Origin of the sequence: Comamonas sp. F1-6, from assembly GCF_039581415.1 — a bacterium.
In the GTDB taxonomy this organism is placed as follows: Bacteria; Pseudomonadota; Gammaproteobacteria; order Burkholderiales; family Burkholderiaceae_C; genus Comamonas; species Comamonas thiooxydans.
In genome coordinates this window covers 115,343-229,381 of record NZ_JBCPWN010000004.1, presented here as the reverse complement: position 1 = coordinate 229,381, position 114,039 = coordinate 115,343, and the positions used below count along the sequence as shown (strand labels likewise).

Below are 114,039 nucleotides of genomic sequence, written 5' to 3'. Positions count from 1 at the left end.
GCCGCGCCCGGTTCAACTTTGCACGCAACGACTATGCGGGCAGCGCGACCATCGGCGTGAACGAGCCCTCGCTGGGCTACTGGCCCAATACTTCGCCCAGGCTGCCAAGTTATCGCACTCAGGCCACCACGCATGACTTCTATGCCGAGGATGCCTGGACGCTGAGCGACAAATGGCTGCTGCTGGCCGGCATACGCCGCGCCCTCACGGACTTTGAGCGCAATGATCTGGTGGGCAGCGGCTCCTTCGACAAACGTCTGAACGGCACGGCCTGGCGCCTGGGTCTGACGCACAAGCTCAGTGCCCAGACCAACCTCTACGGCCAGCTATCTCAAGGCCATGACCCCGTCACCAATGTGCTGACACTGAACCTGGGCAACAGCCCCTTCAAGCTGACCACGGCACGCCAGATTGAGCTGGGCCTGAAGCAGCAGTTCGCCCAGGGCCAGGGCGAATGGACGGCTGCTGCCTATCGCATCGAGAAGAAAGACATCATCACGCGCGACCCGAACAACGCTTTGCTGTCCGTGCAAGGCGGCAAGCAAAGCTCGCAGGGGCTGGAGCTGAGCGCGGTGATGCGCCTGTCACCCAACTGGCGCCTTGAGGGTAATTACGCCTTTGTCGACGCCAAGTATGACCAACTGATCGAAGCCAGTGGCGCCGACCGCTCCGGCAAGCGTCCCACCAACGTGGCGCGCAACACCGCCAATCTGTGGGCCCACTACACCACCCACAACACCCTGGGCCGCTGGCAGGCATCGCTGGGCGCACGTGCCGTGGGCAGCCGCTTTGCGGACAACGCCAACACCGCGCGCAGCGGCGGCTACACCGTCTGGGATGCTGCACTGAGCTGGCGTCCCCAGCCGCACAGCACCTATCGTCTGACGCTGCGCAACCTGACGGACAAGCTCTACACCTACTCGGCCGTCTCCAGCGCCAGGGCGGCACAGGCTTACCCCGGTGAGGGGCGGCGCGTCGATCTCACGGCCGAGTTCACGTTCTAAGTGCCATGCATCGCTTTGATATCAGTAGCTGCCTGCGCTTGTATTTTCTTGAGTTCAGACACTTTTAGCCATGAAGTCCTTTAAATACATTCGCCAGCAGCTCCTGTTACTGAAGCAACCACTATGGTTTGTCGCGATGCTGGCTTCGGCAGCAGCGCTCAGCGCCTGCGGCGAAAGCCATCAGGCCGGCAGCATCCCGCAAACATCACCCAGCAAGGCGGCAACAACAGCGCTCACCATCGATGTCTGCACCCAGCCCGTGGCCTATGACAAAGTTCCGCAGCGTGCCGTGGTGCATGGCATCAATCTGCTGGAGATGTTTCTTGCCCTGGGCCTGCAGGACAGGCTGGTGGGCTATGGCGGTCTGCGCGACATCAGCCGCCTGCCCACCGCCATGCAGCCGCTGCTGGCCGGCGTGCCCGATCTGTCCAGCCAGGGCATGAACCTGGAAACCTTGCTCAACGCCCAGCCGGACTTTGTCTTCAGCGGCTGGTCCTATGGCTTCAGACCCGGCCAGATCACTCCTGCCAGCCTCAAGGAGCTGGGCATCGCCAGCTATGTGCTCAGCGAATCCTGCATACGGCAGGTGGCTCGCGAACGCGTTTCGCTGGAAGACACTTTCAACGACCTGCTCAACCTGGGCCGCATCTTTAACATCGAGGCACGCGCCCAGGCGCTGGTGGGCAAGCAGCGCGCCCAGTTGCAGCGCGTGACCGACGCCCTCCAGAACGTGAGCCACAAACCCAAGGTCTTTGTGTTTGACAGCGGCACAGACATCCCCGTCACCACGGGCCGCTATGCCATGCCCCAGGCCATGATCGAGGCAGCGGGCGCAACGAATATCTTTGACGATCTGGACAGCAGTTGGATGCGCGGCAACTGGGAAGACGTGATTGCCCGCGAACCGGACTGGATAGTCATCGTCGATAACGACAGGCCCGTGGCCGACGGCAAACGCCAATTTCTGCTGGCCAAGCCCGAGCTGGCCCACCTCAAGGCCATACGCGAGCAGAAGTTCGTGCTGCTTGAGTTTGCCGAAGCCACGCCAGGCCCGCGCAATGTCGCCGCCACCCAGCGCCTGGCCCATGCGCTGCACCCCGAGCAGATACCCGAACAGGTGAGCGAGCCATGATGCAGACCGCCGAACACCCAAGCAGTGCGGCTTCGGTCAGCGCCACCACCAACGCTTTCTCGGCCCAGCGCCGTCAACTGGCACTGTGGCTGGCGGCGTTGATCGCGCTGCTGCTGCTTTCGCTCACGCTGGCCATCACGCTGGGGCCGGTTCGCATGGCGCCGCAACTGGCATGGCAGATCACGGCGCATGAAATAGGCCAGCAGCTCAACAACCTGGGCTTGAGCTTTGGTGGGTCCGGAGGTGACTGGACCGTGGCCCAGCAGCAAATCGTCTGGCGCGTGCGTCTGCCGCGCGTGCTGCTGGCCGCTCTGGCGGGAGCAGGTCTGGCCGTGGTGGGCGTGGCCATGCAAGCCATGGTGCGCAACCCCTTGGCCGACCCTTATCTGCTGGGCGTGTCGTCTGGCGCTTCGGTAGGCGCGGTCAGCGTGCTGGCCTTTGGCACACTGGCGTTTGCGGGTGAGCTGGCCCTGCCGCTGGGCGCTTTTGGCGGTGCGCTGGCTGCCTGCACCACGGTGTATTTTCTCGCCCATGCCCACGGCAGGCTACTGGCCTCGCGCCTGATTCTGGGCGGCGTGGCCATTGCCTACTGCCTGGGCGGCGTCACCAGCCTGATCGTGCTCACGGCCGATCAGCGCGAGCTGGCTAACTCGGTGCTGACCTGGACGCTGGGCAGCCTGGCCGGCACGCGCTGGGACGAGCTGGGCCTGCCAGCCTTGCTGCTGCTGGCTGGCGTGGTTCTGCTGCTGACGCAGGCGCGCTCACTCAATGCCCTGCTCGCGGGCGAAGAAACCGCCATGACGCTGGGCGTGGACACCACGCGCACCAGGCGCTGGCTGTTTGTGCTGGTCTCCCTGATCACCGGCGTGCTGGTGGCGCTGACCGGGCCCATCGGCTTCGTGGGCCTCATCGTGCCCCATGTCACGCGCATGCTTGTGGGGGCCGAGCATCGCAGCGTGCTGCCCGTGGCGGCGCTGGTGGGCGCCATCTTCCTGGTCTGGGTCGATGTGTTCTCGCGCATCAGCTTTGCTCCGGCCGAGGTGCCTGTGGGCGTCATCACCTCGCTGCTGGGCGGCCCCTTCTTTGTCTGGATGCTGTGCCGCAAGAATGCCCGGGAAAGGCTGAGCCTGTGATGTTCCAAGCCCATCAAGCTCAGGCACCCAGCCAGTGCAAGCTGCTTTTGCAGGCCAGTCAGCTCAACTTTCAGGCCGCAGCGGCGCATATCGTGCGTGATGTCAGCCTGCAGGTGGCGCGTGGCCAGTTCGTGGGCCTGCTCGGGCCCAACGGCAGTGGCAAGTCCACGCTGCTGCGCATGATCTACCGCATCCTCAGACCCGCCAGCGGCACGGTCTGTATGCAGGAGCGCGACGTCTGGCGGCACAGTGCTCGCGACAACGCCCGTGCCATGGCCGTGCTGGCACAGGAAAATGCCAACGAGTTCGATCTGCGCGTGCGCGATGTGGTTCTGATGGGACGCACGCCGCACCAAAGCGCCTTTGACAAAGACAGCGCGCAAGACTTTGCCATCGTCGCCCAGTCGCTGGCGCGGGTGCAGGCCCAGCCACTGGCCGAGCGCATGTTTTCCACGCTCTCGGGCGGTGAGAAGCAGCGCGTGCTCATGGCCCGCGCACTGGCCCAGCAGGCACCGCTGCTGGTGCTGGATGAGCCCACCAACCACCTCGACGTGCGCCACCAGTTCGAGCTGATGAATCTGATTCGCGGCCTGAGCCTGACCACTTTGGCCGCTCTGCACGAGCTGCCGCTGGCCGCGCACTACTGCGACCGCATCTACCTTTTGCAGCACGGTGCACTCGTGGCGCAAGGCACTCCGACCGAAGTGCTGACGCCAGAGACCATTGCCCGTGTCTACGGCGTGCGCGCCCAGGTGCACACCAGCGCACGCACGGGCAAGCCCGTGATCGAATTCATGCCGGATGAGCTGCTATGACCCAGACCTGCACTGAGCCCACGCCCTCTTTACCTGCAGCCAACGCCGGCCTGGCCATCGTGGTGCTCAGCCGCGGTGCGGCCTATGCGGGCGGCCTGACGGAACTGAGCGATCTGGCAACGCAGCTTGAGGCCCGGCTGGCTGCCGCACAAACGCCTGTGCTGCGTGTGCAGCCGGCCTTTGTGGACCGAGCACAGCCTGCCTTGCCCGAAGCGCTGGACCTGTGCGCCGATGCCGATCAGATATTGATCCTGCCCGTCATGGTGCCCGACGAGCCTTCACTGCGCCGCTGGCTGCACAAGCTCATCATGCGCTGGCGCGCCAAGCAACAGGCTGAAGGGCAACCCGGAAAACACGCCCCTCGCATCGTGTTTGCTCAACCCCTGCTGCAGTTGCCGGCGTTGGCCGAGCTGCTGGCCGCCACCATTCCCAGCGCGCTGCAGCAGCCCGATGTGCCGCAATTGCTGGCCGATGAAGACTGGGAGCGCGACCCCAAAGCCTGGTCCCAAGTGCCGGAGCACCAGCACCATGTGCTGTGGTGCGTGGGCCCACGCTGCGCGGCCAAGGGAGCCGTCGCGCTGTGGCCGCAACTGGCACGCACCGTGCAGCAAAACCCGCTGCTCAAAAAGCAGGTGATGCTGCTGCAAACCAGCTGCCAGTACCCGTGCAACCACGGCCCGCTGATGATCGCCTACCCCGAAGGCGTGTGGTACGGCCCCATGGATGCCACGACGATCGAGTCCGTGCTGTCAGCCCATGTGCAGCAGCATGACTGCCCCCACGAACACCTGCGCGTGCATGGGCCACAGCCCGCACTGCACGAATAAGTTTACCTGTTGAATTTCCCTGTTGATCCCCATCCGGAGAGTGATCCATGCAAACCACCAAAATCCCCGCCACCATCGTCACCGGCTTTCTCGGCAGCGGCAAGACCACGCTGATGCGCCATATTCTCGAGCAGGCCAAGGGCCTGCGCGTGGCGGTCATCGTCAACGAGTTCGGCGAACTGGGCATTGACGGCGAAATCCTCAAGACCTGCGCCATAGGCTGCAAGGAGGAAGGCGGCGCAGACGGCCAGATCTACGAGCTGGCCAACGGCTGCATGTGCTGCACCGTGCAGGAAGAGTTCTTCCCCGTCATGAAGGCCCTGGCAGAACGCCGCGCCGACATCGATGTGCTGCTGATCGAGACCAGCGGCCTGGCCCTGCCCAAGCCCCTGGTCCAGGCCTTCCAGTGGCCCGACATTGCCAATGTCTTCACTGTCGATTCGGTGGTCACCGTGGTCGACACGCCCGCTGCGGCTGCCGGCCAGTTTGCCCATGATCCGCATGCTGTCGACGAGCAGCGTCAGGCCGACCCCAATCTGGACCATGACGCCAGCCTGCATGAGCTGTTCGAGGATCAGCTCTCGGCCGCTGACCTGGTGGTGCTGTCCAAGGCCGATCTGGTCACGGCCGAACAACTCGGTCAGGTGCGAGCCCTGGTGGCCGAAGAAGTACCTGCCAGCGTGAAGATGATCGAAGCCGTGCAGGGCCAGGTGCCCCTGAACGTGCTGCTGGGCCAGCATCGCGCCGCCGAGCTGTCGATCGACGACAAGCACAGCCACCATGACCATGACGAAGACCATGACCACGATGCCTTCGACTCCTTGCACCTCGACCTGGGTGCCGTGGACCGTGAGCGCCTGATGCAGGCCTTGCAGTCCATCGTTGAGCAACATGGCGTGCTGCGCGTCAAGGGCTTTGCCGCCTTGCCGGGCAAGAAGATGCGTCTGCTGGTGCAGGGCGTGGGCCGCCGTTTTGATGCCTATTTCGACCGTGCCTGGGCCGACGGCGAAGCTGCGGCCACGCGTCTGGTGTTCATCGGCAAGCAGCTGGACACCGCCGTGCTGCGCCAGGCCTTGCTGGGCGCCCAGGCATAAAATCCAAGCAAATCGGCCTCTATCGCTTTACTGGCAAGCGGATAAAGCTATCTTTTTGAATCATGCACCTGCTCAGCTCCCGCCCCGGCGGCTTTGTCGAAGACGACAGCATCATCACCCGTCTGGACCAGACGCCTGCAGACATGGTGGTGCTCAGCTCTGCCGACACCACGCTGTCGCTGCTGGCCGATGCCTACCGGATGTGGCTGCAGGCCGAGCCCCGGGCCGCAGGGTCCACGCCCACGCTGCGCCTGGCCAACCTGCTGCATCTGCGCCAGAGCGCCTCGCTCGATCTGTATATCGACGAGGTGCTGCAGCATGCCAGGCTGGTCATCGTCGATCATCTGGGAGCCGAGTCCACCTGGCCCTACGGCATCGAGCAGCTGCAAAAGCTGGCGCGCCGCAAGGGCCAGAAGCTGGCCATGTTCTCGGGCGACAACCAGGAAGATCCCGAACTGCTGGCCAAAGGCACGCTGGAGCCCGAGCAAAGCCGTGCGCTGTGGCAATACCTGCGCGCCGGCGGCCTGGGCAATGCACGCGAGTTCCTGCACATGGCGGCAGCCTGGGGCCTGAACCAGGGCCGCGAGGGAGCGCCCGTGCGGGTGCTGCCCCCCGTCGCCGTGCATGTGCCTCAAGCCTGGCTGGCTGACGATGCAGGGCATCTTCCGGGCCTGGACGACCTGCAGGCACGCTGGACGCCCGGCGCCCCCGTGGCCATGCTGGTCTTCTACCGCTCGCATCTGCTGGCGGCCAATACCGAGGCCTTCGATGCCATGGCCGACGCCCTGCTCGAGCGCGGCCTGAACCCGCTGCCGCTGGCCCTGGAGTCGCTCAAGGACGGGCTGTGCCTGCAGACGCTGCGCTCCCTGTGCATCACCCACCAGGTGCAGATCATTCTCAACACCACGGCGTTTGCGGCCCTCGGAGAACATGCGCGCACCGGCGAGGCGGCCGACGCGCTGGCCGGCGACATTCCCGTGCTGCAGGTGATTGCCAGCGGCAGCAACCGCGAGGACTGGCTGGCCGACAGCCAGGGCCTGCGCCCGCGCGACATTGCCATGCAGGTGGTGCTGCCCGAGATGGACGGTCGCATCATGACGCGCGCCATGAGCTTCAAAGGCCTGGCCCATCGCTGCGAGCTGACGCAAACCGATGTGATCAGCTACCAGGCCGAGCCCGACCGCATTGCCTGGATTGCCGAGCTGGCCTGGCGCTGGTGCCAGCTGCGCAGCAAGCCTGCGGCTCAGAAGAAAGCCGCGCTGATACTGGCCAACTACCCGGGCAGCGAGGCACGCATGGGCAGCGGCGTGGGTCTCGATACGCCGGAATCCGTCATTGCCCTGCTGGATCAGCTGGCACGCGACGGCTGGCAACTGGGGGATGCTGCTGCGCGGCCCGACTCCGGCCTAGCACTGATGGGCCTGCTGCAACAAGGCATTGCCAATGACCCCAAAAAATGGCCGCTGCGTCCTGCAAGCCAGGGCTATTCGCTGCAGGCCTATCAACAGCGTCTGGCACAGCTGCCCAGCGATATGGCCCAGGCCATAGCCGAGCGCTGGGGAGCGCCCGAGCAGGACCCGATGCTGCGCGATGGCTGGTTCATGATTGCGGGCCTGCAGCTGGGCCATGTCTTTGTCGGCATACAGCCCGCACGTTCTCTCGACGGGCGCAATGACTACGCCAGCTACCACGACGCCGAGCTGGTGCCGCCCCATCACTATCTGGCGTTCTACTTCTGGCTGCGCGATGTCTTTGGCGTGGACGCCATGGTCCATGTGGGCAAGCATGGCAATCTGGAATGGCTGCCGGGCAAGAGCCTCGCGCTGTCGCAGCAATGCTGGCCCGATGCCATTCTCGGCCCGCTGCCGCATGTCTACCCCTTCATCGTCAACGACCCCGGCGAAGGGGCTCAGGCCAAGCGCCGCAGCCAGGCCGTCATCATCGACCATCTGATGCCGCCGCTCACGCGCGCCGAAAACCACGGCCCCATGCAGGAGCTGGAACGCCTGGTGGACGAATACTACGAAGCCCTGCTGGTCGATCTGCGCCGCTCCGGCATGCTGCGCAAGCAGATTCTGGACTGCGCCAGACAGCAGGATCTGCTGCGCGAACTCGGTCTCGAAGCGGCGGGCGCGCAGCCCGATGCCGACGAGCAGTTGCTGGAACGCATCGATGCCTATCTGTGCGAACTCAAGGAAACCCAGATCCGCGATGGCCTGCATATCTTCGGCAGCTCGCCACAGGGCCAGTTGCGCGAATCCACCCTGCTCTCGCTGGCGCGCTATCCCGGCAATGCCGGCAACGAGCAAGGCCTGCTCAATGCGCTGACAGCCGACCTGCTGCCGGCCATGGACTGGAACCCGCTGGACATGGATGCCGCCGCGCCCTGGAACGGCCCGCGCCCGGCCGCGCTGCAGCAGCAGGATGCCGGCACTTGGCGCCATGGCGGCGACACGCGCGAGCGGCTCGAGCTGCTGGCCCTGCAGGTCATTGCCAATCCCGCGCTGTCCCGCGACTGGCCGCACACACTACAAGTGCTGACGCGCATCGAGCAGCAAATTGCACCGTCACTGGATGCCTGCGGCCCGCAGGAACTGCTGCAGTTCTCGCAAGCACTGCAAGGACGCTTTGTGCCACCCGGCCCCAGCGGCTCACCCTCGCGCGGGCGCTGCGACACCTTGCCTACAGGGCGCAACTTCTACACCGTGGACACCCGTGCCATCCCCACCCAGACCGCCTGGGCGCTGGGGCAGCAGTCCGCGCAGCGCGTGCTGGAGCGTTATCTGCAGGAGCATGGCGAATATCCACAGGCCATCGGTCTTTCCGTCTGGGGAACAGCCACCATGCGTACCGGCGGTGACGATATCGCCCAGGCCTTTGCCCTGATCGGGGTTCGTCCCAAATGGGCGGCCGGCAGCCAGCGCGTGACCGACTTTGAAGTCATTCCCGCCGTGGGGCTGCGTCGCCCGCGTGTCGACGTGACCTTGCGCATCAGCGGCTTCTTCCGCGATGCCTTTCCCAATGTGGTGCAGATGTTCGATGCCGCGGTGCGTGCCGTGGCCGAGCTCGATGAGGACGCCGAGGACAACCCCATCCGCGCGCGCGTGCTGCGAGATACGCAGGCTGCCGTGGATCAGGGCCTGAGCGCCGACGCGGCCCGCGAACAGGCGTTGTGGCGCGTTTTCGGAGCGCCCACCGGCAGCTATGGTGCCAGCATGCATGAGATGCTGCGTAGCGGCCAGTGGACCGACGCGGGCGACTTTGCACGCCACTATCTGCACTGGGGAGCCTATGCCTACGGCCAGCAGGCCGATGGCGTGCCGGCCCGCGCCGCGCTGGAGCAGCGTCTGCAGACACTCGATGTGGTTCTACAGAACCAGGACAGCCGCGAGCATGACCTGCTGGACTCCAGCGAGTACTACCAGCATCAGGGCGGCATGGTGGCGGCCGTGCGGCACCTGGGCGGCAGCGACCCTGCCGTCTATCATGGCGACCACGGCAATCCTCAGTCTGCCAGGATTCGCTCCCTGGCCGAGGAGATAGGCCGTGTGGTACGCGCCCGCGTCACCAACCCCAAGTGGATTGCGGGCGCCATGCGCCACGGCTACAAGGGCGGCTTCGAGATGGCTGCCACGGTGGACTATCTGTTTGGCTTCGATGCCACCACCGCGCTGGTCTCGGACCAGCATTACGCCATGGTCACCCAGGCCTATGTCGAAAACGAGAGCGTGCGCCAGTTTCTGCGCCAGCACAATCCACAAGCACTGGGCGATATCGTCTCGCGCCTGCTGGAAGCCATAGACCGCGGCATGTGGGAGCAGCCCGGCGAACATCACCAGAGCCTGCTGACCCAGATGCTGGAGCACGAAGAATTCATGGAAGGACAGGTTTCCCAATGAGCCCCAACCACGATCCGGTACCCGTATTCCCACTCTCGGCGATACAGGGGCAGCCCACCCTGGTACAGGCCCTGCTGCTCGCCGCGATAGAGCCGCAGCTGGGCGGCGTGCTGATTCGAGGCCCGCGCGGCACGGCCAAGTCCACGGCGGCCCGCGCGCTGGCGGACCTGCTGACCCCTGCGCCCTTTGTCACCCTGCCGCTAGGCGCTTCCATCGAGCATGTGACCGGCAGTCTGGACCTGTCCAAGGCGCTCTCAGGCCACGAAGTGGGCTTCGCTCCGGGTCTGATTGCCAAGGCGCACGACGGCGTGCTCTATGTCGATGAAATCAATCTGCTGCCCGATGCCATCGTCGATGTGCTGCTTGACGTGGCGGCCTCCGGCATCAATCGCATAGAGCGCGACGGCATCTCGCACAGCCATGCCGCGCGCTTTGTGCTGATCGGCACCATGAACCCCGAAGAAGGCATGCTGCGGCCACAGCTGCTGGACCGACTGGGCCTTTGTGTGCAATTGGACAATGCTCAGGACCCGCAGCTGCGCAGCAGCATCGTCAAGGCAAGGCTGCGCTTTGATCAGGATCCCCAGGGCTTCGCCCGATCTCATGCAACCGGGCAGCAGGAGATTCGCCAAAGGCTGACGCTGGCCCGCAGCCGTTGCCGCAATGCCTCGGAGCTGACATGGAGCGATGCCGTCCACGAGGCCGTGGCCCTGCAGTGCATTGCCGCCCAGGTGGACGGACTGCGTGCCGACCTGGTCATGCTGCGTGCTGCACGCGCTCTGGCGGCCTGGCAAGGCAGTCAGAGCATCACGCCAGCACATGTGTCCGAAGTTGCGCCACTGGTGCTGCAGCATCGCGCCAGCCAGCCAGATCCGGGCAGCTCCAGCCAGCTGCGGCAGCCCCCCGCAGCCACGCCTTCCGCCCAGCCGTCGGCAACGCCCGCCACACCGTCAGGCGCGGGCAGCGCAGCCCGCACAGAGCCTGATACCCAGGCACCAGCCTCTCATTCACCGGCTACCCGCGAGCCCGGCGCCACCAGCTCCTTGCCTCAAAAGGCAGGCCCGAGCCTCGAACAGCCGCCTGCCGGCTGGGGACAGGCTCAAGCCGTGAGCAGCACCGCCTTCGATGCACAACAGGCCGATGCCATGGCACAGGCAGCCCTGGAGGCCCTGGCCGCAAAAAAAGCCCGAGCCTCCGGTCCGCTGCGCTGAGCGCCGGCCGGGGGCAAATCGGCTCCGAAAACCATGGCCTGGCCTTGGCCAGCCATGCCGCACCCGGCGTCCACAAGATGCCAGGGGCATCGATTGACTGGACAGCCACCCTGCGCCAGCGTCAGGGCCAGCCACTGGCACACGCACATCTGCGCTGGCGCCAGCCCGAGGGAGCTGTACGCAGGCAACACCTTTTTCTGCTGGACTGCTCGGCCTCCATGGTGGAGAGCGGCGCATTCGCCCAGGCCAAGGGCCTGCTGCTGCAGTGGCTGCGCCGGGCCTATCTGCAGCGCGAATCCGTGGCCCTGCTCTGCTTCGGCGCAGGCCAGCTGCACTGGCTGCTGGAGCCCACGCGGGCGCCACGCTGGAATGCCGATCTGATCGAGCCGCTACGCGGCGGAGGCGGCACGCCGTTGGCCCAGGCCCTGGAGGCGGGCTGGCAGATGACGGCCAGATACTCTCGGCAATCATCCTGCCTCTGGCTGATCAGCGACTTCCGCAGCCCCGATGTGCTGCAACTGGAGCGCGGCCCCATACCTGCCCTTGCGCAGATTCTGGTGGACTGTGAAACCGCTGCGGGCCAGAGCAAGCGTCTGTTTGGCGGAGCCGAACGGCTGGCAAAGGCCTGGCCGGATACTCTTCGACTACCGCTGAAATTCAACTAAAAATCGCCTCTACCGCTTAACAGGCAAGCGCTAACAGCTATCTATTTTGATAGTCAACTGACAGAGCATCGCGCCGCCCCCTGCCCGCCCTGTCAATATCCGGTCGCCGCACGGGCGGCAGGAAAGCGGCGGCCAGGCCGATGAATTGGGCCGTGTGCACCAGGTTATCGCGTAAGATCGCGCCACCACAGGTGCCTCATGGCGTGCTCTGCGCGCGGAGGTGAAACGAGAAGCAGGTGAATGGAGTTCCCACCAATCCTGCACTGCACCCGCAACGGTAATCAGAGATATGGAGATGCACGCTCTGGCCCACGGCCATGGCCGCCACTGCGAAAGCGGGAAGGCGCATCGACATGCCACCCTCAGGTGGGCTCTGTAAGTCCGGAGACCGGCCTGGTGTGTACAAGGCGCAGCGGGGTTGCATGTGGCTTGTGATATGCCAGCGCCTGCGTGCGGCTCATCACCTCTTCATTTCCCTCTGCACATTTTGTTTGTCTGGCCCGGGTATCGGCCAAACCGACCGTGGATGTCCTATGTTGCATGGAATTTGCCAGTCAGATTTGTCCCAGCGGGCCGGCCGTGCCCTGGCCTCGTCGCCTGGAGCAGAGCTTGCCTAGCCCTGAGCCCATCCAGATTCGTGGCTGGTGCCCCAGCACCTGGAAGCCCATGCTGGCACAGGACGGCTGGATCGTGCGCGTACGCCCTCGCTGTGCATCTCTAACCGCCGCTCAGTGGCTGGTACTGGCCGAACTCGCACGAACCCATGCCTCGGGCCAGATCGAGCTGACCCGCCTCGGCAATCTGCAATTGCGCGGCGTGCACGAATCGGCCCTGCCTGCCTTGCGCGCAGCGCTCGTTGTCTCGAGACTGGCCCCTGCCGATGAACAGGCAGATCTGGCGCCTGCCGTGCATTGCACTCCGTTCTATACAAGAGGAGATCGCACCCATGCACTGGCTCTGGCGCTTTCCGGTGCAGCGGCGCGTGACCTCAGTCCCCTGGCCCTGCAACAGCAGAGCATGCCGGCCCTGCCCGGCAAATTCGACATGCTGGTCGACGATCCGCAGTGTCATCTCCGAAGCCTGAGCTCCGACCTTCAGCTATGGGCCTGCGCCGATGGAGGCTATGGGCTTGTCCTGGGCCAATCGGAAGACTGGTATGGCTTTGAGACTGCACCGGCTGCCGTGCAGGCAGCCATACAGATTGCCCTGTGGTTTGCCCGTGAGCGCAGCTCGCAGGCGGCAGGCCGATTGCGCGGCCTTGCCAAGCCCATCGACCTTCAGGCCTGCGGACTCGCCAAGGCCAGTCATCACCTTGAGCCCCGGACTCTGGACAGGAACGCTGCCAGGTCGTTGCGGCCCGGAGCGCCCAACCTCCACGGCCTGCTGCTCGGCGCCCCGTTGGGACGCCTGGACGCATGGGCCATACAGAAGCTGGCGGCTCTCATGCCCGAACAAGCGGAGATCCGGGTCACGCCCTGGAAATCCTTGCTTCTTCCGAACAAGCACCTGGATTCACTGCCTGCCCGGCTCGATGCCAGGGACTGGATCAGCCAGTCCGCGGATGTGCGCCTGCGAGTCTCGGCCTGCACCGGCGCCCCCAACTGCCCTCAGGCCCATATCCCGGCCCAGCCCATGGCCTTGCAATTCGCCAGCTCACAGGCGGCGGACCGGCATCTTCATATCAGCGGCTGCGCCAAGCTCTGTGCCCTGCCTGCCGATGCGACAAGTGTGGTGTTTGCCAGCCAGGACACAACGGGCCAGATATGGCTGCACGCCAGCCCCGCCGAAGCGCAACCGTCAGCCAGGGCATCCATTCCCTATCGGCCTCTGAACTCCGATCCTCACGATATACAGCAACAACTCAATGACCTACAACTATGAAAAGTGCGGTGAAGAGATTTACCGGCAATCCTTCAGCATCATCCGCCGAGAGGCCGATCTCAAGCGCTTCAACCCCGTGGAAGAGCGGGTCGCCTGCCGCATGATTCACGCAGCCGGCATGGTGGAGCTGGCCGCACATATCCATTTCTCCCCGACCTTTGCCGAAGCGGCGGAAGCCGCACTGCAGCGCGGAGCACCCGTGCTCTGCGATGCACGCATGGTCAGCGAGGGCATCACGCGCAAGCGCCTGTCGGCCCAGAACCCCATCATCTGCACCCTGCAGGACCCGCGTGTGCCAGCGCTTGCAGCCGACATGGGCAACACCCGCAGCGCCGCAGCACTGGAGCTGTGGCGCGAGCATCTGGACGGCGCCGTGGTCGCCATCGGCAATGCGCCGACAGCCCTGTTTCATCTGCTCCATATGCTGCAGGACCCGGACTGCCCGCGCCCGGCGGCCATCGTCGGCTGCCCGGTCGGCTTTGTGGGAGCTGCGGAGTCCAAGGACGCTCTGCGCGAATGGGGACAGATTCCGTTTGCCATCGTGCAAGGACGCCTCGGTGGCTCCGCCATCACGGTTGCCGCCATCAACGCGCTGGCAACCACGGTGGAGTAGGAGGAGTCACCATGAATCACGGAAAAATCTTCTGCGTGGGACTGGGTCCCGGCGATCCCGACATGATGAGCGTGAAGGCCGACCGCCTGCTGAGAAACGCCCGTCATGTGGCCTACTTCCGCAAACGCGGTCACCCGGGCAAGGCGCGGCAACTGGTCAACGGCCTGCTGCATGCCGAGGTTACGGAGTACCCGATGGAGTACCCGCTGACCACGGAGATTCCGCACGACGACCCGCGCTACATCGCCCAGCTGTCCAGCTTCTATCAGGACTGGCAGTCCCGGCTGACTCAGCTCACACGCAGCGAGGATGTGATCGTGCTTTGCGAAGGCGATCCGTTCTTCTACGGCTCCTTCATGCACCTCTATGTGCGTCTGCGCCAGGCGGAACAGGTGACCGTGGAAGTGCTGCCCGGCATACCCGGCATGGTGGGCTGCTGGCATGCCACCGGCATTCCCATGACCTGGGGTGACGATGTGATGAGCGTGCTGCCCGCGACCCTGCCCGATACGCCGCTGCGCGAGCATATGGCGCGCTCGGATGCGCTGGTCATCATGAAGGTGGGACGGCATCTGGGCCGCATCCGTACGCTGCTGAGCGAGCAAGGCAAGCTGGAGCGAGCCTGGCTGGTCATCAACGGCACCATGAGCGATCAGCAGGTCATGCCGCTGCGCGACGCACCCGAGCGCTGCCCCTATTTCGCCATCATCGTCGTGCACGGCCAGGGCCGCCGCCCGGCAAACGACATGTGAATGCGCTGTCATGAGCACGACCACAATGCCTCCACAACTCTTGGTGCTGGGCCTGGGCCCGGGCGATGATGCGCTGCTGACGCAGCAGGTGCGCGACAGCATCGCCAGCGCAAGCGATGCATTCGGCTACTTTCCCTATGTGGAGCGGCTGCAGGGTCTGGAACATCTGCAGCTGCATGCCAGCGACAACCGTGAGGAGCTGGAGCGTGCGCGCAACGCCTTGAATCTTGCAGCCCAGGGCCGCAAGGTGCTGATGCTCTCGTCGGGTGACCCGGGCGTTTTCGCCATGGCCAGTGCCGTGTTCGAGACGCTGGAGCAGGCCAGCCCCGAGGAGCATGCCCGCTGGCAAGGCGTGGACGTGCAGGTGCAGCCGGGCATCACCGCCATGCTGGCCGCGGCAGCGCGCCTGGGCGCCCCCTTGGGACATGACTTCTGCACCATCAATCTGTCTGACAACCTCAAGCCCGCCAGCATCATCGAGCGCCGCATCCGTCTGGCCGCCCAGGCCGATTTCGCCATGGCGTTCTACAACCCCTGCTCCCGATCACGCCCGCAAGGCTTTTCCCGAGCACTGCAGGTGCTGCAGCAGGAATGCGAGCCCGAGCGCCTGATCTGCTTTGCCCGCAACGTCAGCCGCCCCGATGAAACGCTGCGGGTCGTGCGGCTGCTGGACGCACAAGCCGACATGGCCGATATGCGCACGGTGGTGATTGTGGGCAACAGCCAGACCAGGCAGGTGGGCAAGCATGTCTATACCCCGCGCAGCTATAAGGCCGCCAGCAGCGCTACCTCTGCCGTGACAGACCATGCCTGAGCGCACGCAAGGCCTTGCCGGGCACAAGTGCTCAGCAGCGCTGCCGGCGCAACCACTCCATGGCCTGCTGCGGGCTTTGGCACTGGGTGCGCGGCGCCAGCACCGGCCTGTCGACCATGATGACCGGAATACCCAGCTGCCGCGCGGCCTCGATCTTGGCATAGGTATCTGCACCACCGGCGTTCTTGCTGACGATGCAGTCGATGCGGTACTGCCCGAGCAGCGCCAGTTCGTCGGCGAGCCGAAACGGACCGCGCGCAACGATCAGCTCATAGCTGGATGCCGGCAGGGGCAGGGCACCGCCCTCCTGGTCGATGACGCGCAGCACAAACTGGTGCTCGTCGGCCAGGCCTGCAAACGCCGCCAGCTGCTTGCGTCCTATGGCCAGAAACACTCGCTTCAAAGACCGACTCAAGGCCTGTGCGGCAGCCGCCATATCGGGCACATGTTGCCATTGGTCGCCGGGCTGCGCCTGCCAGGCTGGCCGCTCCATGGACAGCAAGGGCAGATTCAGTTGGGCGCAGGCCGCGATGGCATGGGCACTCATCTGTGCGGCGAATGGGTGGGTGGCGTCGATGACATGGGTGATGTGATGCGCACTCAGGTAATCGACCAGCCCCTGCACACCGCCAAAGCCGCCCACACGCACAGGCAAGGCCGGAGTACGGCGCGTCTGGGTGGCCCCGGCATAGGAATAGATGGCCTGCACCCCGGCCTCATGCAGCAGCGTGGACAAGATATAGGCATCGAAAGTGCCGCCTAACAGGAGAACTTGGGTCATGGCCAATCCGTGGCTTTCAATTATCGGAATTCATCCATCAGGGCTGGAAGGCCTGAGCCTTGCAGCGCGACGAGCCCTGGATGATGCCAGTGTTGTGTTCGGTAGTCCGCGTCATTTGGCGCTGGCACAGGCAGGGATGCGTGGCAGGGCCTGGCCCGTGCCCTTCAGCGTCGAGCCCGTGCTGCAGCTGCGTGGACAGCAAGGCGTGGCCGTGCTGGTGTCCGGCGATCCGTTTCACTTCGGTGCCGGGGCATCGCTGGCCAGGCACCTGGAGTTGGGCGAGTGGCGCAATTACCCTCAACCCTCGACATTTTCCTGGGTTGCAGGCGAGCTGGGCTGGTCCCAGGAGCGCACCCACTGCCTGGGCCTGCATGCCCGCAGCCTGAGCAGCCTGACGCCTCTGCTGGCGCCTCAAGAGCGCTTTATCTGCCTGTTGCGCGATGGCCCGGCCGCTCACACTCTGGCTCAATGGCTGCTGCAGCAGGGCTGGGGCGACAGCCCTCTGTGGCTGGTGGAGCAGGCAGGCAGCGATCAGCAGGACATTCGCAGCGGCACGGTGCGCGAGCTGGCCGCCCTGCTGGCAACCCAGCCGGCCAAGGCCCCTGTGACTGCGGCTTTCGAAGCGCGCGGCGATAAAGGTCTGTCCCGGGTACCAGGCAGACCCATCGATGAGTTTGCACACGACGGGCAGATCACCAAAAGCCCGGTGCGCGCCATGACGCTGGCTGCGCTGGCTCCGCGCCAGGGCGAGTGGCTCTGGGATCTGGGTGCGGGTTCGGGCTCGGTCGCCGTCGAGTGGTGTCTGGCTGGCGGACAGGCTATCTGCGTGGAGCAGCATGCCGCGCGTGCGGCCAATATTGCGCAGAACGCGCAGCGCTATGCGGCAGCGCTCGAAGTGGTTCATGACCATGCCCTGGCAGCCCTGCCCCGTCTGCAGCCAGAGCCGCAGGCCGTCTTTGTCGGCGGCGGCTTCAGCGCGGAGCTGTTCAATGCCCTGTGCATGCGTCTTTCCGGGCCTTGGCGCCTCGTGGTGAATGCCGTGGCGCTGCACACCCAGGCACTGCTGCTGGAGCTGCACCGCACGCATGGCGGCCAGCTGTATCAGTTGCAATGGAGCGAAGCTCAGAGCCTGGGCAGCATGCATTCCTGGTCCCCAGCCCGCCCCCTGGTGCAGTGGGTCTGGAGCAGCCAATGAGATATCTGTTCGCAGGCTGGGGCTTTCAAGCTGGTGCTCTGCCTCAATCATTCGAAAGCTGCTGGACCCAGGCCTGCCAGAGACTTGGGGGCGCGGACTCAGCGCCCTGCCGCTGGACCTTTGCCCTGCTGGCCACCAGGAGCCAGACATCAGCGGCGCGCGCCCTGCAGGATTGGGCCAGCCAGATTCCTGGCCATATCGACTGGAAGACCTGTGCCGAAAGCGCGATTGCGCATATCGCCACACCATCCCATTCCGCAAGATTGCAGCAGCGCTTTGCCACGGGCAGCGTTGCAGAAGCCCTGGCCCTGCATGCCGGCGCAGTCCTGGCCCATAGCCGGCTGCTGGTGCTGCGCACCGTTTCGGCAGACAGACGTGCGACGCTGGCGATTGCCGGCTTGCCGCTGCCCACACCATTTATCCCTGGAGTTTTGCCTTGACCGTTCATTTCATCGGAGCCGGCCCCGGTGCGGCCGACCTCATCACCGTTCGCGGGCGTGATCTGCTGGCCGCCTCACCTGTGTGCCTGTACGCAGGCTCGCTGGTACCCAGCGAGCTGCTGGCGCACTGCCCTGCAGGTGCCCGTCTCGTCAACACCGCCCCCATGTCGCTGGAAGACATCGTGGCCGAAATCCAGACCGCACACGAACAAGGGCTGGATGTTGCCCGCCTGCATTCCGGCGACCTGAGCATCTGGTCTGCCATGGGTGAGCAGTTGCGCGCCTTGCGCGAGCTGAACATCCCCTACACCGTCACTCCCGGCGTCCCCGCTTTCAGTGCCGCAGCCGCTGCGCTGGAAGCCGAGTTGACACTGCCCGGCTCCTGCCAATCGGTGGTACTAACACGCACCTCGGGCCGGGCGTCGAGCATGCCCGACGGCGAGACCCTGGCCGCCTTCGCGGCGACCGGCGCCGTACTGGCGATTCATCTGTCGGTCCACGTGGCCGAGCAGGTGCAGCAGGAGCTCACCAGCCATTACGGCGCAGACTGCCCTGCAGCCATTGTCTGGCGCGCCTCATGGCCGGACGAGCAAGTGCTGCGCACCCGCGTGGGAGATATCGCCAGCGCCGCCCAATCCAATCCGCTGCAGCGCAGCGCACTGATTCTGGTCGGGGCCACCCTGAATCAGCAGGATTTCGGCAACAGCCGACTCTATGCCAATGACTACGATCGCCGCTACCGGCCGCGCGGCGACGAACCGCGCTTCCCTCGCGGAACCGAGGGCGCCTGATGCTGGAGCTGTTCCTGATCGGCATCGGCACCGGCAACCCCGATCACCTCACCCGGGAAGCAGAGAAAGCAATTCGCAGCGCCGACCTGGTTCTGTTGCCACACAAGGAGGACAGCAAGGCCGAGCTGGCCCAGGTCCGCCTGTCGCTGCTGCAAAGCCTGGCCGTGGAAGAGAGCCGAATTGCTCACTTCGACATGCCGCAACGCCGCCAGCAGGGATCGGACTACGACCAGCAAGTGGACGAATGGCATGAGGCCATTGCCCGGCGCTGGCAAGCCAGTCTTCAGGACCATCTCCCTGCCCGTTCGGGACGCGTGGCCCTGCTTGTCTGGGGCGACCCGGCCCTCTACGACAGCACGCTGCGCATTGCCTCGCGTCTGGGCCTGGCCCGCGAACAGGTATGCGTCGTGCCTGGCATCACATCCATGCAGGTGCTGTGCAGCGCCCACGGCATTGCCCTCAATGAAATCGGCGAGTCCTTTCTGATCACCACCGGTCGCCAGCTGCGTGAAAACGGCTGGCCATCCGGGGTGAACACCCTGGTCGTGATGCTGGATGGTCAACGCAGCTATGAACAGCTGAAAGACACCGATGTCGACATCTACTGGGGTGCCTATCTGGGCATGCCCCAGCAATTGCTCATGCATGGCCGGCTTTGCGACATCGCGCCAGACATCACCAGCAGGCGCGCCCAGGCCCGCGAACAAAATGGCTGGATCATGGACATCTACCTGCTGCGCAGGGTCGCGGCCCCCTGACCCAAGGTCGCCCAGGCGCATCCGTCGCCCGGCAGGCACACCGGATCACCGTGCGGTGTGCTTCACCTCATCAAGGACTCGATGACTCGGGGTGTTCAGCTTGCCTGCCGATGCCAGCCTATGCGGACGCCGGTACCGCTGCATGAGGCAGCTCGAGCCGATGCCAGAGTCTGAGCATCTCCTGCAGCAGCGCTGGCGCATGGTCTGTGCGATACACCGCGCCCAACGGTGGCAAACCGCCCTCCATACGCACATCCAGCGCACGCACACGCCCCTGGGAACGCAGTCCCGGCAGAATGCTGCGGGGCACCAGCGATACGGCCCCAGGCTGGGTGAGCAGGCCCTCAAGCACGGGCAGCGACACAGTGGAGGCCGGAAACCAGGAGGCATCCTCCAGCACGGGCAGCACCTCGGTCTCCACGATATTGCGCACCGCGATGCCAAAGCTCGGCAGCACCCAGCGCGCCCCCCTCAAGGCAGGCAGCGGCACATCGCGCCGCCCGACCAGCGGATGATCAGCATCCGCAATCACCACGGCAGCATCCAGCAGCAGCGGCTCGAAGGAAAACTCCACCGGCAAAAGCTGGGGCTGGCGACAGAACACCACATCGAGACCGGAAGCCATGAGCTGCGACAGCAAAGGGGCGCTGGCATCCTCATGCACATCCACATAGACCTGCGGGTGTGCCTCGTAAAAGCGTGGCAGCAGCTGTGAGAGCACCGAAAGCGCAGCTGCCGGAATAGCCCCGAGGCGTAACGCTGCCGAAGCCCCGCGACGGATGGAGGCCAGCGATTCGGACACTTCCTGCAATCCCACCAGCATGCCGCGTGCCGCATCGATCAAGGCCTGGCCTGCCACTGTGGGCCGCATGCCGCGTGCATGGCGCTCGAACAGCTTGATATCCAGCACCCGCTCCAGCTCGGCCAGGGCCTGGGTAGCCGCTGACTGGCTCATGCTCAGCTCCACTGCCGCCTGCATGACCGAGCCGCATTGCTGCAAAGCCAGCAAAAGCTGCAACTGACGCAGCCGTACCTGCTTGACCATACGGGAAAAGAGCAAGCGGCCCTCGGGGCTTGCAGCCCCTGCTCCGGCCTGTATCTGAGAAAAAGAAGAGTCTGCAGCCATGATTTCAACGGATGTCGATCGCTTCCACAAAGTTCGTTCCAGCCTCTCGCCAACGCCGGCACCGAACACCGCCGGTGTTCGAGAGCGAGCCGCTCGCATCGAGCACCGAAGTGAGCATGATTCGGATGGTTTGCACGCATCCGACTATGCATTCACTCCCGCTTGAACGGTCGGAGGAAACGCCGCGACACCGCATTGTCATGCAATTGCCCCGTGTGCTGATGACAGAGCGCCGTACCAGCCGCCCGCGCCCCCCCCCCCGAGAGCGGTCAATGCATGGGCCTACCCAGTCGCTGGCTCGCCTTTGAAATCGCATAGTTCACAAGGCAGTAAAGCGCCGCCACGACCAGGTACACAGGCACCAGCGAGTGGTAGTTCGCTATCAGCACCTTGGCGTTCTGCATGAGCTCACCATAAGTGACGACATAGCCGAAGGTGGTGTCCTTGACCACAATGACCAGTTGCGCAACCAGTGCCGGAACGATGTAGCGAAGGGCCTGAGGAAAAACGACGAAGAAAAAGACCTGGACTTCGGTCAAACCCAGGCTTCGCGCGGCGTCAGTCTGGCCGCGCGGAACGGCGAGCACGCCCGCGCGGTATACCTCGGCAACCACGGCTGCGGTACTCAGGCCTATGGGCAAGGTCAGCATCCAATAGGTGCTCAGCTTGATCCCGACCGATGGCAGCACCAGAAAGCAGACATAGATGAGCAGCAGCGTCGGCGTGCCGCGCAGGAACTCAATGACAGCAATGCTGGGCCAACGCATCAGCCTCAGCCGCGACAGCCGCCCCAGCAGCAGCACCAGCCCGAGGGCCAGAGCAATGACGGCGGCCATCGCCGACGATGCCAGCGTGCCGAGCAGACCTTTGGCAAGAAAGCTCCAGGTCGTCGGCCAGGCAAAGAATTCCCAATACGGGGCATCGAGCTGCCCTGCCGAATGGAAGCGGAACACGATGGCCACCGCCAGCAAAAGCAGCACGGCTGCGGCGATCGCGCTCACAGCGTTGGTGACGGCCCGGGCCTGGGGGCCTGGTGCAGCAAACAGAATATCCTCCAGAGAGCGGCTCATCGCAGTATCCGTACTTTCTTTTCCAGAGCTGCGCCGGCCCAGGCGATGAGCAGGCCTGTCACCACATACATGGTGGCAGCCACTGCGAACGCGGCAATGCCGAGCGCCGAGTCGTTGGCGATCTTGGATACGAGCGCGGTGAGCTCCCGGCCTGGAAACGGCAACTGCGACGCCAGAGAGGTCGACAACATCAATGCAATCAGCAGCGAAGTCATCGGCTGCACCACCGAACGCATCGCCTGCGGCAAGACCACGGCAGACACAATCTGCAGCGGCCGCATGCCCAGGCTGAGCGCAGCCTCAATCTGGCTGCCGGGAATGGTGTTGATACCCGAGCGCAGGTAGTCCGCCGTGAATGCGGAGCAGACCAGCGTCAGCGTCAGTATCACGCTAGGCTCATAGTCGATCACGATGTTGAGATCGGGTAGCGCGAAAACGATGAAGATCAGCAGCGCTACGCTGGGAATATTGCGGAAGATCTCGACGTAGACGGTCAGTGCCATGCGCAGCGGCGGCAATGGCATAAGCCTAAGCACCGCGACGACCGTACCCAGCATGACCCCGGGCACAAAGGACACCACCGTGAGCTTCCATGTCAGCAAGAGGGCCTGCCAGAAGGCAGGCCCATAATCGGCCAGGAGCCTGGAAACCTCACCCATTGTTCAAGGCAGAGCGGGCGGCGTCGGAACAGTCGTGCTACCGGTACGCTGCCCTATGGAGATAGTCCAGAGTTTGGCCCAGGTACCATCAGCCTCCAGCTTCTTCAGGAAGGCATTGATGAATGCTACGCCGTCCGAGCCCTTGGGCAGTCCAACGCCATAGGGGTCCTGCGCGCCGAATGGCGCACCCGCGAGCCGCGCGTTGCTGGTGCCAAGGCTCAGAGCGTTGAGCAGCAGCGTGTAATCGGTCACGTAGGCATCCACGCGGCCCTGACGCAGTGCATCGAGGGCTTCCTGATGTGTCTGAAACTCTTGCACGACAGCCTTGGGGGCATACTGAGCCAATATCGCAGGCCCCGTGGAGCCCGCTTGCGTGGCCACCTTCTTGCCGCCCAGGTCGTTGTAAGACTGAACCGTCTTGTTGTTCGACTTGACCAGTACGCCGGACTGCGATGTGTAGTAAGGGCCGGCAAACGAGATCTTCTCGGCGCGAGCAGGAGTGATGGAGTAGGTGGCGAAGACCATGTCCACCTGATTATTGACAAGCACCTGCTCGCGCGTGGACGAGGTCACCTGCGTGAACTGGTACTTGGCGGCATCGCCCAGAATGTAGCGAGTGATGAGCTGGGCCAGACCCAGGTCAAAGCCACGGATCTTGCCGTCTTTCTCATTGAGCAGCGAGAAAAGATTCGAGGTTTGCGTGCTGCCGAGGCGCAGCGTGCCAGCCTGTTTGATCTTGCTGGCCCAGGTGCTCGATGCGATGGTCGCCGCATCGGCCACAGGCCCCTGCGCAACCAGAGCGTCATAGGCCGCTGCATTGATGGGGGTGCCCTGTGCGAAAAGCGACCCACCGGTCACGATCGTCAGCGCCACCACGGTGGATTTCAGAATGGATTTGATCGACATGCGGTCTTCTTGGATGGTCTGCGACGCGAATCAATATAAAGCAGCATTTGGAATGCGCGAGCCGCTCGTCCGAGCGTAGCCACCATTGTGCACACAATACAGCCCTTGTGCCCCAACAGGGCACGACGCCGCCAACAGTCCCAGGCCTTGCCTAGCACTCATTCGAGAGACTGACCCGGCCGGCGTCCGGCTATGAATACTAGCAAGCAGTCTGAACTCAAGCTCGATGCGATTGCTGATGCCCAAGCCGGCCAAGCAGCGCCTGCCGCAGGCAAGGCAATATTGCCGCCGCTAGATCACACCGCCAAGGCAACCTGCTGAGAACACCTCGACGGCAGCTTTCAAGCCATCAACTTGAGAAATCAAAACCTCGCTGTCGCCGCGCGTGACCAAATACACACGACCCCTAAACAGATCCAGCGATATTGAGCGGTATCTCTGTCCCTGGCACTGTCCATAGCGAACATGATCAATGATCGCAAGAAATACAAGGGTTTTTACTAGAAGCCATCCAGCCCCACAGAGAGCGGCGCACCCAAGGTATCGACAAAGCTTATAGCTAGCAGCAAATAACATGTACTGCCAAGGCTCCGGAATTTCTATATTTCATTTCCATGACGGCAGAAATTCGTGAACAGCACTGATGGTGTAGGCACGCATCGGCCGATATCTTTCAGGAGCCCTCCATGCCCATCTCTTCACGCACTCGCGGCTGCACAAATGGCCTCAATCGCAGCGTCGGCCTGCTCTCGCTGGCGGTTGCCAGCTCCTTGTGGACCCTGGCCGCACCGCAGGCGCTGGCCGCTGACGCCTATCCAAGCAAGCCTGTCAAGCTCATCGTGCCTTTTGCCGCCGGCGGCTCCACCGACATCGTGGCCCGCGTGATTGCCGAAGGCATGCGCACCACGCTGGGGCAACCGGTGATCGTGGACAACAAGGGCGGCGCCGGGGGTCTGATCGGCAGCGAGGCCATCGCCCAGGCAGCTCCAGACGGCTACAGCATTGGCATGGCTACCGTGAGCACAGCCACCATCAACCCCCTGCTCTACAAACGCGCCAGCAAGATTGAAGGCAAGCTGCTGCCGGTGGCCAATCTGGTGACCATGCCGTCGGTCTATATGGCCCACCCCAAGATGGGCGTGAGCAACTTCAAGGACTTTCTCGCCAAGGTCAAGGCCCAGCCCGGCACCTACAGTGCCGGAGTGCCGGGCCTGGGAACGCTGGGACACCTGATGGTTGCCTCGTTCAACGAAACCATGAAGACCCAGATCCAGATCGTGCCCTATCGCGGCAACGGCCCTGCACTCAATGACGCCTTGGCCGGCATGGTTCAGATCATGACCGACCAGTTGCCCTCGGCAATGCCACAGATCAAGGGCGGCAAGCTGCTGCCTGTGGTGGTCGCCTCACATGGTCGCTCGCCCGACCTGCCCAATGTGCCGACCTTCAAGGAACTGGGCTACGACGAACTCAACGAACTGGGTATCAGCTGGTTCGGTCTGGTCGTCCCCAGCAACACGCCGGCCCCCATCGTGAAGCAGTTGCAGGATGCGGCTGTCAAAGCCGTCCACCTGCCCGAGGTGCAAAAGCATCTGAAGAATCTGGGCGCTACGGCGACCGAGGCAGCGCCCTCCCAGTTCCCGGCCCAGATCGCCGCCGAACTCAAGCGCAACAAGGCCCTGCTCGACAAGGCCGGCGTCAGGCCCGAATAAGAGCCCGCCCTGCAGCCGGCCGGTTGCTTCTTCATGCCCTATCTTCTTCACCACAGCTCAAGGACCCTTTTGCCATGCAAGCGATGAGCGCCCTGCAGGATTTTTTTCAACGCGAGACACCGCGCATGACGGCATTGGCCGACCAGATCTGGTCTCTGGCCGAGCTGCGCTATGCCGAGAATGCTTCGGTCCAGCTGCACATCGATGCGCTGCAGCAGGCTGGCTTTCGCATCACCCGCGATGTAGCAGGCATTCCCACCGCCTTCATGGCCGAATGGGGCGATACAGGCCCGGTCATTGCCTTGCTGGGTGAATACGACGCCCTGTCAGGCCTGAACCAGCAAAGCGGTGCTCTGGTTTGCACCCCGTCTACCGACAGCCCCGGTCTGGCCGGCCACGGCTGCGGCCACCATCTGCTGGGAACTTCTGCGCACTTTGCCGCAATTGCGCTGCAGCAGCACCTGAAAAGCACCGGCACGAGCGGACGCGTGCGCTATTACGGCTGTCCAGCCGAGGAAGGCGGCTCCGGCAAGACCTTCATGGCCCGCGCCGGCGTGTTCGATGATGTGGATGCAGCACTGACCTGGCACCCAGCCAGCTACACCGGTCTGTTCAGCCAAAGCACGCTGGCCAATATTCAGGCAAAGTTTGTCTTCCATGGCAAGGCATCGCATGCCGCGCACTCGCCCCACCTTGGCCGCAGTGCCTTGGATGCAGTGGAGCTGATGAACGTGGGGGTGAACTATTTGCGCGAGCACATGCCCTCGGACGCCCGCGTGCACTACGCCGTTACCGATAGCGGTGGTCTGTCGCCCAATGTCGTGCAGGCGCGCGCCGAAGTGCTGTATCTGGTGCGGGCAGCACGCAACCACGAAGCCAGCGAACTCTATGAGCGCGTTCAGAACGTGGCGCGTGGTGCCGCGCTGATGACGGACTGCAAGCTCGAAATCGTCTTCGACAAGGCCTGTTCCAATCTGCTGCAAAACAGCACGCTGAACAGCGTGATGCATGCACAGATGCAGGCACTGGGACAGTTGCAAGCCGATGCACAGGCGCATGCTGTTGCCGGCCAGTTCCAGGCCACGCTGGACAAAAACGATGTCGATGCCGTCAGCCGTCCCTTGGCCAGTGTGCTACGCGGCAAGGTGCCGGCTATTTTTGAAGGTCTGACGCCCTACGACCCGAACGCCAAAGACATCATGTTCGGCTCCACCGACGTGGCCGATGTGAGCTGGATCACGCCCACGGTTCAGGCCTGGGTGGCCTGCTATGCTTTTGGCACGCCGCTGCACTCCTGGCAGATGGTGTCGCAAGGGCAGTCCGGCCTGGCTCACACCGGCATGGTGCACGCCGCAAAAATTCTGACAGCCACCGCCGTGGAGCTGTTCGCACAACCCGAGTTGCTGGAACGCGCCAAGGAAGAACTACTGCAACGCCGCGAGGGCAAGCCCTATGTCTGCCCCATTCCTGCAGAGGTAGCCCTGCCCTTTTTGCGAAAGTAAGTTGGCAACGGTTCCTCCTCTGAAAGGAATTTCGGTAACTTCAAAGCAAAAGTCCCTGAAAACGCCCGCCAGGATTGAGGATTCGCCATGCGCGCCAGCTTGCTCTGCCTCAAAGCGGCAGCAGTCAAAGCTTGATGCAACACAAGCCCCCGGCCAGGCCGAGCGGCCATAGTGAGACATGCCGCAAGACTGCGGAAACTCAACAGGGAGGCACCATGAAGCTGATGATCGATCTCTTTTCCACCGACTACGGGCTGATGAGCCTGGCCGTGATTTTGCTGATCATCGTCATGGCCGCTTTCTTTACGCGCCTCTTCCTGGGCAAGATGAAGAACGTTGCCAGCACCCCGTTGGAGTAAATCCAGGCTTCATAGCACGCTGCGCATGCACTACCTTGGGTTGCTGGCGATATGACACGGTTTGAGTGCAAAAAAGGCCGGAGCTTTCACTCCGGCCTTTTTCTTGACCGCATCGCCCAGCGTGCTCAGTAATGCGGCGGCAACTCGTCGCGCAGATTGCGCACCATCGCGCCCCCGCCTTCTGGCGCTTGGCGCTTGAGTTCCCTCACCTCGTTGATCAACAGATCAATCTGCTGCTGCTGGCGGTAGATCGTCATATTGAGTTGCTCAAGCAAATCCTCGGTGTAGCTGGCCTTGATCTCCAGCTCCATGATTCGCTCTTGCAAGGCTTCGTGACTGTCGCTCATGACTTCAGCGCCTTGGCAAGACGAGCAATGCCTGCGCGAATCTTGTCCTCGTCAGCCGTGGCAAACGAGAGGCGGAAGGTCGCCGTATCGGGGTTCTGTGCATAGAACGGAGCGCCCGGTACAAAGGCCACGCCCTCTTCAATGGCCTTCTTGGCCAGCACGGCCGCACCCGCCAACTGGCCACGCGCGCCCGTCAGGCGCACCCACATGAACAGGCCGCCGGCAGGCTGTACGAACTCGACGGCATCGCCCAGTTGCTCGCGCAGCGCATCACCCATGGTCTCGGCACGCTTGGCATAGACCTCGCGCACATGGGCCAGGGTCTTAGGCATGGCGCCGGACTTCAGATACTGGGCTGCAGTGGCCTGTGCAAAGGTGCTGGTATGGGCATCGCTGAACTGCTTGCACATCACGGCGCGAGCAAGCAATTCGGGATGTGCAATCAGCCAGCCGATACGCAGACCGGGGCTGAGCACCTTGGACAATGAACCGCAGTGAGCCAGCCACTCTCGGCTGCCAGGAACTTCGCGTGTCAGCGACAGCAGGCTGGCAGGAGGCGCTTCATTGAAGTACAGATCGCCGTAGGGGTCGTCTTCCACCACCAGAGTCTGGTACTTGACGGCCAGCTCCAGCACCTTTTTGCGGCGTTCCAGGCTCAGCATGGCACCACTGGGGTTGCCAAAGGTCGGGATCAGATAGACCAGCTTGGGCTTGTGCTCGGCAATCAGCTTTTCCAGCTCGTCGGTCTTCACGCCATGCTCGTCCACAGGGGCGGAGATCACCTCTGCGCCATAGAGACGGAAACACTGAATCGTGGCCAGGAAGGTGGGGCCTTCGACGATGACCTTGTCACCCTCTCCCACCATGGTCTTGCCCAGCAAGTCCAGTGCCTGCTGGCTGCCGGTGGTGACGATGAGTTGATCGGGCGCCACATCGGGCACGCCCTTGCCGGCCATAAAGGACGACAGCTGCTCGCGCAGCGGCTGGTAACCCTCCGTCGCACCGTACTGCAATGCGGCTCCCGCCTCCTGCTGCAGGGCTGCCGCGGAGGCAGCGCTGATGCCCGCTACGTCAAACATGGCACTGTCCGGAAAGCCACCCGCAAAGCTGATGATGCCTGGCTTGCCCAGCAGCTTGAAGAGTTCGCGGATCGCAGAGGTTTCTACGTTATCGAGTCGTTTGGCAAATTGCATACGTTTTCTTGGTTAAAGCGCTACGGGAATCTCGTCGCTGCTTGAGCGGCAGATGCCCATTGTGGCGCGCGAATAGCTCCAGAGACAGGAAGTGGCTTTTATGTAGGCGCTATTCCATGCTGCAAGTAATCAAACTCCTACCAAACAACAAAAGTTGATAGCAATTGTTAATTGCGCATAACTTCGTGTCTCAAACTTTGAATTGGACAGCGCCAAGGCTCTGACAAGAACATACGCCTACCGATCAACGGACCGCGTATTTGACGGATTTTTTCACTTGTTTTTGGGATGGAGGATTTATGCGTACTACTACTTTTACCGGCAAGGCACTGTCTGTTGCCATTGACGGCAAGACCCCGTTGAGCCTGCGCAGCCTGTGTGCCGTAGCCTTGGTTGCCAGTCTGGCTGCCTGTGGCTCTAGCGGCTCTCTGCGCAGCGACCTCGGACCCGACGGCACCGGCGGTGGAGATGTTGTTGCCGGAGGCGGCACTGGTGGGGGCACTGGTGGGGGCACCGGCGGTGGCACTGGTGGCGGTACCGGAGGTGGAACTGGCGGTGGAACAGGTGGAGGCACAGGCGGCGGTACTGGTGGTGGCAACACCGGTGGCGGTGATGGCGGCACGGGCAACCCGCCTGTGGCAAGCACTCCGCTCACGCCGGTGCGCGACACCGTGGCGGATGTCACTGGAACGCTTTCCGGAACAAGCGGCGTCATCAGCGACGTCAACAACATCGTGACCTCCACTCTGGGCACGGCCACCAACGGCACGCCTCTGAGCGGTGTGGCCCAGCCGGCCGGCGGCATTCTTGGCAATGTGAACAATGCCGTCAACAGCGTGGGTAGCGGCGTCAGCGCAGGCCTGGGCCAGATCGGCAAGACGGCCGACCCCATCGGCACCACCTTGCAAGGCGTGGCTCCTGCTGTCGGCTATCTGGGCGCTGCGGTCACCTCGGCAGGCAAGACGGTCAGTGCGCTGGACACTCCTCAGCTTGGCGTGGTCGGCGATGTGGCGGGCCTGGCGGGCGGCACGGTGCAAATCCTGGGCACCACCGTTTCCGGCGTCGAGGGCACGGTGGCAAAGCTGACCGGCAACCCGCTGGTCTCGGGCCTTACGACTCAGGTCAGCCAGGTCGCCACACCGGTATTGAGCACCGTGCTCGGTACCACCCAGAATCTGGTTCAGACCACTGGCCTGGGCCAGCCGGTTAACAGCTTGCTGGGTACCGTGGGCGGAGTCGTCAATCATGTGGGAGCTTCCGTCACCAGCACCGGAGTTCCCGTTGTTGCTCCGCTGGGCGGTGTGGTCTCGGGCGTCGGCCAGACCGTGGCCGGCCTGGGCGGCGTAGTGACAGGCCCCGGCACACCTAGCGGCGGCCTGCTCGGTGGCGTGCTCGGCAATGTCACGGGCGGCACAGGCGGCTCCGCAGGTGGGCCAGGCAATATTGTCGGCGGCGTGCTGGGCGGCGTCACGGGCCTGGTCGGTGGCGTGACCGGTGGAGCGAGCGGTGGCGGCAATGCCGGTGGCCCTGTCGCAGGAGCAGGCAATCTGGTCGGAGGCGTGTTGGGCGGCGTCACAGGGCTTGTCGGCGGGGTCGCGGGATCGGCAGGCGCTCCAGCAGGAGGCAGCGGCAGTGCAGGCACTGCGGTGACTGGCCTGGTCGGCAACACCGTTGGCGCAGTCACAGGCCTTGTGGGCGGTGTACTTGGCGGCGTGACCAATGTCGCTGCAGGCGCAGGAGCAGCAGGTGGTGCAAGCACCTCGGGCGGCCTGCTGGGTGGACTGCTGGGCGGCAATCTGGCGCTCGGCCTGGGCGGTGGAGCGGTAGCCACCAGCAAATAAGGGGAACGGCGGTGGTCTGTGCACCGCTTGAGCCTGGCCCGCCTGCAGGCGGGCTTTTTTACGACAGCCCCATACCCAGTTCTGGGGATGTAGGGAACAATGAGAGTCATAAAAATAGAACAGGAGGGACTTTTGCAGTCAAAAGCAAAACCACAGGGCCGCATCGGCTCCAGGATTCAGGCGTTGGCACTTGCAGCCTGGGCTCCTCTGGCCTGGTCACAGCAGGCTGGCAACCCGCTCAACAGCCTGCCCCAGACACCCGAAGCTGCAAGGAATCTGCAGCAGCAGCCCAGGCAGGTACCGGTGCAGATAGACAAGCCCCAGCCAAGTCTTCAGGATCTCATCAACCTCCGGGTCGCAGTACGTGGCGTCAATGTGCAGGGAAGCACGGCGATTCCTTTCGAGGAGGTCAGCGCGCTTTTCACGCCCTTCATCAATGGCACGCATACGGTGGGCGAGCTCAACGCCGCTACCCAGAAAGTCAGCGAGCTGTATCAACGCCATGGCTACGCCCTTTCTTTTGCCTACCTTCCTCCGCAGGATTTTGCCAATGGCGCGGTGCAGGTCATCGTGGTCGAAGGCTATGTGCAGAGCTTGAATCTGGAGGGAAATTTCGGCCGCTCCGAGGACCAGATACGCGAAATTGCCCAGCCGCTGCTCAATGAGAGGCCTTTGACCACCAAGACCTTTCAGCACCAGACCCAGCTGATGGCACGCCTTCCCGGAGTGCAGATCACCGCGTCGGCAAATCTGCCGACCACCACCGATGGTGCGGTGCCCCTGGTCATCAAATCCAAGCACAAGCCCATTGCCGTCACCGTTGGGGGCGAGGCGCGCAAGCCCACGCCGCGCATCATTGCCTCCCTCACCCTGAACGACCCTCTGTGGTCAGGCAGCCAGCTTCAGGCTTCGGCGATGTTGCAAAACCCCGACAAGGAGCGTTTCGGCAGCATCGGTTTCACTCAGCAGTTGACACCAGAGGGCACGCAGGCACGTGTCAGCTATTCCGACTACCGCAGCTTCAACCCGCCGGCAACGCGCATTCCCGGTATTGATGACCTGACACAGCAGCGCAAGCTGGACTTCAATATCAGCCACCCATGGATCTTGAGCAATACCACCCAGCTCAGCACCACGGCAGGTCTGTATGCCATCAATTACAGCCGTGAACTGGCCGATAGCCAGGCCTCCCTGCTGCGCGAGGAAAAGGTTCGCACGCTCTATGCGCAAATGGCCTGGGCGTCCTTTGGCAAGAACACTACCCGCTCGGCTTCGGTACTGCTGGCCCACGGCCTGGACAGCCTGGGGGCCTACAAGAATCTGGACCTCTACTATCGGCAGGGCTTGCTGCAAAAGCTTGAAAGCCCTGCCAAGCTGGACTTCACACGCATCACCGCCGACTATGCACAGCGCCATCGCTTCGCGAACAAGATGGGCGCCGCTTTTGCCGTGGGCGGGCAATACAGTGCCGACATTCTTCCCATCCCGGAGAAAATCTCCTTTGGATCCACCCGCTTTGGCCGCGGCTATCAGGCTGGCGAGTTCTCAGGCGATTCCGGCGTAGGCGCCAGTGCCGAGCTCAACTACCAATTCCTCATCAACCAGGCCTGGATCAAGTCGGCCGAGCCCTATCTGCTCTACGAATGGGCGCGTACGCATCAGCAGACCAGCGGCGTCAGCGGCAATACGCTGCGCTCTGCCAGCCTGGGGCTGCGCCTCTCCGACAGCCGCCACTACGCACTGGACCTTGCCATGAGCAAGCCGCTGGGCGATCGCTCTGTCAACAATCCCGATAGGGAACTGCGCTACAGCCTTGTATTGAGCTACAACCTGGATCCCTGACTTGCTGCGATTCCGCCTGCCGAGCCGCTGTGTAACGCAGCGGCTTTTTCTTTGTTGCCCCCTGAACGACAAGCCACAATATCGCCCATGAAGAAAAACGATATAGCGCCGTTTTTTGCTGCGCTCAAGGCCGCCAACCCCACGCCACAAACCGAGCTGGAATACACCACGGTGTTCGAGTTGCTGACCGCCGTGCTGCTGTCTGCCCAGGCCACTGACGTAGGGGTGAACAAGGCCACGCGCAAGCTTTTTCCTGTTGCCAACACTCCGCAGGCCATTCTGGATCTGGGGCTTGAGGGGCTGGAGAGCTACATCAAGACCATAGGCCTGTACCGCAGCAAGGCCAATCATCTGATGGAAACCTGCCGCATGCTGGTTCAGCTGCATGGCGGCCAAGTACCCAGAACCCGCGAAGAGCTGGAAGCCCTTCCCGGTGTAGGCCGCAAGACCGCCAATGTGGTGCTCAACGTGGCTTTCGGTCAGCCCACCATGGCCGTGGACACGCACATCTTCCGCGTCAGCAACCGAACGGGGCTGGCACCTGGCAAGAATCCGCTGGAAGTCGAAAAGCAGCTGCTCAAGCGCGTACCCGACGAATACGCGGTGGACTCCCATCACTGGCTGATCCTGCTGGGCCGCTATGTCTGCCAGGCGCGCAAGCCCCGCTGCTGGGAATGCGTGGCTTCAAAATACTGCGATTTCACACCCAAAACCCCGGCACCGGCAGCTGGGAAAAAGAGCTGAAAACGCCTCAAATGCATATCCACAAAGCGCTTTCAGCTATATCTTTTCAAGCTCCTCAGCTCTTGCCGCTGACGCCAGCCGATTCAAAGCTGGCCATCTCATTGAGCATGGTGCAGGCCGAGCGCAGCAGCGGCCAGACCAGCGCCGCGCCAGAACCCTCACCCAGGCGCAACTGCCAGTCCAGCATGGGTTGGGCCTGAAGGTGGGCCAGCAGGCGGGCATGACCCGGTTCACCCGATCGATGCGCATACACGCAGCGCTGCAGCACATGGGGCTGCAGGCGGCTGGCCACCAGCACGGCGGCCGTGGTGATAAAGCCGTCCACCACGATCAGGCGGCGTTCGGCAGCGGCCTGAAGCACAGCTCCAGTCATGGTGGCGATCTCCAGTCCGCCCATAGCTGCCAGTACAGCTAGTGGATCTTGCACGTCGGCGTGAAAATCCAGCACCCGCCCGAGCACTGCGATCTTGCGCGCCAGGCCTTCGCTGCTCAGGCCCGTGCCCACCCCGGTCACTTCCTCTATCGGCTCGCCGCACAGACGCGCCAGCAGCAATGAAGCGCTGGATGTATTGCCTATGCCCATCTCGCCCAGCAACAGCGCATTGCCCGGCAGTTTCTTGACCAGTTCCCCGCCATTGCGAAGCGCCATCGCACATTGCGCTTCGCTCATGGCCGGGCCGTGGCTGCAGTCCGCCGTGCCATAGGCCACCTTGCGCCGCCACAGGCGTGGCTCATGGGCCTTGGGAAGCTTGTGCGCAGGATCCTGCTCGCGCACCTCAAAGTCGCGGGCCACGCCGCAGTCCACGACATTCAGATCAATTCCGTTCTGCAGAGACAGCACGCTTACGGCCGCGCCGCCAGCGAGGAAGTTCTCCACCATCTGCCAGGTCACGTCGACCGGATAGGCCGACACACCCTGAGCAGCCAGTCCATGATCCGCAGCGAACACCACCATCTGCGGTGCATACAGATTGGGAGTCTCGCAACCCACGATGCCGGCAATGCGCAAGGCCAGTTGTTCCAGCACGCCCAGCGATCCCTGGGGCTTGGTCTTGAAATCCAGGCGATGCTGGACACGGGCTTGCAGCGCCGCGTCATGGATATCCTGCACCTGCGGGCAGGACCAGATGGTGGACGGTAGGAATTCGGAAAAAGAAGCGGAACTCATGCGTGCAGTCATTCCCGGTGCATCAGGCCTGAGTGCCATCCACCACCGGGATGCGGAAGGCACGTTTTTGGGATCCTGCAAGTATCGCGCTTTCATCGGCACCGGAACGCCAAGTTCGCCGATTGCTCAGGAGCGGCATGAAAAAAGGCCCCTAAGGGCCTTGGCTGAAGACGCGGCACAAGCCTCAGCGAATGACTTCCTCAACCGTGATTTCGCGCAGGATGCCGCCATCCTTGACCGAACCGCTGACAGCGCCATCCTTGACACGAGCCATACAGGCCTGCTGGTCGATTTCGGTCTTGAACACACCGCAGCGGGCGTAGGCATTGCGCTCGTACTGGCTGAGGCCTTGGCCGTCGTCGAGCTTGCCCTTCTTGGCTTCGGCACTTGCCGCCATCGCCTCGCGTGAAGACGAATTGCTCTCACGCATGGGACGCTGGCCCTTGTGATGATGGCGGTGGTGGTGCTTTTTCATCGCAGGCTTGGCCGCATCCATCGCAGCTGCTTCAGCCGCCGGCTTGGCTGCATCCACTTGTGCGCAGGCCATGCCTGCCAGCGACAAAACCGCTGCACCCAAAGCTAGTTGAAGAGTCTGAACCTTGAAAAAAGCCATACGCAACTCCATTCCGAAAAGTGAATAGCTCGGTCAGCTTGCACTCACTCTCAGGCAGGGCTTATCAGCTCAGCGGCTATGCGTCCGCAGGAACAGTCCTACAAATCAGACCGAAGCCTGGAGCGCGGTCGGCTCAAACCATTGCCCCACGCCCTGCGCCAGCCGCGCAAACACCTGCTCCAGGCTGGGTGCATCGTGGCCGAACAGCGCATGAATTACCTCGGCGTTTTCAAACAGACCATGTAGATAGGTACCGATGACAGCGCTGTTGCCTCCCTGCCATAGCATGCCGGGCAACAGCTCCTGAGCCGGTCGCACGCTGGCCGTCTGCATGTCGGCACGCAGCTGGGTCTGGCCGTGGTGGATCTCGTAGCCACGTGCGGGCACGCCACTCAGGGCATTCCATGGGGCTTGCAACGCAGGCAGTTGCAGGGTCGTGGGTTGCACGGTCTTGTCCTGCGCAAACAGGGTCGCCAGCGGCAGCAGACCCAGGCCTGCGGCATTGCCGTCCACTCCATGCAGATCGATCAGCGCCTCGCCCAGCATCTGCAGACCGCCGCAAATGCCCAGCACGCGCTTGCCGAGTCCGGCATGAGCGACGACGGCTGCATCCAGCCCTTGTGCACGTATCCAGGCCAGGTCGGCAGCCGTGGCCTTGCTGCCCGGCAGAATGACCCAGTCCGCCTCGGCGAGTTGCGCGGGAGAGCGAGCCCATACCACGCGCACGCCCGGCACTTGCAGCAGGGGCTGAAATTCATCGAGATTGCTGATGCGCGGATAGGCGATGATGGCAATCGTGGTGTGAACGGCCCGCCCGGCTCCTGTGCTGCCGCGATCATCGAACACGCCGTCCTCCTCAGGCAGACCGTGCTGGAACTGCATGGGAATGCAGGCCACCGTGGGCACCCCCGTCTTCTCTTCCAGCATCTGGGGCGCCGGTGCCAGCAAAGCTGCATCGCCCCGGAACTTGTTGAGCACAAAGCCCTTGATGAGCTTTTGCTCATCCTCGGGCAGCAGTGCCCAGGTGCCGTAGAGATGGGCAAAGGCGCCGCCGCGGTCTATGTCCGAGACCAGCAGGCAATGTGCATTGCAATGTTTGGCAACGCGCATATTGACCACATCGCTGGCATGCAGATTGATTTCGGCCGGGGAGCCGGCGCCTTCGATCACCACCACATCGTTTTCGGCACGCAGCTCGTCCAGCGCCTGCGCGATCTGCGGCCAGACCTTGAGGCTGCGACCTCTCCAGGGCATGGCGCTCAGCTCCTCATTGACCTGGCCGAACAACACGACCTGGCTGCGCGTGTCCGCCTCGGGCTTGAGCAGCAGCGGGTTCATGCGCACATTGGGCACGGCCCCCGCCGCCAGGGCCTGCAGATACTGGGCCGTGCCGATCTCGCCCCAGCGGCCCTCGGGCGTGGCCACAACGCGCGCGTTGTTGCTCATGTTCTGCGCCTTGAACGGCGCAACCTTCAGGCCCTGGCTGCGGTAGTAGGCGCACAGCGCCGTGGCCACCCAGCTTTTGCCCGCGCCACTGCTGGTGCCCAGCACCATGATGCAACGTGCTGTCATGTCTTAAGTCTCGGTTGGGATCGGCAGCACCACGCGCTGCAGGATTCTGGCCAGCGCCTCGCCGGGATGGGTGCACATGCCCATATGCGAGGGCGAGGTCTGGATGATGCTGCTGCGCTTGGCCGTTAGCCAGTGATAGCGTGCACGCATGGGCAGCTGCGCAATCGGCCCACCATCGACCCTGCCTTCGCAGATGGCCACAATGGAGCCCAGGTGACGGTGCACGGCCTCCAGATCCACATTCGGGTCCAGCGCCAGCAGACGCTGTTCGTCAAGGGCCACGGCAGCCTGCAGATGACCGGTGCGCTGGCAGGAGAGGATCACACCCGCGTTCACAAATTCCTCACGCTCCACGCGCGGCACTACCCGCACGATGGCGTAGTCGTAGACCTCATGCGCGTGCATCGATCACTCCTTGCAACCAGCGGCCACGCTCGGCAAGCCGGGCCACGAAATAATTCACATAGGCCGCGCGATGGGCCTGCACATTCCTGAGCACATCGCCCTCTTTGTCGGCGGCGGCCTGCTCCAGAAAGCAGTCGGGCACCTCGTCCACGATGCTCTTGAGCACTTCGGGCCCAAGCTTGGCGGCCAGTTGCGCATCCAGTTGCGCCAGCTGGCTGGCCTGCGGCAGCAGCACATGCTCGGCACTGGGCGCAAAAGGCTTGGCCGGATCGGCAACCTTTCCGTTCCAGGCATGGTGAAAGGTCAGACTCGCACCATGATCGATCAGCCAGGGCTGCTTCTGGTACATCAGCATATTGGTGTTTCGCGCCGTGCGGTCCACATTGCTGACCAGGGTGTCGAACCACACGAGGCGCGATGCAAAGTCGTCGTCCACCACGTCCACCGCCGGGTCAAAGTTGATGGAGCCCGGCAGATAGTCCAGCCCCACGTTCAGCCCGTCGCTGGCGCGAATCAGGTCCTGAATCTCGGGGTCGGATTCGGTGCGGGACAGGTCGCCGTTCAAGTGCAGCAGCACGATTTCAGGCACCGGCAGGCCCAGCGCACGTGCCATGCCGCCAGAGATGATCTCGGCCATCAACGCGCGCACGCCCTGCCCGGCGCCCCGGAACTTGAGCACATAGGTGCCCAGATCGTCGGTCTCGACAATTGCCGGCATGGAGCCGCCTTCGCGCAGCGGCGTGACATAGCGCTCCACCAGCACCGAGCGCAGCTTCAAGGTTTCAGTGTCCATGGGAAATGGTAGCGCCTTGCGCCCATCAGGTCTGATCGGCAAGGTCATTGGATGCTTTTCCAGGCCTGCTCCAGCGCGGCCTGCGACACGGGCGGCAGCACACCCAACCGCACATGGCCAGCCAGACCGAAGCTTGCACAGTCCCGCAGCTTGATGCCCTGGGCACGCAGGCCGGCCAGAGGCGCCGCAAGCTCTGCCTGCGGCAGACCTGCGACAAAGTAATTGGCCTGATGACCGGGAACGACCTGCCAGCCCAGCTTCTCGCACAGCGCCAGCTGCTGCGCCTTCCAGCGGCGCAAAGTCATGAGGCTATGGGCCAGCCATTGCTGCGCCTCGTCCGTCACCCAGGCCTGCAGCATGGCCACTCCATGCGAGCCCACCACCCAGGAGGCCACCAGCGCATTCAGCGCCTGCAGCTCTGCCGCTGCGGCCTGCATGGGCGCAATCGCATAGGCAGCGCGCACACCCGTCATGCCCAGCGCCTTGTTCGGCGTCCACAACTGCCAGACCGTGTCGAGATTGCGCTCGGGTGGCTGGTCCTCCAGCCATAGCGGACGGTAGGCGCAGTCCAGCACGCGCCATTCCTTCTGCGCCGGCGGCTGCTGCCAGGCAGGCCAGATGTCTTCCATCGTCCCCAGCGGGCTTGAAGGCTCGCAGGCCCAGCTGAGCACCGGCGCCACGACCGCTTCTGTACGGCGGCACAGCGCCAGCCGCCACACCCGCGCGGCCTGCAGATAGTCGCCATAGTGATGCTGGGGAAACTGCACGCTTTTGGCACCGCTACGCACAGCGTGCAGCGTGAGGCGATGAATCAGCTCGCTGCTGCTGCCGCCGATCAGGATGCGCTCTACCGCCACGCCATGAAAAGCCGCCAGCTGCGCGCGCAATGCCCCGTATTGCGGATCGGGGTATTGCGCTACATGGGCGGCCTGCAACGCCTTCACGGCCATGGGACAAGGCCCGCAGGCATTGCGATTGGTCGAAAAATCATGCGCCGGAACGCCCAGCGCATCGGTACCGCCATGCATGGCTGCCGCATTCACATCAAACATTGGCAAGCAGCCTTCCTCTCCACAGAAACATCAAAATCATAGCAATCAATGCAAGCAGCACATGCAACTTGATCACTTTTGATGCCAATTTTACAGACAGCTTCAGATCAGCCGCCTGCGGTGCCCGTCCCTGCGGGTTGAGTCGATAGACGCCGGGCTTGGAAAGCTGAACCCCCAGTGCCTGCGCCATGGCTCCCATTGGCCAGCCGCCATTGGGCGATGGCGTCACGGCTGCATCGCGCCTCAAATCGCTCCAGGACAGGCCGCCGGCCAGCAGCGCCAGCCACATTGCAGTGATGCGCGCCGGAATCCAGTTCAGCACATCGTCGGCGCGGGCCGCCCATTTGCCCGCCCATTGCCAGTGGCGGCGGCGCTCGCCCTGGCCTCGCCAGCCGGGGTAGCCCCACATGGCATCGGCCGTATTGGCAAAACGATAGACGGCCGCCCCGGGCAAGCCGGCCACGGCAAACCAGAACAGCGGAGCGATCACGGAGTCGCTGAGGTTCTCGGCCAGCGTCTCGATGGCGCTTTCGCGCACGGTGGCTGCGTCCAGCTGTGTCGTGTCGCGACTCACCAGCCAGCTCAGACGCTCCCGCCCTGCGGGCAGCGATTGCTGCAGTGCGGCCTCCACGGCAAGCACCTCATCCTTGAGCATGCGCCAGGACAGCAGCGGCTTGAGCAACACCCCCATCACCAGCCCCCAGAGCCACCAGGGTGCAAAACCCAGCATGAACTGGGCGAGGCCATAAACCATGAAAAACAGAGCTGCCAGCGCACACCAGACAATCGCTGCAAGGCCAAAACGCAGATAGTCACTCTGCACCTCAACACGCGGTGCAAGCGCCTGCCCCGACCAGCCCAGCAATTTGCCCATCAGCACCACGGGGTGCAGCCACACCGGCGGCTCGCCCCAAAGCCGGTCCAGCAGCAAGGCAACCAGCAAGGCCAGCAAGCCGGCTTGCACATTGGCAGCCCAGTTTGGCGCCGCCAGATCACTGGCGGTAAATGTCTGATAGAGCCATGCCAGCGGACTGAGAGAAAGACCGATCAGCTCAGTCCAGCCAAAACTTGTCATGCGTCTGTTTTGTCCTTCGCGGCGCACGGCCCGCTGCCCGGCTTGCCCTTGGTCGCCGCGGCCACCACACGCGAGTCGTCCCAGACATCGTCCATCAGCATGTCTTCCAGAGGCGCACGGCAGGCCCATTTTTCCTGCTGCAACATGGGCTCGGCATAGTAGGCATCGACTGGGCCCAGGCAGAGCACGCCCAGCGGGTGGGCACCTTCAGGCATCTGCAACAGCCTTGCCAGCGCCAGCGGATCGAAGATCGAGACCCAGCCCATGCCCAGACCTTCGGCACGCGCGGCCAGCCAGAGATTCTGGATGGCACAGGCGCTGCTGGCGATGTCCATCTCGGGCAGGGTGCGGCGACCGAAGATATGGGCCTCGCGTCCCGGCGGCATGGCGACAACCAGCACCTCGGCCGCATCGAGCACACCCTGAACCTTGAGCTTCATGAAGTCTTCTTCACGTTCGCCCAGGGCATGGGCGGTGCGCACGCGCTCCTCCTCGATCAGACCGTGGATCCGCAGGCGCAATTCGGCACTCTTGACCCGAATAAAGCGCCAGGGCTGCATGAACCCCACGCTGGGCGCGTGATGCGCTGCACGCAACAGGCGCAGCAAGACCTCGTCGGGGACCTTACCGCCCGCAAAATGACGCATGTCGCGGCGCTCATAGATGGCGCGGTAGACGGCAGCCCGCTCGGCCTCGGTGAAAGGCGTTGCGGCAATCGTCGCGAAGGAGCTGGTCTTGGATTCGGTCATGGAACTATTGTCGCGCCACAGACATGGCAAAAGCCATCAGTCTTCGATACCTCTTTGAGCGGGAATACCCGCCTGGAAGGCATGTTTGATCAGCGTCATCTCGGTCACCGTGTCGGCGATGTCGATGATCTCCTGCGGGCAGCGGCGGCCCGTGAGGCAGACATGCACATCCTTGGGACGCGCCTTGAGCGTGTCCAGCACCTCCTGCAGCGGCAGCCAGCCGTAGATCAACGGATAGGTGATCTCGTCGAGCACGACCAGAAACAGCTCGCCCGAGAGAATATCGGCCTTGGCCTTTTCCCAGCCGTCACGCGCCAGCTGGGCGGAGTGATCGAGATCCTTGCTCTTCCAACTGAAGCCATCGCCCAGTCCTTCAATGGGCAGACCGACCTGCTCGGCCAGGCGGTGCTCGCCAAAGCGGGCCGTTGGCACCTTCATGAACTGATAGACCTTGACGGCCTTTCCCCGCCCCGTGGCTCGGAAGGCCAGACCAAAGGCGGCCGTGCTCTTGCCCTTGCCATTGCCGGTGTTGACGATGATCAGACCGCGGCGTTCGCCCTCGGGCTTTTCGTAAGGCTTCTCGGTGGGAGGAGTTTCAATATTCATAGCTAATCTCGCTTGTCTATCAGGGGCTAAAGGGCAAAAAATCAAGAATTTCAGCCGGACTCAGCTCAGGCGCGGCAAGGCCAGCCACAGGCCATCGAGTTCGCGCACCTGTATGCGCCGGTCAAACACGGACTCCAGCGCGGCATGGGTGGCGGGATCGCTGCAAGCGCCCTGGTGGGTGATACGGCCGGCCTGCATGACGACCATTTCGTCAGCCAGCAAGGCGAAGGACAACTCGTGCAGCACGCTGACCAGGGTCGCGCCTTGCTGCACCAGACTGCGGGCCGCCAGCATCCAGTCGGTCTGGTGCGGCGGGTCAAGATTGGCCAGTGGCTCATCCATCAGCAGAGTCCGTGCCTGCACGGCCAGGGCCCTTGCCAGCAGCACGCGCTGACGTTCACCTCCCGATAGCTGGCCTATGCTGCGCTGGCGCCAGTCCCAGGCATGGGTCTGGCGCAGCGCCTGCTCCACGGCCTGCCGGTCGGCGTTCGAGGCCGGAGCCAGCCAACCCTGGTGGGGCAAACGCCCCAGCATGACCACGTCATACACGGCCATATCGGCCGCAACAGGCTGATTCTGGCCCAGCCAGGCCAGGGCCTTGGCACGCTCGCGGCCATTCCAGTCGCCCAGCTCACGGCCCTGCAAAAGCACCGCGCCGCCTTGCCGCTGGTTGGCGGCACGCATGCCGGCCATGGCGCGCAGCAGCGTGGATTTACCCGCGCCATTGGGGCCAACGATGGCCGTCCAGCGGCCCTGGGGAATGCGCAGGCTGATCTGACGCAGCACCTCGCGCTCGCCCAGCTGCACGCTCAGAGTCTCGGTCGCCAACGCGATTCCGGTCTCGATATTGCTGCTCATGAGCCCTCTCCAGACGGCATGGCGCCACGCTTGTGCATCAGCCAGAGCAGATAGCTGCCGCCCAGCACGGCGGTGAGCACGCCCACCGGCAGTTCCTGAGGCGCAATCAACCATCGCGCCAGCAGGTCGGCGGCCAGCAGCAGCACCGCCCCCATCAGACTGCTGAGCACCAGCAGCCAGCGGTGCAGCGCGCGCACCATGGAACGCACCAGATGGGGCGCAGCCAGGCCTACAAAAGCGATCAAACCGGTCTGCGCCACGGCGGTGCCCGTGGCCAGCGCCAGCAGAACGATCAGCAGCAGGCGCAGCGGCGCCAGCTGCAGACCCAGACTATGGGCCGTGGCCTCGCCGAGTGCCAGCCCGTCGAGCACGCGGCTCAGGCTCCATGACAGCACCAGCGTGGGCAACAGCACCCACAGCATCAGCCTGCAGGCAGGCCAGCCCGCAAACGCCGTGCTGCCCAGCATGAAAGACTGCATGGCCTGCATGATGTCGGGGTTCATCAGCAACACCAGCGATGCGGCGGCGCCCAGCACCACACCCACTACCACGCCGGCCAGCAGCAGGCGCATGGTGTTCTGCACGCCCTTGGCCAGCACCAGGGTCAGCACCACGGCAAGCACGGCACCCGCAAAAGCCGCGCCCGTCACGCCCCAGCGCGCCAGGCCGGCCAAAGCGAAAGGAGAGACACCCAGGGCGGCCATGGCCAGCGCCACCCCAAGCGATGCGCCCGAGGCACTGCCCAGCAAATAAGGATCAGCCAGGGGGTTGCGAAACACGCCCTGCGCCACCGCTCCGGCCAGCCCCAGCAGGCCTCCGGCCAGCAAGGCCGCCGCCGTGCGTGGCAGGCGAATATCCATCACGATCTGCCAGGCTAGCGGGTCTTGGCGGGCATTGAGTACGCTCTCAAAACCCGTACTGCCGATACCCGCGCCCAGCAGCGCCAGCAAAGCAGCAGCCAGCGTCAGCCACAGCAGCAGCCAAGCAGCGGCCAGCCCGCGCTGCCCCCTGCGATGACGACTGGAGATGCAGGCCTTCATGGGCTATTGCCCTGCCTCGCCGCCAGACGCTGCAGACACTGGGCAATGATTTGCGCCCCCTCGGCCATGCGGGGGCCTGGGCGCACCAGAATGTCGGATTGCTCGGGCGTGAAGGCGCAGATCGCGCCCTGCTTCACCGCCCGCATCTGGGCCCAGCCCGGGTATTCCGGCACACCGGTTTTCCAGGCTCGCTCGCCAGCCATCAGAATGTCAGGATCCAGCTTGACCACATATTCGGGATTCAGGCGCGGAAACGGCCCTTGCCTGGCGTCGACCACGTTGCGCAGATGCAGCCGCGTCAGTGTCTGGCCGATAAAGGATTTTTCACCGGCGGCATACGGGCCGCGACTGGCTTCAAAGTACACACGCTGACCGCGCATGGCTTCGGGCACGCTTGCAGCGGCCTTGTTCAGGTCGGCCTCGATTCCGGCCCAGACGCGGTCTGCGCCCTGTGTGGGCGGCAAGGCGAGCAGCTGACCTATTTTCTGCATCACGGTACGCGCTTCCTCGTGGGTGCGCGGCTCCAGCGCCACCACCTTGAGGCCCAGCGCCTCCATTCGCGCAATGGCCCGTGATGCCATGGAAACCAGCACCAGATCTGGCTTTAGCGCCACAATAGCCTCGATATTCGGATCCAGCCCGCCACCCACCACGGGCAAGGTCTTCACATGGGCTGGCCAATTGGAATAGCGATCCACCCCCACCAGACGTTCGCAACCGCCCAGTGCGCACAGGCTCTCGGTGAGCGAGGGCAGCAGGCTGACGATACGCTGCGGCGGTTTGGCCAATTGCACCTGCGCGCCACGTGCATCGGTGATCTGCACGGACTGCGCCGCCACCGACAAAGCCCCAGCCAGGCCGCAAACAAGCAGCGCAGCAGCGGCAAACTGTTTTACGGTGGCCCTCATGCCTGCGGCCCTTTCAATGCCAGAGGCAAGCCGGCGCACATCAGCGTGACACTTTCACAATGCGCTGCCGCCTGCTGATTTAGCAAGCCCAGCGCATCGACAAAGGCGCGCACTTCGCGCCCCATGGGAATCACGCCCAGACCGATTTCGTTGCCGACCAGAATGACGGGGCCGGCTGCTTCATCAAGCGCTTTCAGAAAGAGTGCTAGCTGTGATTGCCAGTCGGGAGCTGGAGATTGGCTGTCTTCGGAGTTCCCGGTCTGCACCGGCATCAGCCAGTTTGTCAGCCACAAGGTCAGGCAATCAATCACCAGCAGCCGCTGCGGGCTGCCGTGCTGGGCCAGCACCTGGGCCAGCTCGCGAGGTTCCTCTATGGTCAGCATGCCTGGCACGCGCTCGGCGCGGTCGCGCTGGTGGCGCGCAATGCGCTCGCTCATTTCCGCATCCCAGGCCTGGCCGGTCGCCACCAGCGCAGCCTGATTCCCGGCATCCGTCTGCAGCCACTGGCGCGCCAGCAGCTCCGCACGACGGGATTTGCCGCTTTTCTGCCCGCCCAGTATCAGCTGGGTACGCGGCATGACGAAGGAGACTGTGCTTGCAGGGCTCATGGTGATGGACTAAAGGTTCAGTCTTCGATTGTTGCGCCAAAAAGCGCCGCCACAGCCGATGGGCAGGACGGAAACCAGGCATGAAAGTAACTGGCCCGCACACTGCCATATTGATAAAGTGCCTCGCCACGGTCTGCCTGTATGGCTGCACCAGGGCGGCTGCTGCGCGTGAGCACCGGCATGGCGGTCTCCAGTCTTGTGTAGTGAAAGGTATGACCCCGCAACAAGCCCATATCAAGCGCCAGCTGCTGCATGCCCAGACCGCCGAGCCTGCTCTGCATGACAACCTGGCCGGGCAGCAGCCCCCACATGGGCTGGGTGCTGCCGTCCAGTGCTGTCACTCCATCACACAGCGCCAGCATGCCGCCGCACTCGGCCCAGACGGGCTTGCCCTGCGCCATATGCTCGGCAATGCCGTCGCGCAACTGCCGGTTCTCATGCAGGGCCCGGGCATGCAGCTCCGGATAGCCGCCGGGCAGCCAGATCGCATCGCAGGGCGGCAGCGCATCGCCAGCCAGCGGCGAGAAAAAGCACAACTCGGCCCCCATGACACGCAGACAGTCCAGATTGGCGGGATAAATAAAGGAAAACGCCGCATCGCGCGCAATGGCAATGCGGCGGCCGCTCAGCCAATGCTCCACCCGAGCTTGATCGCCGGACATGTCCGGCGCTGCAAAGTCCACGCACCAGTCCTGCCAGCTGGGCTGACCGTCGTCCGAGCTCCAGGCCCGTTGCCCCAGGGGAGTCTGGGCCAGGGCGTCGGCCGCCGCATCCAGGCGCTGCAGGGCATCGCCAAGCTCGTGGGCGGCGATCAGGCCCAGGTGGCGCTCCGGCAGCAGCGCCGCAGACTTGGCCTTGACCGCTGCATCGCCCAGTTGCACACCGGGCATGGCGCCCAGCCACAGCGACTGTTCGCGCAGGCCTTGCCTGAGCAGATCGGCATGATGGGCCGTGGCCACGCGGTTGGCCAGCATGCCGGCCCAGCGCAGACCGTCACGGTAATGCTGCAAGCCATAGGCCAGCGCCCCGAAAGTGCCCGCCATGGCCGAGGCATCGACCACGGCCAGCACAGGCAGACCCAGCAGCAGCGCCAGATCGCCAGCGCTGAAATTGCCGTCGAACAAGCCCATCACGCCTTCGACAAGAATCAGATCTGCTTCCTGGGCCGCCTCATGCAGACGCTGGCGCACATCCCCCTCGCCCGTCATCCACAAATCCACCGAATGCACGGGCGAACCGCTGGCCAGCTCGTGCCAATAAGGGTCCAGAAAATCCGGCCCGCACTTGAATACGCGCACCTTGCGTCCCTGGCGCGCATGCAGGCGAGCCAGGGCAGCCGTGATGGTGGTCTTGCCCTGGCCGGAGGCCGGAGCACTGATCAGCAGCGCCGGGCAACGCAGGCCGGGTTCATGCATTGCGATGACTGTCATGGCCTCTTACCTGGCTTCCCACTTCACACCGATATAGCCGCTGCGGCCTTCGGTGGCATAGGTTCGGGCCAGCTCATAGCGCTTGTCGGCCAGGTTGTTGACGCGTGCCACCAGGCTCCATTCACGCGTCAGCTGCTTTTGCGCACTCAGATTCCAGAGCGTGTAACCGCCCAGCACGGTCTTGTTGGCCGTATCGTCAAAGCGCTTTCCGGTAGCCTGCATTTCGGCACCCAGCCTCCAGCCGGCCAGCGTGGTGTCGGCAGAAAGATTGGCGTAGCGCTTGGAGCGGCGAGCCAGTTGCAGATCCTTATCGGTATCGCGCGGATCCTGGAAGTCCACCGAACCTTGCAGATTCACCATGGCCAAACGGGTGGTGGCGGCCAGGGTGATGCCTTCGTAACGAGCCTTGGCCACGTTGGCATAGCAGCCGCCGTAAGGGCCGGTATTGCCCGCACAGGAGCCGGTATTGCCTACATAGTTGATGAGATTGGAGACATTGTTGCGATAAAGCGTAGCCGAGAAGCTGTCGCTGCCTTTGCCCCATTTCAGGCCCAGTTCCACATTGCGGCCTTTTTCCGGCGACAGACTGGCATCGCCATATTGGCTGAAGCGCTGATAGAGCGTAGGTGCACGAAAGGCAGTGCCGGCCGATGCGGTTGCGCGCCAGTTGGGCATAAACTCATAGCCGTATGCAGCGCTGCCCGTTGTGTGGCCGCCAAATTCACTGTCGCGGTCATGACGGGCATTGAGCTGCAGCGTGTGCTTGCCAGCATGCAGGCCATAGCCCAGCGCCAGTGCGTTCTGAGAGCGATTGCGGCTGCCGATATCCAGGCCGTTGTTGACCAGCTTGTCCTCGCGGCGTTCCAGCGCAGCCGTCACGGTCTGCGCTCCCAGCCGCCATTCGTTCTGGAACAGATAGTTGTGCAAACGCGTATCGGTTTCATAGACACTGGGCTTGGTCTGGTAAAAATCGCGCGACTGCGTGTACTGCAGGCGCGTGCTGTAGACATCGCTCCACTTGGCCAGCCAGTTCAGACCTACCGCATTCATCTTGTAGATGCTGCGGTCGTCGGCCATGGGGCTGGCCTTGGAGACAGGGGCGTCATAACCCGCGTTCATATAGCTGGTCAGAGCCGTGGCTTCAACACGGTGATTGCTGTTGATCTGGTAGCCTACCCGCCCGTTGAAGGCGTTGCTGCGATAACCATCGGCATCGGGATTGAAGCCCGCAGAGGTCTTGGCATTGAAGCCGTTGCTGCTGGCATGCGAAACACCCAGGCTGTAATCCCAGCCGGCCACACCGCCGCTGAGGCCGGCCTGCGCCTTCACCGTGCCACGACTGCCCCAGCCCAGGCCCACATAGGGCTTGGCTTTGCCCTCACCCTTTTTGGTAAAGATCTGCACCACGCCGCCCATGGCGTCAGAACCGTAAACAGCCGCAGCCGGGCCACGCAACACTTCAATTCGGTCGATCGCTTCCAGTGGGATGTCCTGCCAGGAGGCTCCGCCCGTGGACTGCGAATCCACTCGCACACCATCGATATAGACGGCTGTGAAACGCGTGTCGGCACCGCGCAGATAAACGCTGGTGGTCGAGCCGGCGCCGCCGTTGCGCACCATCTGCACACCCGGCAGACGCGAGAGCACATCGGCCACACCCACGGCACCCGCAGTTTCAATCGTTTCACGGCCCACCACCGACATATCGGCCACCAGATCGGACAAAGGCTGCTCGATGCGATTGGCGGTGACCACGGTTTCTTTCATGTGCACCGCATCGGCCTGTGCAGCTGATTGAGCCTGTGCGGCAAACGCCACGGCCAACGCAGATGCCAGAAGAGTGGGACGGAGAACAAACGATGCGCGTGCGCGCGAAGCCACCTGCGCCATGCGCAGGGACAAAGATTGCGGACTCATGGAAAGCACACTTGAATACGCCCACATCAGCCTACCCGCCGACATTGAGCAAACATACCTGCACAGAATGCAGGCAACCCATGTTGGCCGGTATCCGGGCTAGGCGAATCATCCTCTTGCCGGCCTTCCCAGCGCGCAGCGCCAGTGGCCATGGGGAAAAAGGTGGAATGCCGCAGCATTCCATTCGCCGACCGTTGCGGGGGCAGCGCAGGTTCGGTGTGCCAGTGTGTCTGGCCAGCACCTCCCTGCTTCCCGTTGAACTGAGACCACAGAAAAGCGACCTCGAGCACCAACAGGCGCCCATTGTAATGAGCGCCACGCGGCGCAAATCCTTCATTCGGAGTAACCGAGCGCGGCTCAGGTGACGATTTTTTACCTTAAATATGCACTTGAGGTACACAGAACTTGTGCAGCACGCTACGATTTTGAGAGAAATATTGCAGTTTTACGATTGCGGCAGTCCAGCAGCCTGTGCTCCAGCGCAAACTGCTGAATTTGCCTGCACATTTATACTCACCCACGGACTGCAAGACCTACAATGGCAGAGTCTATGACCACCCAGCCCTCTCTTGATCTCATTGCCGAGCGCGTAGAGCGTCTGCTGGTGCGCCACGAGGAACTGCAGCGCACCAACACCCTGCTCACCGATCAGGTCATCGCTCTGACGCAAGAGCGCGATTTGCTGCGTCTGCGCCTGCAGGCCGCGCGTGCGCGCGTTGATGCCTTGATCGAACGCCTGCCCGCCAACCAGGGAGAGTGACAGTCGTCACCCTCCATCACCAGACCCGCCACTGACGCCCATGAAGCAGATCGATGTGCAAATCATGCAGCAAAGCTATGTGCTGACCTGCCCCGATGGTCAAGAAGAACGTGTGCAGGAAGCCGTTCGCCGCGTGGATGAAGCCATGACCCGCATCCGCGACAGCGGCAAGGTCCGCTCGCGCGAACGCGTGGCAGTGCTGGCAGCCCTCAATATGGCTTTCGACGTGCTTGACCGCGATGCCCAGCAAGCCCTTATGGCCAACGCCCAGGCAGAAATGCAGGCGCATGCTCAGGAGCAGTTCGCGCCCCCCGAGATCAATGAGGCCGCCCAGGCTGAACTGCAGCGCCAGCAGGAGCTTGCCGAGCAACTGGTGCTCAAGCTCGATCAGGCACTGGATGCTGACGCCAGGCTGCTCTGATCGGGTAACCTCAGCAGCAAAGCAGTCATGACCTCCGCGCGACTGCCAATACCCGTTAGAATAAAACCGTCTGCAAATCTGCCGGTTTTTATATTTCCTTGAACCAATGCTCAACGAGCATGGGCTTGATAAATCACCTATTGAGCGTGATCGTCTCGCGTCAGATGAACCCAACGATAGGTTGCTCTTGCCCACCTGAACCCCCGGTTCAGGATGACGAGCCGGTGGCATTTGCAGACACCTTTACACATACGAGCTGTTGATTTGCTTGCTTTCCAGCCATGAAGATGGCCTGAAGAATCAAACAAAGCCGAGCAATTGCAGGCAATTGAAATCAACAACTTGTACATCTATCTGGATTGATGATTGGCCCGCGTTGCGGGCCTTTTTCTTGCCCAATAGACTGAAGCCATGCTTGCCGCCACCCTTCTCTGCCTCGTCATCGGCATCTCCGACGGTCGCACCCTGACCGTGCGCTGCGGTGAGCCTGGCGCTTATGAGCAGGTCACGGTCAGGCTGCAGGGCATCAATGCACCCGAGCGCAAGCAGCCATTCGGCGAGAGAGCCCGACAAGCATTGGCTGAGCTGACATTTCTTAAGGAGGCCGAACTGCGCTGCACCAAGACAGATGGATACCAGCGACAGATCTGCTCTGTTTGGGTGACGCCTGCATCGGCACCTAGCGGGCCGCGCACGCTCGATGCCGGCCTGGCCATGATCACCCAAGGCATGGCCCGGTGGTACCGCGCCCGTGGCCACGAACAGTCTCCCCAGGCGCGTGGACAGTATGAGTTTGCCGAGCAAGAGGCCATGGCACGCAAAGTCGGGCTGTGGCGTGATCCAGAGCCGGCTGTGCCTTGCAATCGGCGCACTCGCGCGGGTTTCTGCAAACCCTAAGTCGGTTGTCGCCCTAGCGAGCAGATCAGGATTTTCATGTTATTGCCCGCTGCACAGGGCGGATTCAACCGGTCGATGCAACACAAAGCAGCCGCTCCGAAGTGAAAACGCCAGCAAGCGTATGACATGATTCAGCGTCACCCTCGTCGCAGGCATACCCTGCCCCGCGCGCAACGTCTCGCAGGCTGTGCGCCTTCCTGTTTGCCGCTGTCCACACCAACATCCCTCCGCCATGAGCACCGCCATCGCCCTTCAGCCCCGCCCTTTCATGACCGTGGATGTCTTCACGGTCGTGCCCTACCGCGGCAACCCCGTGACTGTAGTGCTCGATGGGCGCGACCTTGACGATGCACAGATGCAAAACTTTGCGCGCTGGACCAACCTGTCCGAGACCACCTTTGTCCTGCCCCCGACGGACGCGGGCCGCGCCCTGGGCGCCGACTATCGAGTGCGCATCTTCACCCCGACTGCCGAAATGCCGTTTGCCGGCTACCCGACGCTGGGCACCTGCCACGCTTGGCTCGCCCAGGGCGGGGTCCCCAAGCATCCAGAGCGCATCGTGCAAGAGTGCGCCAAGGGTCTGATCCCCATCCAGCGCTCGATCCACGGCCTGGCATTCGCCACTCCGGCCCACCAGGCCCTGCCCCTGCCTGACCATTTGCACCTGATCTACGAGGCTCTGGGCATAGATGCAGCCCAGGTGCAGGATGCCGCCTACCTGGACAATGGAGCACAGTGGCTGTGCCTGCTGCTGGACAATACCGACAGCGTTCTCGGCCTGGAGCCCGACTTGGCACGCATCAAGGCCCTGGGCCATAAGGTAGGGGTGGCTGCTCTGTATCGAGCCACCAATGCGATGCCACTGATCGGCAATGCCTGTCAGGAGACACAGGCACAGCTCGAAGTGCGCGCCTTTTCCACCACCGGTGTGGAAGACCCGGTTACCGGCAGCCTGAATGGCAGCCTGGCTCAGTGGCTAATCGCCCAGAAACATATGCAGGCGCCCTACGTGGCAAGCCAAGGGATCCGCGTTGGCCGCAACGGCCGAGTGTCCGTGCAGCAGGATGCACAGCAACAACTGTGGATTGGAGGCCACACAGTCACCTGCATGCAAGGCACGGTCCAACTGTAAGAGCGCCCCCGATCCATGAGGCGTGCACCGACGATCAATGCAGCCAACTTCAGCAGCGCCTCGTGGGCACCAATAGCGACTTGTACAAGTTGGCTGGCAACTTGACCAAGCTTGAAGTCCCCTTGAAGTGAGATGCAATGTACAAGGTGGCATTGCAGATGCCGAACTGGCGTCTGAACGGCTGGGCCGATTGAATCTGTCGCCGTTCGGTCGAGAAGACCGCAGTAACGTTGGCAGCTGGGCCTGAAGTAGGCTCAGCTCTAAAGCACCGCACGAACCAATGCCTCTACGTGGATTTCGACGGTATCAAGGCAGGGAACAGGGCTGTTGCGGTCACTAAGGATCAGCGGCAGTTCAGTGCAGGCGAGTGCTACATGGTCGATACCTTCACGTTGCTGCAAATCCCGAATGATGGCAACGAACTCCTGGCGAGTGTTCTCTTTGACAAGGCCATGCTCAAGTTCGGCCTCGATCTTGGCCTGGATTTGCGCAATCTGATGCTCACTGGGCACGATAACTTGTATGCCCCGATCTTCAAAAGGTGTCTTGAAGAATGTATTCGTCATGGTGAACACGGTACCCAGCAAACCGACTTTTCGCGCGCCTCGCTCCTGTGCCGCGTTGCACGTGGCATCAATGGCACTCACTATGGGAACCGGCGACAGCGGGAGTATGCGGTCCAGAACGATGTTGGGCGTATTGCCAGTCAAACCCACCATGTCCGCACCACCGGCGGCCAGGCTGTGAATTGCCCCGAGCACATAGTCGGCAAGCTGCTCGAACTCGCGTTCACGACAGAGGCTGAACACCTTGAAAGCGTTGAGGCTTTCGATGGACAGGCGAGGCAGATTCTCCTTGCCCGTCTGTGTCTGAACGCCGTGAATGATTTTTCGGTAATAGGCCACGGTGGACTCCGGGCCGATGCCACCAATGAGGCCGAGTTTCTTCATTTCGCTGTTCCTTGAGGTAATTCCGGGTGGTTGCCCATGGCGACATTCAGCGAGGCCGCTGAATTGCCTGCTGAAACGGTGCCAGCATGTGTTTCGATGAAGCGCCTTAGCAGCATCAACGGCGTTGGTGTCGGACTAACACCTTGCAGCATGGCTGCTGGATCCAGACCTTCCGCGCGCAGCACTTGCGCTCTTGCATTGATGCAGGCTGCCATGACTTCCGATGTGAACTCTGGATGAAACTGCACGGACACCGCGGTGGGGCTGTATCGGACTATCTGATGGGGATCGTGAGCTGAGCGAGCCAATGCCCTGGCTCCATTGGGCAGGCGCAGGATGGTCTGAAGATGTGTGAGGTGGGCCAGGAAGCGAGGTGGGCATCCGGCAAGCCAGGCGTCCGGCTCAGCAACCGCCAGTTGTTCGATTTCCAGACTCCCCATCTCTCTGCCGTCAGGGTGGTAGTCCACTGCTCCTCCCAGTGCATGAGCCATAAGCTGATGCCCATAGCAAACTCCCATGAGAGGCATCCCCTGTGTCACAGCCTGCCGTATCCATATGGCGGTCGCTTCGCTCCAGGGATGCTGATCGGTCACCATGGACCACGAGCCCGTGATGATCGCCGCACGGTGCTGCCCGGGCTCGGGCAGAGGTTCTCCTTCATACACCTTCACTATGTCCATGGTTTCGGGCCTGCAGCCGGCAGCTGCCAGAAACCACTGGGGAAGATCGCCTGCGATGACTCGAATGTCCTCGGGCGGCGTGCCCGCCTGGATCAGCAGCAAAGATTGAGAGTCCACGAGAAATGTAGGAAGGTGGCAATACCTCACACTTTAGTGAAACAAATCCATCATGAATACTGAATTCCAATGATGAGAAAATCTCCAAATGAGAAAGATCGATCTGGAATCGTTGGCGTTCTTCAAGTCTGTTGTGGATACCGGTAGTGTCACCCAGGCTGCCAGGCAGATGAACCGCGTGCAGTCCAATGTCACCACGCGCATCCGCAATCTGGAGGAGCGTCTGGGCGTGCAACTCTTTTTGCGGCATGGCAACCGGCTCAAGCTCTCGGCCGAAGGCGAGGTACTGCGCGGCTACGCCGAACGGATATTGCGACTGTCGTCAGAGGCCGAGTCCGCAATGCTGCTTCGGGCGCCGCAGGGTACGCTGCGACTGGGCACACTGGAGAGCACGGCTGCGGCGCGACTGCCTCCGTTTCTATCCAGGTTTCATGAGCGCTACCCGGATGTATTCATCGAACTGGTTACCGGATCCACATCACGGTTGCTGGACATGGTTCAGCGTTATGAAGTGGATGCAGCGCTGATTTCTGAGCCGTTTACGGCACCGGGACTGGCGACCCAGAAAGCATTTGATGAAGAACTGGTGCTCATCGCCGCACGCTCGGCTACCGGTGTGCTGGATTCGGAACAGTTGTCACGCTGCACAGTGATTGCATTCCCTGCAGGCTGTTCGTACCGTCGAATCCTGGAGGAATGGTTTGCCAGCATCGGAACTGCCCCTCACCGCGTTCTGGAGATGGCGTCCTACCACGCCATCGTGGCCTGCATTGCAGCCGGTACGGGCGTCGGCATCATGCCGCGCTCCATCTTGAGGGCCGTACATGCCGAACCACAGTTGCAAGTGCTTCCGCTGCCCAGACACTATGCAGAAGTGACCACGCATCTGGTCTGGTTGCCACAGCAGGAGTCAGCCTCCACGGAGGCGTTGAGGCAAATGCTGGCCGCCGACCGCCTAAAGAGTTGACCTTAAGCTCTTTGAGCTTAAGCAGCCGCTCCTGGTCGTTTCCGACCAGACACCATGCCGCAGCCGCAGCGGCCTGCTCCGAGTCACTCTCGCCTGACCGATAGGCCGTCGATCAAAATCGTCCACAAGCGCATCTACCGAACTTCTTGCAGCACCTGAAGTCCCACAACAACGATTAGCCCAAGCTCATCAAAGTGCCGCAGGAAGAACTGAGGCAGGCCAACCACGTCAACTCCTTCGACAAGCCCAATGATTTCCCTATTGAAATCGACGCCAACGCCACAGGCGTGATGATTGCGGTCGATGACTGGGATATGCCTTTGGTTGAAGGATGCTGGACTTACCCAGTCAATACTAGGCGATCGGAACCTCCCGGAGTGGCTGGGCGACAAGACCGTGCAGTGTCTAAAGGAAGATCCTTGGAGTGCCTGGTAGGAAATAGCGGCGTTCGCACAGGATGTGGTTCTTACTGCTTAATCACGGCGCCAGCCAAGGCCTCCAGAAGTGTCATCCCCGCCTGCCCACAGCGGCATGCTGCCTGGACCTTGATACGCTCCACGCCCCCATTCATAGCGCATATCACTGCTTCCCATCGTCCGCTGGGCACCTTGCTCTGGCATGTGTCCGGCATCACGCCCCGGCATCATCGAGCAACCCGCCAGCGTACTGACTACTGCTGCAATTAAAAGTAGCGCTTTCATGACAACTCCTTGAGAAGAAGGAGTCTTCAAGGCTATTCCTGAGGCGTGTGTCCGCTGTAAATTCTTGTTGAACGGCTACTTTGCTTACCTAATTCATACAACAGTCAGTATTGATGCGCTCTGTTTTTTGAAGCTTTGAAGCCATAAAACTTGGCTGTCTACTTGAGGTCGAGGCTGATCGGTTCTTTCTGGCAGGCTGATGAGCCCTTTGTTCCAGTGAAGGCACTGCGCGACGAATTCGTGTGCCCAGGCACGTATGCCGAGCGGCTGGACGAAAGGACCGTGCAGTGCCTCGAAGCAAAAGCTTGACCCTGCCATTCACCTACATGTTCTGAGCGCCATAGAAGGCACCATCACCTCCGGTCCAAGGACGTCCATTGTCGTCATGCATCCAGCGATCCCGGTCGCCGCTCATATTCATTCCTCCCATCGTCTGGCTGGAACTCTCGGCAGGCATAGACCCGGAACTACGTCCCGGCATCATTGAGCATCCTGCCAGCATGCTGGCAAGTGCCGCGATTAAAAGTAGCGCTTTCATAGCAACTCCTTAAGAACGTGGAGCATTGCAGGCTAGTCTTGCCGCGCGCGCTGCATGTAAGTTCTTGTTGAACTTCCTGTTTGCCTACCCAATTCGTGCACCGTCCCGGCTCAAGCGGGCTTTTTTTGTTTCTGGATCGCAATGTTCAAGAGCATTTACCGCAGTGTTGTAGGTCGGCATGTCGAGTTGAAGGCGCCAGGAAACACTTCTACCGATATAGCCTTCCAATGGCTCTGGGTCGCCTTGCCGTATGCACCGCTAGCGATCAGTTCGACCCAAACTTTGTCAGGTCACTCACCGTAATTTTCCGGGGCCGGAATTCGGGCAAACTGTTATTTGCAACAACCAATCGCACCTTGGCGACCATTAACCGGCAATGGCTCACTCCCCTGAAAAAACACGCGGACCACCCTTGTGGGGCCCTAAGTCTTCATCGCCTCTTGCCAATGAAACTCAGCATTTCGAACGCTGGCGCAAGCGCACATGGCAGTTGCACGCTTCGGTCCTATTGAGCCATCTATATGCCTTCATGCTATTTCTCGGCCACTGCTGGGTAGGCTACGTGCCGTTGCATGCAGTGCTGCTGTATGGGCTCTGGATAGGTGCAGGGATGGCCTTTATCACCTGGGCCTACGCCAGTGGCTGGAGCCAGACTCAGAGTGACCCTGGCTTGTTCTTCTGGCACCAACTGGTCTCGGTTACAGGGGTGCTAGGCTTGCTTGTCGCAGCGCCTCAGGTTGCGTTCCAGGCACTGGTTATGCTTCTAGTCTTCAGTACCGACGGCTTTCTTGCACCGCGGCGTACAAGCTTCTGGATGACCTGGAGCTGCACGCTCATTGCAATTGCACTGGCTGTTTACTGGGTAGGGCCACAGATGCGCATGACCACCGACACCCTCATCGGGCAGTTCCTCACTGTCGGCGTCATGCTCGGAGCAGTCGTCCGATGCAGCGTGCTGGTCACCTACTTTCGTGGCATGCAATATCGACTCAGTGCGAGTAATGAAAAACTGGCCATCGCGCTGAAGCAGATTGAAAACTTGGTGCGCAACGATGACTTGACGGGACTGGAAAACCGCCGAGGGGTCATGGATCGACTGCAACAATGTATTCATGCGGCTCAACGCAGAGACGCCCCGTTTTGCATCGCAATGCTTGACATTGACTTCTTCAAACAGGTCAATGACCGTTACGGTCATGAAGGAGGAGATCAAGTACTTCGAGCCTTTGGACAACTTCTGTCCTCGCAGATTCGTGCAGCCGATTGCGCTGGTCGTTACGGCGGAGAAGAATTTCTTCTGGTGCTCTGTGACACACAACTGGCCCAGGCAGGAGTGTTGCTTGAGAGAATTCGCGAAAGCACAGAAGCACTCCCATGGACACAGTTAGTGCACAAAGATCTGCGAGTGACATGTACGTTGGGTGCGACTCAGTATCGACAGGGAGAAACCGCAGAAGCCCTCATCTCGCGCGCTGATGCTGCTATGTATCGAGGCAAGGCCGCTGGACGCAATCGCGTAGTTCTCGCGTAGATCAAACTTTCGCTAGCCAAGACCCTGAGCCGTCAGATCACTTCCTTGTGAGTGATCATTCCCGCCCACTGCCCACCGCTATCAAGCACATTGCACTTCTTGATGCGGTCATGGACGCCGAGAGCCTTCACGATCGCAGCTTTCCTTGATACAGGAGGTGCCATTGCCAGGGCCAAGCCTTCGCGCCTGACTACCGATCCGATTGAGGCGAAGGGATGCGAAGGCCGCAATGCTCTTGCATTCTTCCGAGCAGCGCCAGCATCACCGGCGCCAAGGCCGCGCCCGGAGATAAAACGTGCCATGCGCACAGCCGTTTTCAACATCCACTTATCGAGCCCTTCCTGCCATGCAGCGGAATTTTGTGCTTGGAAAAGCACATGCACCCGACGCTCATGAATCGCCACTGCCTTGCTGGACTTATTGCAAGAGCAGGTACTGAGGCAGTTTGAATGTTTATGGCCTGGCATCTACGTCGCTGGAGCTCGATCAATATCTCACTACCGATGCATGTGGCATGCTTGGCACCATTCACATTTTTTAACCATGGAGGCTCAATGAAGATGAATATGCCGTGTATCCGCCCTCGTGTGGCAGCCTTGCTACTTGGAGTTTCAGGTCTAGCAGCCATGTCCAGTTCCTGGGCATGCACACGGCTGGTATTTCACGGAGCCAACGGCCAAGTGATCACTGCACGATCCATGGACTGGAAGAGTGACATCGTCAGCAACCTCTGGGTACTGCCGCGAGGCATGCAGCGCACTGGCGAAACCGGCCCCAATACTGTGCGCTGGACGTCCAAGTACGGCAGCGTCATCACTTCAGGCTATGACATTTCCACTACCGACGGGGTCAACGAAGCCGGTCTGAATGCCAACCTTCTATGGCTCGTCGAGTCGCAATACCCTGCATTTGGCACCAATAGCAAGCCAGGCCTATCGATTGCCGCCTGGGCTCAATATGTACTGGACAACTTTGCGACAGTGCAGCAGGCAGTAGCCGCGCTAAGTAAGGAACCATTCACCCTCGTATCCGACACCATGCCCGGTGAAAACCGGCTGACAACCGTACACCTTTCAATCTCCGACGCCAGCGGCGATAGCGCGATCGTGGAATACATCGCGGGCAAGCAAGTCATTCATCATGGTCGCCAATACCAGGTCATGACAAACTCGCCAACCTTCGACCAGCAACTGGCGCTCAATGCATACTGGAAACAGATTGGAGGCACCACAATGCTGCCTGGCACCAACCGTGCAGCAGACCGCTTCGCCCGCGCTTCGTTCTACGTGAACGCAATACCCAAGGATCAAAGCCCGAACAAGGCGCTCGCCAGCGTGTTCAGTGTGATTCGCAATGCCTCTGTTCCTTATGGCCTGAATACGCCGGAGGAGCCCAATATTTCCTCCACACGCTGGCGCACCGTGTTTGATCACGAGCGCAAGCTGTATTTCTTTGAGTCGGCACTGACACCCAACACCTTCTGGGTAGACCTGAAGGCACTGGACTTCAGCAAGGAAAAAGGCAAGGTCATGAAGATCGATCTGGGACCGGACCAGAATCACACTTATTCAGGGGATGCCACTGGCCAATTCAAGGCATCCGAGCCATTTAAATTTCAAGGCATCTGATCATTTCTCAGCCAATGATTCTGCCCTGATACAAACCCGCACCGTGCGGGTTTTTCTTTCTGGAGCGCGATGTATCAGCCAATGCTGGCGGTCCGCCAACCCTGCCTCCGAGTTGCCACTGTCCTACCGCAAAAAGGCGTACCGACCTTATCCACATGCACTCAGCGCACCCCAAAAGACCCCTGACTGACAAGCAAGCAGGAACCCTTCAATGGGCGCGTATCCCTAGTCTCATCAGACGATTTTCCTCAACTCCACCACTTCAAGAATCTGGCTGATGAGTTGCTCGATCTTCAACCGCTGCATCGTCCTTGATGCGCAGATTGGAGTGCAGGAGCATCAAGCCAGACCGAAGAATCTTGATTCGCCTGAATGTTCAGGGTCCCTATCGCAAGGAAGTGGCATGTCGTATACGTTGACTGGTTTTGAAGGCAAAGTGGCCGTGGTCACCGGTGCAGGCCGGATGCGCAGCATCGGTCGCCCCATTGCACTGGCATTGGCGCAAGCGGGTTGTGATGTTGTCCTGACGGGCACGGGCCGCGCCCCCGACACCTATCCGGAAGATGAGCGCAAAGCGCATTGGCGAGATATCGAATCGGTGGCGGATGAAATCCGTCAGCTCGGGCGCCGCGCCCTGCCTGTGGTCTCCGATGTCAGCAATCCAGAGTCCATCGACGCATTGCTTGCACGCACGATTGCAGAATGGGGACGTGTGGATTTTCTGATCAACAACGCGGGCGCAACCCGCGGCGACGACCGCATCCCAGTGACGGAGCTATCCATCGATACATGGCATCGGGTGATGAATGTCAACCTGAACGGAACCTTCTATATGTCTCGTGCGTTCGCAAAACATATGGGGGCACAGGGAGAAGGCGGCGCCATCATCAATATCTCGTCGCTGGCAGCGCAGCTGCTGGCACCTGACACTGGCGCCTACGCCACCACCAAGGTGGCCATCAATGGCCTGACCACCATCATGGCGCGAGAGCTTGGCCCCAAGAAGATTCGCGTGAATGTCGTGGCTCCAGGCATCGTGGAAACAAGTCGCCTGGATGATGTGCCTCGCGGCAAAGTGTGGGACGACATGATCGCCGGCTACATCTCTCTGGGTCGAGCAGGTACCGGCGAAGATATCGCCCACTTGGTCGCATTCCTGTGCAGCGACCAAGGCGAATGGATCACCGGTCAGAACATCTACGTCGACGGCGGCCATCTGCCAACGCCACGACGCCCGACATGAATTAACTGCACTCCAACCGTGAGTCGCATGAGTGGGCTCTGACAAGCCACCTCAAGCAACAAACAGGCTCGCCATCGCGCGAGCTTTTTGCTTCCAGAAACGCCATGCGCACTGCACCATCAAGCAAGCCCCATACTCTCTACAGCCGCTTCGCAAGGTACAGAGCGGGCCGCTGCAGCCGCCAAGGCCGAATGGCTTGACGTCCAGATTCAGGAAGCAAGAAAGGTTGCCGCCCGACTCCTTCATGAGCACAGAGAGCCTGGCACAAGACCCGCATCACTCTATCGAGCTTGAATATCACCGACGCGAATGACGACAGGCCCCTGACCTTGATCGTGCTTTGTCGCAGCCAGCCCATGAATTGCTTGCCAATGGGCTCTGTATGCCGCCAAGTTCTGCCCCGCTCCAGCAAGTTCCTTGGCTCTCGTCAGGCGCTCAAGCGCATCGCCACTGATAGCTGCTGATCGAGCCTCACCATTGGTCCTGTACTCAAACACAACCCTGCGCGGGCTCATTTCATACGTTGCGCTGGCATCCATTCGATCCATACATGCCTCACTGAATTAATCAGCCATAGTTTAACCATAGCTATCCGCTATGTGGCTTTTACTTTCTGGAGTCCTGCCCTCAACACTCAATCTGGTAAGCGCTGCGGCAGTTGCCATTCATCAATCTCCTCCAGCTTTCAAGAAGGCCAGGGACGAGCGCCGCCCTGCAACCCCTGCCCGTCGCGTGCTTTTCTCATTCGAGGAGCCGAAATGGAAAGCAAGATCTCCGACCATGCCGCAACGCATTGCAAACAACTGCCACCCTGTTCCCCTGCATGCAGCCTGCGCAGGAAACTCAGCCGACAGTGCTCGATGCTCTCGCCTCTGCAGCAAGCGTACTAAGCGACTAACAGAAAGGCTGCGACCGGCATTCGACAGCTCCAGACGTCGGTGGCGCATCTGCCTTCGCATTCAAACCTGGTTTCAACCTTGCAGGCAGCGTCTCCGCCGTGATAGTGCCGACCTTTAAGGCATGACCCAGCCAGTGAATGACGACTTCAAGCGCCATGACTGCGACTCCAACAACCACGAGGCGATGACGGATGCAAGCCCCACGCTGACAACAGCTTCCAGCCAGGCACAAGAAACAGCCCGCTTGCCGGGCCTTTTTTGCCTGTTTTCCGGGTTGGAATCAATGATTGCCCAACCAGGCCACGCTGTTGAGAAAGAGTCGCACCAGTTCGGTCTGACGACGTACCCCGGTCTTGGAGAAGATGGAGCGCAAATGGGCGCGGGCGGTATTGGGTTTGATACCCAAAGCCTCGGCCGCCTCCTCCAAAGACATGCCGTTGCTCAGATGCGTGGCCACTGCTGTCTCTGCAGGAGTCAGATGGAAAAGCTGCTGCGTGAGCTTGACGGGCGGCTCTGCCTTGCCCGTCGTATCACGCAGAAAAACCGCTACGCTGGGACGCTGCTTGCCTTCGGTCCATTCATCGGGAGAGATGCTTTGCACTACCACGCCCCAGTTGAGTTGACCGGACTGGCGAGTGATGGACATGCCCTCGGTCATGGAGACGCTCTCCAGCCTGGGAGAGAGCAAGGCATCGCGGATCAGACGCTGCAGCCGGCGATTGTCATTGGCATAGACGGCCTCGAGCGCACCGTTGTTGACCCGTATTCCATCGCCCACGTTCAAAATGGTGGTGGCTGCTGGGTTGGCCTCGATCAGCTTCCCCGTCTGATCGAGAATGACCACGCCCATCATCAGCTGCGCAGTGGCACGCCCGTATAGCGAAATGACCTGCCGGTCACGATGCAGATTCAGCTGCATGTTCAACACCCGCTTGAGGTGCGGCACCAACATGCGCACCACGTCCAGATGTGTTGACTCGAATGCTCCCGCCGCCGCAGGCCGCGTGATACGCCAACCATAGGAGCAGCCGTTATCGGTCATGACATCCACGGCCAGAATGTGCTCGATGTTCACCCCCTTGCACCAGTCGGTGTAGTAGCGACAGGAATGCCATTCGGCCTCCGTCATCACATCCGACAGGGTGAGCACCTTGTCCTTGGCGATACCGAGAAACGGGCTCCATTGCGCATAGGGGTCGTAAGGAATGACTTCGGAGCGACCGCTCGATGCAGAAATCACCCAGCCCACATTCTCACCATGAGGGTCGCGCACCACGAGCGAGGCGTAGTTGCCATTGGCACTTGAGCGCAGCAGCTCCAGAAATACCTTCCAGTTCTGCGGGTCCATGGCTGACTCGTACAGCGCAGTAATCAGTTGACTCAGGGCTTCGGTACCGATGACCGAGGCCTGTTCCGGCGAAGAAGCGGCCTCAGGCTCCACGGCATACGGGACGGGAAAGCCGGTGACGGCCTGAAGAGCATCCGAGCGATAGTTGTAGAAATCAAAAGTTGCGTAATCGCTTTTGGGCATTTGCTGTCTCAAAAAATCCGGCCCATCAAATACCGCACAGTTACTCAACTCTGCGCGCGTTCTTCATTGATGCACGCACCCAGAAGTCGGCCCAAGAAATGCCTTGATTTTGCTGAATCCCCACAAACTGCGCATCGTCAAATCAGACGATAGGAAACCTAGCAAAAAAGCATGCCCTCCAACTATTGCAGACCTGCAATATGAATACCACTGGCATCGTCATCCGACGAATACGGCTGAGCTCTCGGCTCCTGCTCGGATGCACCCTGCTCCAAGCGCTTTCGGAATTGCTCTGCAGGCAAGGCTGGCGAGCACAGATAGCCCTGAAAGTAGTCACCCTGTAACTGCTCAATTGCCTGGCATTGCTCCTGCGTTTCCACTCCTTCTGCCACAAGTTCCACACCCAATGCCTGCCCCATGCTGATGATGGCGCCCACAATGGCCTTGTCTCCCGCATCGTGCGGCAGGCCACGCACAAAACTCTGGTCGATCTTGATCTTGGAGATCGGCAGTTTTTTCAAATAAGCCAAGCTCGAATAACCGGTACCGAAGTCGTCAATGACCAGACCCACACCCAGCTCTGCGATCTGGTGCACGCGCAAAGCCATTTCCTGCGCTTCCTGCAGCAAAATGCTCTCGGTCAGCTCCAGCTCCAGCCACTGTGCCGGCAAGCCGCTGGCTTCCAGCACATATTTGAGGCGATCCACAAAGTCCGGCTGCCTGAACTCCAGCGCGGAGACATTCACCGATACCTTGACGGGCATGTCCATAGCCAGCCAGCGCGCCGCCTCTTGTACTGATTGCTCCAGCACCCAGGCATCCAGCGCAACCACATAGCCGGACTCCTCCGCCAACGGAATGAAGGCTGCAGGAGAGATCACCCCCAGCTCGGGGTCCGTCCATCGAAGCAAAGCCTCTGCCGCCACAATGCGACCCGAACGGATATGTACCTGTGGCTGAAAGTGCACGGCCATATGCCCCTTGTCCAGCGCCTGGCGCATGGCATGCTCCAGCTTCATGCGCGAGAGCAGACCCGCACTCATTTGCGGCTGGTAGAAACTGAAATTGCCGCGTCCACGCTCCTTGACACGATACATGGCGATATCGGCCTGACGAATCAGCTCGTCCAGCGTCAAACCATCCGCCGGAAATTGCGCAGCCCCAATGCTGCACTGAACGGAAAAGCCCAGGCCGTCAAGCATAAAGGGCTGACGCATTTCGTCCAGAATACGGGCAGCCACGGCCGAAGCCCCTTCTCCCGTGCAATCATGCAGATAGAGAACAAATTCGTCCCCGCCCTGACGGCACAGCACATCCGCAGGGCGCAGCAGTCCGCTCAGCCGCTGAGCAACCAGCTTGAGCACCCGATCGCCGAAGTCATGGCCCAATGAATCGTTGATGATCTTGAAACGATCCAGATCCAGAAACAGAATGCTGAAGGGCTGCTGTGTGAAGCGCGCAGCAGTGATTGCGGCTTGCACGTGACGGCTCAAACTCAGGCGATTGGGCAGCCCTGTCAACGCATCACTGTAAGCCAGCTGCTCAATCTGCTTTTGGGCACTGCGCTGCATGGTCATGTCGCGCATAAAGCCAATGCTTTGTACCAGACGCCCATAGCCGTCACGCAATGCAACCCAGGACAGCCAGACCGCGCAGCGCTGACCTTCACTCTGCTTGAGCCAAAGATTGCCCTCCCAGAAGCTGCCCACATCCCAGCGCGCAGCGGCCAGCTCCAGCAGGTCGGACACAGGCCCTCCCTCGGACTCGAACAGAGTCCAGGCAGCGAGCCCCAGCACCGCCTTGCCATGCAGCAACTGCCCGCCGGCCGGGTTGACCTGAACGATGACACCATTGGCATCGGCAATGAAGATACCGTCCAGGCTGGACTCGAACACTCTTGCAGCCAGACGTAGTTCTGTCGCCGAGCTGGATTCCACCGTGATGTCTCGATAGGAGTAGATACGCCCTATCGCCACACCGCGACTGAGCTGAGGCACGGAGCGACGCTCCAGCACCCTGCCACTGAGCAGCTGCAGTACCTCCGAGGTTTCAGGAGCCGACAGGTCCTGCGCATCCTGCAGAAGAGTGAACTGACTCTCGCTGCTGATGGTCTGCGCTTCCAGATGGGCAAAAACGGCCGCATCATCTCGCTGCACGAGCAGTGGTTCGGGTAGTTGCCACAGCTCCGCGAAACGGTGATTGAATGCCCGAATGCCGCCGCGCAGATCACAGACCAGCATGCCATCTGCAGCGGACTCAAGCGTCGCCCGCAACTCTGCAAGCAGCATGTCCAGTTCGCTCTCGTGCCGCAACTGCTCGCTGCGGTCGAGCATGGTGAGCATCAACCAGCGCGGATTCAGGGCGATGGAGCCCACCCCCATCTCCACAGCTGTCAATGAACCATTGGCTGTACAGATTTCTGTGAGAAATTTCGCCCCGCCCACCCAGTTTGAGGCATCCTGCCAGAACGCCTTTTGCACCAGGGAGGCGCACAGCACATCGACATACTGCTCCTGCGCCTGCTCGGGCGTGTAGCCCGTGAGCTGCATACTGGCTGCATTGGCATGCACGACACGCAATGTCTGCGCATCCAGCAGCCAGACCGCCTCCTGCAAACCATCGAGCATGGAGGCAAGCAGAGGGTCAATCAGAAAACTCTGCTGCAAAGTCACGCGAGGTCTTTCTCGGCAGCAGGTGCTGCAGAACTGTCAAAAAAGTAGCAAAGACGCCTTTGCGGCTGTAAAGCTTCTAACGCATTTCGAGAAAGCTGATTTCGCGTCAAGCCCCGGCGAATACCCAAACCCACATATTCAAGCAAATCTACGAACCGCAGCTTCTGCGGCGCCTGCATGTCATAGGTCAGCACCTTCGGCTTGAGCGACTGGCTGGTGTTGACAGACACCACCACGCCCATCCGCCCATCGCTTAGTTCCACCAAAGAGCCCGGTGGATAGACCCCCAAGGTCTGCACGAATGCCTTGAGCACATCGGGCGCATACCGCTGGCGATACTGTCCGTACAGTGCAGCCATGGCTTCATGAGGCGTCATTTCGTTGCCTTGCAGTGGCAGATTGCACAAGCGCTCAAAATTATTGACCAGCGCCAGGATCTGTCCGGCAATGTCCATATCTTCGGCCAGCAAGCCAAGTGGAAAGCCTGACCCATCGGCCCATTCATGATGCTGGGCGATGGCCGTCGTGACGGAAGGAGGATAGCCCATGGATAGAGCCAATGCCACCGACTCTCCGACATGACGCGCATACACGGTCTCTCGCAGAGGCGTGCGGCCCGTGCCCTGATTCAGTGCATTGGCCGATGCGGAAATCTCAAGCCCCGGCTTGCCGATGTCATGCAACAGGGCCGCCGTGCCCAGATCCTTCAATACTTCATCGCACAGGCCCAGCGTCTTACCCAGCAACAGGCTCAGTACGGAGACATTGACACCATGTACGCCAAAGGTGGCGCCCCCCGTATCCGCGAGCAGATGCAAACTCAGATCACGAGCCTGCGCCAGTTTGACGACTTGCTGTGCAACCAGCATATCCGTCGTTGTCCGCGCCTTCTCGGGGTTGACAGGCAACAAGGCCTGCACGTCATCAAATACGGAAACCGCGCCCAGAAACCTGGACTGCACGCCCAAAATACTGTTACGCCAGGCATGCGCATCGTTCTCGGGGGGGGCAGGAGCGGGTTGAGGGTCTGCTGTCGGAGGCGCTGCCGCTTCCTCCAGATCGCTTCTCGATAGATCGACCTGAACTGCCTTGAGCTTCAGGGTCCTGAGTGTCTGCAACTGCTCGTCATTGACAATCTTGAAGCTGCTGACGGGAAACGGATGGCGCAACCAGCCGGTCTCCAGATGGACATACATGCCGATACGCAGTTGTCCGATATCAATAGCAACGAAACGATTCACTTTGGGCGCTACACACAAGATGAGACATTATTCCGCAGTTCCATGACTGCTCAAGCATGACTAGGGTCTGTTGGGATGCAAACAGCGTCAACAACCCCCTCTTGTGTGACTTATCGGCACCAAAGACTGGGTTTGTAGACCAGGTCCATCCACAAAGCCCAACTCGCAACGCCAATCAGCATCAGACCTGCAACTCTGGTGCCCCACCTGGCCCGCAATGCATTGACATGCGACTGCCCCAGTTGCCACAGCCAGGGTCCCGCCAGCAACCACAGTGCACCACCAACGGCAAAGGCAGCCATGGACAAAGCACCTTGCCAGGCGCCGCCACTCAAGGCCGCCACCAACACCGCCGAATACAGCAAACCACAAGGCATCAGTGCCCAGGCAAAGCCCGCTGCCAGACTGCCGCCCGGCGCGGTGACCCAGGGCTGAACCCTGGCCCAGACGGAACGCCCCGCCCGCTCCAGCCAGGCTGGCTGCCGCGCCTGCACCACCATGGCCAACCCCCAGGCCATGACCGCCACATGCATCAGCGTCCAAAGTCTCTGCAATGCCGTTGTCTGACTGGTCAGCCAGGCCAGACTTTCCATGGCCACGGCCGCGATCCCGCCCAGCAGGGCATAGGCAGCGATGCGCCCCAGATGAAACAGGCTGGTACGCAGCCATTGGCGTTTTTGCAGGCCGAGCACGACAACTGGCTGCCCGCCGCCGACAGGCTTCGCTGCTGTGACCACACTGCAGGGGGCAGCGCACATCACAAGACAATGGGGCCCACCCACGAGCCCCATGATCAAAGCAGTCCAGACCAGCGAAAATAACATGCGCTAGATGATGCGCGAAAAGCGGGCGCGGTTCCGGTCAGCCTGCAAATATCGGTCAAACAGCATGGCTACTCCGCGCACAAAAAACCAGCCCAGGCCAGTGACCTTGAAGCCCTCGACGGACAGCTCGACCAAGCCGTTGCGCTGCATCTCTGCCAGCGCATCCAGCTCCGCAGCGAAGTACTCGCGGAAATTGATAAGCCAGGCCTGCTCCATGGGCTCATACAGGACGGAACCCTGGCACATGATGGACATGATGACGGCTCTGCGCACCAGATCGTCACGCGAAAGCGCCAGTCCGCGCTGCACGGGCAGCATGCCTCCATCGACGGCATCGTAGTACTCTTCAAGAGTCTTGACGTTCTGGCTGTAGGTCGCACCCACCTTGCCGATAGCCGATACGCCCAGTGCAATCAGATCGCAATCAGGCTGGGTGCTGTAGCCCTGAAAGTTGCGATGCAGGCGCCCCTGGCGCTTGGCAATGGCCAGAGAGTCGTCAGGCAGCGCAAAGTGGTCCATGCCTACATAGACATAGCCGCCATCCATGAATGCATCAATTGCGCCGGAGAGCATGTTCAGCTTGTCCTGTCCCATGGGCAGGTCTGCCGATTCGATACGCCTTTGCGGCTTGAAACGCTCGGGCAGATGCGCATAGGCATACAGTGCAATGCGATCGGGGCGCAGCTCATTGACCTGTGCCAGCGTGCGCGCAAAAGACTCGGGCGTCTGCCTGGGCAGCCCGTAGATCAGGTCCACATTGATGGAGACAAAGCCCAGGCGGCGCGCCTCGGCCACCAACGAAAAGACTTGCTCGGCGGGCTGCTCGCGGTGCACCGCTTTCTGCACCGCGGGATCAAAGTCCTGCACGCCAAAGCTCAGGCGATTGAACCCCATGTCCTTGAGAGCTCTCAGCCGCTCGTTGCTGACGGTGCGCGGATCGACCTCGATGGAGTACTCGCCCGCGGGATCCAGCTTGAAATGTTCACGCATCAAAACCATCAGCTGCTGCAACTCGGCATCGCTGAAGAAGGTCGGTGTGCCTCCGCCCAGATGCAGCTGGCTTACGAGCTGACCTTTGCCGCAATGCTCGGTATGCATGGCCAGCTCGCGGCTCAGGTAGTCCAGATACTCGGCAGCCTTCTCGTGATGCTTGGTCACGATCTTGTTGCAGGCGCAGTAATAGCAAAGCGACTCACAGAACGGCACATGCACATAAACGGACAGGGGCAAAGCGCGCGAGCCAGAATGCGTCTTGCGCTGCTTGAGTGCCAGTATGTAGTCGTCTGCACCAAAAGCCTCAACAAAACGGTCGGCTGTTGGGAACGATGTGTAGCGTGGGCCGGGGATATCAAAGCGGCTCAGCAACTCAGGCGTGACTGCGGTCATAACTGGGAGTTAGGGTGCGCCCACACTCTGTATAGAGCAGATTTCAATGGAAATCAGATCCTGAAAATCATGCCCAAAATAGGCAAAAGCGCATGTTTTTGAACGAATACAGGCAATGTGCCCCAAGGCAATCACCCTGTCCTTGATGAAAATCAAGAGACCTCAAGGCAAGTGCTGCGACAATTTGATCCATCTCATCTTCAACCACGAGGTCAATGACCAGCGCGACTCTCCACTCTGTGTCTGTCTGCGCCGTTGCAAAAAGCCCATGAATCTTCAGACCATCAAAGCATCCTGCTCCAACTGCAATCTGCGTGAACTGTGCATGCCCATGGGCCTGGACGATGAACAAATGGAGCGCATTGACGAGATTGTGGCCACGCGCCGCAAGGTCAAGCGCGGCGGGCTGCTGTTTCGCAATGGCGAAGAGTTCACCTCTCTGTATGCCATTCGAACCGGCTTCTTCAAGACCAGCGTGGCCACCGAAGACGGACGCGATCAGGTCACAGGCTTTCAGATGGCTGGCGAAATCATTGGTCTGGACGGCATCGTCAACGACCACCACACTTGTGATGCCGTGGCCCTGGAAGACGCCGAGGTCTGTGTCATGCCGTTTGACAAACTGGAGCAGCTCTCGCGCGAGGTCACGGCCCTGCAGAACCATGTGCACAAGGTCATGAGCCGCGAAATCGTGCGCGAGCATGGCGTGATGCTGCTGCTGGGCAGCATGCGTGCCGAGGAGCGCCTGGCGGCCTTTGTGTTGAACCTGGTCCAGCGCCTGTCGGCACGCGGCTTTTCCAAGTCGGAACTGGTGCTGCGCATGACGCGCGAAGAAATCGGCAGTTACCTGGGCCTCAAGCTCGAGACCGTGAGCCGCACCTTCTCCAAATTTGCAGAGGAAGGCATTGTGGAAGTCAAGCAGCGCCACCTGCGCATCCTGGATACCGAGGCGCTCAAACGCATCGTCAACAGCCAGCAATGCCAGAGCTGAACCGATTCGACAGACACTCTCAAGACAAAGCCCGCGGACAGCGGGCTTTTTTATCTGGGCGAGTTACTCGGGCAGAGGCTCGGAAACGATGCCGCCATTGAGATCGCTGACGGAGCGCCCCAGCATCACCGTCATCGCACCTCCAATCAGCGTCACGACCCAGAAGGCAAAAAAAGCGACCGTATAGATGGCCTGGCGCGACCAGTCCAGTGGGGAGCCCAGCCAGTGCACATCCAGCGGGTCCACAAAGGCAAAAACCACCATCTCCATGATTGCCGCCGCCAGAAAGGCCGGCCAGACAATCCACATCCAGCGTCGAGCATCCATCCTGATTCTCCTTGGGCTGTGGGCTTGATCATATTTTGCACAACAGTGGTGACCGTTCATGCAGGACTGCGGGCATGCACCGTGGCGGGAAACCCTGAATTACTCTCTTTTCAGTAGCATCCTGCGCAATCCGAATATCAAAAAATCATTTACTTCTACATCAACGTTAGACGGAGCATGCATAACACGCTCTGATTTTGATATTGGCAACAAAAAAGGCCGCAAAAGCGACCTTGGCGGAGCAAGCGCCGGAGCGCTCAGCGATCCAGCGGATGGTCCTTGGCTGGCGTGGCCGCATGATTGCGGCCGGTGACTGCTGGGGCCAGGCTTTTTTCACTTTCGCTCAGGCGCTGGTTGATTTCCATGCCATGGCGGTAGTAGTCAGGGTCAATCACGGGATCGGGCCTGCTCAGTGCGATGTATGCGGTGACAAAGCCGGCAATCACCACGATCACCGGGCCGGCGATGATGAGCCAGACATGGGCAAACTTCCACCAGGGCTTGCCGTCCTCGGGGTGGATGATCTTGGCCGTTTGCGAGACCTTGGCTTGTGCTGCCGACATGATGAAACCTCTTTCCAAAATTCTGACCACCCGAGCACGCATGGCAGGGTGGCATAAATTGTTGCCGATTGGCGGTGCCCTTGTCCGGCCTCCGTGATGGCTCACGAAGACCGGCAAGACCTGGCATTAACGCGGCACCAGGAACACCGTCTTCTCGGAAATACGCCCTGCTCCGGCAGTCACTGCATCCACATTGAAGTGTACGGGGTGCGAGCCGGGAGTTGCCGAGCCATACGGAATCTGCAGCCGCACCGCAATGCCGCGTGTCTCTGCCGGGCCAACGCTCACTTCCTGCTCGGATGCGACTTCCAGATTCTCCAGGCCCACGGCGCTGATACGGTAGCGCTGCTCGGACTCGGTGGCGTTCATGATCTGCAGACGGTAGACGTTCTCCAGCTTGCCGCCCGCCACGATGCGCGAAAGCGCAGCACGGTCGCGAATCACGTCGACCTTGAGCGGCTCGCGCAGCACCAGACTGGCGATCATGGCGGCGCTGAGGGCCACCAGCACGGCCGAGTAGATCAGCACACGCGGGCGGAAAATGCGGCGAATCACCTGCACCTGCTTCCAGGCCTTTGCCACGGCATTCTGAGTGGTCAACCGGATCAGGCCACGCGGATACTCCATCTTGTCCATCACGGAGTTGCAGGCATCGATGCACAGACCGCAGCCGATGCATTCGTACTGCAACCCTTTGCGGATATCGATGCCCACGGGGCAGACCTGAACGCAAAGCTTGCAATCTATGCAGTCCCCCAGGCCCTGTGCCTTGTAGTCGACGTCTTTCTTGCGCGGGCCGCGAGCTTCACCACGTTCGGCGTCGTAGCTGACGATCATGGTGTCCTTGTCGAACATGGCACTCTGAAAGCGTGCATAGGGACACATGTACTTGCAGACCTGCTCGCGCATATAGCCGGCGTTGCCGTAGGTGGCGAAGCCGTAGAACGCCACCCAGAAGATCTGCCAGTTGCCCTGGAAGGCCATCAACTCCACACCCAACTCACGGATGGGCACGAAGTAGCCGACAAAGGTGAAACCTGTCCAAAGAGATAGAGCGATCCAGAGAAACTGCTTGAGCGACTTTTTCCAGATCTTCTCCAAAGTCCAGCCGCTCTTGTCGATACGCATGCGGGCACTGCGATCGCCTTCGACCTTGCTTTCGATCCACATGAAGATCTCGGTGTAGACCGTCTGCGGACAGGAGAAGCCGCACCACAGACGCCCGGCTACGGCGGTAAACAGGAACAGCCCCAGTGCGCTGATGATCAGCAGCCCCGTCAGATAGATGAAGTCCTGCGGGTACAGCACCAGTCCGAACAGATAGAAGCGCCGGGCCCCCAGATCGAACAGCACCATCTGGCGCTCGCCCCACTGCAGCCAGGGCAGGCCGTAGAAGACGATCTGGGTCAGAAACACCATGGCCCAGCGCCACCGTGAGAACACGCCGCTAATAGAGCGTGAGTACACTTTTTGCTCGGAAGCGAACATAGGCACCAGCTCAGGCCCGCCCTCATGAGGCTCAGGCGTGATCGGTATGACTTTTCGGGGCTTCCCCTGATCGCACGGCATCGCAGTTCCTTAATATTTTTGTAATTACTGAAAATTGAAACGCGAAAAAGGCGGTGCCAGGGCACCGCCTTTTCAAAACGCATTACTTCTGGTTTTGCGTATTCGAAAGACTCCAGACATAGGAAGCCAGCACGGCAATTTGCGCCTCCGTCAGCTTCTCTTTCTGGGCAGGCATCTCATTGTGCTTGCCGTTGTTGACGATGTTCACGATTGCCGCCTCGCCCCAGCCATGCAGCCAGATGTCGTCGGTCAGGTTAGGAGCACCCAGCGCGGGGTTGCCCTTGCCGTCCATGCCGTGACAAGCCGCACAGGCCACGAATTTGGACTTGCCCTGCGAAGCCTTGACGGCATCGTGAGGGCTGCCCGACAGGCTCAGCACATAGTGCGCCACATTGCGCACATCTTCCGCCGAGCCCACGGCTGCCGCCATGGGCGGCATCATGCCGATACGGCCGTTGGTGATGGTCTCCCTGATCTTCTCGGGAGATCCGCCATGCAACCAGTCGCCGTCCGCCAGATTCGGGAAGGACTTGCTGCCGCGAGCGTCAGAGCCGTGGCATTGCGCACAGTTGTTCATGAACAGACGCTCGCCAATGGCCATGGCCTGAGGATCCTTGGCCATTTCTTCGGTGGGCATGCTGGTGAACTTGGCATACAGAGGCTCCAGGTCCGCCTTGGCCTTGGCCATTTCCTTGTCGTAGGCGCCGGTCTGGCTCCAGTCCAGCTTGCCGCCGAAGCCGCCCAGACCTGGGTAGACCACAAGATAGCCCAGGCTGAAAACCACGGTGATCACGAACAGACCCATCCACCACTTGGGCATGGGGTTGTTGAGTTCACGCAGGTCTTCGTCCCAGACATGGCCTGTGGTGTTGTCGCCCGAGGGAACGACCTTCTTGCGGGCCACCAGAATCAGCAGCAGCAAGCAGCCAAAGATGCCGATCAGCGTAATCGCCGCGACATACACCGACCAGAAATTGTTAATGAAATCGCTCATGGGATGTTCTCGTTGTGGTGATCAGACTCAGTCTTCCAGGAATGGAACCTGAGCTGCCTCGTCAAAACGGGCCTGGTTGCGGCGGGCATACGCCCACCACCAGATGCCCACGAAACACGCCAGCGATGCCAGCGTGGCCACGATACGCATGGTGGTGATATCCATTTCCAGCCCTTTCTCTCTTACTTGACGGCGCGACCAAGGACCTGCAGATAGGCAATCACTGCCTCCATCTCCGTCTTGTCCTTGACCTCGGCCTGAGCACCGGCGATTTCCGCATCGGTGTACGGCACGCCCACCTTGCGCAGCGCGCTCATGCGCGTTGCCACGGCCGTGTCATCCACCTTGTTGGCTTCCAGCCAGGGGTAAGCAGGCATATTGGACTCGGGCACCACGTCACGCGGGTTGTTCAGGTGGATGCGATGCCATTCGTCGCTGTACTTGCCGCCCACGCGATGCAGGTCGGGGCCGGTACGCTTGGAGCCCCACTGGAAGGGGTGGTCGTAGACGAACTCGCCAGCCACCGAGTAGTGGCCGTAGCGCATGGTCTCGGCGCGGAAGGGGCGGATCATCTGCGAGTGGCAGTTGTAGCAACCCTCGCGCAGATAGACGTCGCGCCCCATCAGCTGCAACGGCGTGTAGGGCTTGAGACCCGCCACGGCTTCGGTCGTGGACTTCTGGAAGAACAGCGGCACGATTTCCACCAGGCCGCCAATGGTCAGCACGAACAGCGTCAGCGCGATCAGCAAAAAGTTGCTGGTCTCGATCTTCTCGTGCGAAAAGCTCTTGGGAGCTGCGTTATTTTGATCAGACATTGCTTTTGCTCCTCAATGCTCAGGCGTGAGCCACCACGGCAGGCACTGCCACCTTGACGGAACGGCCGGCCATTGCGGTCTTCCAGGTGTTCCATGCCATCACCAGCATGCCGCCCAGATACAGCAGACCGCCAGTCACGCGAATCACATAGAAGGGATAGGTCGCCTTCACGCTTTCCACGAAGGTGTAGGTCAGCGTGCCGTCGGGGTTGACAGCGCGCCACATCAGGCCCTGCATCACACCGGCAATCCACATTGCGGCGATGTACAGCACGATGCCGATGGTCGCCATCCAGAAGTGCAGCTCGATCGCGGGCACGGAGTGCATCTTCTCGCGGCCGAACAGACGAGGGATCAGGTAGTACAGAGAGCCCATGGTGATCAGACCCACCCAGCCCAAAGCGCCGGAGTGCACGTGGCCCACGGTCCAATCGGTGTAGTGGCTCAGCGCGTTCACGGTCTTGATGGCCATCATCGGGCCTTCGAAGGTGGACATGCCGTAGAACGACAGGGACACGATCAGGAAGCGCAGGATGGGATCGTCGCGCAGCTTGTGCCAGGCACCCGACAGCGTCATGATGCCGTTGATCATGCCGCCCCAGCTGGGAGCCAGCAGGATCAGCGAGAACACCATGCCCACGGACTGAGTCCAGTCAGGCAAAGCGGTGTAGTGCAGGTGGTGAGGACCCGCCCACATGTACGTGAAGATCAGCGCCCAGAAGTGCACGATCGACAGGCGATACGAATACACGGGACGGCCCGCCTGCTTGGGGATGAAGTAATACATCATGCCCAGGAAGCCGGCGGTCAGGAAGAAGCCCACGGCGTTGTGCCCGTACCACCACTGAACCATCGCATCCTGCACGCCGGCGTAAGCCGAGTAGCTCTTCATCCAGCCGGCGGGGATGGAAATATTGTTGACGATGTGCAGCAGGGCCACGGCCAGAATGAAAGCACCGAAGAACCAGTTGGCCACATAGATGTGCTTGACCTTGCGGATGCCGATAGTGCCGAAGAACACGATGGCATAGGACACCCAGGTCACGGCAATCAGCAAGTCCAGAGGCCATTCCAGCTCGGCGTATTCCTTGCCCTGGGTGTAACCCAGAGGCAGACTGATGGCCGCGCCGACGATAACCAGTTGCCAGGCCCAGAAGGTCAGGCTGGCCAGCTTGGGCATGAACAGCTTGGTCTGGCAGGTGCGTTGCACCACGTAGTAGCTGGTCGCGAACAGCGCCGAGCCACCAAAAGCGAAGATCACGGCATTGGTATGCAGCGGACGCAGACGTCCGTAGCTCAGCCATGGAATGCCGAAGTTGAGTTCCGGCCAGGCCAGCTGGGACGCGATAAACACGCCCACCGCCATACCTACCACCCCCCATACCACGGCCATGATAGAGAACTGTCTTACGACGGTGTCGTCGTAATAGACAGCATTGTTATTTGTTGCTTCCATCGGGCACCTCTTAGATATCTTGCAAAGTGTTCATTGGTTTCTGGTCGGGCTCGTTGAGCCACATCAATCGTCGCGAAGAATGCGCTCGCCTTCTTGTTCCACGCTCTCGAACTGGCCCCGGTACACGGCCCACCACAGGGCAGCCACAATGGCCATGACCAGAACAACCGACAGCGGAATCAATACATACAAAATGTCCATCAATGGCCTCCTTGAGTCAGTGGCATGACGGTGCCCCGCGGCGCAAGGTGCGCGGGGGCGGACGCGTTGCTATCTGCAGCCTGCAGCGGCAACGCACGTGCAAGACGGGCTGCGTTGGCGACGACCAGCAAGGAGCTCAGCGCCATGCCGAGCCCTGCCAGCCAGGCAGGCATCCAGCCCACGAGGGCCAGAGGAATAGAGATCGCGTTATAGGCTGCTGCCCAGCCCAGGTTCTGGCGCACCACGGACAGGGTCCGTCGGGCCAGCAACAGGCTTTGCAACACTAACTCCAGGCTGTCTCCCAGTACCACGAAGTCTGCTTGCGATTGTGCCAGCGGCACTGCTTTACCAAAAGCAAAAGAGACATGCGCTCCGGCTAAAACTGGGCCGTCATTCAGGCCGTCACCCACCATGGCAACCTTATGCCCTGCAGCCTGTGCCGCCTGCATGGCGGCCAGCTTGTCCTGCGGTTTGCAGTCGCCCTGCGCCTGCTCTATGCCCAGCTTGGCGGCCACAGTTTGCACCGCTGCAGAGCGGTCACCCGAGAGCAGTTGCACCGCCACACCTTGCTGCCTGAGGTCGGCAATGACCTGGGCCGCTTCGGGACGCACGTCCTCGCTCAGATGGAACTGCGCCAGGGGCAGCCAGCCACCTTTCGATTCCTCGGCCAGCATCACGCTCTGCCCTGGCTCATGTGGAGCCAGCTCGGGCACGCCGCAATGCGCGGCCGAGCCCAGACGAAGATGGCGGCGCAAGGCGGTATTGCTGCGCGCCTGCACCCAGACATCGAGGCCGCTGCCAGCGATTTCCTGGACGGAATCCAGCAGCCATGCGCTGGCAGGCAGTTCGGCCACCTCGGCCGCCTGCGCCAGTGCCTTGGAAGCGGGATGCATGGACTGGCGCGCCAGCAAGGCGGCCAGCGCCAGCAGCTCATCAGTGTTTTGACCTTCAGCAGGTGTCAGCGCGCGCAGCACCAGGCCGTCGCGCGTCAGCGTTCCGGTCTTGTCGAACACCAGCGTATCCACGGCGGCCAGCGCCTCCAGCCCATGCAGATTGCGCACCAGCACGCCGCTGCGCGCCAGGGTGCCGGCCGCCGTCAGCATGGCCACGGGCGTGGCCAGCGAAAGCGCACAGGGGCAGGTGACGATGAGCACGGCCACGGCCACCATCATGGCCTTGACCGGGTCGGTGGGCCACCACCAGATGGCGGCAGCCAGCGCCGCCAGCAGCACCACAACGAGAAAAGGCCGGGCCACCTTGTCGGCCAACTGGGCCAGGGCTGGCTTTTGCAGCGAAGCGCTTTCCATCAGATTCACGATCTGCGCAAAGCGGGTGCCCTCACCCACGCTGTCCACTCTCACATCGACAACACTGTCCAGGTTGTAGCTGCCGGCGGTGACTGCATCGCCTTGTGCGCGCAAAACAGGCGTGGACTCGCCGGTCAGAAGCGCCTCATCGGCATGGGTGGTGCCGCGCAGAATCCGGCCGTCTGCAGGGAAAGCCTCGCCCGTGAGCACACGCACCACATCACCCACACGCAGGCGGCGCGTGGCCACACGCTCGAACTCTCCCGAGTCGGGCTGCTGACGCAGCACCGAATCCGGCAGCCGGTTCATCACGGCTTCCAATGCACCGGCCGTGCGGTCGCGCAGGCGCAGCTCCAGCCAGCGTCCTGTGAGCAGGAAGAAGACAAACATGGTCAGCGAGTCGAAGAAGACTTCCTGACCGAAGGGACCGGAGGGATCAAAAGTGCCCAGCGTGCTGATGACAAAGGTGATCAACATGCCCAGGGCCACGGGCAGGTCCATGCTCACGCGGCGCTGGGTGATGTCCTTGAGCGCGCTCTTGAAGAAGGGCCCGCAGCAAAACAGCACCACGGGCAGAGAAATCACCCAGGATGCCCAGCGCAGCAAGGTCTCCATCTCCAGCGACAGGTCGCCGGGCCGCGCCGTGTAGGCGGGCCATGCATACATCATCACCTGCATCATGCACAGGCCGGCCACCAGCCAGCGCCACAGGGCACGGCGCGTCTCGGCCTGGCGCAGCTCGCGCGCAAATGCGTCGCGCGCGGGCAAGGCGCGATAGCCGGCACGCGATACGGCCTCCATCCATTGCGATGGAAGCACCTGGGCGGGACGCCACTCGACACGGGCTCGGCGCGTTGCGGCACTGACTTCGGCTGCCTGCACTCCGGGGACAGCCCGAAGCGCCTCCTCGATGGTCAGCGCACATGCAGCACAGTGCATGCCCTCCAGAACCACAAAGGAATCCCACACCGGGGACTCGGTTGCGTTCTCGGAGATTGGGGCCTTGGAGCTCTGGCCGGCGGGGCGACCAAACGAGCTCCATTCTTGCGGATCGTCCAGCAGATGACTATGCATCTGGGACAAGTTCAGGAAACCGGTGTCAGCAACAGCATGCTCTGCCGCGGAAGGCTGGACAGTAGTGTGTTGGGACATGTTTCAAGCGTAACGACGCCAGATGATACCCACCTTGACATTAATCAACCGTTAACTGCCCAATCGACATATGCTTGTATTTACAACGCATGCAACCCAAGGAGAAAGCTATGTACAACCGCATTTTGATTGCTACCGACGGCACCGAACTCTCAGACAAGGCTGTGCATGCAGGCCTGGATCTGGCCGCTTTGTGCGGCGCCAGCGTGATTGCGCTCAAGGTTGTCTCGCACTATCCGCGCAGCTACCTGGAAGGCAGCGACTTGCTGGACATCAAGGAAGCCAAGCGCGTTGAGGAGCAATGGACCAATCAGGCCCAGACCCTGCTGAACGGCGTCAAAGCCTTTGGCCATGAGCGCAAGGTCAATGTCACCACCGAAATCGCCCACTCCGACCTGGTGGCCGAGTCGATTGTGGAGATGGCCAAAAAGCATGACTGCGACCTGATCGTCATGGCTTCGCACGGTCGCAAGGGTCTGCAGCGCCTGCTGCTGGGCAGCGAAACCCAGCATGTGCTGACGCACTCACCGGTGCCGGTGCTGGTGCTGCGCTGATCGGATCTCTCTGAGCCGCTTAGCGGCTTCCCTTGAGAGGATGGCATCTGATGGCATCTGTACTGGGAGACGCCCCTGGCCGGGCGCCCCTCGCCGGGCGCCCCTTGCTGGGTTTATCCCTGATATCCAGTGACACAGGCCACTCGTGGGCCGTCGTTTGCTACTCACAAATTAAAAGCAGCTTGCATACAAGCTGCTTTATTTTTGGGTCGATTCAATGCTGAATCTGCCTTGCAAGCTGCGCAATAAGCTCACTTTTCAGGAGTCAAGTCAAAAGACAAGCGCCTGAAACGCAGCCAATAGTGCAGCCAAAAACCAACGCCTGGCGTCCGCTTCGACCGGCTTCAGGAGAACTCCTGCTGATACTGGTCGCGCAGCAGCTTCTTCTGGACCTTGCCCATGGTGTTGCGCGGCAGGCTGTCCACCACATAGCAGCGCTTGGGCACCTTGAAATTGGCCAGCCTGGCCTTGAGCGACTCCAGAATCTTCAGCCCATCGAGCTGCGCGCCCTTGCGCGGCACGATGACGGCAACGCCGACCTCGCCAAAGTCCGGGTGCGGCACTCCCACCAGGGCGCTTTCGTCCACGCCAGGCAAATCGTTGATGAAGCCCTCCACCTCGGCCGGATAGACGTTGTAGCCGCCCGAGATGATCAAGTCCTTGCTGCGCCCCACGATGCTGAAATAGCCGCGCTCGTCCTGCAGGCCCACATCGCCGGTCTTGAACCAGCCGTCGGCCGTGAACTCCTCTGCCGTCTTCTCGGGCATGCGCCAGTAGCCCTTGAAGACATTGGGGCCCTGCACCTCGATATTGCCGATCTCGCCTGCGGGCAGGGCCTTGCCGTCATCGCCGTGAATGCGCACGCCCACGCCAGGCAGGGGAAAGCCCACGGTTGCGCCGCGACGCTCGGCCTCGTTGCCATAGCGCGCATCTGCTTGATAGGGGTTGGAGGTCAGCATGATGGTCTCGCTCATGCCGTAGCGCTCAAGAATGGTGTGGCCGGTACGCGTCTTCCAGGCACGGAAAGTCTCGATCAGCATCGGGGCCGAGCCCGAGATGAAGAGACGCATGTGCGCGGCCATGTCGCGGTCCAGCCGGGCGTCGGCCAGCATCCGCACATACAGGGTCGGCACGCCCATGAAGACGGTCGCATCCTTGAAGCGCGCCATGACGGCCTCGGGCTCGAAGCGGGCAAACCAGATCATGGGACTGCCGTTGAGCAAGGCCCCGTGAATGGCCACAAACAGGCCATGCACATGGAAGATGGGCAGCGCATGAATCAGCACATCGCCTTCCTGCCAGCCCCAGTAGACCTTGAGCATGGCCGCATTGCTCAGCAGATTGCCGTGGCTGAGCATGGCGCCCTTGCTGCGCCCCGTGGTGCCGCTGGTGTAGAGAATTGCCGCCAGATCGTCGGCGCGACGTGGCACGACCTGATGCTCGTCGCTATGGTGGGCCGCGCGCTCCAGCAGGCTGCCCGTGCGGTCGGTGCCCAGGGTGTAGACATGGCCCACACCGTGGTTGAACGCAATCTTGGACACCCAGCCGAAACAGCCGGGTGCGCAGACCACCACGGCCGGCTCGGCATTCGTGATGAAGTACTCCATCTCTGCGCTCTGGTAGGCCGTGTTCAGCGGCAGGAACACATGGCCGCTGCGCAGCGTGGCCAGGTAGAGCATCATGGCTTCGACCGACTTTTCCACCTGCACCGCAATGCGGCTACCCTCGGGCAGATCCAGCGAGGCCAGCAGATTGGCCATGCGTGCACTGCCGTGCTCCAGATCAGCCCAGGTGTAGTAGAGGCTGGAGCCATCGGGCTCGATGGCCTCCACGGCATTTTTCGTCAGATCCGCAGGAAACGCAGCGCGCAGCGCGCTGAAAAGATTGGCTTGAGGCATGTCGGTCATCGTGATGCTGTCGAACTCGGAAACGGTGAAAGCAAAAGGTCCATGGCCATCATAGGCCCGGCCCTGGCCTGGCCGGTGGCGCCAGGCACTGAAAAAATCACTTCTTCAAAATGGGGCGCCAGCAAAGGGCGCCCCGCAAGGCAGCCAGCCGGCTCAGGAGTCAATCTTCACATTCGCCGCCTTGACCACATGGGCCCAGCGCTGGATCTCGCTTTGCACCATGGCGGCAAACTGCGGCTGGCTCAGCTGGCCGTAATCGGCGCCGTTCTTGGCCCAGGCAGCCTTGATGTCCTCGGCGGCTCCGATCTTGCGCACCTCGTCCAGCATCTGCTGCTGCACGGCGGCAGGCGTGCCCTTGGGGGCCCATAGCCCATACCAGGTGGTGACGGTGAAGTCCGGCAGGCCGCACTCGACCGCGCTGGGCACATCGGGGAAGGCGGGATTGCGCTTGGCTCCCGCCACCATCAAGGCCTTGATGCGGCCGCCCTTGATATGCTGGGCCGATGAGCCCAGGCCATCGAACAGCATGTCCACATTGCCGGCAATCAGGTCCTGCAGCGCCGGCCCTGCGCCCTTGTAGGGGATATGGGTGATCTGGGTCTTGGTCTGCAGCTTGAACAGCTCGCCCGCCAGATGGTGCGAGGAGCCCGGCCCTGCCGAGGCATAGTTGTACTTGCCGGGGTTGGCACGCAGGTCCTGTACAAGAGCCTGCAAGCTGGCATGCGTCACCTTCTTGGGATTGACCACCACGACTTGCGGCACGCTGGCCAGCAGCGCCAGCGGGATGAAGTCGCGCTCCAGATCGTATTCGAGCTTGGGGTAGACCGATGGCGCAATCACATGGTGAGTGCCGCCCATGAAGAAGTTGTAGCCGTCGGGTACGGCCTTGGCCGCAATGCTGGCGCCCAGCGTACCGCCCGCGCCACCGCGGTTGTCTATCACCAAGGTCTTGCCCGAGGTCTTGGCGAACTGGGCAGAGAAAGGCCTGGCAAAGGTGTCGGTGCCGCCGCCGGCAGGAAAAGGCACGATCAGATTGACAGGCCTGCTCGGCCACTCCGATGCCTGGGCCATGCCCGTCCAGCCCGATGCTCCAGCCGCCAGCAGCGCCCCCGTCGCCCCCAGCAGCGTGCGCCGCTGCAAACCCACGCTCTTTTCCCAAGAATCCTGCATCTATGTCTCCTCTGCGCGCCTGGTCAGCGGCATCGCCGCAGCCAGACTTGTGGTTGGAAGACGCAGCAGCAACAAGCCGGCTCAGGCCGGGCGCAGCGCGAGTCGCGATGCACTCAACCCTTGCACAGCGATTCGATCTCCGAGGAAACGGGAATCTTGCTCTGCGCCAACAGGCTGCGGTGCTTGTCCAGGCGCTTGAGGTCATACAGATAGTTGACCATCAGCCCCATGGATTGCTTGAGTCCCTTGGACGACAGGTCTGCCGCCCAGTTCAGGCGCTCCACGCGCGCACCGTTGCCAAGGTGAAAGCGTGCCACGGCATCCAGCGGACGACCCTTGGCAGTTTCCCGCCCCAGATAGCGCGCGGCGCAAAACATGGCGGCCTGACGCACCACCGATTTCTCCGGCAGCGAGCCCGGATCGTCCAGCGCGGCCAGCAATTGCGCGGCACTCACTCCGCCGGCGACTTTTTCCAGGGCTGCCTTTTGCTTGTCGTCGAGCTCCGCCAGCGCCGCATCGCCGTTCTTGCTCAGCCAGCTGCGCAGTCCCGGAATCGGCGACAGCGTGGCGAACTGCTTGAGCTTGGGAAACTCCTCGGTGAGCGTCTCCACCACATGCTTGATGAGCGAATCGCCGAAGCTCACGCCCTTGAGTCCGGTCTGGGTGTTGCTGATGGAATAGAAGATGGCGGTGTTGGCCTTGGCCAGATCGGCTGCCGCTGCGGCCTCGTCCAGCAGCGGAGCCATGCTGCCGGCCATCTTGTCCAGCAGCGCCACCTCCACAAAGATCAGCGGCACATTGGGCATGCGCGGGTGAAAGAACCCATAGCAGCGGCGGTCGCTGTCGAGGCGATTCTTCAGATCGGCCCAGCTGCGGATATCGTGCACTGCCTCGTACTTGATCAGCTTTTCGAGCAGCGATGCGGGCGAGTCCCAGTTCAGGCTTCTGAGCTCCAGCAAGGCCACATCGAACCAGCTGGAAAACAGATGCTCCAGCTCGGCGTCCAGCGCCACATAGTGCTGCTCCGCCTTGGGCAAGGCCAGCAACTCGGCGCGCATGTCGACCAGAAAGCCCATGCCGCCCTTGGGCTGGGCAAAACGCTGCAGCAGCCGCGTGCGCGACGAAACCAGGGCGCGGCGCAGGCTCATCTCGGCCTCGCCGCGTTCCACATCGCTGCCCGCCTTGTCGTAGCGCTCGCGGGCCGCCTGCAGCGCCTTGGCATCGGGGCCGAACTTTTCGATCGCCAGCAGCCAGAAGTCCTTGCGTGCGGCCAGATCGGCCTTGGCATACCAATCCATCAGCAGCTGCGCGTGACGGCCGCCCTCCACGTCGCTGAGCGCGGTATCCGCCACCTGCTGCATGTCCAGCAGCAAGCGACGCAGCTCGCGCGGCGACAGCGCCTCCTCCCCACGACGCAAGGTGGCCTCCAGGCGTTGCGCCAGCGGGCGATGCTGGGCGTCGCCCTTCTCGCCCTCGGCACCGCGCACCCACAGCTTGGTTTGCTCAATCCACTCGGCTGCCCACCCCATATGCATCTCCTTGTTCCAGCACCATCACGCTCTCATTGAAGAAGCAGATACCGCAATTGCAGTAACGCTTTCAGCCATTATGTGCAGTTTTTCCGCCTCGCACACCACACCATGAAAAACGCAGACCGAAGTCTGCGTTTTTCAGGATTTGGCCTTCAGGCCGCAGTCCGCTGAACCGCGTAGGCCTGGCGCTTGCCGCACCACGCCCACATGAGCACACCGGCCACGATCATGGGAATGCACAGCCACTGCCCCATGCTCATGCCCAGCGAGAGAATGCCCAGGAAGTCGTCGGGCTCGCGGAAGTACTCTGCGATGAAGCGGAAGGCCCCATAGCCGATCAGAAAAACCGCCGCGACCTGGCCGGGCTTGCGCTCCTTGCGCGCGTAAAGCCACAGGATGATGAACAGCAGCAGCCCTTCCATCAGGAACTGATAGATCTGCGAGGGATGACGCGGCAGCATGGAGCCGCTTTGCGGGAACACCATGGCCCAGGGCAGATCCGCACTCGCAAAACGCCCCCAGAGCTCGCCGTTGATGAAGTTGCCGATGCGGCCCGCAGCCAGCCCTGTGGGCACGCAGGGCGCCACAAAATCTGCGACTTCCAGCCAGTTGCGCTTGCGCGAGCGCGCAAACCAGATCATGGAGCCGATGACGCCCAGCAGGCCGCCGTGAAAGCTCATGCCGCCCTGCCAGACGGCAAGAATCTCCAGCGGATGCGAGAGGTAGTAACCGGGCTTGTAGAACAGGCAGTAGCCGATGCGCCCGCCCACGACCACGCCCAGCACGCCAAGGAAGAGAATGTCCTCCACATCCTTGCGCGCCCAGGCACGATCGCCCGTCATGTATTTGAATGGAGGGTGGTGCAGTCGGCGCGTGCCCAGAAACAGGAACAGACCAAAGGCCACCAGATAGGTAATGCCATACCAGTGCACGGCCAGCGGGCCAATCTGCACGGCTACAGGATCAATGTGCGGATACATCAGCATGTCAGGCATTGTGCCGCAGGCCGATGACGTTTCTGCAAAACTGCATGCTCCGAGAACGCTGCAGAGCCTCATTCACCGGCTCAAAGCCCCCCTGATGCGAAAAACTTCGACCTGGCATCCTGCTACATCCGGCGCCAGCGGCGCTCTTTCAAGCGTCAATGCGGCTTGTCCACCGCCAGGCCCTGCTCGCGCACGGTCTGGCGCACAACCTTGGCGGTCTCATCCATCATGGTGCTCAATCGCTGCGGTGTGCCACCCAATACATTCACGCCCATGGCCTGCAACCGCTCCTGCACGGCAGGATCCTGCAAGGCCGCGTTGGCAGCGCCGTTGAGCCTGGTCACGACGGCCTGCGGTGTTCCTGCCGGAGCAACGATGCCGAACCAGGTGATGGCCAGATCGTTGAGCACAGGGTGGCCCAACTCCCTGAACGTGGGCACCTGCCGCAGGGCCGGCAAGCGCTCCTGCGCGGCAACGGCGAACGGAACCAGGCGGCCCGCAGCCACATGCGGAGCCGACGAAGGGTATTGATCGCTGAGCACCTGGGTCTCGCCCGACAGCGCGCCGCTGATCACCGGCCCCTGCCCCTTGTAGGGAATGTGGTGCAGCTTGAGCTTGAGATCGGCATTGAGGCGCTCGGCAATCAGATGCCCGATGGAGCCGATTCCGGCCGATCCGATATTGAACTGCCCCGGCTTGCTGCGCGCAAGAGTGAGGAACTGGGCATAGTTCTGCACACCCATATTGGGATGCACGGAAAACACCGACGGAATGGACGCCAGTGCAACCACCGGCACAAAGGCCTTGGCAGGATCTATGCGTGCCGACTGCGGCAGCATGACGGGATTGACCACCAGCGTGCTGATGGTGCCCAGGCCTATCGTGTAGCCGTCAGACGCCGCATTTGCCACGGCCTCGGCCCCGATGAAGCCGCTGGCGCCGGACCGGTTGTCGACCACCACGGGCTGACCCAGCGTCGTGTGCATGGCATCGGCAACCAGGCGCGCCACGATATCGGTGGAGCCTCCGGGCGTGAAAGGGACCACCAGACGCACGGGACGCTGCGGGTAACGCCCTTCTGCAGCCTGCGCCGTCAATGCCCCCAGCAAGGCCAGCAGCCCTGCTGTCTTCAACAAGAAGGAGGGGCGAACAGCGAAAGACATGGAGATCACTTTCTGGCAAGACAATAAAAACAGCCGCGCGACTTGCATCGAGCGGCTGTGGGATTGTCCGTCAGCAGGCAAAGTCCGCGCTGACGAAATGACGAAACAAACGTAACTTAATCGTCGAGCAGCGACAGATCTCGCACGGCGCCGGTATCGGCGCTGGTCACCAGCTTGGCATAGGCCTTGAGGGCCGCGGAGATCTTGCGGGGACGGGCCTGGGCAGGCTTCCAGCCCTTGGCATTCTGCGCTTCACGGCGGCGGGCCAGCTCTTCGTCGCTGACCAGCATGTTGATGCTGCGGTTGGGAATGTCGATGCGGATGATGTCGCCGTTCTGCACCAGGCCAATCGCGCCGCCGGCTGCCGCTTCGGGAGAGCAGTGACCAATGGACAGGCCGGAGGTACCGCCCGAGAAGCGGCCGTCCGTCAGCAGCGCACAGGCCTTGCCCAGGCCCTTGGACTTGATGTAACTGGTGGGGTAGAGCATTTCCTGCATGCCGGGGCCGCCCTTGGGGCCTTCGTAGCGCACGATGACCACATCGCCGGCCTTGACCTTGTCGGCCAGGATGTTGGCCACGGCCTCATCCTGCGACTCGACCACATGGGCCGGGCCTTCGAAGACCAAGATCGACTCGTCCACGCCTGCGGACTTCACCACGCAGCCGTCCAGCGCGATGTTGCCGCGCAGCACGGCCAAGCCGCCTTCCTTGCTGAAAGCATGCTCGTAGCTGCGGATGCAGCCTTCGGCACGGTCCAGGTCCAGGCTGGGCCAGCGGGTGTTCTGGCTGAACGCCACCTGCGTGGGAATGCCGGCGGGGCCGGCCATGTAGAAGTGGCGAACGGCCTCGTCCTGCGTGCGCATGATGTCCCACTGCTCCAGCGCATCCTTCATGGTCTTGGCATGCACCGTGGGCACATCGGTGTGCAGCTTGCCGGCGCGGTCCAGCTCGCCCAGGATGGCCATGATGCCGCCAGCGCGGTGCACGTCTTCGATGTGGTACTTGGGCGTATTGGGTGCCACCTTGCACAGCTGGGGCACGACGCGCGAGAGGCGGTCGATGTCGGCCATGGTGAAGTCGATACCCGCTTCCTGGGCGATGGCCAGCAGGTGCAGGATGGTATTGGTGGAGCCGCCCATGGCGATGTCCAGCGTGATGCAGTTCTCGAAGGCCTTGAAGCCCACGGAGCGCGGCAGCACGCTGTCGTTGTCGTTCTCGTAGTAGTCGCGGGCCAGCTCGACGATGCGGCGGCCGGCGCGCAGGAACAGCTCTTCGCGGTCGGCATGCGTGGCCACCACGGTGCCATTGCCGGGCAGGGACAGGCCCAGCGCTTCGGTCAGGCAGTTCATCGAATTGGCGGTGAACATGCCCGAGCAGGAACCGCAGGTCGGGCAGGCGGAGCGCTCCACCTCGGCCACTTCGGCGTCGGAATAGCGCTGATCGGCCGCGATCACCATGGCGTCCACCAGGTCCAGCTTCTTGAACTCTATGGTCTTGGTTTCGGGGTTGGCCAGCTTGGTCTTGCCGGCTTCCATGGGGCCGCCGGAAACAAAGATCACCGGAATGTTCAGGCGCATCGCAGCCATCAGCATGCCGGGGGTGATCTTGTCGCAGTTGGAGATGCACACCAGCGCATCGGCGCAATGGGCATTGACCATGTACTCGACCGAGTCCGCGATCAGGTCGCGGCTGGGCAGCGAATACAGCATGCCGTCATGGCCCATGGCGATGCCATCGTCCACGGCGATGGTGTTGAACTCCTTGGCCACGCCGCCGGCCTTTTCGATCTCGCGCGCGACCAGTTGCCCCAGATCCTTCAGATGCACATGGCCGGGCACGAACTGGGTGAAGGAGTTGGCAATCGCAATGATGGGCTTGTCGAAATCGCCATCTTTCATGCCGGTGGCACGCCACAGGGCGCGCGCACCGGCCATGTTGCGGCCGCCAGTGGAGGTTTTGGAACGGTATGCGGGCATGGGGTTCGCTATAAGACGTTATCGGGAAATGATTCTTTGGATTATGGCCCAGCACTGCAAGGCAGCGATGCCTAGCCCATGGCGGGCTGTCAGGCAAAACAATCACAAGACATCGTCAATCACGATGCCTGATTCACTGCTCAACGACGTCGCTGGCCCGGTGCCATGGCCTGCTTCTGACGCTCGATACGCTCTTTCTTGCGCTGGTCCATCTTCTCCATGGCCTTGCGCTTGGTATAGCCCGAAGCATCGGCCCAGGCCCACCAGGCGGCAGCCGCGCCATAAACGCCCAGAATCGGCCACCAGCTCCAGCCTGCAACAGGCCCGATCTGAGCCAGCTTGAGCAGCGACAACACGATCGCCAAACCTAACAGATACATACATCCCCTTTTTTGTTGATTTTCCAGAACACAGAGTGCACTGGAGAGTACACAAGCCAAGCACTACAATGCGCTAAAAGATCAACTTTAACCCCGCACCCTGGGAACTCATGATGAAGCAATTTCTGATCGCTTTCGCCCTTTCCGCCGCTGCCGTGGCCCCTGCCATGGCCGATCAGGCTCTGGCACAGTCCAAGAACTGCATGGCCTGCCACGCTGTTGACAAGAAGCTGGTTGGTCCCGCATTCAAGGATGTGGCCGCCAAGTATGCAGGCCAGAAGGACGCAGCCGACAAGCTGGCTGCCAAGGTCATCAAGGGCGGCTCCGGCGTGTGGGGCCCCGTGCCCATGCCCGCCAATCCCCAGGTGAACGACGCCGATGCCAAGAAGCTGGTGGCCTGGATTCTGGCGCAGAAGTAAATCGACTGCCTCTCAACGGCGCGAGACAGGGCCGTTATCAAAAACCGCATGGCTCCCATGCGGTTTTTTGTTTCTGAAGCTACCGCGACTCAGCGGATCGCCCTGCTCTTCCATCAGCCCACCGGCACCAGGATTCCAGACTTCGCTCCACACCCGTGAGATCAGCATCTGCAACACTTGACTGCTGCTGCTCGGCAGCAACTCGGCCCGTGGCTCGCTTCGCGACGAATCAATACCGCAGCCGTTGCAATGCAGACTGTCAGGCAGCAGCGTGCAATAAAAAAGGCCCCGAAGGGCCTTTTTTTGGATTCACGGCCTAGGCCAGTGAATTACGCATCACGCGAAGCACGCTTGCGATCGTGTTCCTTCAGGTGACGCTTGCGCACGCGCAGGCTGGTGGGGGTGATTTCCAGCAGCTCGTCCTCTTCGATGAATTCCACGCCGTACTCCAGCGACAGCTCGATGGGAGGCGTGATCTTGATCGCGTCTTCCTTGCCGGAAACACGGAAGTTGGTCAGCTGCTTGGTACGTGTGGCGTTCACCACCAGATCGTTGTCGCGGCTGTGGATGCCGATGATCATGCCTTCGTACACGGGGTCGCCGGCCTTCACGAACATGCGGCCACGGTCGTCCAGCTTGCCCAGGGCGTAGGTGAAGATTTCACCGTCGTCCATGGAGATCAGCACGCCGTTCTTGCGGCCGCCGATGTCGCCCTTATGGGGTTCGTAGCTGTCGAAGATGTTGGCGATCAGGCCGGAACCACGTGTCAGGTTCAGGAATTCGTTGGTGAAACCGATCAGGCCACGGGCAGGGATACGGTATTCCAGACGGACGCGACCGCGGCCATCGGGTTCCATGTTCACCAGCTCGCCCTTGCGCTCGCCCAGTGCCTGCATCACGCCGCCCTGATGGCCTTCTTCGATGTCGGCAGTCACCAGCTCGATAGGCTCGTGCTTTTCGCCGTCGATCATCTGCATCACGACGCGAGGCTTGGACACGGCCAGCTCGTAGCCTTCGCGGCGCATTTCTTCCAGCAAGATGGTCAGGTGCAGTTCGCCGCGGCCGGAGACTTCAAAGATACCGTCTTCGTCGGTTTCCTTGACGCGCAGAGCCACGTTGGAGCGCAGTTCCTTTTGCAGACGGTCCCAGATCTGGCGGCTGGTCACGAACTTGCCTTCACGACCTGCCAGGGGCGAGGTGTTCACGCAGAAGTTCATGGTCAGGGTGGGCTCGTCAATCTTCAGCATGGGCAGAGGCTGGGGATTGGCGGGGTCGGTGACGGTCTCGCCGATACCGATGTTTTCGATACCGCTGATCAGCACGATCTCGGAAGGACCGGCTTCGGTGGCCTGCACGCGGTCCAGACCCTGGAAGGTATGCACCTGGTTGATCTTGCCGCTGTAGCTCTTGCCGTCAGGACCGGCCATCACGGCCACTTGCTGACCGGGCTTGAGCGTGCCCTGGGTGATGCGGCCCACGCCGATACGACCCACGAAGGTGGAGTAATCCAGAGCGGAGACCTGCAGCTGCAGGGGAGCGCTGGCATCGCCCTGCACGGAAGGCACATGGTCGAGGATGGTGTCGAACAGGGCGGACATGTCCTCACCCCACTTGGCACCGGGCTCGCCCTCTTCCTTGGACGACCAGCCGTTGATGCCGGAGGCGTAGACCACGGGGAAGTCCAGCTGCTCGTCGGTGGCGCCCAGCTTGTCGAACAGGTCGAAAGCGGCGTTGATCACCTTGTCGGGGTTGGCGCCGGGCTTGTCCACCTTGTTCACCACCACGATGGGGCGCAGGCCCAGGGCCAGAGCCTTCTTGGTCACGAAGCGCGTCTGGGGCATGGGGCCTTCCTGCGCATCGATCAGCAGCACCACGCCGTCGACCATGGACAGGGCACGCTCCACTTCGCCGCCGAAGTCCGCGTGACCGGGCGTGTCGAGAATGTTGATGTGGGTGTCCTTCCAGGACACGGCACAGTTCTTGGCCAGAATGGTGATGCCGCGCTCACGTTCGATGGCATGGTTGTCCATCACGGTGTCGACGACTTTTTCGTGCTCGGCAAAAGTGCCGGACTGGCGCAGCAGCTGGTCCACCATGGTGGTCTTACCGTGGTCAACGTGCGCGATGATCGCAATGTTGCGGATTTGTTTGCTCATAATGTTTCCAAAATGCCGCTTGCTTGTGGACGCGGCGTTCCTTCCAAAATTTGTTGAATTTCTAGCGGACTGAGCAGGCGCTCGGGAATCAATTCCCCGCTCGCCACACGGCCTACCCCTAAAAGGGCATGCGGGCGCTCACCATACACCGCCACGGCCGGGGCATCCGCCCAAGACCCTCGACGGCGCAAGCCTGATAGAAAGCGTCCTGCATCCTGTTCACCCAAGGTGACGACGGCATGACGATGCAGCAGGGTATCGACAGGCTGGACCTGCGCGATGCGCTCTTCATCGTTCATGGCTTCCAGCGCCTGCAGCGTCACGCAACGCGACACTTCAAGACCGCCGGTTTCCACACGGCGCAGAAAACGCAAATGGGCGCCACAGCCCAAGGCCTCGCCCACGTCTTCGCCCAATGTGCGGATGTAAGTGCCCTTGCTGCAGGTCACTCTCATCTTGACAGCCGGATGCCCCTGATCGTCCTGCACCAGAGTCAGATCCAATGCATGAATGGTGACATCGCGTGCGGGGCGCTCCACTTCCACGCCCGCACGGGCATATTCATAGAGTGCCTTGCCGTCCTTCTTCAGCGCACTGTGCATGGGCGGCACCTGCTTGATGTCGCCTGTGAACTGGGCCTGCACCTGCGCCAGGCGCTCGGGCGTGATGGCTGCCAGATCGACGGCACGCTCCAGCACCACATCGCCCTCGGCATCGGCCGTGGTCGTGGTCTGGCCCAGGCGGGCAATGGCTTCGTAGGTTTTCTCGGCTTCGAGCTGAAGCTGACTGAATTTGGTGGCAGCGCCGAAACACAGCGGCAGCACGCCACTGGCCAGCGGATCAAGCGTGCCTGTATGCCCGGCCTTTTCGGCGCGCAGCAGCCACTTGACCTTCTGCAAGATATCGTTGCTGGACCAGCCCAGCGGTTTATCGAGCAGCAACACCCCATGCACAGGGCGCCGCTGCACCCGGGTGCGAGGGGCGTTCATGTGCTTATTCCTGTTCGGGTCCGCGCGACGCCACAGCCTTGGCGATCAAGGCGTTCATGTCGGCAGCGCGCTCTGTAGTGCGGTCGTAGACGAAATGCAGCGTGGGCACGGTATGAATGTGCAGACGCTTGAACAGGCCGTTGCGCAGAAAGCCTGCGGCCTGATTGAGTGCTGCCAGCGTCACTTCGGGATCGCCGACGAGCACGCTGAAGAACACCTTGGCGTGGGCATAGTCAGGAGTCACCTCCACGCCTTGCAGCGTGACCATGCCGACGCGCGGGTCCTTCAACTCGCGGGCGATCAGCTCCGACAGATCACGCTGGATCTGGTCGGAAACTTTGAAGCTGCGGTTGGGAGCAGCAGATTTGCGTTTGGTTGCCATGAATAAAAAAGGAGCTATTTGCGCTTGCTGCACAAGGATCTCAAGGTGTTTTCAACCTCAAACCCTTGTGCAACAGGCGCTAGCAGCTATTGCTTTTACAGCGTACGAGCGATTTCCTTGATCTCGAAGACTTCCAGCACGTCGCCTTCCTTGATGTCGTTGTAGTTGCGCAGCTTGATACCGCACTCGAAGCCTTCCTTGACTTCCTTGACATCGTCCTTCATGCGACGCAGCGACTCGATCTCGCCCGTGTAGATGACCACGTTGTCGCGCAGCAGACGGAAGTGTGCATTGCGGGTGACGTGACCTTGCGTAATGTACGAGCCGGCAATGGTGCCGATCTTCGTCGCCACGAACACGGTGCGGATCTCGGCCATACCGATGATCTCTTCGCGCTTCTCGGGAGCCAGCATGCCGGACATCGCAGCCTTCACCTCATCCACGGCGTCGTAGATGATGTTGTAGTAGCGAACGTCGACATCGTTGCCTTCAGCGGTCTTGCGGGCCTGAGCATCCGCACGCACGTTGAAGCCGATGATGATGGCCTTGGAAGCCAGCGCCAGGTTGACGTCGGACTCGGAAATACCGCCCACGCCGGAGTACACCAGCTGAACCTTGATCTCGTCGGTGGACAGCTTGAGCAGCGAGGCTGCCAGAGCTTCCTGCGAGCCTTGCATGTCGGCCTTGATGATGATGGGCAGGGTCTGCACATCGCCAGCGGACATTTCGGCGAACATGTTTTCCAGCTTCGCAGCCTGCTGCTTGGCCAGCTTGGTGTTGCGGAACTTGCCGGCGCGGTAGGTCGCGATTTCACGGGCACGACGCTCGTCGCTCAGCACCATGAAGTCGTCACCCGCCTGGGGCACTTCGTTCAGACCCTGGATCTCGACAGGGATGGAAGGACCGGCTTCCTTGGTCTGCTTGCCGTCTTCGTCGAGCATGGCTCGCACGCGACCATAGGTCTGGCCCGCCAGCACCACATCGCCGACCTTCAGCGTACCGGACTGCACCAGCACCGTAGCCACGGTACCGCGACCCTTGTCCAGCTGGGCTTCGATCACGATACCCTTGGCAGCGGCGTCCACGGGCGCCTTGAGTTCCAGCACTTCGGCCTGCAGCAGCACTTGCTCCAGCAGCTCGTCGATGCCCTGACCGGTCTTGGAGGACACGGCCACGAAGGGAGAGTCACCGCCGTATTCTTCGGGCAGCACCTCTTCCACGACCAGTTCCTGCTTGACGCGATCGGGGTTGGCTTCGGGCTTGTCGGCCTTGGTGATGGCCACCACGATGGGAACACCAGCCGCCTTGGCGTGCTTGATGGCTTCCTTGGTCTGGGGCATGACGCCGTCGTCGGCAGCAGCCACCAGAATCACGATGTCGGTGGACTTGGCACCGCGAGCACGCATGGCCGTGAAGGCCTCGTGACCGGGAGTGTCCAGGAAGGTGATGATGCCGCGAGGCGTCTTCACGTGGTAGGCACCGATGTGCTGAGTGATGCCGCCGGCTTCGCCCGACGCCACCTTGGTGCGACGGATGTAGTCCAGCAGCGAGGTCTTGCCGTGGTCCACGTGACCCATGACGGTCACCACGGGAGCGCGCGGCAGTTGCTCGGCTTCGGAGTTGGAGACTTCCTCGGCGGTGAAGGCTTCGGGATCGTCCAGCGCAGCCACCTTGGCGGTGTGGCCCATTTCTTCCACCACGATCATGGCGGTGTCCTGGTCCAGCGGCTGGTTGATGGTGACCATCTGGCCCATCTTCATCAGAACCTTGATGACCTCGGATGCCTTGATGGCCATCTTGTGAGCCAGTTCGGCCACGGTGATGGTCTCGGGCACCGAAATCTCCAGCTGACGGAACTCGGGAGCCTGCTGCTGTTGCTGCTCGTGACGATCATTGCCACGACGGCCGCCCTTGGGACCACCGCGCCAGTTGGAACGGCCAGCCACGCCGCCGGAGCTGTCGCCACGGGTCTTGATTTCCTTCTTCTTGCCGGCGTCGTTGGACCAGCTCGAAGACAGCTTGGCGGACTTGACTTCCTTGCCTGGACGGGCGCCGCCGCCGGCATTGGCCGCGCCAGCGCTGCCTGCAGGCTTGTTGCCATCCTTGGCGGCAACAGGCTTCTTGGCATCCGCAGCGACCGGAGCAGCCTTCTTGGGCTCCTCGGGCTTCTTGGCGACCAGCACCTTCTTGGGCGCAGCCATCATGGCGCGGATGGCTTCCGCTTCGGCCAGGGCCTTGCGGCGGCGCTCATCCAGATCCTTGGCGCGGCTGGCTTCTTCAGCAGCCTTGGCCTGGGATTCGGCTTCCGCCTTGGCGCGTGCCTCGGCCTGGGCCGCAGCACGTGCGGCAGCGCCTGCGGCGTGCTCGCGCTTTTCTTCTTCCTTTGCCGCCTTGGCTTCAGCCACCTTGGCGACTTCCGCGGCTGCATAGGCTGCAGCACGTTCCTCGGCTTCGCGCTCGCGGCGCTCGCGCTCTTCGCGCTCTTGACGTTCCTTGGCCAATTGTTCTTCCTGATGGCTCAACAGCTCGGCCTCGCGGCGAGCATCTTCTTCACGGCGTACCAGCTCTTGACTAGCGGCACGCTCCTGCACAGCCTTAGCCATGCTTTCCGCATTGGCCTGAGCCTCGGCGGGAGTGTCTTCCCGCTTCACGAAAGTGCGCTTCTTGCGCACTTCCACCTGAATCGTACGGGCACGGCCCGATGAATCCGCCTGCTTGATTTCGCTGGTGGACTTCTTGGTCAGCGTAATCTTCTTGGCACCGCTGCCATGGCTTGCCTGCAGGTGAGACAGCAAGCGCTGCTTGTCACCTTCGGTCAGCGCGTCAGCCGCATTGGCCTTGTCAACCCCGGCGGCCTTGAGCTGCTGCAGCAAGGTATCAGGGGTCGTGTTGCGCTCTTTCGCAAATTCTGCAACCGTATTACTCGACATAAATGCTCTGTACCTCCCTGACCTTACTCTTGCCCATCGGTAAACCAGTGCTCACGCGCCTTCATGATCAAGGCCTTGGCTTCTTCGGCAGTCTGACCGGTGATTTCGGTCAGCTCGTCGATCGCCAGATCGGCCAGATCGTCACGTGTGTGCACATCAGCTTGCGCCAGCTTGTCCAGCAGCTCGGCAGTCATGCCGTCCAGAGACACCAGATCCTCGGATGCCTTGCTCACATTTTCTTCGCGAGCAATTTCCTGACTCAGCAGTGCATCCTTGGCGCGGCTACGTAGCTCGTTCACCGTCTCTTCGTCGAAGGATTCGATTTCGAGCATTTCCTGCAGCGGCACATAGGCCACTTCTTCCAGGGTCTCGAAACCTTCTTCGATCAGGATGTTGGCGATTTCCTCGTCCACATCCAGCTTTTCCATGAACAGCTTGCGCGAGACAGCCGACTCGTCGGCCTGCTTCTGGGCAGACTCTGCAGCGTCCATGATGTTGATCTTCCAGCCTGTCAGCTCGGAGGCCAGACGCACGTTCTGACCGCCGCGACCGATGGCGATGGCCAGATTTTCCTCGTCCACGACCACGTCCATGGCATGCTTTTCCTCATCCACAACGATGGAAGAGACATTGGCAGGAGCCAGGGCACCGATCACGAACTGGGCGGGGTCTTCGGACCACAGCACGATATCCACACGCTCGCCGGCCAGCTCGTTGGTCACCGCATTCACGCGGGTGCCGCGCACGCCGACGCAGGTGCCGATGGGGTCCACGCGCTTGTCGTGGCTGAGCACGGCGATCTTGGCACGAGAGCCGGCGTCACGGGCGCAGCTCTTGATCTCCAGCAGACCTTGCTCGATCTCGGGCACTTCATTGCGGAACAATTCCACCATGAATTCGGGAGCCGAGCGCGACAGCAGGATGGGAGCACCGCGCAAGGTGGCATCGACTTCCATGATCATGGCGCGCACGCGGTCGCCATTGCGCAGATTTTCCTTGGGGATCATCTCGCCGCGCTTGAGTCGGCCTTCCACACGGCCGGATTCGACAATGATGTCGCCCTTGTCCATGCGCTTGACGGTACCGGTAAAGATCTTCTCGCCACGGGCCAGGAATTCGTTGAGCAGCATTTCGCGCTCGGCGTCGCGAATCTTCTGCAGGATGACCTGCTTGGCAGCCATGGCACCGATACGGCCGATGGGCAGCGACTCGATCTGCTCTTCAATGAACTCACCAATTTGAATGCCGGGCACGCGGTCTTCCGCATCCATCAGCATTTCTTCGGCGTCGGGGTTCTGCAGACCGGCATCGTCAGACACCACCACCCAGCGGCGGAAGGTGTCGTAGTCGCCGCTTTCGCGATCGATGGACACGCGGATGTCTACTTCACCTTGGTACAGCTTCTTGGTGGCCTGTGCCAGTGCGGATTCCACGGCACCAAAAACCACATCGCGTTCCACGTTCTTTTCACGCGAAATGGCTTCAACCAACATCAACAGTTCGCGATTCATGCGACGACTCTCCTATTTCAATCACACAAAGAGGATTTGCATGCGACCTCTTTGCCCCAAAAGATTCAAACGCTTCAGCTGCCTCACTCGGGCTTGGCTGCGCGTCCTTTGAAATTCACAATCGGTGCCAGACGAGCTTCGCGCAACTCGTCAAGCGTAAAGCCCATCGCGTTCAACGGCGCAGGCTCACGCTTCTTGCTGACGCGCACGCCCGGCTTGGGAGGCGGCTCATCGCTCCAGACGATCTGCCAGCCACCTTCTTCAGTCCGCTCCAGCGTGCCACGAAATTTCTTGCGGTTTGCATTGATCTTGTCGCCACCTGCAGCCCCGATGGGAGCCTTGAGCGTCAGATCCACCTCCGAGCCTTCAAAGCGGATGAAGTCCTGCTCATGGCGCAGCAAACGATCAATGCCTGGAGAAGAGACCTCCAGGCGGGCGTAGTCCGCACCATCGACTTCCAGCGCAAACTGAAGCTGGCGCGTGACCTTTTCGCAGTCTTCCACTGTCACGAACTGCTCGGGCAGCTCAGGCGCACCGTCCTCCGGCGCCTGCCAAGGCAAATCAATCGTGATGCGCAGCAGGCCGCCGGCCGAGCGCTCGATTTCAACCAGGTCATAGCCCAGACCTGTCACGGTTTGTTCAACGATTTGCTGTAGTGCCACGTGTATTCAGTTCAATCCCGAAAAATCTGTCAAATCATGGACTTAGCTCTGCCAAAAACAGGTTTCGCCATGAATTGCCCAAAAAAAACGGGCGGTATGTACCCGCCCGTTTGGTCGTGAAGCCGTGATTGTAGCCGCAAACCACTGTTTTCGCAAAAAGTGTCTCGCATAAAACAGCGATCAACGCAAGACTTCCTGCAGGTCATCAGCGCGCAACAATCGCTGCAGCAAATCCTGGGCCTCCTGCACATCGGCGGGCCTCGCCGCCGCATCTGCGGGCAGGGATTGCAGCATCCGCGCCAGCACCCCCGTCTGCGGAAGCACAGGCCCCAGGAATCTGGCCTGCTCGCCCTGCGCCACCAAAATGGACGGAAAGGTTTCTATGTCCAGATCGCCAGCTACATCCTCACGGTCTTCCACATCGAGCCAGACAAAACGCATCTGTGGAAACTGGGCAGCAAGAGCCTCGAAGGGCTGCCGGTACTGTTTACAGGTACCGCACCAGTCAGCACAGAGGCAGACAACCAGCCATGCGTCTGCTTTTGTAATTTCTTGTTTCATTTCACGAACTCTGGGCAGGCCTTCGCACACGCCCCTGCATTGATCCCGGCAATGGTAGCGCCAGATGCCCTTAAGGACTCAAACCCCGGTCATCACCCCACCAGCGCGCATTGAGACCCTTGAAGCTGCCGCACTCTATCCCTATTATTTTCCTGAATGCGGGCGCAGCAATGGCAGCAGCCAAGGCAACAGTCTTGCGCCCATCTTTTGACAAGAAGATTGGTGACTCCATGGATTACAAGGACTATTACAAGATACTTGGCGTGGACAAAAAGGCCTCCACCGAGGACATCAAAAAGGCCTATCGCAAACTCGCCCGCAAATACCACCCCGACATCAGCAAGGAAAAAGACGCGGCTGCTCGCATGGCCGAGGTCAACGAAGCCAACACCGTGCTCTCCGACCCCGAAAAGCGCGCCGCCTACGACGCCATGGGCGACGAGATGCAGTTTGCTCAAAATGCCAGAGCTCAGGGCAGCGGAGGCTTTCGCCCGCCGCCCGACTGGGATCAGCGGGACTTTCACTTCAGCAGCCAGGGCGATGCCGGCAGCGACGCCGATTTCAGCGACTTTTTCTCGCAGATGTTCGGCCAAGCCGCTCGTGCACGGCGCCATCAGGGCCAGCAAGGCGCGCGCAGCACCCCAGACATGCGCGGCCAGGACCAGCATGCCAGCATAGAGCTGGATCTGCAGGACAGCTATAGCGGCGCCGTACGCTCGCTGCATCTGCGCAGCACCGTGCTCGACGACCAGGGCATCCCCACCCACAAGGACAAGGAGCTGCAGGTCACCATTCCCAAGGGCGTGCGCGAGGGCCAGATGATTCGCCTTGCCGGTCAGGGCAACCCGGGCCTGGGCAAGGGTGCTCCAGGCGATCTGCTGCTGGAGGTGCACTTCCGCAGCGACCCACGCTGGTGGTCCGAAGGCAAGGATGTCTACCAGCGAGTGCCGCTCGCGCCCTGGGAAGCCGAGCTGGGTGGCCCCGTCCCCTTCAAGACGCTGGCCGGGGAACTGGAAGTCACCGTGCCCGCCGGCTATCGCTCGGGCCGCAAACTGCGCCTCAAGGGCAAGGGCCTGCCCGCCGCCACGCCAGGTGATCTGTACCTGGTGCTGGATGTGGTCTTCCCGCCCGCGGCGACACCCGCGCAAAAGCAGGCTTATGCCGACTTTGCCAGGGCCTTCCCGCAGTTCGATGCCCGCAGCCTGAGTTGAAAGGTTTTCCCATGAGCCCCTCCCACTACCCTTTCTACGAACCTGCCGAGCTGCTGGAACAGGCCGTGCTCGATCTGCACGAGCTGGCGCGCCATTGCTGCACCAGCCCGCAATGGGTGATCGAGCATGTGCAGACAGGCGTCATCAGCTATGACAACGAAGGTCAGCTGCGCGAGATCAGCCACGAGCAATGGCGCTTCAGCAGCCAGACGCTGGTACGTGCACGCCGCATTGCCCAGCTGGAACACAGCTTCGACGCCGACCCTCAGCTCGCCGCCCTGACCACCGATCTCATCGAGGAAGTGCAGCAACTGCGCCGCAAGCTGAAAAATCTGCAGGGATGAGCAAACCAACGCTCTGAAGCCGTGAAAAGCAAAAAGCCCTCGTACCGAAGTGACGAGGGCTTTTTTGCGGGCCGCACACCAGGGCGCAGCCTGCCGCAGGAATTAGCCGTGGCGCTTGCCGGGCTGCTTCTTGCTGCGAGTGTGCGAACCACGCTCCAGGCTCACGCGCTGGCCACGGCCGGGAGTGGGCAGGGTCACGCCATTGGGTGCCTGGGGACGGGGAGTGGCCTTGCGGTCTGCTTCGGTAACGATCTTATTGCCCATGTCGAATTCTCAATTGGGAGGTTGAAAAGGATCAATTAGGCCACAGCCAGAGAATTCGCGCCAAATAAATACAAACTTTCGAGTGCGGATTCAGTGTTTTTCAGCGAATGCCTGCCTCGCGAATCAGTGAACCAACAGCAATTGCAGGCATTCAAAGCCTCAAACCTTTGAAGGGAAGGCGCTGCTCGCCATCACATTCAGACCGCCGAAGGCTCGGCAACGACCCCGGCGGCCTCGACCAACTGGCGCGTATATGCCTGCCTCGGCGCAGTCAGCACCGCCTGCACATCGCCCTGCTCCACGATCTGCCCGTCCTTCATGACCAGCACCTCATGGGCCATGGCGCGAATCACGTCCACATCGTGGGTGATGAGCAGATAGGCCAGACCACGCTCCTTCTGCAGCCGCTGCAACAGGGCCAGCACTTGCTGTTGAATGGTGACATCGAGTGCACTCGTGGGCTCGTCCAGCACCAGGACCTCGGGCTCCATGATGAGCGCGCGTGAAATCGCCAGGCGCTGCCGCTGCCCGCCCGAGAATTCATGCGGATAGCGCTGCAGCAGGCCGGGAAACTGGGCCTCGGTCAAGCCCACCTCTTCGAGCATCTTGAGCACGCGCTCGCGCCGCGGCCCGGCAGCGAGCTCAGGGGCATGGATCTGCAGGCCTTCGCCGACGATCTCCTCCACCGTCATGCGCGGAGAGAGCGAGGAGAACGGATCCTGAAACACCACCTGGATCTTGCGCCGCAGCGCCAGATTGGCGACGCTGTTGCGGATTGCCGGCTGCTGCCATTGCCTGCCAGCCACCTGCAGCTCCCCGGCCGCAGGCAACAGCCCCAGCACGGCCTGGGCCAGCGTGGATTTACCGGAGCCCGATTCACCGATCACGCCCAGGGTACGGCCGGGCCGCAGCAGCATATCCGCGCCCTTGACCGCGACGAACGCACCCTTTTTGAACCAGCCGCGAATGCCTGGCAAGGGCGTGGCATAGCTCACCTGCAAGGCCTGGGTCTGCACCACGGCAGCCTCACCGGCCGGCACGGTCTCATCTGCCACATTGCGTACCGGCCGGCTGGCCAGCAGCTTGCGGGTATAGGCATGCTGCGGGTTCCGCATGAGATCGGCCACTGCGCCCTGCTCCACGAGACGGCCTTTTTCCATGACGGCCACGCGGTCGGCAAAGCGGCGCACCAGGTTCAGGTCATGCGTGATCATCAGCACGGCCATGCCGGTCTGCCGCTGCAGATCGGCCAGCAAATCCAGGATCTGGCCACGCAGCGTCACATCCAGCGCCGTTGTCGGCTCGTCGGCCAGCAGCAGCCGGGGACGGCTGGCCAAGGCCATGGCAATCATGGCGCGCTGACGCTGGCCGCCGCTGAGCTGGTGCGGAAAGCTCTGCGCGCGACGCTCTGGCTCAGGGATGCCGGTAGTGGCCAGCAGCTCGACGGCCTGCTTCAAGGCCTGGGCCCAGCTCAAGGCCTGCTTGAGCTGCAGCACCTCTGCCACCTGCGCGCCGACGGTCATCAGCGGGTTCAGCGCCGTCATCGGCTCCTGAAAGATCATGGCGATATCACCGCCGCGTATGTCCTGCATCTCGCGCTCCGAAAGCCCCAGCAGATCGCGCCCGTCCAGCAGGGCTTGGCCGCCCAGTTGCGCATCGCCCACCAGGCGCAGCAGCGACAGCGCCGTGACCGACTTGCCCGAGCCGGACTCCCCCACCAGCGCCAGCTTTTCACCGGCTGCAAGTTCGAAGCTCACATCCTGCACCACGGGCTTGCCCGCAAAAGACACGCTCAGATCGTGCACGGCCAGCAGCTTGCTGCCGGCCTGGCCTTCATATTTCTCCTTGCTCATGGCTTGCCTCCTGCGCGCTTTGCAGTCCCGGTGTGCGCCTGCTTGCGCGGGTCCAGCGCATCGCGCAGGGCGTCCCCCATAAAGGTCAGCAACAGCAGCGTGATGACCAGCACGCCAAAGGTGGACAGGGAAATCCACCAGGCATCGATATTGTTCTTGCCCTGGCTCAGCAGCTCGCCCAGGCTGGGCGTGCCTGGCGGGACGCCCAGACCCAGAAAATCGAGCGAGGTCAGCGCCAGGATGGCCCCGCTCATGCGAAACGGCAAAAAGGTGATCACCGGCGTCATGCTGTTGGGCAGAATGTGGCGAAAGATGATGGAGCGATTGCTGGCACCCAGCGCCTGGGCGGATTTCACATAGTCGAGCTGGCGATTGCGCAGAAACTCGGCTCTCACATAGTCGGCCAGCCCCATCCAGCCGAACAGGCTCAGCAGGATCAGCAACAGCGAGACACTGGGCGCAAACAGCGCGCTGAAGATGATGAGCAGGTAGAGCTCGGGCATGGAGCCCCAGATTTCCGTCAGGCGCTGGAAGGCCAGATCCGTCTTGCCGCCAAAAAAGCCCTGCACCGCTCCCGCCAGCACGCCCAGCAGCACGCCCACGGCCGTCAGCGCCAGGCCGAACAGCACGCTGACGCGAAAACCGTAGATGAGCTGCGCCAGCAGATCGCGCCCCCGGTCGTCGGTGCCCAGCCAGTTGTCGGCCGACGGCGCAGAAGGATTGGGCGACTTGGCAAAGTAATTGATGGTGGACTTGCCATAGCGGTTGATAGGGAAGATCGCCCAGTTGTCGCCCTCGCCGAGCCTTTGCTGGATGAAGGGATCGAGGTAATCGGTCGGCGTATGGAAATCGCCGCCAAACGTGGTTTCCGGGTAATCGTGCAGCAGCGGCAGATAGGTCTGCCCCTCGTAGCGCACGATGAGCGGCTTGTCGTTGGACAGCAGTTCGGCAAACAGGCTGAGCAACACCAGCACCGAGAAGATCAGCAGGCTGACAAAGCCCAGTCGATTGCCTTTGAAGCGCCGCCAGGCCCGGCGCCCAGGGGATTCGGACTTGGCAGCAGGCGCCGCCGGCACACGCTCTACTCCTGTATTCATAGCTTCTTGCGCTTGCAGGGCATTGGTTTGAGGCTTATTTTGCATAAATCAATCAAACTTGACCCGGGGGTCTACCCAGACATAGCAAAGATCGCTGATGAGCTTGGTCACCAGGCCGATCAGCGTGAACAGATACAGCGTGCCCAGCACCACGGGAAAGTCGCGCCGGATCACGCTTTCATAGCTGAGCAGACCCAGGCCATCGAGCGAGAACAGGGTCTCGATCAGCAGCGCGCCGGCAAAGAAGGCGCCGATGAAAGCCGAGGGAAAGCCCGTGACGATGGGAATCAGCGCATTGCGAAACACATGCTTGTAGAGCACCTGGCGCTCGGACAGCCCCTTGGCGCGGGCCGTCAGCACATACTGCTTGCGGATCTCTTCGAGAAACGAGTTCTTGGTCAGCATGGCTGTCACGGCAAAGCTGCCGGCCACCATGGCCGTCACAGGCAGCGCGATATGCCAGAGATAGTCCGTCACCTTGCCCATGGTGCTGAGTTCGTCGAAATTGGCCGATGTCAGCCCGCGCAGCGGAAACCACTGCAGCTGCCCGCCAAAGACGACCAGCAGCGCCACGCCCAGCACAAAGCCCGGAATGGCATAGCCGATGAGAATCACGATTGTGGTCGCCAGATCGAAGCGCGAGCCGGCCCGCACAGCCTTGGCCACGCCCAGTGGCACGGCCACCAGATAGCTGATGAAAAACGTCCACAGCCCCAGGCTGATGGAGACCGGCAGTTTTTCCTTGACCAGCGCCCAGACGCTTTTGTTCTGAAAAAAGCTGGTGCCCAGATCGAAGCGCGCGAACTGGCCCAGCATCTGCACAAAGCGTTCTACCGGGGGCTTGTCAAAGCCGTACAGCGCCTTGATCTCTTCGAGCCGCTTGGGATCCACGCCCTGGCCGCCCCGGTAGCTCATGGAAGCGCCTTCGGCGCCGTGTCCGGCACCGGCCTTGGCCTCGGCCAGATACTGCTCCACCGGGCCACCGGGCACGAACTGGATGACGACAAAGGTCAGCAGCAGCACGCCCAGCAGCGTGGGGATCATCAGCAAAATGCGTTTGAGAATATAGGCAAACATCTTCGATCAACCCTTGTTTTCAGCCGCGGCAGCGCTGGTCGCAGCGCCGGGCCGCCCAAAGCAGAGGGGCAGCGACCCGTGCAACGGTGGAGCGTGGGGGCCACTTTACCTGGGCCGCCGCGCCGGGTCGCCCCAAGCAAGGCCAGCCCCCTCGGGGGGCAGCGACCCGTGCAACGGTGGAGCGTGGGGGTCACTTTACTTGGCCCACCAGGCATAGACGGCCCATAGCTCGCCCGGCGAATAGGCCGGAATCTGCCCCGGCAGCGCCAACTTCCAGGCGTCATAGACCATGCGGTGCGTGCCCGAGTAATACTGCGGGATCAGGTAATGGCCGTGGACGATGATGCGCTCCAGCGCGTGGCAGGCGGGCAGCATCTGCTGCTCGGACTTGGCCGCAGCCATCTGGGCGATGATGGCATCCACGGCCTTGCTCTTGAGACCGACATAGTTCGAGGCTCCCTCCACATCGGCGGCGGCGCTGCCGAACAGCTCGGCATATTCCTGGCCCGGATTGTGCGTGCCGGGCACGTTGAGCGTCACGATGTCGAAATCGTATTTGTCCATGCGCTGCTGATAGAGCGCGTAGTCCACATTGCGGACCTTGAGCGTGATGCCCAGCTTTTCCAGATTGCGCATCCAGCTGCTGACGATCTTGACACCGCTCTCGCTGCTGTCCAGATATTCCAGCACCATGGGCTCGCCCTTGGCGTTGCGCAAGGCTCCATCCCTGACCGTCCAGCCGGCATCGGCCAGCAGCTTCTGCGCACGCCGCAGATTGCCGCGCAGGCCATCAGGCCCGTCGGTGCGTGGCGGCTGGGCCATCTGCCCCAGCGTGCCTGGCGGCAGACTGCTCTCATAGGGCTTGAGCAGGGCCAACTCGGCATCGCTGGGATCGCCCGTGGTTTCGCAAGCGGTGTTGCCAAACAATCCATGCACGCGCTGATATGCGCCATAGAACATCTGACGGCTCATCCACTCAAAGTCATAAGCCAGGCCCAGGGCCTCGCGCACGCGTACATCCTTGAGCTGCTCGCGGCGCAGGTTCAGAAAGAAGCTCTGAAAGCCCGAGGGCAGCTTGTTCTCGAACGCGCCCTTGACCAGTTCGCCCGAGGCGAAGCGCCGCCCCGTCAGACGCCTGGCCCAGTCGCCCGCGCTGTTGATGCGCATGAGATCGAACTCACCGGCCTTGAGTGCCTCCAGCCGCGCCGTGTTGTCCTTGTAGATCTTGATGGTGACTCGGTCAAAATTGGCCAAACCGACACGCACCGGCAAGGCTGCCCCCCAATACTTAGGGTCGCGAACATAGCTGATGTCCTTGCCAAACTTGACCGGCCCTATCTTGTAGGGCCCACTGCCGATGGGCGTGTCCATCACCACCTGATCGAAGGCCTTGGGCTTGCCATCCGCGCCCAGCCCCCAGTCACGGCTGAACACCGGCAACAGGGCGCCCACGGTCAGCGGCAGGTCGCGGTTGGGCTTTTTGAAGCGAAAGCGCACCGTGCGCTCGTCGAGCACATCACAGGCAGCCACCTCGGCAAACAGCGTCTTGTAGCCGGGCGAGACATATTTGCTCAGCAGCGTCTCGTAGCTGTGCTTCACATCCTGGGCCAGCACGGGCTTGCCGTTGTGAAAGCGTGCCTGCTTGCGCAGTTTGAAGGTCGCGGACAGGCCGTCGGCCGCCACCTCCACATCCTCGGCCAGCAAGCCGTAGCCCGTGGCCGTCTCGTCGAGACTGGGGGTCAGCAGGGTCTCGAACAGCATGTCCGCCAGATAGGCAGGCGGCGAGCCCTTGATGGTGAAGGGGTTGTACTTGTCGAAGGTCGAATAGCGCAGATTGCTGACCATGCGCAACTCGCCGCCCTTGGGCGCTTGAGGGTTCACATAGTCAAAGTGCTTGAAGTCGGCCGCGTACCTGGGCTGACCCCAGAGCGCATAGCCATGTGCTGCCAGGGCAGGTGTGGCAACTTGGCTGCTGACAATCAGGGCTGAGCAAATCATCCAATGGCGCATGCGACAATTCTGCCCTACCCCGACTGATTCGCACCCAGTTCGAACAGATACGTTTTCAAAGATGGCGCGTCTGCCACAGATGCAGCCATCGTCTCTTTCAATTTTCTTTGGAGAACAACAATGGGTTTTCTCGCCGGTAAAAAGCTGCTGATCACGGGCGTTCTGTCCAACCGTTCCATTGCCTACGGCATTGCCAAGGCCTGCCATGAGCAAGGCGCAGAACTGGCTTTCAGCTATGTGGGTGAACGCTTCAAGGACCGCATCACCGAATTTGCTGCCGACTTCGACTCCAAGCTGGTGTTCGACTGCGACGTGGGCGACGACGCCCAGATCGAAAAGCTGTTCGCCGACCTGGGTGCCACCTGGGGCAAGTTCGACGGCTTTGTGCACTCCATCGGTTTTGCCCCCCGTGAAGCCATTGCCGGCAACTTCCTCGACGGTCTGAGCCGCGAGAACTTCAAGATCGCCCACGATATCAGCGCCTACAGCTTCCCCGCCATGGCCAAGGCAGCCCTGCCTTACCTGAACGACAAGTCCTCGCTGCTGACCCTGTCCTATCTGGGCGCTCTGCGCTCCATCCCCAACTACAACACCATGGGCCTGGCCAAGGCATCGCTGGAAGCATCCGTGCGTTACCTGGCAGAAGCCGTGGGTCGCACTGCCGACGGCCGCGCCATTCGTGCCAACGGCATCTCCGCCGGCCCCATCAAGACCCTGGCTGCCTCCGGCATCAAGGACTTCGGCAAGCTGCTGGGCCGTGTGGCCGACGCCGCTCCTCTGCGCCGCAACGTGACCATTGAAGACGTGGGCAATGTCGCGGCCTTCCTGCTGTCCGACCTGGCCTCCGGCGTGACCGCCGAGATCACCTATGTGGACGGCGGCTTCAGCCAGACCGCAGGCCTGTCTGCCGATCAGGTCTGAGCCCCAGGCTTTTGACGACACCAGCCCCGCAGGCCTCAGCAGCCTGCGGGGCTTTGTTTTTTGGGGCCGTGCCCGACATCTTGGCCCTTGCCCTACAAGCGCGGCAAAGCACTGACGCTATGGTTCACAGTGTTTTCTCTATGGTTCTGACGAATATTCAAGAGGAGCTTACATGCCATATCGTTTTCTCATCCTGACCGCATCCGCTGCTGCCCTGACGGCCTGCAGCACCCCCGAGCCCCAGCCCGCCCAGGCCATCGCCAGGCTGCAGGCCACTTCGGGTAGCAAGGTCGGCGGCGATGTGAAATTCACCCAGAAGACCGGCCAGCAGGTGATGGTCAATGCCGTGATTCACGGCCTCAAGCCCAATTCCGAGCATGGCTTTCACATCCACGACAAGGGCGACTGCGGCGACAATGGCAATGCCGCTGCCGGCCACTTCAACCCGCTGGGCAATCCGCATGGCAAATATGACTCGACCCAGCACCATATGGGCGACCTGCCCAGCCTGAAGGCCGACTCCAACGGCGTGGCCACCGTCAACGTACAGTCGGCGGACATCACCTTGCTGGCCGGCCCTGGCAATGTCATCGGCCGGGCGGTCATCGTCCATGCACAGCCCGACGACTACACCACCCAGCCCACGGGCAATGCCGGCGCGCGCATCGCCTGCGCCGTCATCAGCCGCGACTGAAGGTCTTGCCCCTTTGACAAAAGCCGCTGCCTGGCTGCAGCGGCTTTTTCATTGAAATCACCGTAATTACTGATGGATAAGCCGCTGATAGCCATGTTTTTTGATATGGGTTCGTACCCGCATCGACAGCATAGGCTCCGCGCTCTAGCATGAGCTGCCTCTTTACTGGGAGATAGCCATGCCTGCGCCACGGCATCACCCCCTGCGGGGATGCATTCTCTGGCTGGTCTGTGCCTGTCTCTGCATGGGCCTTGTTGCCGTGCGGGCCCAGACCACGACACAGCAGCCTTCGCTGATGCTGGCCCAGATCTGGCGCAGCGGCCTGCCGCTGCAGGACTATTGGGTCAGCGAGAAACTGGATGGCGTACGCGGCTACTGGAACGGCCACCAGCTCGTCAGCCGTGGCGGGCAGCGGATCGCGACGCCAGAGTGGTTTGTTCGGGACTGGCCGGCCACCCCCATGGATGGCGAGCTCTGGGCCGGACGCGGCCGGTTTTCCCATACCCAGTCCACCACGGCACAGGCCATCCCGGACGATCGGGCCTGGCGCCAGATGAGATTCATGGTGTTTGATCTGCCCGCGGCTCCGGGCAGCTTTGACCAGCGCCTGCCGCTGCTGCAGCGCACCGTCGGGGCCATTGCCCAGGACTGGGTGCAGATGGTGGAGCAGCGCAAGCTGGGCTCGGAAGCCGAGTTGCGGCAATGGCTGCACACAGTCGTCAAAGGCGGCGGCGAGGGCTTGATGCTGCACAAAGGCAGCGCCCCCTATCGCCCGGGCCGCAGCGACGATCTGCTCAAGCTCAAGCCTTTCGATGATGCCGAAGCCCGGGTCATAGGCTACAAAAACGGACGCGGACAATGGCAGGGCATGACGGGTGCGCTGCTGGTGCAGACCCCGAACGGCAAGCAGTTTTCACTGGGCTCCGGACTGACGGCGCAGATGCGCAAAAGCCCGCCCGCGCTGGGCAGCTGGGTCACCTACCGCTACCAGGGCCTGCACGAAAAAAGCGGGCTGCCGCGCTTTGCCCGCTTTTTGCGCGTGCGCAGCGAGCCGGGCTTTCAGCCCGAGCCGGCAGGCCCGTGACTCGGGCTTCATCGCTGCCTGCGACTGCCGGTCCTGCGTCTCAAGCCCACGGCGCCCAAACCTACGGCAGTTGCGCCCCCAGGTCGCGTGCAGCCTGCAACACGTTTTTAACATAGCGCTCGTCATAGCGATGCGCGGGCATGGTCAGCGTCAGGGCAGCGGCCAGCTCCCCGCTGCGGCGAAAGACCGGAGCCGAGATGCCGGCGATCTCGCTATGCCTGTCGCCCACCAGGGCTTCGTAGCCATCGGCCCGTACACGCGCATAGTGGTTGCGATTCTTCTTCACCCAGTCGCCCAGCTCCGGATCGAAAGCGACCAGCACACGCCCGCCTGCGCCTTTGTCCAGGGGAAGCAGATCGCCGGCACGCGCATGATCACGTACCGGGTGCGGCGAATCCACACGGTACAGACACAGGCGTTCACGCCCCTGGCGCACATGGTAGGCAGCGCTCTCGCCCGTGGCCTGAACCAGTGCGCGCAGCACCGGCATGACCAGTTTATCCAGCGAAAAGCTCTGCTCATAAACCACATGCAGCCTGGCCACGGCCGGGCCCACCGCATAGCGCCCGTCATCCTGGCGCTGAACCCAGCCGCCATGCTCCAGAGAGGCCAGCAGCCTCAGCACCGTGCTCTTGTAGAGCCGGGTGCGCTCGGCCAGCTCGGCCAGGCTCAGCGCGGCATCGCCGTCATGGAAGGCGCCCAGCACGCTGAGGGCGCGGTCCACTGCAGCCACACCGCCAGGCGCGGCATTCTCGTCGGCTACGGATTCGTTCAGGGATTTACGCGGCATAAAAACTCCTGCCCCGCAGCTTGACAGGGCATCGGGACGCAAGGCAATATTTCAATAGAAAGAATTAAGTTCTATCAGATAGAACATCATTAAAACATTGCGCCAGCTGCAATGCAAGCATGAAATCCAAGTGAGGCAACCATGTCATCCCCCCAGCGTTTCGATCTCCTGATCAGCGAAGTCGGCCCCCGTGACGGCCTGCAGTCGGTCTCGGCCACCATGAGCACGGCCCACAAACATGCATGGATCGATGCCCTGGTCGCTGCGGGCGTGCAGGAGATCGAGGTCGGCTCCTTTGTCTCGCCCAAACTGCTGCCGCAGATGGCCGACGCCGCCAAGGTCGTACGCCACTCCATCGCCCATCCCGGCGTCACCATCATGGCCCTGGTGCCCAATCTCAAGGGAGCCGAGGCCGCCATGCGCGCCGGCGCGCACAAGATCACGCTGCCCGTCTCGGCCAGCCCCGCGCACTCCATGGCCAATGTGCGCAAAACCCCGGCGCAGATGGTGGAAGAAGTGCGCGCCATCGCCAGGCTGCGCGACGAAATGGCCCCAGCCGTACATATCGAGGCCGGCATCTCCACCGCCTTCGGCTGTACCTTGCAGGGCCTGGTGCCCGAGGACGAGGTGATTGCTCTAGCGGCGGCCTGCGTAGCCGCCGGAGCCGACGAATCGGGGCTGTCCGACACCACGGGCATGGCCAACCCAGCCCAGGTCAAGCGCCTGTTCACACGCCTGCGCAGCGAACTCGGCGACAAGGCCGGCGCCGCACATATGCACAACACCCGAGGCCTGGGCCTGGCCAACTGCCTGGCTGCCTATGAAGCCGGCGTGCGCACTTTCGACGCCTCCCAGGCCGGACTGGGCGGCTGCCCCTATGCCCCCGGTGCCTCGGGCAATGTGGTGACCGAAGATCTGGTCTTCATGTTCGAAGCCATGGGGCTGCGCACCGGCATTGACATTGAGCGATTGCTTGCAGCGCGAGAAACGCTGGCCGCCGGCCTGCCGGGCGAGGCGCTCTACGGCATGCTCCCACCCGCGGGCCTGCCCAAGGGCTTTGTGCCTCAGCGCTACTGATCACACAGCGGCTCGCCCATGAGCCGAAGACAAGAAGAGATGAATATGCACGCCTCAACCGAAACCGCCGAGACTTCCTCCCCCCTGCCCTATAGCGGCATCCGCGTGGTGGAGTTCACCCATATGGTCATGGGCCCCAGCTGCGGCCTGATGCTGGCCGACCTGGGCGCCGAAGTCATCAAGGTCGAGCCCGTGGGCCACGGCCGCAACGGCGATGCCACGCGCAAGCTGCTGGGCTCGGGCTCGGGCTTTTTCCCGCTGTTCAACCGCAACAAGAAAAGCCTGACGCTGGATCTGCAGACCCCCGAGGGCAAGGAAGCCGCGCTGCGGCTGATCGCCACGGCCGATGTGGTGACCGAAAACTTCAAGCCCGGCACCATGAAGAAGCTGGGCCTGGACTATGAAAGTCTCAAGCAACAATTCCCACGCCTCATCTATGTGAGTCACAAGGGCTTTCTGCCCGGCCCCTACGAACACCGCACGGCCCTCGACGAGGTGGTGCAGATGATGGGCGGCCTGGCCTATATGACGGGCCGGCCCGGCGACCCGCTGCGCGCGGGCACCAGTGTCAACGACATCATGGGCGGTATGTTCGGTGCCATGGGAGCCATGGCCGCCCTGGCCCAGCGCGAGAAGACCGGCAAGGGCCAGGAAGTGCAGAGCGCTCTGTTCGAGAACAATGTGTTTCTGATCGCCCAGCACATGATGCAGTACGCGGTGACCGGCAAGCCTGCAGCACCCATGCCCGCACGCATTTCGGCCTGGGCGATCTACGACGTGTTCGAGGTCCAGGGCGGCGAGCAGATCTTTCTGGCCGTGGTCAGCGACGGCGCATGGCGCGAGTTCTGCGATGCCTTTGGCCTGGAGCAGCTGCGTGACGATCCGCGCCTTGGCAGCAACAACGACCGCGTGCAGGCCCGCAGCTGGCTGATGCCGCTGCTGCGCGAAACCATGGCCGGCTACAGCGCCGCGCATATCGCCAGCGTCTTCGAGGACAAGGGCTTGCCGTTCGCGCCCATCGCCCGCCCGCACGATCTGCTCGAGGACCCGCACCTGAACGCCACGGGCGCACTGGCCCCCATCACCTTGCCCGACGGCCGCGACAGCAAGACCGTGCTGCTGCCGCTGACCCTGGACGGCAAGCATCTGCAGGTGCGCCTCTCGCCGCCCAAGCTCGGCGAGCACAGCCTGGAGATTCTGACTGCCCTGGGCTACAGCCAGGCCCAGGCCCAGGCACTGGCACAGGGCCAGCCCGACTGAGCGCCCCTGCGGGGCCATCGCTCCGCACGACCCACGCCCCCCAAGAACAGGACGCCCAGGCGCGCCCTGCGGGGGATTCTTTCGCCCCATTTCCATCATTCAGGAGACAAAACCATGCCATACAGCCCCTCTTCCCGACACCCGAACCGTCGCCTGGCGATGGCAGCATGCGCACTGACGGCCATGACGCTGGCCGCCGGCAGTGCTGCGGCCCAGCCCGGCGAATGGCCCGCCAAGTCGATCCGCATGGTCGTGCCCTTCACGCCTGGCGGCGGCACCGACACGGTGACGCGCCAGATCAGCGAGCGCATGGCGAGCGCGAATCGCTGGGTCATCGTGGTGGACAACAAGCCTGGCGCGGGCGGCAATATCGGCCTCGATGCCGTCGCCAAGGCGCCGGCCGACGGCTATACCTTCGGCATGGGGCAGACCGCCAATCTGGCCATCAATCCCTCGCTGCTACCCAGCATGCCGTTCAACGCCAAGACCGATCTGCTTCCCGTGGCGCTGGTGGCCTCGCAGCCCGTGGTGCTGGTCGTGCCCACCGATTCGCCCTGGAAATCGCTGCAGGATCTGATCGCCGCAGCCAAGGCCCAGCCTGGAGCCATCAAGCAAGGTCTGGCTTCCACGGGCACCGTCGGCCATCTGGCGGGGGAAATGCTGTCCTTCAAGGCCAAGATCGATGTGCTCAACATACCCTACAAAGGCGCCGCGCCGGCCGTGACCGATCTGCTGGGCAAGCAGACCCACTATATGTTCGGCACGCCTCAGGCGGTCTACCCCATGATCAAGGGCCAGCGCCTGCGCGCACTGGCCGTGACCTCGGCCAAGCGTCTTGCCATCCTGCCTCAGGTCCCCACCGTGGCCGAGTCCGGCTTTCCGGGCTTTGAAGCCGTGGACTGGAAGCTGATCGTGGCCCCCAGGAACACGCCTGCAGCGCTGGCGCAGAAGATCAACGCCGCCGTGAACACCGGCTTGCAGGACCCTGCAGTGCTCAAACAGCTGCAGTCCGAAGGCAGCACACCCATGGGGGGCAGCCTGCAGGATGCCCAGGCCTATCTGCAAAAGGAGCAAGCCAGCTGGGCCGCGCTCATCCGCGACGCGAAGATCACGCTGGAATAGTCATCAAAAACAGGAGCAGCTTGCGCAATAACCACCTATGTCTCAAATAGGTTCATGCCTATACACAACTCAGGTCAAGCGCAAGCAGCTACTATTTTTGCTTCATGCAGCGCAGCCCCTGAATGAACAGCACGGCCAGGCTCGCGCCCGCGGCATTGGCCAGCGCATCCAGCCACTCGGCTGACCGCGTGGTGGAGAAGCCGGCCTGCAGCAGCTCAAGCACGCCGCCATAGCCGGCACAGACCAGCGCCACGGCCAGTGCTTGCCCGGCGGTCCAGCGCAAGCCCGTAGCATGCTCACGGGCCAGCCCCGCGCAGCAGAGCAAACCCGCCAGCACCGTATGCAGGCCGGCATGCACCAGCTTGTCCGTGTGCGCGAAGCCACGCAGAAACGGGAACAGCCTGAGAATCAGCCCACCACTGCTGCCTGTCTCATTGAGGCAGCCCCAGAGCATGAACAAGGCCCAGCCCAGGCTGGCTGCCGCCAACAGCTTCCACAGAGGCACGGCGCCAGCCGGTTGCAGGAATGAATGCATGGCAGGGATATGAAAAAGCCCGAAGTGCAGGCACTCCGGGCTGATGTGCAAAAAGGCCGGGATCGCCCCGACCTTGCAAAAGCCAAGGCTTATGCAGCTTTCCTTGCCGTTTTGGCCGCAGCCTTCACCGCAGGCTTTGCGACGGACTTGGCTGCCGCCTTTGTTACCGGCTTTGTTGCCGGCTTTTTGGCGGGTGTCTTGGCAACTGGCGTGGTTACGGGCGCCGCAGCCGTCTTCTTGGCAGCCGTCTTCTTGGCTGCGGGCTTCTTCACCGCAGCAGTCTTCTTCACTGCCGCAGGCTTGACGCTTTGCTCGGCCACGCAGTCCGCGTAGTAGCGGATTTCGCCGTTTTCGTCTTCCAGCTCGACCAGACCGTGGATATCGGTCTCGAAGCCCGGGCATTCCTTGGCGAATTCGCGCGCGAACACCAGGTAGTCCACGATCTTCTTGTTGAAGACTTCACCGGGGATCAGCAGCGGAATTCCGGGTGGGTAAGGCGTGACCAGACCCACGGTGGTGCGGCCGACCAGATGGTCGATTTCCACGCGCTCGGTCTTGCGCTGCGCGATATGCGCGTAGGCATCCGAGGGCTTCATCGTGGGCTTGAGATCCGACAGATACATCTCGGTCGTCAGGCGTGCGATGTCGTACTTGGCATACAGCTCGTGCACATGCTGGCACAGATCGCGCAGGCCCATGCGCTCGTAGCGGCGGTGCTGCTGGCAGAACTCGGGCAGGATGCGCGCCAGCGGCTGATTGCGGTCGTAATCGTCCTTGAACTGCTGCAGCGCGGTCAGCATGGTGTTCCAGCGGCCCTTGGTGATGCCGATGGTGAACATGATGAAGAAGGAATACAGGCCGGTCTTCTCGACCACCACGCCATGCTCGGCCAGGTACTTGGTGACGATGGACGCGGGAATGCCGGTATCGGCAAAGTCGCCGTCCAGGTCCAGGCCGGGCGTGACGATGGTGGACTTGATCGGGTCCAGCATGTTGAAGCCGTCAGCCAGATCGCCAAAGCCGTGCCAGTTGTCGAACTCCTTGCCGTTCTTCTTGGAGCGGGTCTTGGTCGATGCGTCCGTGCCGCGGATGATCCAGTCCTGGGCCGTGCCCACGCCTTCCTCGGCCAGGGCTTCAGGGCCCCAGACCTCGAACCACCAGTCGTCGTCGCCGAACTCGTCTTCCACCTTGCGCATGGCTCGGCGGAAGTCCAGTGCCTCGACAATCGACTCCTCCACCAGGGCCGTGCCGCCGGGCGGCTCCATCATGGCAGCAGCCACGTCGCAGCTGGCAATGATGCTGTACTGGGGGCTGGTCGAGGTGTGCATCAGATACGCCTCGTTGAACAGAGGGTGATCCAGCTTCTCGGTCTGGCTGTCCTGCACCAGCACATGCGAGGCCTGGCTGATGCCAGCGAGCAGCTTGTGGATGGACTGGGTGGCATAGACCACCGAGTGCATCGGGCGCTTGCGCTTCTTGCCCATGGCGTGATAGCTGCCATAGAAGGGATGGAAGGCAGCGTGGGGCAGCCAGGCTTCATCGAAGTGCAGATTGGCCACATAGCCGTCCAGCATGCCCTTGATGGTCTCGGTGTTGTAGAGCACGCCGTCGTAGGTGGACTGCGTCAGCGTCAGCACGCGGGGCTTGACGGCCTTGGCATCCACGCCCTTGAGCAAGGGGTTGGCGGCAATCTTGGCCTGGATGGACTCGACCGAGAACTCGCTCTGCGGGATGGGACCGATGATGCCGAAGTGATTGCGCGTGGGCTTGAGGAACACCGGAATCGCACCCGTCATGATGATGGAGTGCAGGATGGACTTGTGGCAGTTGCGATCCACCACCACCACATCGCCGGGTGCCACGGTGTGGTGCCAGACGATCTTGTTGGAGGTCGATGTGCCATTGGTCACAAAGTAGCAGTGATCGGCATTGAAGATGCGCGCGGCATTGCGCTCGGACTCGCCGATGGCGCCGTTGTGGTCCAGCAACTGGCCCAGCTCTTCCACGGCATTGCAGACGTCGGCGCGCA

General features: G+C 61.9%; 103 protein-coding genes and 2 riboswitches (2 of these 105 only partly in view). Of the genes, 42 read left to right on the top strand and 61 right to left on the bottom strand.

The features are described 5' to 3' along the window. From AAIL66_RS06350 to cobJ, 13 genes are all read left to right on the top strand, one after another. A protein-coding gene (locus AAIL66_RS06350) for a TonB-dependent receptor (RefSeq protein ID WP_343496265.1) crosses the window boundary here: on the top strand, positions 1 to 1,004 show its end. 1,129 nt of this gene lie to the left of the window's left edge; 1,004 of the gene's 2,133 nt are visible here — the last part of the coding sequence; its start codon lies off the left edge, out of view; it ends in the stop codon at positions 1,002 to 1,004. Between the two features lie 136 nt (positions 1,005 to 1,140). Further along, a complete protein-coding gene (locus AAIL66_RS06345; protein WP_343496264.1) occupies positions 1,141 to 2,136 on the top strand; it encodes an ABC transporter substrate-binding protein in 996 nt (331 codons plus the stop codon). Further along, positions 2,133 to 3,269, top strand: a complete 1,137-nt coding sequence (locus AAIL66_RS06340) for an iron ABC transporter permease (RefSeq protein ID WP_343496263.1) — start codon at positions 2,133 to 2,135, stop codon at positions 3,267 to 3,269. The genes AAIL66_RS06345 and AAIL66_RS06340 overlap by 4 nt, the downstream gene beginning before the upstream one ends. Beyond that, on the top strand, positions 3,269 to 4,084 hold the full coding sequence (locus AAIL66_RS06335) for an ABC transporter ATP-binding protein (protein ID WP_343496262.1): 816 nt from the start codon (positions 3,269 to 3,271) through the stop codon (positions 4,082 to 4,084). Before AAIL66_RS06340 ends, AAIL66_RS06335 begins: the two co-directional genes overlap by 1 nt. After that, positions 4,081 to 4,911, top strand: a complete 831-nt coding sequence (locus tag AAIL66_RS06330) for a (2Fe-2S) ferredoxin domain-containing protein (RefSeq protein WP_343496261.1) — start codon at positions 4,081 to 4,083, stop codon at positions 4,909 to 4,911. The genes AAIL66_RS06335 and AAIL66_RS06330 overlap by 4 nt, the downstream gene beginning before the upstream one ends. A 47-nt stretch (positions 4,912 to 4,958) precedes the next feature. Further along, positions 4,959 to 6,005, top strand: coding sequence for a cobalamin biosynthesis protein CobW (gene cobW / locus AAIL66_RS06325; protein ID WP_343496260.1), 1,047 nt, complete (start codon positions 4,959 to 4,961; stop codon positions 6,003 to 6,005). Between the two features lie 62 nt (positions 6,006 to 6,067). Continuing rightward, complete coding sequence (cobN, locus tag AAIL66_RS06320) at positions 6,068 to 9,904, top strand: cobaltochelatase subunit CobN (protein WP_343496259.1); 3,837 nt, start codon at positions 6,068 to 6,070, stop codon at positions 9,902 to 9,904. Then, positions 9,901 to 11,115, top strand: a complete 1,215-nt coding sequence (locus AAIL66_RS06315) for an ATP-binding protein (RefSeq protein WP_343496258.1) — start codon at positions 9,901 to 9,903, stop codon at positions 11,113 to 11,115. The genes cobN and AAIL66_RS06315 overlap by 4 nt, the downstream gene beginning before the upstream one ends. Before the next feature lie 44 nt (positions 11,116 to 11,159). Next, positions 11,160 to 11,780 carry a VWA domain-containing protein gene (locus AAIL66_RS06310; RefSeq protein ID WP_343496257.1) on the top strand — a complete coding sequence of 207 codons (621 nt, stop codon included), beginning with the start codon at positions 11,160 to 11,162 and terminating at the stop codon, positions 11,778 to 11,780. Between the two features lie 172 nt (positions 11,781 to 11,952). Next, positions 11,953 to 12,192: riboswitch (cobalamin riboswitch) on the top strand. Between the two features lie 197 nt (positions 12,193 to 12,389). Beyond that, positions 12,390 to 13,661 (top strand): nitrite reductase, encoded by a 1,272-nt coding sequence (locus AAIL66_RS06305; protein ID WP_343496256.1) that lies wholly within the window; start codon positions 12,390 to 12,392, stop codon positions 13,659 to 13,661. After that, positions 13,645 to 14,274, top strand: coding sequence for a precorrin-8X methylmutase (locus AAIL66_RS06300; RefSeq protein WP_034351877.1), 630 nt, complete (start codon positions 13,645 to 13,647; stop codon positions 14,272 to 14,274). The genes AAIL66_RS06305 and AAIL66_RS06300 overlap by 17 nt, the downstream gene beginning before the upstream one ends. An 11-nt stretch (positions 14,275 to 14,285) precedes the next feature. After that, a complete protein-coding gene (gene cobI / locus AAIL66_RS06295; protein ID WP_034351876.1) occupies positions 14,286 to 15,026 on the top strand; it encodes a precorrin-2 C(20)-methyltransferase in 741 nt (246 codons plus the stop codon). Positions 15,027 to 15,051: 25 nt separating this feature from the next. Continuing rightward, on the top strand, positions 15,052 to 15,840 hold the full coding sequence (cobJ, locus tag AAIL66_RS06290) for a precorrin-3B C(17)-methyltransferase (protein ID WP_034351875.1): 789 nt from the start codon (positions 15,052 to 15,054) through the stop codon (positions 15,838 to 15,840). A 31-nt stretch (positions 15,841 to 15,871) separates the two neighbouring features. On the opposite strand, the gene AAIL66_RS06285 is transcribed toward cobJ, so the two are convergent. Further along, positions 15,872 to 16,627 carry a cobalt-precorrin-6A reductase gene (locus AAIL66_RS06285; protein ID WP_080745957.1) on the bottom strand — a complete coding sequence of 252 codons (756 nt, stop codon included), beginning with the start codon at positions 16,625 to 16,627 and terminating at the stop codon, positions 15,872 to 15,874. On the opposite strand from AAIL66_RS06285, the gene cbiT reads away from it, so the two are divergent. The 4 genes from cbiT to cobF are packed head-to-tail and all read left to right on the top strand — an operon-like array spanning position 16,620 to position 19,805. Continuing rightward, complete coding sequence (gene cbiT, locus AAIL66_RS06280; RefSeq protein WP_034392409.1) at positions 16,620 to 17,816, top strand: precorrin-6Y C5,15-methyltransferase (decarboxylating) subunit CbiT; 1,197 nt, start codon at positions 16,620 to 16,622, stop codon at positions 17,814 to 17,816. The two genes, AAIL66_RS06285 and cbiT, sit on opposite strands and share 8 nt — an antisense overlap. Further along, entirely contained in the window at positions 17,813 to 18,256 is a 444-nt protein-coding gene (locus AAIL66_RS06275) for a cobalamin biosynthesis protein (protein ID WP_034407857.1), read from the top strand. The genes cbiT and AAIL66_RS06275 overlap by 4 nt, the downstream gene beginning before the upstream one ends. Next, positions 18,253 to 19,047 (top strand): precorrin-4 C(11)-methyltransferase, encoded by a 795-nt coding sequence (cobM, locus tag AAIL66_RS06270; RefSeq protein WP_034392406.1) that lies wholly within the window; start codon positions 18,253 to 18,255, stop codon positions 19,045 to 19,047. The genes AAIL66_RS06275 and cobM overlap by 4 nt, the downstream gene beginning before the upstream one ends. Further along, entirely contained in the window at positions 19,047 to 19,805 is a 759-nt protein-coding gene (cobF, locus tag AAIL66_RS06265; protein ID WP_343496255.1) for a precorrin-6A synthase (deacetylating), read from the top strand. The genes cobM and cobF overlap by 1 nt, the downstream gene beginning before the upstream one ends. Positions 19,806 to 19,923: 118 nt before the next feature. Here cobF and AAIL66_RS06260 read toward each other — a convergent pair whose 3' ends face one another. The 4 genes from AAIL66_RS06260 to AAIL66_RS06245 form a co-directional block, all read right to left on the bottom strand. Continuing rightward, positions 19,924 to 20,931, bottom strand: a complete 1,008-nt coding sequence (locus AAIL66_RS06260) for a LysR family transcriptional regulator (protein ID WP_012837973.1) — start codon at positions 20,929 to 20,931, stop codon at positions 19,924 to 19,926. 269 nt (positions 20,932 to 21,200) lie between these two features. Further along, complete coding sequence (locus AAIL66_RS06255) at positions 21,201 to 22,001, bottom strand: amino acid ABC transporter permease (RefSeq protein WP_034351869.1); 801 nt, start codon at positions 21,999 to 22,001, stop codon at positions 21,201 to 21,203. After that, positions 21,998 to 22,660 (bottom strand): amino acid ABC transporter permease, encoded by a 663-nt coding sequence (locus AAIL66_RS06250; RefSeq protein ID WP_034392397.1) that lies wholly within the window; start codon positions 22,658 to 22,660, stop codon positions 21,998 to 22,000. Before AAIL66_RS06250 ends, AAIL66_RS06255 begins: the two co-directional genes overlap by 4 nt. A 3-nt stretch (positions 22,661 to 22,663) precedes the next feature. Further along, entirely contained in the window at positions 22,664 to 23,566 is a 903-nt protein-coding gene (locus AAIL66_RS06245; RefSeq protein WP_034377483.1) for a glutamate ABC transporter substrate-binding protein, read from the bottom strand. Positions 23,567 to 24,252: 686 nt separating this feature from the next. Between AAIL66_RS06245 and AAIL66_RS06240 the strand changes: the two genes are divergently transcribed. The 3 genes from AAIL66_RS06240 (at position 24,253) to AAIL66_RS06230 (ending at position 27,139) form a co-directional block, all read left to right on the top strand. Further along, entirely contained in the window at positions 24,253 to 25,278 is a 1,026-nt protein-coding gene (locus AAIL66_RS06240; protein WP_343496254.1) for a tripartite tricarboxylate transporter substrate binding protein BugE, read from the top strand. 74 nt (positions 25,279 to 25,352) lie between these two features. Continuing rightward, positions 25,353 to 26,780 (top strand): M20 family metallopeptidase, encoded by a 1,428-nt coding sequence (locus AAIL66_RS06235; protein ID WP_343496253.1) that lies wholly within the window; start codon positions 25,353 to 25,355, stop codon positions 26,778 to 26,780. Positions 26,781 to 26,995: 215 nt separating this feature from the next. Then, the gene (locus AAIL66_RS06230; RefSeq protein WP_012837967.1) at positions 26,996 to 27,139 is read left to right on the top strand and encodes a DUF3149 domain-containing protein; all 144 of its coding nucleotides are present in this window, start codon (positions 26,996 to 26,998) and stop codon (positions 27,137 to 27,139) included. A gap of 125 nt (positions 27,140 to 27,264) precedes the next feature. Here AAIL66_RS06230 and AAIL66_RS06225 read toward each other — a convergent pair whose 3' ends face one another. Beyond that, on the bottom strand, positions 27,265 to 27,486 hold the full coding sequence (locus tag AAIL66_RS06225) for a SlyX family protein (RefSeq protein ID WP_003063015.1): 222 nt from the start codon (positions 27,484 to 27,486) through the stop codon (positions 27,265 to 27,267). Further along, positions 27,483 to 28,679: a PLP-dependent aminotransferase family protein gene (locus AAIL66_RS06220; protein ID WP_343496252.1), complete on the bottom strand. Its 1,197-nt coding sequence runs from the start codon at positions 28,677 to 28,679 to the stop codon at positions 27,483 to 27,485. Before AAIL66_RS06220 ends, AAIL66_RS06225 begins: the two co-directional genes overlap by 4 nt. A 299-nt stretch (positions 28,680 to 28,978) precedes the next feature. Between AAIL66_RS06220 and AAIL66_RS06215 the strand changes: the two genes are divergently transcribed. The 3 genes from AAIL66_RS06215 (at position 28,979) to nth (ending at position 33,106) form a co-directional block, all read left to right on the top strand. Then, positions 28,979 to 30,520, top strand: a complete 1,542-nt coding sequence (locus tag AAIL66_RS06215; RefSeq protein ID WP_343496251.1) for a collagen-like triple helix repeat-containing protein — start codon at positions 28,979 to 28,981, stop codon at positions 30,518 to 30,520. 132 nt (positions 30,521 to 30,652) lie between these two features. After that, on the top strand, positions 30,653 to 32,362 hold the full coding sequence (locus AAIL66_RS06210) for a ShlB/FhaC/HecB family hemolysin secretion/activation protein (RefSeq protein ID WP_198528644.1): 1,710 nt from the start codon (positions 30,653 to 30,655) through the stop codon (positions 32,360 to 32,362). An 87-nt stretch (positions 32,363 to 32,449) separates the two neighbouring features. Beyond that, positions 32,450 to 33,106: an endonuclease III gene (nth, locus tag AAIL66_RS06205; protein ID WP_343496250.1), complete on the top strand. Its 657-nt coding sequence runs from the start codon at positions 32,450 to 32,452 to the stop codon at positions 33,104 to 33,106. Between the two features lie 55 nt (positions 33,107 to 33,161). Here nth and cobT read toward each other — a convergent pair whose 3' ends face one another. From cobT to AAIL66_RS06130, 15 genes are all read right to left on the bottom strand, one after another. Continuing rightward, complete coding sequence (gene cobT, locus AAIL66_RS06200; protein WP_343496249.1) at positions 33,162 to 34,274, bottom strand: nicotinate-nucleotide--dimethylbenzimidazole phosphoribosyltransferase; 1,113 nt, start codon at positions 34,272 to 34,274, stop codon at positions 33,162 to 33,164. Between the two features lie 184 nt (positions 34,275 to 34,458). Then, positions 34,459 to 34,887 carry a hypothetical protein gene (locus tag AAIL66_RS06195; RefSeq protein WP_034351857.1) on the bottom strand — a complete coding sequence of 143 codons (429 nt, stop codon included), beginning with the start codon at positions 34,885 to 34,887 and terminating at the stop codon, positions 34,459 to 34,461. Between the two features lie 105 nt (positions 34,888 to 34,992). Then, complete coding sequence (locus tag AAIL66_RS06190) at positions 34,993 to 36,459, bottom strand: cobyric acid synthase (protein WP_343496248.1); 1,467 nt, start codon at positions 36,457 to 36,459, stop codon at positions 34,993 to 34,995. A gap of 3 nt (positions 36,460 to 36,462) precedes the next feature. Next, on the bottom strand, positions 36,463 to 36,864 hold the full coding sequence (locus AAIL66_RS06185; protein ID WP_034392377.1) for a DUF3037 domain-containing protein: 402 nt from the start codon (positions 36,862 to 36,864) through the stop codon (positions 36,463 to 36,465). Further along, positions 36,851 to 37,636 (bottom strand): HipA family kinase, encoded by a 786-nt coding sequence (locus AAIL66_RS06180; protein WP_034351856.1) that lies wholly within the window; start codon positions 37,634 to 37,636, stop codon positions 36,851 to 36,853. Before AAIL66_RS06180 ends, AAIL66_RS06185 begins: the two co-directional genes overlap by 14 nt. Before the next feature lie 65 nt (positions 37,637 to 37,701). Further along, entirely contained in the window at positions 37,702 to 38,709 is a 1,008-nt protein-coding gene (locus AAIL66_RS06175; protein WP_343496247.1) for an aminotransferase class I/II-fold pyridoxal phosphate-dependent enzyme, read from the bottom strand. After that, positions 38,702 to 39,784 (bottom strand): adenosylcobinamide-phosphate synthase CbiB, encoded by a 1,083-nt coding sequence (cbiB, locus tag AAIL66_RS06170; RefSeq protein ID WP_034351831.1) that lies wholly within the window; start codon positions 39,782 to 39,784, stop codon positions 38,702 to 38,704. Before cbiB ends, AAIL66_RS06175 begins: the two co-directional genes overlap by 8 nt. Beyond that, positions 39,781 to 40,533, bottom strand: coding sequence for a 5,6-dimethylbenzimidazole synthase (bluB, locus tag AAIL66_RS06165; RefSeq protein ID WP_034351830.1), 753 nt, complete (start codon positions 40,531 to 40,533; stop codon positions 39,781 to 39,783). Before bluB ends, cbiB begins: the two co-directional genes overlap by 4 nt. Positions 40,534 to 40,569: 36 nt before the next feature. Continuing rightward, on the bottom strand, positions 40,570 to 41,139 hold the full coding sequence (cobO, locus tag AAIL66_RS06160) for a cob(I)yrinic acid a,c-diamide adenosyltransferase (RefSeq protein WP_003080011.1): 570 nt from the start codon (positions 41,137 to 41,139) through the stop codon (positions 40,570 to 40,572). Positions 41,140 to 41,199: 60 nt separating this feature from the next. After that, entirely contained in the window at positions 41,200 to 41,997 is a 798-nt protein-coding gene (locus AAIL66_RS06155) for an ABC transporter ATP-binding protein (protein ID WP_034351829.1), read from the bottom strand. After that, positions 41,994 to 43,037: an iron ABC transporter permease gene (locus AAIL66_RS06150; protein ID WP_187771870.1), complete on the bottom strand. Its 1,044-nt coding sequence runs from the start codon at positions 43,035 to 43,037 to the stop codon at positions 41,994 to 41,996. The genes AAIL66_RS06155 and AAIL66_RS06150 overlap by 4 nt, the downstream gene beginning before the upstream one ends. Beyond that, positions 43,034 to 43,945: a helical backbone metal receptor gene (locus AAIL66_RS06145; RefSeq protein WP_343496246.1), complete on the bottom strand. Its 912-nt coding sequence runs from the start codon at positions 43,943 to 43,945 to the stop codon at positions 43,034 to 43,036. The genes AAIL66_RS06150 and AAIL66_RS06145 overlap by 4 nt, the downstream gene beginning before the upstream one ends. Next, positions 43,942 to 44,523 (bottom strand): bifunctional adenosylcobinamide kinase/adenosylcobinamide-phosphate guanylyltransferase, encoded by a 582-nt coding sequence (locus AAIL66_RS06140; RefSeq protein WP_034351827.1) that lies wholly within the window; start codon positions 44,521 to 44,523, stop codon positions 43,942 to 43,944. Before AAIL66_RS06140 ends, AAIL66_RS06145 begins: the two co-directional genes overlap by 4 nt. A gap of 47 nt (positions 44,524 to 44,570) precedes the next feature. Continuing rightward, the gene (locus AAIL66_RS06135) at positions 44,571 to 45,983 is read right to left on the bottom strand and encodes a cobyrinate a,c-diamide synthase (protein WP_343496245.1); all 1,413 of its coding nucleotides are present in this window, start codon (positions 45,981 to 45,983) and stop codon (positions 44,571 to 44,573) included. A gap of 6 nt (positions 45,984 to 45,989) precedes the next feature. Continuing rightward, entirely contained in the window at positions 45,990 to 47,900 is a 1,911-nt protein-coding gene (locus AAIL66_RS06130; protein ID WP_343496244.1) for a TonB-dependent receptor, read from the bottom strand. A 67-nt stretch (positions 47,901 to 47,967) separates the two neighbouring features. Further along, positions 47,968 to 48,209: riboswitch (cobalamin riboswitch) on the bottom strand. A 241-nt stretch (positions 48,210 to 48,450) separates the two neighbouring features. On the opposite strand from AAIL66_RS06130, the gene AAIL66_RS06125 reads away from it, so the two are divergent. The 4 genes from AAIL66_RS06125 (at position 48,451) to AAIL66_RS06110 (ending at position 51,110) form a co-directional block, all read left to right on the top strand. Further along, on the top strand, positions 48,451 to 48,660 hold the full coding sequence (locus AAIL66_RS06125) for a hypothetical protein (protein WP_003063053.1): 210 nt from the start codon (positions 48,451 to 48,453) through the stop codon (positions 48,658 to 48,660). Between the two features lie 40 nt (positions 48,661 to 48,700). Then, positions 48,701 to 49,081 carry a cell division protein ZapA gene (locus AAIL66_RS06120; protein ID WP_034377466.1) on the top strand — a complete coding sequence of 127 codons (381 nt, stop codon included), beginning with the start codon at positions 48,701 to 48,703 and terminating at the stop codon, positions 49,079 to 49,081. A gap of 411 nt (positions 49,082 to 49,492) precedes the next feature. Further along, positions 49,493 to 49,978, top strand: coding sequence for a thermonuclease family protein (locus AAIL66_RS06115; protein ID WP_343496243.1), 486 nt, complete (start codon positions 49,493 to 49,495; stop codon positions 49,976 to 49,978). 232 nt (positions 49,979 to 50,210) lie between these two features. Beyond that, positions 50,211 to 51,110 (top strand): PhzF family phenazine biosynthesis protein, encoded by a 900-nt coding sequence (locus AAIL66_RS06110; RefSeq protein WP_045839049.1) that lies wholly within the window; start codon positions 50,211 to 50,213, stop codon positions 51,108 to 51,110. 260 nt (positions 51,111 to 51,370) lie between these two features. Here AAIL66_RS06110 and AAIL66_RS06105 read toward each other — a convergent pair whose 3' ends face one another. Then, positions 51,371 to 52,060 carry an amino acid racemase gene (locus AAIL66_RS06105; RefSeq protein ID WP_034392349.1) on the bottom strand — a complete coding sequence of 230 codons (690 nt, stop codon included), beginning with the start codon at positions 52,058 to 52,060 and terminating at the stop codon, positions 51,371 to 51,373. Then, the gene (locus AAIL66_RS06100; RefSeq protein WP_343496242.1) at positions 52,057 to 52,842 is read right to left on the bottom strand and encodes a glutamine amidotransferase; all 786 of its coding nucleotides are present in this window, start codon (positions 52,840 to 52,842) and stop codon (positions 52,057 to 52,059) included. The genes AAIL66_RS06105 and AAIL66_RS06100 overlap by 4 nt, the downstream gene beginning before the upstream one ends. Before the next feature lie 103 nt (positions 52,843 to 52,945). On the opposite strand from AAIL66_RS06100, the gene AAIL66_RS06095 reads away from it, so the two are divergent. Together AAIL66_RS06095 and AAIL66_RS06090 are read left to right on the top strand one after the other, a co-directional pair. Further along, on the top strand, positions 52,946 to 53,824 hold the full coding sequence (locus AAIL66_RS06095) for a LysR family transcriptional regulator (protein WP_034377461.1): 879 nt from the start codon (positions 52,946 to 52,948) through the stop codon (positions 53,822 to 53,824). Positions 53,825 to 55,439: 1,615 nt separating this feature from the next. Beyond that, positions 55,440 to 56,594, top strand: coding sequence for a GGDEF domain-containing protein (locus AAIL66_RS06090; protein ID WP_343496241.1), 1,155 nt, complete (start codon positions 55,440 to 55,442; stop codon positions 56,592 to 56,594). Between the two features lie 32 nt (positions 56,595 to 56,626). On the opposite strand, the gene AAIL66_RS06085 is transcribed toward AAIL66_RS06090, so the two are convergent. Next, positions 56,627 to 56,998, bottom strand: coding sequence for a hypothetical protein (locus AAIL66_RS06085; protein ID WP_139032059.1), 372 nt, complete (start codon positions 56,996 to 56,998; stop codon positions 56,627 to 56,629). Positions 56,999 to 57,148: 150 nt separating this feature from the next. Here AAIL66_RS06085 and AAIL66_RS06080 point away from each other — a divergent pair, with 150 nt between their 5' ends. Beyond that, positions 57,149 to 58,222 (top strand): linear amide C-N hydrolase, encoded by a 1,074-nt coding sequence (locus AAIL66_RS06080; RefSeq protein WP_034394203.1) that lies wholly within the window; start codon positions 57,149 to 57,151, stop codon positions 58,220 to 58,222. Positions 58,223 to 58,499: 277 nt separating this feature from the next. After that, positions 58,500 to 59,465 carry a 3-oxoacyl-ACP reductase family protein gene (locus AAIL66_RS06075; protein WP_238585703.1) on the top strand — a complete coding sequence of 322 codons (966 nt, stop codon included), beginning with the start codon at positions 58,500 to 58,502 and terminating at the stop codon, positions 59,463 to 59,465. A 1,179-nt stretch (positions 59,466 to 60,644) separates the two neighbouring features. On the opposite strand, the gene AAIL66_RS06070 is transcribed toward AAIL66_RS06075, so the two are convergent. From AAIL66_RS06070 to hemN, 5 genes are all read right to left on the bottom strand, one after another. Then, positions 60,645 to 61,895 (bottom strand): helix-turn-helix transcriptional regulator, encoded by a 1,251-nt coding sequence (locus AAIL66_RS06070; protein WP_343496240.1) that lies wholly within the window; start codon positions 61,893 to 61,895, stop codon positions 60,645 to 60,647. A 182-nt stretch (positions 61,896 to 62,077) separates the two neighbouring features. Continuing rightward, positions 62,078 to 64,567, bottom strand: a complete 2,490-nt coding sequence (locus tag AAIL66_RS06065) for a bifunctional diguanylate cyclase/phosphodiesterase (RefSeq protein ID WP_012837932.1) — start codon at positions 64,565 to 64,567, stop codon at positions 62,078 to 62,080. After that, positions 64,564 to 65,808, bottom strand: coding sequence for an HD domain-containing phosphohydrolase (locus AAIL66_RS06060; RefSeq protein ID WP_343496239.1), 1,245 nt, complete (start codon positions 65,806 to 65,808; stop codon positions 64,564 to 64,566). Before AAIL66_RS06060 ends, AAIL66_RS06065 begins: the two co-directional genes overlap by 4 nt. Positions 65,809 to 65,918: 110 nt before the next feature. Next, on the bottom strand, positions 65,919 to 66,632 hold the full coding sequence (locus AAIL66_RS06055) for a sulfite exporter TauE/SafE family protein (protein ID WP_034351810.1): 714 nt from the start codon (positions 66,630 to 66,632) through the stop codon (positions 65,919 to 65,921). A gap of 3 nt (positions 66,633 to 66,635) precedes the next feature. Further along, positions 66,636 to 68,018 carry an oxygen-independent coproporphyrinogen III oxidase gene (gene hemN, locus AAIL66_RS06050; RefSeq protein ID WP_034351809.1) on the bottom strand — a complete coding sequence of 461 codons (1,383 nt, stop codon included), beginning with the start codon at positions 68,016 to 68,018 and terminating at the stop codon, positions 66,636 to 66,638. Positions 68,019 to 68,286: 268 nt separating this feature from the next. On the opposite strand from hemN, the gene fnr reads away from it, so the two are divergent. After that, a complete protein-coding gene (gene fnr / locus AAIL66_RS06045) occupies positions 68,287 to 69,009 on the top strand; it encodes a fumarate/nitrate reduction transcriptional regulator Fnr (RefSeq protein ID WP_034369963.1) in 723 nt (240 codons plus the stop codon). Between the two features lie 63 nt (positions 69,010 to 69,072). On the opposite strand, the gene AAIL66_RS06040 is transcribed toward fnr, so the two are convergent. From AAIL66_RS06040 to AAIL66_RS06000, 9 genes are all read right to left on the bottom strand, one after another. After that, entirely contained in the window at positions 69,073 to 69,336 is a 264-nt protein-coding gene (locus AAIL66_RS06040; protein WP_003080436.1) for a hypothetical protein, read from the bottom strand. A 257-nt stretch (positions 69,337 to 69,593) separates the two neighbouring features. Beyond that, the gene (locus tag AAIL66_RS06035) at positions 69,594 to 69,899 is read right to left on the bottom strand and encodes a FixH family protein (RefSeq protein ID WP_003063123.1); all 306 of its coding nucleotides are present in this window, start codon (positions 69,897 to 69,899) and stop codon (positions 69,594 to 69,596) included. Positions 69,900 to 70,025: 126 nt separating this feature from the next. Beyond that, complete coding sequence (gene ccoG, locus AAIL66_RS06030; RefSeq protein WP_045839056.1) at positions 70,026 to 71,468, bottom strand: cytochrome c oxidase accessory protein CcoG; 1,443 nt, start codon at positions 71,466 to 71,468, stop codon at positions 70,026 to 70,028. 82 nt (positions 71,469 to 71,550) lie between these two features. Next, a complete protein-coding gene (gene ccoP, locus AAIL66_RS06025; protein ID WP_003063126.1) occupies positions 71,551 to 72,462 on the bottom strand; it encodes a cytochrome-c oxidase, cbb3-type subunit III in 912 nt (303 codons plus the stop codon). 27 nt (positions 72,463 to 72,489) lie between these two features. After that, positions 72,490 to 72,627, bottom strand: coding sequence for a CcoQ/FixQ family Cbb3-type cytochrome c oxidase assembly chaperone (locus tag AAIL66_RS06020; protein ID WP_003063128.1), 138 nt, complete (start codon positions 72,625 to 72,627; stop codon positions 72,490 to 72,492). Positions 72,628 to 72,644: 17 nt separating this feature from the next. Continuing rightward, positions 72,645 to 73,277, bottom strand: a complete 633-nt coding sequence (gene ccoO / locus AAIL66_RS06015; protein ID WP_003063130.1) for a cytochrome-c oxidase, cbb3-type subunit II — start codon at positions 73,275 to 73,277, stop codon at positions 72,645 to 72,647. A 19-nt stretch (positions 73,278 to 73,296) separates the two neighbouring features. Further along, on the bottom strand, positions 73,297 to 74,733 hold the full coding sequence (gene ccoN, locus AAIL66_RS06010) for a cytochrome-c oxidase, cbb3-type subunit I (protein WP_034351806.1): 1,437 nt from the start codon (positions 74,731 to 74,733) through the stop codon (positions 73,297 to 73,299). A 63-nt stretch (positions 74,734 to 74,796) separates the two neighbouring features. Further along, positions 74,797 to 74,934: a cbb3-type cytochrome oxidase assembly protein CcoS gene (ccoS, locus tag AAIL66_RS06005; RefSeq protein WP_003056328.1), complete on the bottom strand. Its 138-nt coding sequence runs from the start codon at positions 74,932 to 74,934 to the stop codon at positions 74,797 to 74,799. After that, entirely contained in the window at positions 74,934 to 77,315 is a 2,382-nt protein-coding gene (locus tag AAIL66_RS06000; RefSeq protein WP_343496238.1) for a cation-translocating P-type ATPase, read from the bottom strand. Before AAIL66_RS06000 ends, ccoS begins: the two co-directional genes overlap by 1 nt. A gap of 188 nt (positions 77,316 to 77,503) precedes the next feature. Between AAIL66_RS06000 and AAIL66_RS05995 the strand changes: the two genes are divergently transcribed. Next, positions 77,504 to 77,947, top strand: a complete 444-nt coding sequence (locus AAIL66_RS05995; protein WP_003080460.1) for a universal stress protein — start codon at positions 77,504 to 77,506, stop codon at positions 77,945 to 77,947. 344 nt (positions 77,948 to 78,291) lie between these two features. Here the strand turns inward: AAIL66_RS05995 and AAIL66_RS05990 are convergent, their stop codons facing one another. The 7 genes from AAIL66_RS05990 to AAIL66_RS05960 form a co-directional block, all read right to left on the bottom strand. Next, on the bottom strand, positions 78,292 to 79,845 hold the full coding sequence (locus AAIL66_RS05990) for a malonyl-CoA synthase (RefSeq protein WP_343496237.1): 1,554 nt from the start codon (positions 79,843 to 79,845) through the stop codon (positions 78,292 to 78,294). A 162-nt stretch (positions 79,846 to 80,007) separates the two neighbouring features. After that, positions 80,008 to 81,024 carry a tripartite tricarboxylate transporter substrate binding protein gene (locus AAIL66_RS05985; protein ID WP_343496236.1) on the bottom strand — a complete coding sequence of 339 codons (1,017 nt, stop codon included), beginning with the start codon at positions 81,022 to 81,024 and terminating at the stop codon, positions 80,008 to 80,010. Positions 81,025 to 81,137: 113 nt separating this feature from the next. After that, entirely contained in the window at positions 81,138 to 82,553 is a 1,416-nt protein-coding gene (locus AAIL66_RS05980) for a malonyl-CoA decarboxylase (protein WP_034351853.1), read from the bottom strand. A gap of 155 nt (positions 82,554 to 82,708) precedes the next feature. Then, positions 82,709 to 83,551, bottom strand: a complete 843-nt coding sequence (gene lgt, locus AAIL66_RS05975; RefSeq protein ID WP_343496235.1) for a prolipoprotein diacylglyceryl transferase — start codon at positions 83,549 to 83,551, stop codon at positions 82,709 to 82,711. A gap of 146 nt (positions 83,552 to 83,697) precedes the next feature. Then, positions 83,698 to 84,705, bottom strand: coding sequence for a tripartite tricarboxylate transporter substrate binding protein (locus AAIL66_RS05970; protein ID WP_343496234.1), 1,008 nt, complete (start codon positions 84,703 to 84,705; stop codon positions 83,698 to 83,700). Positions 84,706 to 84,821: 116 nt separating this feature from the next. After that, on the bottom strand, positions 84,822 to 86,681 hold the full coding sequence (gene ilvD / locus AAIL66_RS05965) for a dihydroxy-acid dehydratase (RefSeq protein WP_003063146.1): 1,860 nt from the start codon (positions 86,679 to 86,681) through the stop codon (positions 84,822 to 84,824). 140 nt (positions 86,682 to 86,821) lie between these two features. Continuing rightward, on the bottom strand, positions 86,822 to 87,061 hold the full coding sequence (locus AAIL66_RS05960) for a TIGR04438 family Trp-rich protein (RefSeq protein ID WP_003063147.1): 240 nt from the start codon (positions 87,059 to 87,061) through the stop codon (positions 86,822 to 86,824). Between the two features lie 113 nt (positions 87,062 to 87,174). Here AAIL66_RS05960 and AAIL66_RS05955 point away from each other — a divergent pair, with 113 nt between their 5' ends. Next, a complete protein-coding gene (locus AAIL66_RS05955; protein ID WP_034350048.1) occupies positions 87,175 to 87,480 on the top strand; it encodes a c-type cytochrome in 306 nt (101 codons plus the stop codon). Between the two features lie 329 nt (positions 87,481 to 87,809). Here the strand turns inward: AAIL66_RS05955 and typA are convergent, their stop codons facing one another. From typA to AAIL66_RS05920, 7 genes are all read right to left on the bottom strand, one after another. Then, the gene (gene typA, locus AAIL66_RS05950) at positions 87,810 to 89,636 is read right to left on the bottom strand and encodes a translational GTPase TypA (RefSeq protein ID WP_034351801.1); all 1,827 of its coding nucleotides are present in this window, start codon (positions 89,634 to 89,636) and stop codon (positions 87,810 to 87,812) included. Beyond that, complete coding sequence (truB, locus tag AAIL66_RS05945) at positions 89,633 to 90,625, bottom strand: tRNA pseudouridine(55) synthase TruB (protein WP_003080481.1); 993 nt, start codon at positions 90,623 to 90,625, stop codon at positions 89,633 to 89,635. The genes typA and truB overlap by 4 nt, the downstream gene beginning before the upstream one ends. 4 nt (positions 90,626 to 90,629) lie before the next feature. Further along, complete coding sequence (gene rbfA, locus AAIL66_RS05940) at positions 90,630 to 91,007, bottom strand: 30S ribosome-binding factor RbfA (protein WP_003056352.1); 378 nt, start codon at positions 91,005 to 91,007, stop codon at positions 90,630 to 90,632. A gap of 95 nt (positions 91,008 to 91,102) precedes the next feature. Beyond that, positions 91,103 to 93,937: a translation initiation factor IF-2 gene (infB, locus tag AAIL66_RS05935; protein WP_012837914.1), complete on the bottom strand. Its 2,835-nt coding sequence runs from the start codon at positions 93,935 to 93,937 to the stop codon at positions 91,103 to 91,105. Positions 93,938 to 93,960: 23 nt separating this feature from the next. Continuing rightward, positions 93,961 to 95,448, bottom strand: coding sequence for a transcription termination factor NusA (gene nusA, locus AAIL66_RS05930; protein ID WP_003063156.1), 1,488 nt, complete (start codon positions 95,446 to 95,448; stop codon positions 93,961 to 93,963). A gap of 83 nt (positions 95,449 to 95,531) precedes the next feature. Further along, entirely contained in the window at positions 95,532 to 96,110 is a 579-nt protein-coding gene (rimP, locus tag AAIL66_RS05925; RefSeq protein ID WP_034351798.1) for a ribosome maturation factor RimP, read from the bottom strand. 180 nt (positions 96,111 to 96,290) lie between these two features. After that, complete coding sequence (locus AAIL66_RS05920) at positions 96,291 to 96,671, bottom strand: thioredoxin family protein (RefSeq protein ID WP_034349992.1); 381 nt, start codon at positions 96,669 to 96,671, stop codon at positions 96,291 to 96,293. A 230-nt stretch (positions 96,672 to 96,901) separates the two neighbouring features. Between AAIL66_RS05920 and AAIL66_RS05915 the strand changes: the two genes are divergently transcribed. Next, positions 96,902 to 97,882 (top strand): J domain-containing protein, encoded by a 981-nt coding sequence (locus AAIL66_RS05915; protein ID WP_034351852.1) that lies wholly within the window; start codon positions 96,902 to 96,904, stop codon positions 97,880 to 97,882. Between the two features lie 11 nt (positions 97,883 to 97,893). After that, on the top strand, positions 97,894 to 98,226 hold the full coding sequence (locus AAIL66_RS05910) for a chaperone modulator CbpM (RefSeq protein ID WP_003063164.1): 333 nt from the start codon (positions 97,894 to 97,896) through the stop codon (positions 98,224 to 98,226). A gap of 102 nt (positions 98,227 to 98,328) precedes the next feature. Here AAIL66_RS05910 and AAIL66_RS05905 read toward each other — a convergent pair whose 3' ends face one another. From AAIL66_RS05905 to AAIL66_RS05885, 5 genes are all read right to left on the bottom strand, one after another. Beyond that, entirely contained in the window at positions 98,329 to 98,490 is a 162-nt protein-coding gene (locus tag AAIL66_RS05905) for a hypothetical protein (protein ID WP_003056362.1), read from the bottom strand. A 197-nt stretch (positions 98,491 to 98,687) separates the two neighbouring features. Then, positions 98,688 to 100,343: a dipeptide ABC transporter ATP-binding protein gene (locus tag AAIL66_RS05900; RefSeq protein ID WP_343496233.1), complete on the bottom strand. Its 1,656-nt coding sequence runs from the start codon at positions 100,341 to 100,343 to the stop codon at positions 98,688 to 98,690. Then, on the bottom strand, positions 100,340 to 101,440 hold the full coding sequence (locus AAIL66_RS05895; protein WP_343496232.1) for an ABC transporter permease: 1,101 nt from the start codon (positions 101,438 to 101,440) through the stop codon (positions 100,340 to 100,342). The genes AAIL66_RS05900 and AAIL66_RS05895 overlap by 4 nt, the downstream gene beginning before the upstream one ends. 48 nt (positions 101,441 to 101,488) lie before the next feature. Continuing rightward, on the bottom strand, positions 101,489 to 102,517 hold the full coding sequence (locus AAIL66_RS05890; protein ID WP_034407784.1) for an ABC transporter permease subunit: 1,029 nt from the start codon (positions 102,515 to 102,517) through the stop codon (positions 101,489 to 101,491). Between the two features lie 195 nt (positions 102,518 to 102,712). Further along, positions 102,713 to 104,527 (bottom strand): extracellular solute-binding protein, encoded by a 1,815-nt coding sequence (locus AAIL66_RS05885; RefSeq protein ID WP_080746249.1) that lies wholly within the window; start codon positions 104,525 to 104,527, stop codon positions 102,713 to 102,715. Between the two features lie 120 nt (positions 104,528 to 104,647). Between AAIL66_RS05885 and fabI the strand changes: the two genes are divergently transcribed. The 3 genes from fabI (at position 104,648) to AAIL66_RS05870 (ending at position 107,226) form a co-directional block, all read left to right on the top strand. Further along, on the top strand, positions 104,648 to 105,448 hold the full coding sequence (gene fabI, locus AAIL66_RS05880) for an enoyl-ACP reductase FabI (RefSeq protein WP_003063172.1): 801 nt from the start codon (positions 104,648 to 104,650) through the stop codon (positions 105,446 to 105,448). A 172-nt stretch (positions 105,449 to 105,620) separates the two neighbouring features. Beyond that, a complete protein-coding gene (locus tag AAIL66_RS05875) occupies positions 105,621 to 106,142 on the top strand; it encodes a superoxide dismutase family protein (RefSeq protein WP_034393115.1) in 522 nt (173 codons plus the stop codon). A gap of 178 nt (positions 106,143 to 106,320) precedes the next feature. Further along, on the top strand, positions 106,321 to 107,226 hold the full coding sequence (locus AAIL66_RS05870) for a DNA ligase (RefSeq protein WP_343496231.1): 906 nt from the start codon (positions 106,321 to 106,323) through the stop codon (positions 107,224 to 107,226). A gap of 61 nt (positions 107,227 to 107,287) precedes the next feature. Here the strand turns inward: AAIL66_RS05870 and AAIL66_RS05865 are convergent, their stop codons facing one another. Beyond that, a complete protein-coding gene (locus tag AAIL66_RS05865) occupies positions 107,288 to 108,016 on the bottom strand; it encodes an IclR family transcriptional regulator (RefSeq protein ID WP_343496230.1) in 729 nt (242 codons plus the stop codon). A 141-nt stretch (positions 108,017 to 108,157) separates the two neighbouring features. Between AAIL66_RS05865 and AAIL66_RS05860 the strand changes: the two genes are divergently transcribed. The 3 genes from AAIL66_RS05860 to AAIL66_RS05850 all read left to right on the top strand — a co-directional run bounded on the left by AAIL66_RS05860 (position 108,158) and on the right by AAIL66_RS05850 (position 111,475). Continuing rightward, positions 108,158 to 109,093, top strand: coding sequence for a hydroxymethylglutaryl-CoA lyase (locus AAIL66_RS05860; RefSeq protein ID WP_343496229.1), 936 nt, complete (start codon positions 108,158 to 108,160; stop codon positions 109,091 to 109,093). Positions 109,094 to 109,138: 45 nt separating this feature from the next. Then, positions 109,139 to 110,353 (top strand): CaiB/BaiF CoA-transferase family protein, encoded by a 1,215-nt coding sequence (locus AAIL66_RS05855; protein WP_187771871.1) that lies wholly within the window; start codon positions 109,139 to 109,141, stop codon positions 110,351 to 110,353. 159 nt (positions 110,354 to 110,512) lie between these two features. Continuing rightward, positions 110,513 to 111,475: a tripartite tricarboxylate transporter substrate binding protein gene (locus AAIL66_RS05850; RefSeq protein ID WP_343496293.1), complete on the top strand. Its 963-nt coding sequence runs from the start codon at positions 110,513 to 110,515 to the stop codon at positions 111,473 to 111,475. Between the two features lie 91 nt (positions 111,476 to 111,566). Here the strand turns inward: AAIL66_RS05850 and AAIL66_RS05845 are convergent, their stop codons facing one another. Further along, positions 111,567 to 112,010, bottom strand: coding sequence for a hypothetical protein (locus AAIL66_RS05845; RefSeq protein ID WP_343496228.1), 444 nt, complete (start codon positions 112,008 to 112,010; stop codon positions 111,567 to 111,569). 89 nt (positions 112,011 to 112,099) lie between these two features. Further along, positions 112,100 to 114,039 carry the 3' portion of an arginine/lysine/ornithine decarboxylase gene (locus tag AAIL66_RS05840; protein WP_343496227.1) on the bottom strand. 583 nt of this gene lie beyond the right edge of the window, so 1,940 of the gene's 2,523 nt are visible here — the last part of the coding sequence; the start codon falls outside the window, past its right edge; its stop codon occupies positions 112,100 to 112,102.

Excerpts from the sequence above, each read along its gene's own strand:
- AAIL66_RS06345 (WP_343496264.1), top strand. The coding sequence starts at position 1,141 with ATGCTGGCTTCGGCAGCAGCGCTCAGCGCCTGCGGCGAAAGCCATCAG.
- AAIL66_RS06340 (WP_343496263.1), top strand. The coding sequence starts at position 2,133 with ATGATGCAGACCGCCGAACACCCAAGCAGTGCGGCTTCGGTCAGCGCC.
- AAIL66_RS06335 (WP_343496262.1), top strand. The coding sequence starts at position 3,269 with ATGTTCCAAGCCCATCAAGCTCAGGCACCCAGCCAGTGCAAGCTGCTT.
- AAIL66_RS06330 (WP_343496261.1), top strand. The coding sequence starts at position 4,081 with ATGACCCAGACCTGCACTGAGCCCACGCCCTCTTTACCTGCAGCCAAC.
- cobW (WP_343496260.1), top strand. The coding sequence starts at position 4,959 with ATGCAAACCACCAAAATCCCCGCCACCATCGTCACCGGCTTTCTCGGC.
- cobN (WP_343496259.1), top strand. The coding sequence starts at position 6,068 with ATGCACCTGCTCAGCTCCCGCCCCGGCGGCTTTGTCGAAGACGACAGC.
- AAIL66_RS06315 (WP_343496258.1), top strand. The coding sequence starts at position 9,901 with ATGAGCCCCAACCACGATCCGGTACCCGTATTCCCACTCTCGGCGATA.
- AAIL66_RS06300 (WP_034351877.1), top strand. The coding sequence starts at position 13,645 with ATGACCTACAACTATGAAAAGTGCGGTGAAGAGATTTACCGGCAATCC.
- cobI (WP_034351876.1), top strand. The coding sequence starts at position 14,286 with ATGAATCACGGAAAAATCTTCTGCGTGGGACTGGGTCCCGGCGATCCC.
- cobJ (WP_034351875.1), top strand. The coding sequence starts at position 15,052 with ATGCCTCCACAACTCTTGGTGCTGGGCCTGGGCCCGGGCGATGATGCG.
- cbiT (WP_034392409.1), top strand. The coding sequence starts at position 16,620 with ATGGCCAATCCGTGGCTTTCAATTATCGGAATTCATCCATCAGGGCTG.
- AAIL66_RS06275 (WP_034407857.1), top strand. The coding sequence starts at position 17,813 with ATGAGATATCTGTTCGCAGGCTGGGGCTTTCAAGCTGGTGCTCTGCCT.
- cobF (WP_343496255.1), top strand. The coding sequence starts at position 19,047 with ATGCTGGAGCTGTTCCTGATCGGCATCGGCACCGGCAACCCCGATCAC.
- AAIL66_RS06260 (WP_012837973.1), bottom strand. The coding sequence starts at position 20,931 with ATGGCTGCAGACTCTTCTTTTTCTCAGATACAGGCCGGAGCAGGGGCT.
- AAIL66_RS06255 (WP_034351869.1), bottom strand. The coding sequence starts at position 22,001 with ATGAGCCGCTCTCTGGAGGATATTCTGTTTGCTGCACCAGGCCCCCAG.
- AAIL66_RS06250 (WP_034392397.1), bottom strand. The coding sequence starts at position 22,660 with ATGGGTGAGGTTTCCAGGCTCCTGGCCGATTATGGGCCTGCCTTCTGG.
- AAIL66_RS06245 (WP_034377483.1), bottom strand. The coding sequence starts at position 23,566 with ATGTCGATCAAATCCATTCTGAAATCCACCGTGGTGGCGCTGACGATC.
- AAIL66_RS06240 (WP_343496254.1), top strand. The coding sequence starts at position 24,253 with ATGCCCATCTCTTCACGCACTCGCGGCTGCACAAATGGCCTCAATCGC.
- AAIL66_RS06235 (WP_343496253.1), top strand. The coding sequence starts at position 25,353 with ATGCAAGCGATGAGCGCCCTGCAGGATTTTTTTCAACGCGAGACACCG.
- AAIL66_RS06230 (WP_012837967.1), top strand. The coding sequence starts at position 26,996 with ATGAAGCTGATGATCGATCTCTTTTCCACCGACTACGGGCTGATGAGC.
- AAIL66_RS06225 (WP_003063015.1), bottom strand. The coding sequence starts at position 27,486 with ATGAGCGACAGTCACGAAGCCTTGCAAGAGCGAATCATGGAGCTGGAG.
- AAIL66_RS06220 (WP_343496252.1), bottom strand. The coding sequence starts at position 28,679 with ATGCAATTTGCCAAACGACTCGATAACGTAGAAACCTCTGCGATCCGC.
- AAIL66_RS06215 (WP_343496251.1), top strand. The coding sequence starts at position 28,979 with ATGCGTACTACTACTTTTACCGGCAAGGCACTGTCTGTTGCCATTGAC.
- nth (WP_343496250.1), top strand. The coding sequence starts at position 32,450 with ATGAAGAAAAACGATATAGCGCCGTTTTTTGCTGCGCTCAAGGCCGCC.
- cobT (WP_343496249.1), bottom strand. The coding sequence starts at position 34,274 with ATGAGTTCCGCTTCTTTTTCCGAATTCCTACCGTCCACCATCTGGTCC.
- AAIL66_RS06195 (WP_034351857.1), bottom strand. The coding sequence starts at position 34,887 with ATGGCTTTTTTCAAGGTTCAGACTCTTCAACTAGCTTTGGGTGCAGCG.
- AAIL66_RS06190 (WP_343496248.1), bottom strand. The coding sequence starts at position 36,459 with ATGACAGCACGTTGCATCATGGTGCTGGGCACCAGCAGTGGCGCGGGC.
- AAIL66_RS06185 (WP_034392377.1), bottom strand. The coding sequence starts at position 36,864 with ATGCACGCGCATGAGGTCTACGACTACGCCATCGTGCGGGTAGTGCCG.
- AAIL66_RS06175 (WP_343496247.1), bottom strand. The coding sequence starts at position 38,709 with ATGTTTGATGTGAATGCGGCAGCCATGCATGGCGGTACCGATGCGCTG.
- cbiB (WP_034351831.1), bottom strand. The coding sequence starts at position 39,784 with ATGACAAGTTTTGGCTGGACTGAGCTGATCGGTCTTTCTCTCAGTCCG.
- bluB (WP_034351830.1), bottom strand. The coding sequence starts at position 40,533 with ATGACCGAATCCAAGACCAGCTCCTTCGCGACGATTGCCGCAACGCCT.
- cobO (WP_003080011.1), bottom strand. The coding sequence starts at position 41,139 with ATGAATATTGAAACTCCTCCCACCGAGAAGCCTTACGAAAAGCCCGAG.
- AAIL66_RS06155 (WP_034351829.1), bottom strand. The coding sequence starts at position 41,997 with ATGAGCAGCAATATCGAGACCGGAATCGCGTTGGCGACCGAGACTCTG.
- AAIL66_RS06150 (WP_187771870.1), bottom strand. The coding sequence starts at position 43,037 with ATGAAGGCCTGCATCTCCAGTCGTCATCGCAGGGGGCAGCGCGGGCTG.
- AAIL66_RS06145 (WP_343496246.1), bottom strand. The coding sequence starts at position 43,945 with ATGAGGGCCACCGTAAAACAGTTTGCCGCTGCTGCGCTGCTTGTTTGC.
- AAIL66_RS06140 (WP_034351827.1), bottom strand. The coding sequence starts at position 44,523 with ATGCCGCGTACCCAGCTGATACTGGGCGGGCAGAAAAGCGGCAAATCC.
- AAIL66_RS06135 (WP_343496245.1), bottom strand. The coding sequence starts at position 45,983 with ATGACAGTCATCGCAATGCATGAACCCGGCCTGCGTTGCCCGGCGCTG.
- AAIL66_RS06130 (WP_343496244.1), bottom strand. The coding sequence starts at position 47,900 with ATGAGTCCGCAATCTTTGTCCCTGCGCATGGCGCAGGTGGCTTCGCGC.
- AAIL66_RS06125 (WP_003063053.1), top strand. The coding sequence starts at position 48,451 with ATGACCACCCAGCCCTCTCTTGATCTCATTGCCGAGCGCGTAGAGCGT.
- AAIL66_RS06120 (WP_034377466.1), top strand. The coding sequence starts at position 48,701 with ATGAAGCAGATCGATGTGCAAATCATGCAGCAAAGCTATGTGCTGACC.
- AAIL66_RS06115 (WP_343496243.1), top strand. The coding sequence starts at position 49,493 with ATGCTTGCCGCCACCCTTCTCTGCCTCGTCATCGGCATCTCCGACGGT.
- AAIL66_RS06110 (WP_045839049.1), top strand. The coding sequence starts at position 50,211 with ATGAGCACCGCCATCGCCCTTCAGCCCCGCCCTTTCATGACCGTGGAT.
- AAIL66_RS06105 (WP_034392349.1), bottom strand. The coding sequence starts at position 52,060 with ATGAAGAAACTCGGCCTCATTGGTGGCATCGGCCCGGAGTCCACCGTG.
- AAIL66_RS06095 (WP_034377461.1), top strand. The coding sequence starts at position 52,946 with ATGAGAAAGATCGATCTGGAATCGTTGGCGTTCTTCAAGTCTGTTGTG.
- AAIL66_RS06090 (WP_343496241.1), top strand. The coding sequence starts at position 55,440 with ATGGCTCACTCCCCTGAAAAAACACGCGGACCACCCTTGTGGGGCCCT.
- AAIL66_RS06080 (WP_034394203.1), top strand. The coding sequence starts at position 57,149 with ATGAAGATGAATATGCCGTGTATCCGCCCTCGTGTGGCAGCCTTGCTA.
- AAIL66_RS06075 (WP_238585703.1), top strand. The coding sequence starts at position 58,500 with ATGAGTTGCTCGATCTTCAACCGCTGCATCGTCCTTGATGCGCAGATT.
- AAIL66_RS06070 (WP_343496240.1), bottom strand. The coding sequence starts at position 61,895 with ATGCCCAAAAGCGATTACGCAACTTTTGATTTCTACAACTATCGCTCG.
- AAIL66_RS06055 (WP_034351810.1), bottom strand. The coding sequence starts at position 66,632 with ATGTTATTTTCGCTGGTCTGGACTGCTTTGATCATGGGGCTCGTGGGT.
- hemN (WP_034351809.1), bottom strand. The coding sequence starts at position 68,018 with ATGACCGCAGTCACGCCTGAGTTGCTGAGCCGCTTTGATATCCCCGGC.
- fnr (WP_034369963.1), top strand. The coding sequence starts at position 68,287 with ATGAATCTTCAGACCATCAAAGCATCCTGCTCCAACTGCAATCTGCGT.
- AAIL66_RS06040 (WP_003080436.1), bottom strand. The coding sequence starts at position 69,336 with ATGGATGCTCGACGCTGGATGTGGATTGTCTGGCCGGCCTTTCTGGCG.
- AAIL66_RS06035 (WP_003063123.1), bottom strand. The coding sequence starts at position 69,899 with ATGTCGGCAGCACAAGCCAAGGTCTCGCAAACGGCCAAGATCATCCAC.
- ccoG (WP_045839056.1), bottom strand. The coding sequence starts at position 71,468 with ATGCCGTGCGATCAGGGGAAGCCCCGAAAAGTCATACCGATCACGCCT.
- ccoP (WP_003063126.1), bottom strand. The coding sequence starts at position 72,462 with ATGAGCGATTTCATTAACAATTTCTGGTCGGTGTATGTCGCGGCGATT.
- AAIL66_RS06020 (WP_003063128.1), bottom strand. The coding sequence starts at position 72,627 with ATGGATATCACCACCATGCGTATCGTGGCCACGCTGGCATCGCTGGCG.
- ccoO (WP_003063130.1), bottom strand. The coding sequence starts at position 73,277 with ATGTCTGATCAAAATAACGCAGCTCCCAAGAGCTTTTCGCACGAGAAG.
- ccoN (WP_034351806.1), bottom strand. The coding sequence starts at position 74,733 with ATGGAAGCAACAAATAACAATGCTGTCTATTACGACGACACCGTCGTA.
- ccoS (WP_003056328.1), bottom strand. The coding sequence starts at position 74,934 with ATGGACATTTTGTATGTATTGATTCCGCTGTCGGTTGTTCTGGTCATG.
- AAIL66_RS06000 (WP_343496238.1), bottom strand. The coding sequence starts at position 77,315 with ATGCATAGTCATCTGCTGGACGATCCGCAAGAATGGAGCTCGTTTGGT.
- AAIL66_RS05995 (WP_003080460.1), top strand. The coding sequence starts at position 77,504 with ATGTACAACCGCATTTTGATTGCTACCGACGGCACCGAACTCTCAGAC.
- AAIL66_RS05990 (WP_343496237.1), bottom strand. The coding sequence starts at position 79,845 with ATGCCTCAAGCCAATCTTTTCAGCGCGCTGCGCGCTGCGTTTCCTGCG.
- AAIL66_RS05985 (WP_343496236.1), bottom strand. The coding sequence starts at position 81,024 with ATGCAGGATTCTTGGGAAAAGAGCGTGGGTTTGCAGCGGCGCACGCTG.
- AAIL66_RS05980 (WP_034351853.1), bottom strand. The coding sequence starts at position 82,553 with ATGGGGTGGGCAGCCGAGTGGATTGAGCAAACCAAGCTGTGGGTGCGC.
- lgt (WP_343496235.1), bottom strand. The coding sequence starts at position 83,551 with ATGCCTGACATGCTGATGTATCCGCACATTGATCCTGTAGCCGTGCAG.
- AAIL66_RS05970 (WP_343496234.1), bottom strand. The coding sequence starts at position 84,705 with ATGTCTTTCGCTGTTCGCCCCTCCTTCTTGTTGAAGACAGCAGGGCTG.
- ilvD (WP_003063146.1), bottom strand. The coding sequence starts at position 86,681 with ATGCCCGCATACCGTTCCAAAACCTCCACTGGCGGCCGCAACATGGCC.
- AAIL66_RS05960 (WP_003063147.1), bottom strand. The coding sequence starts at position 87,061 with ATGTATCTGTTAGGTTTGGCGATCGTGTTGTCGCTGCTCAAGCTGGCT.
- AAIL66_RS05955 (WP_034350048.1), top strand. The coding sequence starts at position 87,175 with ATGAAGCAATTTCTGATCGCTTTCGCCCTTTCCGCCGCTGCCGTGGCC.
- typA (WP_034351801.1), bottom strand. The coding sequence starts at position 89,636 with ATGAGCAAACAAATCCGCAACATTGCGATCATCGCGCACGTTGACCAC.
- truB (WP_003080481.1), bottom strand. The coding sequence starts at position 90,625 with ATGAACGCCCCTCGCACCCGGGTGCAGCGGCGCCCTGTGCATGGGGTG.
- rbfA (WP_003056352.1), bottom strand. The coding sequence starts at position 91,007 with ATGGCAACCAAACGCAAATCTGCTGCTCCCAACCGCAGCTTCAAAGTT.
- infB (WP_012837914.1), bottom strand. The coding sequence starts at position 93,937 with ATGTCGAGTAATACGGTTGCAGAATTTGCGAAAGAGCGCAACACGACC.
- nusA (WP_003063156.1), bottom strand. The coding sequence starts at position 95,448 with ATGAATCGCGAACTGTTGATGTTGGTTGAAGCCATTTCGCGTGAAAAG.
- AAIL66_RS05920 (WP_034349992.1), bottom strand. The coding sequence starts at position 96,671 with ATGAAACAAGAAATTACAAAAGCAGACGCATGGCTGGTTGTCTGCCTC.
- AAIL66_RS05915 (WP_034351852.1), top strand. The coding sequence starts at position 96,902 with ATGGATTACAAGGACTATTACAAGATACTTGGCGTGGACAAAAAGGCC.
- AAIL66_RS05910 (WP_003063164.1), top strand. The coding sequence starts at position 97,894 with ATGAGCCCCTCCCACTACCCTTTCTACGAACCTGCCGAGCTGCTGGAA.
- AAIL66_RS05905 (WP_003056362.1), bottom strand. The coding sequence starts at position 98,490 with ATGGGCAATAAGATCGTTACCGAAGCAGACCGCAAGGCCACTCCCCGT.
- AAIL66_RS05900 (WP_343496233.1), bottom strand. The coding sequence starts at position 100,343 with ATGAGCAAGGAGAAATATGAAGGCCAGGCCGGCAGCAAGCTGCTGGCC.
- AAIL66_RS05895 (WP_343496232.1), bottom strand. The coding sequence starts at position 101,440 with ATGAATACAGGAGTAGAGCGTGTGCCGGCGGCGCCTGCTGCCAAGTCC.
- AAIL66_RS05890 (WP_034407784.1), bottom strand. The coding sequence starts at position 102,517 with ATGTTTGCCTATATTCTCAAACGCATTTTGCTGATGATCCCCACGCTG.
- AAIL66_RS05885 (WP_080746249.1), bottom strand. The coding sequence starts at position 104,527 with ATGCGCCATTGGATGATTTGCTCAGCCCTGATTGTCAGCAGCCAAGTT.
- fabI (WP_003063172.1), top strand. The coding sequence starts at position 104,648 with ATGGGTTTTCTCGCCGGTAAAAAGCTGCTGATCACGGGCGTTCTGTCC.
- AAIL66_RS05875 (WP_034393115.1), top strand. The coding sequence starts at position 105,621 with ATGCCATATCGTTTTCTCATCCTGACCGCATCCGCTGCTGCCCTGACG.
- AAIL66_RS05870 (WP_343496231.1), top strand. The coding sequence starts at position 106,321 with ATGCCTGCGCCACGGCATCACCCCCTGCGGGGATGCATTCTCTGGCTG.
- AAIL66_RS05865 (WP_343496230.1), bottom strand. The coding sequence starts at position 108,016 with ATGCCGCGTAAATCCCTGAACGAATCCGTAGCCGACGAGAATGCCGCG.
- AAIL66_RS05860 (WP_343496229.1), top strand. The coding sequence starts at position 108,158 with ATGTCATCCCCCCAGCGTTTCGATCTCCTGATCAGCGAAGTCGGCCCC.
- AAIL66_RS05855 (WP_187771871.1), top strand. The coding sequence starts at position 109,139 with ATGCACGCCTCAACCGAAACCGCCGAGACTTCCTCCCCCCTGCCCTAT.
- AAIL66_RS05850 (WP_343496293.1), top strand. The coding sequence starts at position 110,513 with ATGGCAGCATGCGCACTGACGGCCATGACGCTGGCCGCCGGCAGTGCT.
- AAIL66_RS05845 (WP_343496228.1), bottom strand. The coding sequence starts at position 112,010 with ATGCATTCATTCCTGCAACCGGCTGGCGCCGTGCCTCTGTGGAAGCTG.